Here is a 111,942-nt window from a genome sequence, read left to right on the forward strand (position 1 = left end):
CATTTGAAGAGACAAAACTATGTCAAGACGTCACAAAGCTGAAAAGCGCGAGATCAATCCGGACCCTAAGTTCGGCGATCTGATCGTTACGAAGTTCATGAATGCGATCATGCTGCACGGCAAGAAGTCGGTCGCTGAAACGATCGTTTACGGCGCGTTCGAAAACGTCCAGGGCAAGTCCAAGCAGGATCCGCTCGTCGTGTTCCACTCTGCGCTCGACAACATCGCTCCGCACGTCGAAGTCCGTTCGCGCCGCGTCGGTGGTGCGACATACCAGGTTCCTGTTGACGTGCGCCCAGAGCGCCGCCAGGCACTTGCTATCCGCTGGCTGATCACTGCTGCCCGCAAGCGTAACGAAACCACCATGGTCGACCGTCTCTCGGGCGAACTGCTGGACGCCTCCAACAACCGTGGCAGCGCCGTCAAGAAGCGCGAAGACACGCACAAGATGGCCGATGCCAACCGTGCGTTCTCGCACTATCGCTGGTAATCTCGAACGGTATCCGAAAGGCAGTCCATTATGGCTCGCGAATATAAAATCGAAGACTACCGCAATTTCGGTATCATGGCGCATATCGACGCCGGTAAGACCACGACCACCGAGCGTATTCTTTATTACACCGGCAAGTCGCACAAGATCGGCGAAGTTCACGACGGCGCAGCCACGATGGACTGGATGGAGCAGGAGCAGGAACGTGGGATCACGATTACCTCTGCTGCTACCACGACCTACTGGAAGGGTCGGGACGGCAAGACCCGCCGCTTCAACATCATCGACACCCCCGGCCACGTCGACTTCACGATTGAAGTCGAGCGTTCGCTGCGTGTCCTCGACGGTGCGATTGCTCTTCTCGATGCCAACGCCGGTGTAGAGCCGCAGACGGAAACCGTCTGGCGTCAGGCCGAGAAGTACAACGTCCCGCGGATGATCTTCTGCAACAAGATGGACAAGACCGGCGCCGATTTCTATCGCTCGGTCGAGATGATCAAGACCCGCCTGGGTGCCATCGCGGTTGTCATGCAGCTGCCAATCGGCGCTGAAAGCGATTTCATCGGTGTTATCGACCTGGTCGAGATGAACGCCCTGATCTGGCGCGACGAGTCGCTCGGCGCTCAGTGGGATGTCACCGAGATCCCGGAAGACATGAAGGCAAAGGCGCAGGAATATCGCGAAAAGATGATCGAGCAGGTCGTCGATATCGATGAAGCTGCGACGGAAGCCTATCTCGAAGGCATCATGCCTGACAACGAGAAGATCCGCGAACTCGTTCGTCGCGGCACCATCGATGTCAAGTTCCATCCGATGTTCTGCGGCACGGCCTTCAAGAACAAGGGCGTTCAGCCTTTGCTCGACGCCGTTGTCGACTACCTGCCTTCGCCGCTCGACATTCCTTCGATCGCTGGCATCGACGTGAAGACAGAACTCGAAATTGCCCGTCATCCTTCGGATGAAGAGCCGCTTTCGATGCTCGCCTTCAAGATCATGAACGACCCCTTCGTCGGTTCGCTCACCTTTGCCCGTATCTACTCCGGCAAGCTCACAAAGGGCACGGCGGTGATGAACACGGTCAAGGAAAAGCGCGAGCGCATCGGCCGCATGCTGCAGATGCACTCGAACTCCCGTGAAGACATCGAAGAAGCCTTCGCCGGCGACATCGTTGCTCTCGCAGGCCTCAAGGAAACCACAACGGGCGACACGCTTTGCGATCCGTTGCACCAGGTTATCCTCGAGCGCATGGAATTCCCCGAGCCGGTCATCCAGATCGCCATCGAGCCGAAGACCAAGGGCGACCAGGAAAAGATGGGCCTCGCGCTCAACCGCCTGGCTGCTGAAGATCCTTCTTTCCGCGTCAAGACGGACGAAGAATCGGGCCAGACGATCATTGCCGGCATGGGCGAATTGCACCTCGACATCCTCGTCGACCGCATGCGCCGCGAATTCAAGGTAGAAGCCACCGTCGGTGCGCCGCAGGTTGCCTACCGCGAAACCATCACGAAGAAGCACGAAGAAGACTACACGCACAAGAAGCAGTCCGGTGGTACCGGCCAGTTCGCGCGCGTCAAGATCGTCTTCGAACCGAACCCTGATGGCGACGAATTCAAGTTCGAATCCAAGATCGTTGGCGGCTCTATTCCGAAGGAATATATCCCGGGCGTTCAGAAGGGCATCGAAAGCGTCATGTCGTCCGGTCCGCTTGCTGGCTTCCCGATGCTCGGCGTCAAGGCTACCCTCATCGACGGTGCCTTCCATGACGTCGACTCCTCGGTCCTCGCCTTCGAAATCGCCTCCCGCGCCTGCTTCCGTGAAGCGGCAAAGAAGGCTGGCGCTCAGCTTCTCGAGCCGATGATGAAGGTCGAAGTCGTTACGCCTGAAGATTACGTCGGCGACGTCATTGGCGACCTGAACTCGCGTCGTGGTCAGATCCAGGGCCAGGAAAGCCGCGGTATTGCCGTTGTCATCAACGCCAATGTTCCGCTCGCGAACATGTTCAAGTACGTCGACAACCTGCGCTCGATGTCTCAGGGCCGCGCTCAGTACACGATGACGTTCGATCATTATTCGCCGGTTCCGTCGAATGTAGCCACTGAAATCCAGGCAAAGTATTCCGGTCAGAAATAACCGGAATACCAATTGACCGAAACAAGAATAATCCCTGTACGGGAAGAGATAACGGAGAGCCGAAATGGCAAAGAGTAAGTTTGAGCGCAACAAGCCGCACGTTAACATCGGCACGATTGGCCACGTTGACCACGGCAAGACGTCTCTGACGGCAGCGATCACCAAGTATTTCGGCGAATACAAGCGTTACGACCAGATCGACGCTGCACCGGAAGAAAAGGCACGCGGCATCACGATCTCGACGGCACACGTCGAATACGAAACGCCTGCCCGTCACTATGCACACGTCGACTGCCCCGGCCACGCCGACTACGTCAAGAACATGATCACCGGTGCTGCCCAGATGGACGGCGCGATCCTGGTCTGCTCGGCCGCCGACGGCCCGATGCCCCAGACCCGCGAGCACATCCTGCTTGCCCGTCAGGTCGGCGTTCCCGCCATCGTCGTGTTCCTGAACAAGGTCGACCAGGTCGACGACGAAGAGCTGCTCGAACTCGTTGAGCTCGAAGTGCGCGAACTTCTGTCGTCCTACGACTTCCCGGGCGACGATATCCCGATCATCAAGGGCTCGGCTCTGGCCGCTCTCGAAGATTCGGACAAGAAGATCGGCGAAGACGCGATCCGCGCTCTGATGGCTGCTGTCGACGAATACATCCCGACGCCTGAGCGTCCGATCAACCTGCCGTTCCTGCTGCCGATCGAAGACGTGTTCTCGATCTCCGGCCGTGGTACGGTCGTGACCGGTCGCGTCGAGCGCGGCATCGTCAAGGTCGGCGAAGAAGTCGAAATCGTCGGCATCCGCGCAACGGCCAAGACGACGGTTACCGGCGTTGAAATGTTCCGCAAGCTGCTCGATCAGGGCCAGGCTGGCGACAACATCGGCGCGCTGATCCGCGGCGTCACCCGTGACGGCGTCGAGCGTGGCCAGATTCTGTGCAAGCCAGGTTCGGTCAAGCCACACAAGAAGTTCATGGCTGAAGCCTACATCCTGACGAAGGAAGAAGGCGGCCGTCATACACCGTTCTTCACCAACTATCGTCCGCAGTTCTACTTCCGCACGACGGACGTGACGGGCATCGTCTCCCTGCCGGAAGGCACGGAAATGGTCATGCCTGGCGACAACGTCACTGTTGCTGTCGAACTGATCGTGCCGATCGCCATGGAAGAAAAGCTGCGCTTCGCTATCCGCGAAGGCGGCCGTACCGTCGGCGCCGGCATCGTAGCCTCGATCGTCGAGTAATAACGGACGGCTGCCGCGCAAGCGGCAGCCGATACCGTGACAATAATATGAAGCAGGGGGCCTTGGCCGCTTGCTTATGACACGGAAATGTAGCAAATGGCGCGCAGGCGCGATTTGCGCGGCGCTTCGCATGTCGAAGCGGCTTTTAAATAGAACAATAAGGTGGGCTAGGTAGCCCAAAGGCTGGATAGGGATGCCAAACAATGGTGTCCCTCTCGATCTTTGAAACCGGTGATCCGCCTTACGTCATAAGACAAACCGCATTCTCTCGAGGGCGCGGCGATAACAGACAACAAGGATAATGTCGAATGAACGGCCAGAATATCCGCATTCGCCTTAAGGCGTTCGATCATCGGATTCTCGACGCTTCTACGCGTGAGATCGTATCGACGGCTAAGCGCACCGGTGCAAGCGTCCGGGGCCCCGTTCCACTTCCGACCCGTATCGAGAAGTTTACGGTTAACCGCTCCCCGCACATCGACAAGAAGAGCCGCGAACAGTTCGAGATGCGCACGCACAAGCGCCTTCTCGACATCGTTGACCCGACCCCCCAGACAGTAGACGCGCTGATGAAGCTCGATCTCGCTGCTGGTGTCGATGTTGAGATCAAGCTCTGAGACTTACAGTCTTCGAGCTGAGTGAGAAGGATTGAACCGATGCGTTCAGGTGTGATTGCACAGAAGGTGGGAATGACGCGCGTCTATAATGACGCAGGCGAGCATGTCCCTGTTACGGTACTGCGTATGGAGAGCTGCCAGGTGGTAGCCCAGCGTACGGTCGAAAAGAATGGCTACGTCGCTGTCCAGGTTGGTTCTGGTGTGGCCAAGGTCAAGAATACCTCGAAGTCCCTGCGTGGCCACTTTGCCGCTGCAAACGTCGAGCCGAAGACCAAGCTGCAGGAATTCCGGGTCTCGGAAGACAACCTGCTCGAAATCGGCGCCGAAATCACGGCTGCTCATTTCGCCGCTGGTCAGCTGGTCGATGTTACCGGCACCACGGTCGGTAAGGGTTTTGCCGGCGCTATCAAGCGTCACGGCTTCGGCGGCCTGCGCGCCACCCACGGCGTGTCCGTCTCGCACCGTTCACACGGTTCGACCGGTTCGCGCCAGGATCCGGGCAAGGTATTCAAGAACAAGAAGATGGCTGGCCACATGGGCCAGACGCGCGTCACGACGCAGAACCTTGTAGTGGTTTCGACCGATGAAGATCGCGGTCTGATCCTGATCAAGGGTGCCGTCCCGGGCTCCAAGGGTGCCTGGATCATCGTTCGCGACGCCGTCAAGTCAGCCGCGAAGTAAGGGAGCCGAACCAATGGAATTTAACGTCAAGACCCTCGAGGGGAAAGACGCCGGGAAGGTCTCCCTTTCTGATGCGATTTTCGGCCTCCAGCCGCGCGAGGACATTCTCGCTCGCGTCATTCGCTGGCAGCTGGCAAAGAAGCGCGCTGGCACGCACAAGTCCAAGGGCCGTGCCGAGATCTGGCGCACCGGTGCCAAGATGTACAAGCAGAAGGGTACGGGCCGCGCTCGTCACCACTCCGCACGTGCACCTCAGTTCCGTGGCGGTGGTAAGGCTCACGGCCCGGTTGTTCGCAGTCACGAACATGATCTGCCGAAGAAGGTTCGCGCCCTCGGCCTGCGTCATGCTCTGTCGACGAAGTTCAAGGCTGAAGACATCATCGTTATCGATGACTTCATCGCAACGGAAGCCAAGACAAAGGTTCTGGCCAACACGTTCGATGCAATGGGCCTGACCAACGCGTTGCTCATCGGCGGTGCCGAGCTCGACGCCAACTTCAAGCTTGCAGCCGCAAACATCCCGAACATCGACTTTCTGCCGATCCAGGGCATCAACGTTTACGACATTCTGCGTCGCGGTAAGCTCGTGCTTTCCAAGGCCGCTGTCGAGGCTCTAGAGGAGCGCTTCAAGTGACCGATATTCGCCATTACGACGTGATCGTCTCGCCGTCGATCACCGAAAAGTCCACCATGGTTTCCGAGTATAACCAGGTTGTCTTCAATGTTGCCCTGACAGCTACCAAGCCGCAGATCAAGGCCGCTGTCGAAGCCCTGTTCGGCGTCAAGGTGACTGCTGTCAATACTCTGCGCCGCCTCGGCAAGACCAAGCGTTTCCGCGGTTTTGTCGGCAAGCAGAAAGACGTGAAGAAGGCGATCGTGACGCTGGCCGAAGGCCAGACCATCGACGTCTCCACAGGTCTGTGAGGAATTAGAAAATGGCATTGAAATCATTCAATCCGACGACCCCGAGCCAGCGTCAGCTGGTCATCGTCGATCGTTCGTCGCTCTACAAGGGCAAGCCTGTCAAGGCATTGACCGAAGGCTTGGCTTCCAAGGGCGGTCGTAACAACACCGGTCGCATCACTGTTCGCTTCCAGGGCGGCGGTCACAAGCGTACCTACCGCCTGATCGACTTCAAGCGTCGCAAGTTCGACATGGAAGGCACGGTTGAGCGGATCGAGTACGACCCTAACCGTTCTGCTTTCATCGCTCTCATCAAGTATGAAGACGGCGAACAGCGCTACATCATCGCACCGCAGCGTTTGGCGCCCGGTGACAAGGTCATCGCTTCCGACAAGGTCGTGGACATCAAGCCTGGCAACGCCATGCCGCTGCAGTTCATCCCTGTCGGTTCGATCATCCACAACGTTGAAATGAAGCCCGGCAAGGGCGGCCAGATTGCCCGTTCCGCCGGCGCCTATGCACAGCTGGTTGGCCGCGATGCCGGCCTGGCTATCCTTCGCCTGAATTCGGGTGAACAGCGCCTCGTACCAGGCACCTGCCTGGCGTCGATCGGTGCCGTTTCCAACCCGGATCATGGCAATACCAACGACGGCAAGGCCGGTCGTTCGCGTTGGCGCGGCAAGAAGCCGCATGTACGCGGCGTCGTGATGAACCCAGTCGACCATCCGCACGGCGGTGGCGAAGGCCGTACCTCGGGTGGTCGTCACCCGGTTACGCCATGGGGCAAGCCGACTAAGGGCAAGCGTACTCGGTCGAACAAGTCGACCGATAAGATGATCATGCGCTCGCGCCATCAGCGCAAGAAGTAAGAGAGGAAGTCTCCAATGGCTCGTTCAGTATGGAAAGGTCCGTTTGTTGACGGCTATCTTCTCAAGAAGGCTGAGAAGGTTCGCGAAGGTGGACGCAATGAAGTGATCAAGATGTGGAGCCGTCGCTCCACCATCATGCCTCAGTTCGTTGGTCTGGTCTTTGGTGTCTACAACGGCAGCAAGCATATCCCGGTCAATGTCAACGAAGACATGGTCGGTCATAAGTTCGGTGAGTTCGCACCCACCCGTACCTATTACGGTCACGGCGCGGACAAGAAGGCGAAGAGGAAGTAAAGATGGGCAAGGCAAAAACAGAACGCCGGCTCAAGGACAACGAAGCGCAGGCAGTCGCCCGCACGCTTCGTGTCAGCCCGCAGAAACTCAACCTCGTTGCTGCGCTTATCCGCGGCATGAAGGTCGAGCGCGCCTTGGCCGAGCTTGAATTCTCGCGCAAGCGGATCTCCGGAGCGGTCAAGAAGACCCTCGAATCGGCGATCGCGAACGCTGAAAACAATCACGATCTCGACGTCGACGCTCTCGTCGTCGCCGAGGCCTACGTCGGCAAGTCGATTGTCATGAAGCGCTTCCACGCTCGTGGTCGTGGCCGTGCATCGCGCGTCGAAAAGCCCTTCGCGCATTTGACGATCGTCGTTCGCGAAGTGCAGCCAGCACAAGAGGAGGCCGCATAATGGGTCAGAAGATCAATCCAATCGGTTTCCGCCTTGGCATTAACCGCACTTGGGACAGTCGTTGGTTTGCAGACAACGCCGAATACGGTCAGTTGCTGCATGAAGACATCAAGATGCGCAAATTCGTTATGACCGAGCTGAAGCAGGCCGGCATTTCGAAGGTGGTTATCGAGCGTCCGCACAAGAAGTGCCGCGTCACGATCCACTCGGCGCGTCCGGGCCTGATCATCGGCAAGAAGGGTGCAGACATCGACAAGCTTCGCAAGAAGCTGGCCGACATGACGAACTCCGAAACGCACCTGAACATCGTCGAAGTCCGCAAGCCGGAAATCGATGCCGTACTGGTCGCCCAGGGCATCGCTCAGCAGCTGGAACGTCGTATCGCTTTCCGTCGTGCCATGAAGCGCGCCGTGCAGTCTGCAATGCGTCTCGGTGCCGAAGGCATCAAGATCACCTGCGCCGGCCGTCTCGGTGGTGCTGAAATCGCCCGTACGGAATGGTATCGCGAAGGTCGCGTGCCTTTGCACACGCTGCGCGCCGACATCGACTACGGTACGGCTGAAGCCACCACCGCTTTCGGTATCTGCGGCATCAAGGTCTGGATCTTCAAGGGCGAAATCCTTGAGCACGACCCGATGGCATCTGAACGCCGTCAGGCCGAAGGCGACAGCCAGGGCCCAGCCAGCAGAGAAAACCGTCGCCGCGATCACGCCTAAGGGCGCTCGAGGTAGTTAATTCGGAGAATAGATTATGTTGCAGCCAAAGCGTACGAAGTACCGCAAGCAATTCAAGGGCCGCATCAAGGGCGTAGCCAAGGGCGGTTCTGATCTCGCATTCGGTGAATTCGGCCTGAAGGCCCAGGAACCGAATCGTGTCAACGCTCGTGAGATCGAGGCGGCTCGCCGCGCGATCACGCGTTTCATGAAGCGTGCCGGCCGCGTATGGATCCGGGTTTTCCCGGACGTGCCGGTCACCAAGAAGCCGACCGAAGTCCGCATGGGTAAGGGCAAGGGCGGCGTCGAATACTGGGCATGCAAGGTCAAGCCCGGTCGTATGATGTTCGAGATCGACGGTGTCAGCGAAGAAATCGCCCGTGAGGCGCTTCGTCTGGGTTCTGCCAAGCTCTCGGTCAAGACGCGCTTCGTGCAGCGCATTGCAGAGTAAGGAAGAACAGCTATGAAAGCCGCAGATGTTCGCGCGTTCACCGCCGACCAACTTAAGGAAGAGCTAGCCAAGCTGAAGAAGGAGCAGTTCAACCTGCGCTTTCAGAAGGCCACCGGCCAGCTTGAAAAAGCCTCTCGTGTGAACGAGGTCCGCAAGGACATCGCCCGCGTGAAAACCATTGCCCGCCAGAAGGCGGCAGAAGCCAAGGCCTAAAGGAAAAATAAGATGCCGAAACGCATTCTGCAGGGCGTCGTGGTCAGCGACAAGAACGAAAAGACCGTCGTGGTTCGGGTCGAGCGCCGCTTTGCGCATCCGCTCCTCCAGAAGACGGTTCGTCGTTCGAAGAAGTACAAGGCCCACGACGAGAACAACACATACAAGACCGGCGACATGGTTTCCATCGAGGAATGCGCGCCGATCTCCAAGGACAAGACCTGGACGGTCGTCTCCGCTCAGGTTAAGTAAGAATTTGCGGTGAGGCCTTGCGTCTTGCCGTAATTTCTATATGAAGCAGCGACGGAACGCCTGAGACTCGGGCGTTCTTTTGCTTTTAGCGCACGGAAGGTCCCAATGGGGAAACCACCCTGGCAAGATCCATCCCGCGCTCGCTGAAGCTACTGCCATGTTTTCGCTCTTCCTTTTTGAAGAGTGTTAGCAGGTGAACAATTCCATAAGCCGGGATAGGGGGCTCTGCCCAACCATTCCGGTATAACAAGAAGGCGACCTGATATGATTCAGATGCAAACAAACCTCGAGGTCGCGGATAATTCCGGCGCACGTCGTGTCATGTGCATCAAGGTGCTGGGCGGTTCGAAGCGCAAGTATGCCTCGATTGGCGACATTATCGTCGTTTCGATCAAGGAAGCTATTCCGCGCGGCCGCGTAAAGAAGGGTGACGTGATGAAGGCTGTGGTCGTTCGCACAGCTGCCTCGATCCGCCGTGCGGATGGAAGCGTCATTCGTTTTGATACCAATGCAGCAGTACTTATCGACAACAAGAAAGAGCCGATCGGCACACGTATCTTCGGACCGGTTCCGCGCGAACTTCGCGCTAAGAACCACATGAAGATCATCTCGCTCGCTCCTGAAGTTCTGTAAGGGGAGCGGTTAGAGATGCAAAAGATCCGCAAGGGCGACAAGGTCGTCATTCTGGCTGGTAAGGACAAGGGTCGTACCGGCGAAGTCATTCAAGTGATGCCGAAGGAAGACCGCGCAGTCGTTCGCGGCGTGAACATGGTCAAGCGCCATACACGCCAGTCGCAGTCGCAGGAAGCCGGCATCATCAACAAGGAAGCCTCGCTTCACCTCTCCAACATCGCGATTGTCGACAAGGACGGCAAGCCGACCCGCGTCGGTTTCCAGGTCGTTGATGGTAAGAAGGTCCGCGTGGCCAAGCGTTCGGGAGATGTGATCGATGGCTGAGGCTAAATACGAACCGCGCCTGAAGACGGAATACGTATCCCGTATCCGCGCAGCGCTGCAGGAACAGTTCTCCTACACCAACGAGATGATGATCCCCAAGCTGGACAAGATCGTCATCAACATGGGTGTGGGCGAAGCGACAGCCGATAGCAAGAAGCCCACGATTGCTGCTGCCGACCTGGCAGCGATCGCTGGCCAGAAGCCGGTCATCACTTTTGCGCGCAATTCCATCGCTGGCTTCAAGGTCCGCGAAAATATGCCAATCGGTGCCAAGGTCACGCTTCGTGGCGCCCGCATGTATGAGTTCGTGGATCGCCTGATCAACATCGCGCTTCCGCGCGTTCGCGACTTTCGCGGCCTGAACCCGAAGAGCTTTGACGGTCGTGGCAACTTCGCCATGGGCATCAAGGAACACATTGTGTTCCCAGAGATCAATTACGACAAGGTTGATCAGATGTGGGGCATGGACATCATCGTTTGCACGACGGCGACCAAGGACGACGAAGCGCGGGCTCTGCTCACAGAGTTCAACTTCCCGTTCCGCACGTAACCGTAACGACGAGCGTAGAAAAGGAAATCAAATATGGCGAAGACAAGCGCAGTTGAAAAGAACAAGCGCCGCCGCAATACGGTTGCTAACAGTGCCGCAAAGCGTGCCGCGCTGAAGGCAACCATCATGAACCAGTCCCTTCCGATCGAAGAGCGGTTCAAGGCCACCCTGAAGCTCGCATCGCTGCCGCGCGATGGGTCCAAGACTCGCGTCCGTAACCGTTGCGAGATCACCGGTCGTCCGCGCGCCTACTACCGCAAGCTGCGCATGTCGCGTATCGCACTGCGTGAATTTGGCAATTTCGGCAAGGTGCCGGGCATTGTCAAGTCGAGCTGGTAAGGAGTAGCCCACATGACAATGACAGATCCATTGGGCGATATGCTCACACGCATCCGTAACGGCGCTTCGCGTCGCAAGTCGTCGGTTTCGACGCCTGCTTCCAAGCTCCGTGCACGTGTTCTCGATGTCCTTCAGTCCGAAGGTTACATTCGTGGCTATTCCGTCGTCGATTTCGGCAACGGCAAGTCGGAACTCAGCATCGAGCTGAAATATTATGAAGGCGCATCGGTCATTCGTGAGATCGGCCGTGTGTCTAAGCCGGGCCGCCGGGTTTATGTCTCGGTCAAGTCCATTCCGCAGGTCGCGAACGGTCTCGGCATCACTATCCTTTCTACTCCGAAGGGCGTGATGGCCGACCACCAGGCTCGTGAACAGAATGTTGGTGGCGAGGTTCTTTGCTCGGTCTTCTAAGGCTGGTCTAAAGAATTTCCCTCGAAACAGACAGGTTTGATAAAATGTCTCGTATCGGCAAGAAGCCCGTTCAGGTGCCTGCAGGAATCACGGCCACGATTGATGGCCAAAAAGTGACTGCTAAGGGCCCCAAGGGTGAACTGTTTTTCGTCGCGAATGACGATATCGGTCTCAAGCTCGAAGATAATGCGATTGTTGTGACTCCGCTCAACGACAGCAAGAATGCTCGCTCAAAGTGGGGCATGTCCCGCACGATGGTCGAAAACATCCTGGTTGGCGTCAAGGACGGTTACGAGCGCAAGCTCGAAATCAACGGCGTTGGTTACCGCGCGGCCCTGCAGGGCAAGAACCTGCAGTTGGCGCTTGGTTTCTCCCACGACGTGATTTATGAACCGCCAGTCGGAATCACAATTGCTGTGCCGAAGCCGACGGAAATCGTCGTTACCGGTATCAACAAGCAGCAGGTCGGCCAGGTGGCCGCAGAAATCCGCGAATACCGTGGCCCCGAGCCTTACAAGGGCAAGGGCGTCAAGTATGCCGGTGAGCGGATCATCCGCAAAGAAGGCAAGAAGAAGTAAGGATCACGCGAAATGGCTAGCAGGAAAGAAGCACTTGCACGTCGTGCCAACCGCGTGCGTCGTCATCTTAAGTCGGTGGCTAACGGCCGTCCGCGCCTGTCGGTTCATCGCTCTTCGAAGAACATCTATGCTCAGGTCATCGACGATGTGGCCGGCAAGACGCTTGCGTCTGCCTCCACTCTCGACAAGGATCTGCGCGGTTCTCTGAAGACCGGTGCTGACACAGCAGCGGCAACGCTCGTTGGCAAGCTCGTTGCAGAGCGCGCCTCGAAGGCGGGCGTCAACGAGGTCGTGTTCGACCGCGGCGCGTTCATCTATCACGGTCGCATCAAGGCTCTGGCCGATGCTGCCCGCGAAGGCGGTCTCACCTTCTAATATAAATTTCCGGCCGGTGGCGTAAAGCTCCCGGCCGGATTTCGGTCTTTTCAGACCATCACCGGACCACAGGGCAGCGAAAAGCCCGATGTGGTCTTGTTGCAGTTGCCGATTGCACCCGGAAAAGAAAAAGGAAAAGGACAATGGCACAAGAAAAAAGAGGTTCTCGCGACGATCGCCAGAACCGTGACGAGCGCGACAGCGAATTCGTCGACAAGCTGGTCGCGATCAATCGCGTTGCCAAGGTCGTCAAGGGCGGCCGTCGTTTCGGCTTTGCTGCTCTCGTCGTCGTAGGCGACCAGAAGGGCCGCGTTGGCTTCGGTCATGGCAAGGCGCGCGAAGTGCCGGAAGCCATCCGCAAGGCAACGGAAGCTGCCAAGCGCGAGCTGATCTTCGTTCCCCTGCGTGACGGCCGTACGCTGCATCACGACATCCATGGCCGTCATGGCGCCGGCAAGGTTCTGCTGCGCTCTGCCAAGGCTGGTACCGGCATCATCGCCGGTGGTCCGATGCGCGCCGTATTCGAAACGCTCGGCGTTCACGACGTCGTCGCCAAGTCGACCGGTTCCTCGAACCCATACAACATGGTTCGCGCAACGTTCGACGCTCTGAAGCAACAGATCCATCCGAAGGACATCGCAGCTCAGCGTGGCATCAAGTATGCCACTCTGCAGGCTCGTCGTATTGCCTCCGGTAATGCGTCTGAAGAATAAGGGAGTTTGACCTATGGCCAAAACGACCAACAAGACCGAAGCAAAGACCGTAACGGTCGAGCAGATCGGTAGCCCAATTCGCCGTCCGGACGTTCAGGAAAAGACCCTGATCGGCCTCGGATTGAACAAGATGCACCGTCGCCGCACTCTGGAGGATACTCCTTCGGTTCGTGGAATGATCCGTGCTGTCCAGCATCTCGTTCGCGTCGTCGACGAGAAGTAAGCCGGAGGATTCGTTATGAAACTGAATGAAATCACCGACAATGAAGGTTCGACCCACTCCCGCAAGCGCCTCGGCCGCGGTATTGGTTCGGGCAAGGGCAAGACCGGTGGTCGCGGCGTCAAGGGGCAGAAGTCCCGTTCGGGCGTAGCGATCAACGGCTTCGAAGGCGGTCAGATGCCAATCTACCGTCGTCTGCCTAAGCGCGGCTTCAACAACATCTTCAAGTCCGACTACGTCGTCGTATCGGTTGCTCGCCTCCAGGCAGCAGTCGACGCCGGCAAGCTGGACGCGAAGACGACGATCGATGCGGTCGCTCTCAAGGCTGCTGGCGTTATTCGTCGCGTCAAGGATGGCGTCCGGATCCTGTCCGACGGCGAAATCTCGGCAAAGCTGACCCTCGAAGTCGCAGGCGCTTCCAAGTCTGCTGTCGAGAAGATCGAGAAGGCTGGCGGCTCCATCAAGCTTTTGGCTGCCGCACCTGTCGCAGCTTCGGAATAATACAGACGAATTAATCGCCCGGGGTGCTTCACACCGGGCGATTTTGCTCCCATATGTGAGCTTCGGATCCTGAGTCGTGCGTTCGCGCGGGGAGGGCGATGACGGGACCTTCGGCTGGCGTGCGCTCTTGCATCGCAGTCCACCCAATGCTCGACTTTTTAAACAATTTGATTACACATTCCGGACTCGGCCGATTTAGCCGGAATTGGTAGTGCGGAGATTTGCATGGCGTCTGCAGCGGAACAATTGGCATCCAATCTCAATTTTTCAACCTTTGCAAAGGCGGAGGATCTGAAAAAGCGGCTCTGGTTTACGCTCGGTGCACTGCTTGTCTATCGCCTCGGCACCCACATTCCACTTCCAGGCCTCAATCCTGCTGCTTATGCCCAGGCCTTCCAGGGCCAGGCAGGCGGTATTCTCGGCCTTTTCAACATGTTTTCCGGTGGCGCTGTCCAGCGCATGGCGATCTTCGCTCTCGGCATCATGCCCTACATCTCCGCCTCGATTATCGTGCAGTTGATGACTTCGGTCGTTCCCGCTCTCGAAAACCTGAAGAAGGAAGGTGAGCAGGGCCGCAAGATCATCAACCAGTACACGCGCTATGGCACGGTCCTTCTCGGTACGCTGCAGGCCTATGGCATCGCGGTGGGGCTTGAGAGCGGTAACGGGCTTGTCGTGCAGCCTGGCGTCTTTTTTATCGTCTCCACGGTCATCACCCTGCTCGGCGGTACGATGTTCCTGATGTGGCTCGGTGAGCAGATCACCTCGCGCGGTATCGGCAACGGCATTTCGTTGATCATCTTTGCCGGCATCGCAGCTGGCCTCCCATCGGCCTTGGCTGGTACGCTGGAACTCGGTCGCACCGGCGCGCTTTCGACCGCGCTCATCCTGCTTGTGCTCGTCGTCGCCATCGCGGTCATCGCCCTCATCGTCTTCGTCGAGCGTGCCCAGAGGCGTCTGCTGATCCAGTATCCGAAGCGCCAGGTCGGCAATCGCATGTTCCAAGGCGATACCTCGCACCTGCCGCTGAAGCTCAACACATCGGGCGTCATCCCAGCAATCTTCGCGTCGTCGCTGCTGCTTCTGCCGGCGACGCTCGCAGGCTTTGCCAACACCGCCGGCATGCCGGCCTGGGCAACGTCTATCGTCGCAGCACTCGGCCACGGTCGCCCGCTCTACATGGTGCTCTATGCGCTGATGATCGCCTTCTTCGCGTTCTTCTACACCGCCATCGTCTTCAATCCGAAGGACACGGCCGACAATCTCAAGAAGCACGGCGGCTTCATTCCCGGCATTCGCCCGGGTGAGCGTACGGCTGAATACATCGACTATGTGTTGACCCGCATCACCGTGGTCGGCGCCATCTACCTCGTGGTTGTCTGCATTCTGCCGGAAATCCTCGTTTCGCAGACAGGCATTCCGCTCGCCCTCGGCGGCACTTCACTCTTGATCGTCGTCAGTGTGACGCTTGACACGGTAGCGCAGATCCAGGGTCACCTGATCGCGCAGCAGTATGAAGGTCTGATCAAGAAGTCGAAGTTGCGCGGAGGAAAGCGGGGGAGATGAGACTTATCCTTTTGGGACCACCGGGCGCCGGCAAGGGTACTCAGGCTCAGCGTATAGTCGAAAAGTACGGTATCCCGCAGCTCTCCACCGGCGACATGCTGCGTGCGGCAGTCTCCGCGGGCACGGAAGTCGGCAAGCGCGCCAAGGCCGTCATGGACGCCGGCAAGCTGGTGTCCGACGAGATCGTCAATGCGATCATCTCGGAGCGTATCGACGCCGAAGACTGTGCCAAGGGTTTCATCCTGGACGGCTTTCCGCGCACTCTGGTGCAGGCCGATGCCACCGAGAAGATGCTGGCTGCCAAGGGCATGCAGCTTTCCGGTGTCGTCGAGATCAAGGTCGATGACGTCGTGCTCGCGGACCGGGTTTCCGGACGCTATACCTGCGCCAATTGCGGTGCGGGCTATCACGATACCAACCTGAAGCCGAAGGTCGAGGGTGTTTGCGATCGCTGCGGTTCGACGCACTTCAAGCGCCGCCCGGACGACACGCGCGAAACCGTGGTGACGCGCATGCAGGCCTACTACAAGGAAACGGCGCCTTTGATTGGCTATTACTATGCCAAGAAAATGCTTCATTCGGTTGACGGCATGGCGGATATCGATCATGTCACAGCGGAAGTCGAAAAGATTCTCTCCAGCCTTTGAGCTTCGGAGAGTTGTGGTCGGGCCATACCAAGGCCTTTCGACGATTTCGCAAAACAATTGCGGCGCATGATTCGGTCGGACCAGTTGGTCGGGGCGGGGATAAGCCAAAATAAACTTAGCGGAACAGTTGCCTTTTGGCAGTGATTCCGCTAAACACCGCGCCAACTCGCGACATAGCTGCGATCGGCGCGGACTTCCCTCGGGAATTCCGGGTTCGGTCGTTTTGACATGTTATCGACCTCGAATTGAACAAGTGGCCGTTTAAGGCCGCATAACGAAGACCTTTGCCTGATGGCAAATGGAACGCAAGGAGAATAGGCGTGGCACGTATCGCTGGCGTCAACATCCCGACGGCAAAGCGCGTAGTAATTGCGCTGACCTATATTCACGGGATTGGCAATAAGTTTGCGCAGGAAATCGTCACCAAGGTTGGTATCCCGGCTGAGCGCCGCGTTCACCAGCTGACGGATGCCGAAGTCCTGCAGATCCGCGAAACCATCGACCGCGACTACCAGGTCGAAGGCGATCTGCGTCGCGAGACGTCGATGAACATCAAGCGTCTGATGGACCTTGGCTGCTACCGCGGTCTTCGCCATCGTCGCGGCCTGCCGGTTCGTGGTCAGCGCACGCACACCAATGCCCGCACCCGCAAGGGTCCGGCAAAGGCGATTGCTGGCAAGAAGAAGTAACCAGCGGGCAACCGTGTGGGGGAGGCTGGCGGTTCCGCCGGCCTCTTTTGAGTTTGGCGAAGGGCATCAGCGCCCTGCGCCGGTGTAGCCGCTGGCATTACGGCGGTGCAGAGATCCACGAAAGGGACTATTATGGGCAAGGAAGCCGTCCGCATTCGCCGTCGCGAACGCAAGAACATCTCGTCGGGCGTTGCGCACGTCAACTCGACGTTCAACAACACGATGATCACGATCACTGACGCGCAGGGCAATGCGATTGCCTGGTCGTCTGCTGGCGCCAAGGGCTTCAAGGGCTCGCGCAAGTCGACACCGTTTGCAGCGCAGATCGCCGCTGAAGATGCTGCCAAGAAGGCGCAGGAACATGGCATGAAGTCGCTTGAAGTCGAAGTTTGCGGTCCGGGTTCGGGTCGCGAGTCGGCTCTGCGCGCGCTCCAGGCTGCCGGTTTCATGATCACGTCGATCCGCGATGTGACCCCGATCCCGCACAACGGTTGCCGCCCACGCAAGAAGCGTCGCGTATAATCATCGCCAATCACACACCGGTGAGCGCCCAAAAGGCGATTGCCGGTGCTTCTCAAGCTCGGTTGCCACGATTGGATGGTGGTAACGAACGGAAGGCAGGAATATGATTCAGAAGAATTGGCAGGAACTGATCAAGCCGAACAAGGTCGAGTTTTCCTCGGGCGGCCGCACAAAGGTCAACCTTGTCGCTGAACCGCTTGAGCGTGGCTTTGGCCTGACGCTCGGCAACGCGCTCCGTCGCGTGCTTCTGTCCTCGCTGCGCGGCGCCGCCGTTACGGCAGTACAGATCGACGGCGTACTGCATGAGTTCTCCTCGATCCCGGGCGTTCGCGAAGACGTTACGGATATCGTTCTGAACATCAAGGAAATCGCCATCAAGATGGACGGCGACGATGCCAAGCGCATGGTCGTCCGAAAGCAGGGTCCAGGCGTGGTCACCGCCGGCGACATCCAGACGGTCGGCGACATCGAGATCCTTAACCCGGATCACGTCATCTGCACGCTCGACGAAGGCGCTGAAATCCGCATGGAATTCACCGTCAACAACGGCAAGGGCTATGTTCCGGCCGAGCGCAATCGTGCGGAAGACGCACCAATTGGTCTTATCCCGGTAGACAGCCTCTACTCGCCGGTCAAGAAAGTGTCCTACAAGGTGGAAAACACCCGCGAAGGTCAGGTTCTCGACTACGACAAGTTGCTGATGGCCATCGAAACCGACGGCTCGATCTCCGGTGAAGATGCAGTCGCTTTCGCGGCCCGCATCCTGCAGGACCAGCTCGGCGTTTTCGTCAACTTCGACGAACCGCAGAAGGATGTCGAAGAAGAGACAGTTACCGAACTGGCGTTCAACCCGGCTCTCCTCAAGAAGGTGGACGAACTGGAACTGTCTGTCCGCTCGGCAAACTGCCTGAAGAACGACAACATCGTCTATATCGGCGACCTCATTCAGAAGACCGAAGCCGAAATGCTTCGCACTCCGAATTTCGGCCGCAAGTCGCTGAACGAAATCAAGGAAGTTCTCGCTTCCATGGGCCTGCATCTCGGCATGGAAGTGCCCGCGTGGCCCCCAGAGAACATCGAAGATCTCGCCAAGCGCTACGAAGATCAGTACTGAGCGGCGTGAGGCAACGTGTGTCGCGGATTTCCGCCGGCACGCCGATCGCAGAGAACAATAAGTAAAGGCAGGATGACTGCCTTTCCCCGTCAAACAGCAGGCATATCGCCTGCATGTGCCAGGAAACGGCAGGCCCAAAATCAAAGGGCACCTGCGATTTAAGGAGAATAGCAATGCGCCATGGTATGGTAGGCCGCAAGCTGAATAGAACTGCAAGTCACCGCAAGGCAATGTTTGCCAACATGGCGGCTTCGCTCATCCTGCATGAGCAGATCACCACGACCTTGCCGAAGGCAAAGGAAATCCGACCGATCGTTGAAAAGCTGGTCACGCTCGGCAAGCGCGGCGACCTGCACGCTCGTCGTCAGGCCATCTCGCAGATCCGTGACGTCGCTGTCGTATCGAAGCTGTTCGATGCCATCGCAACCCGTTACGCTACGCGCAATGGCGGCTACCTTCGCATCATGAAGGCTGGCTTCCGCATGGGTGACAATGCAGCCATGGCCGTCGTCGAGTTCGTCGACCGCGACATCGCTGCCAAGGGCGCCGGCGACAAGGCTCGCGTTGCAGCCGAAGAAGCTGCCGAAGCTGCTGCCGCTTAAGCGGTAAAAGCCTCACCAATCAAAAGGCCGGACGAGCAATCGTCCGGCCTTTTTTGCGTTCTTGCGGGTGAGGCAGGATGGAGGCTATTCGGGTATGTTCACTCGGCCTGCTTTCGCGGGTTGACACCGTTGGCGCTGTCGTCTGAAATCTTTGGCGGCGTGCGTGATTGACTGCGCTTGTGTTGTGATTCCATAAACGACCTGCTTCCAAACACACCGTTCATCAATCCAGAAATTGTGTAGTCGATATCCAGGCTCTCCCAATGCAAGCCTGTTTCCCCGAGAAGCTCCACTTCTGACAACTGCGCGTCCGTTGCGTCCACAAGGCCTTCAATCTGGCGCGCAGGCACCATGAAAGCGGCGCCGTTGGTGAACTCGACCATGATACGGCCGGACTGGCGATCATAGCGAACGGATGAAAGAATCGGGCGCTGTGCGCGTTCAGCCTCCCAGCGCAGTTTGGCGGCATTCAGTTCGGCATCGCTGACATCAGCCATGATATTGTTTCCAAGTATCGAGAAATAAATCCTGATTGTCGATTCGACAATCGAGACGGCGCGACGGACGTCACGATCAGACATCCCGCCTTGGGTGATCACAGTCAGGTTTCTGATATCGATCCGTGCTTCACCGTTACCGATGACATGCGCATGCGGCGGTTCGTGGTCGGCGGTGTAGATCACGAAGCGCATGCCATTTTTGCGAAGTATCGTGACCATCATTCTAGTGTAACCGAGCTTGCGCGGTTATTCAAATGGCGTGCTCACCTCAAACAGCCACAGCCCTCTGCCGCATTCCGCGTCTTCGTTGAATCATGATTGGCCGGTAGGACCTGTAGAGGATCATCGCGATCAGGAGGCCGATATAGATGTACTGCTCGAGCGACAGCACCTTGGTCGATAGTGCGAAGTGCAGAGCGCCACAGACGGCGATGATGTACACGAGCCGGTGCAGCCAGATCCAGTTCTTGCCCATCTGCCGTATCGAGTACCTGTTCGAGGTCACGGCCAGCGCGGTCAGCATCACCAGCCCTGCCATGCCAAACATGATGAAGGGCCGCTTCAGGATATCGCCGAGGATGGCGTCGAGCATCAGCGCCTGGTCGAGGATGGTGTAGACCAGAAAATGCATCATCACGTAATAAAAACAGAGCAGCCCGAGGGCGCGGCGGTAACGCAGCCAGTTCCAGCCGACGAGGTCGCGGAGCGGGGTGATCGCGAGCGTCAGGATCAGGAAGCGGATGGCCCAGAGGCCGAGGAAAAGCTCAAAGGTCTTGGTCGGATCGGCGCCAAGATTGCCGGTGGCGCCGAGGTAGAATGCGTAGGCGGCGGGAAGAAGTCCGACGACGTAAAGCAGCCAGACCGAGGGTGGCTGGAAGCGTTTCGGCAGCGCGAGCGACAGGGCCATCAGTAGTTCGCCTTCAGATCCATGCCGGTGTAGAGGCTTGCCACCTGGTCCGCATAGCCGTTGAAGGGCAGGGTGGGGTGGCGGCTGGAGCTGAAGAAGCCGCCTTCGCCGATCCTGCGCTCGGTCGCCTGGCTCCAGCGGGGGTGATCGACCGCCGGGTTGACGTTGGCATAAAAACCGTATTCGCCGGGGTTGGACACCTGCCAGGTGTTCATCGGCTGCTTATCGGTGAGCGTGATGCGGACGATCGACTTGATGCCCTTGAAGCCGTATTTCCACGGAACCACCAGGCGTATCGGCGCACCGTTCTGGTTGGGCAGCGTTTCGCCATAGAGACCGACGGCCAGCAGCGCCAACGGGTTGCGCGCTTCGTCCAGCCGGAGACCTTCGACATAGGGCCAGTTCAGCGACTGGAAGCTGCCGGATTGCCCGGGCATCTCGGACGGGCGGACGATCGTCTCGAAAGCGACATATTTGGCGCTGCCCAGCGGCTCCACCATGTCGAGCAGCTTGGAGAGCTGGAAGCCGTCCCAGGGGATGACCATCGACCACGCCTCGACGCAGCGCATCCGGTACACCCGCTCTTCCGGCGGAAAGGCTTTGATCAGGGCGTCAATATCGACAGTCTGCGGCTTGCCAACCATGCCATCGACGGTGATCGTCCACGGGCGTGGCTTGAATTTTCCGGAGTTGGCGGCGGGATCGGCCTTGTCCGTGCCGAATTCGTAGAAGTTATTGTAGGTCGTGACATCCTTCTTCGGCGTCAGTTTTTCATCGACCGTGTAGTCGGTCTTCGATGCTGCCAGCGCTTCCGCCATGGCTGTCGTCCCACCGGCGATCGAAAGGCCGGCACCGGCTGCTGTCGCCAGGAAGGCGCGGCGGCCAAGATAGGTCTGGCGAGGCGTGATCTCGGAGGCGGCAATCTTGGGTGGGTAGTAGTTGGCCATGGGTAAAATCCTCGATGAGATGACAGTATCGATGGTGATACGCAGAAATACCGACGCAAGTTACAAATAGGCCTGCATTTTTTTGGGAAAAGAAGCCAACTTATCGTGTTCGGCGTTAATGGTTAGCGGCCATCGGCAAACGTTAGGCGTCTGTTCGACATTTTGGTCATTGCCCTCGGCCGGTAATAAGCGGGAGCGTTGATGATGAGGATACTGCGAAGAGGCCCATACCCTTGCAGCGTACCGGATTCGGCTTACCTGATAGTGACAGTCCGCACCGATTGATTTACGACAATTCTAAAAAGCAGGGGCTTGCAGGTCCGTCTGGCGGAATAGGTCTGCCGCAGGCAATGCCCTCAACTGCAGGACGTCGAGGATAACACCATGCCAGCCTACCGTTCGAGAACCACCACCCACGGCCGCAACATGGCCGGTGCCCGCGGCCTGTGGCGCGCAACAGGCATGAAGGACAGCGATTTCGGCAAGCCTATCATTGCCGTCGTCAACTCCTTCACGCAGTTCGTCCCCGGCCACGTGCACTTGAAGGATCTTGGCCAGCTGGTGGCGCGCGAAATCGAAGCGGCCGGCGGCGTAGCCAAGGAATTCAACACCATTGCCGTCGATGACGGGATCGCCATGGGCCATGACGGCATGCTCTATTCGCTGCCATCGCGTGAGCTGATCGCCGACAGCGTCGAATACATGGTCAACGCCCATTGCGCCGATGCCATGGTCTGCATTTCGAATTGCGACAAGATCACTCCCGGCATGCTGATGGCTTCGCTCCGCCTCAACATCCCGACCGTCTTTGTCTCCGGCGGCCCGATGGAAGCCGGCAAGGTCACCATGCACGGCAAGACCGTATCGCTCGACCTGGTCGATGCGATGGTGGCGGCAGCCGACGACAAGATCAGCGACGAGGACGTCGCGGTCATCGAGCGCTCGGCCTGTCCGACCTGCGGCTCGTGCTCGGGCATGTTCACCGCCAACTCGATGAACTGCCTGACGGAAGCGCTCGGTCTCTCGCTGCCGGGCAACGGCTCGACGCTGGCCACCCATTCAGACCGCAAGGAGCTGTTCCTGGAAGCCGGCCGCCGTATTGTCGATCTCGCCAAGCGCTACTACGAGAAGGACGATGTAACGGCACTGCCGCGCACCATCGCCTCCAAAGGCGCCTTCGAGAATGCCATGGCGCTCGACATCGCCATGGGCGGATCTACCAACACGGTGCTTCACATCCTGGCCGCAGCCCACGAGGGCGAGGTAGACTTCACGATGGACGACATCGACCGTCTGTCGCGCAAGGTGCCCTGCCTGTCGAAGGTGGCGCCGGCCAAGTCCGACGTCCACATGGAAGATGTCCATCGCGCCGGCGGTATAATGGCAATCCTCGGCGAGCTGGAACGCGCCGGCCTGCTGAATTCAGACCTGCCGACCATCCACGCCCCGACGCTTGGCCATGCAATCGCACAATGGGATATCGCGGTCACCGCCAACCCGGCAGCACTGAAGCTGTTTAGTGCGGCTCCAGGCGGGGTGCCGACGCAGGTTGCCTTCAGCCAGAGCTCGCGCTGGGACGACCTCGACATCGACCGCGAGAAGGGCGTCATTCGCAGCGCAGAGCACCCGTTCTCGAAGGATGGAGGCCTGGCTGTTCTCAAGGGCAACATCGCCGTGGACGGCTGCATCGTCAAAACGGCAGGCGTCGATGAAAGTATCCTGAAATTCTCCGGCCCGGCTCGCGTCTTCGAAAGCCAGGATTCATCGGTAAAGGCGATCCTTGCCAACGAGGTCAAGGCCGGCGATGTCGTCGTCATCCGCTACGAAGGTCCGAAAGGCGGTCCTGGCATGCAGGAGATGCTCTATCCAACCAGCTACCTGAAGTCGAAGGGTCTGGGCAAAGCCTGCGCCCTGATTACCGACGGACGGTTTTCAGGTGGCACGTCCGGCCTGTCGATCGGTCATGCGTCGCCGGAAGCGGCAAATGGCGGTACGATCGGCCTGGTGCGCGAAGGCGACATGATCGACATCGATATCCCGAACCGATCCATCAGCCTGCGCGTCAGCGACGAGGAACTCGCAGCCCGCCGCGCTCATCAGGATGCACAGGGCTGGTTCCCGGTCGAGAAGCGCAAGCGCAACGTGACGACGGCGCTCAAGGCCTATGCCGCCTTTGCCACAAGCGCCGACAAGGGCGCGGTGCGCGATCTCAGCGGCCGTTAGATAAACAATTGGCCGCAGTTTTAACCGCGGCCGACATTCTTCTAGGTAAGCCCCTGCCATCGAAAACCTGACAGGGGCTTTTTTTATTCAGGGTGTTACCGCAGCCGTGACCGTGCCGCTCAGTTCGGGCGGGCGAGGTTTTTGTAGGCGACATCCAACTGCTTCAGGCGGTCCTCGTATGAGGTCTTCAGGCAAGCCGCATCCGCGCCGCAGGCTTGACGCTTCTTCAGCCAGGCGCTCTGTTCGTCCTGCAGCGTGCCGCGCGATCCCATGGCGAGGAGGCCGGAGATCAGCTCGAAGGTCGTGGCCATCTTGACGTCGGCATCGTTCAGGCTGCGCGTGTCGCAGATCATTTTCTCGTCCGGCTGCAGCGTCTTGCCGTCGCAATCGAAGCTGGCGGCCTTTGCCGAGCCTAGCGGCGACAGGATCGGCAGCAATCCGAGAAGGGCTGCGCAAACTAGGTTCGCAGACCGGCTGCGAGTGGTGAATGTCAGAGGCGAATGATCCATCTTTTGATTCCGATTTCAGAAAGTTATGGCGCTTGGTTGACGATGCACTTCCGCTCGAGAATCAGCCAGATGTGCACACTGCTGCACTCCTAACCCATTCCGGGCCGTTTTGTTCAAGCCGCATGCGCGCAAAGCCTGCGGCTGGCTTGAAGTTCCATGATTGCGCCCTCTTTCCTTTCTAGCGTTCGCGGTTACAACGTTGCCTCCACAGACACTTTATAAAGGGTTCCTTATGCAAGGTTTGCTCAAACGCGCTGCGATCCCTATGCTCGCACTCGTCGTCACGCTTCCCGCCCCGGTCTACGCCGAGACGGCCAAGGCCGTGCCGGAATACAAGATGGAAATGCAGCTTTCCTTCTCTCCGTTGGTCAAGCAGACGGCAGGCTCGGTCGTCAACGTCTATGCGGAACGTGTGGTGCACCAGCAGTCGCCGTTTGCCGGGGATCCCTTCTTCCAGCAGTTCTTCGGCCAGCGCATGCCGAACCGTACCGAAAAGCAGACATCGCTGGGCTCCGGCGTCATCGTCGAGGCGAACGGCACGATCATCACCAACAATCACGTGGTCGATGGCGCCGACGACATCAAGATCGCCCTTTCCGATGGCCGCGAATTCCCGTGCAAGGTGGTCCTGAAGGACGACCGGGTCGATCTCGCCGTGCTGAAGATCGACACGAAAGAGCAGTTGCCAATGCTGCCGATTGGCAATTCCGATACGCTCGAGGTCGGCGACCTCGTGCTTGCCATCGGCAACCCTTTCGGTGTGGGCCAGACAGTGACCAGCGGTATCGTTTCGGCGCTCGCCCGTAATCAGGTGAAGAACGAGGTCGGGTTTTTCATCCAGACTGACGCCGCCATCAACCCCGGCAATTCCGGTGGGGCGCTGATGAACATGAAAGGCGAACTGATCGGCCTCAACACCGCAATCTTCTCGCAGAGCGGTGGATCGAACGGCATCGGCTTCGCCATTCCCGCCAACCTCGTGCGCGTCTTCCTGGCGGCCGCCGATCGCGGTGACAAGAGTTTCGAGCGCCCTTACATCGGCGCCACCTTCGAGCCGGTGACCTCCGAAGTCGCCGATGCGCTCGGCCTGAAGCGGGTTCGCGGAGCCCTGATCACCAAGGTCACCGACAACGGTCCCGCCGCCAAGGCCGGTCTCAAGGCTGGCGAAGTCGTCACTGCCCTCAATGGCGTATCCGTCGAGCATCCCGATGCTCTCGGCTACCGTCTGACAACCGCCGGGCTCGGCGCGACGGTATCGCTGACCGTGCTCGACAATGGCAACGAGCGGGAAGCGAAAATGACGCTGGCAAGCGCTCCCGAAACTCAGCCGCGCGAGGAGAAGCTGATTGCCGGCAGCAATCCCTTCTCCGGCGCTACGGTGGCCAACCTGTCGCCGCGCGTGGCGGATGAGTTGCACATGCCGACCGATACGGCCGCAGGCGTCGTTGTAGAAAAGCTGAAGGACGATTCCGCTGCTGCGCGTCTTGGCTTCCAGCCGAAGGACATTATCGTATCCGTCAACGGAACGGCGATCACCAACACCAAGAGCCTCGCAGAAATTGCTGCCAGCGAACCCGATATCTGGCGCGTGGAAATCGAGCGGGACGGTCAGCGCATCCGGCAATTCTTCCGATGAGCAACGACCTGTTTGCGCCGCAGATCCCGCCAACGGTCGCCAGCAAGCGACCGTTGGCGGACCGTCTGCGGCCGCAGACGCTGGCCGAGGTCACCGGTCAACAGCACCTCACCGGCGAGGACGGCGTGCTGCGGCGGATGATCGAGAGCGGTTCGCTCGGATCGATGATTTTCTGGGGCCCGCCCGGTACCGGCAAGACCACTGTGGCGCGGCTGCTATCGGGCGAGGCAGGTCTCGCATTCGAGCAGATCTCGGCGATCTTCTCCGGCGTTGCAGATCTCAAGAAGATGTTCGAGACCGCCCGCATGCGGCGCATGGACGGCCGCCAGACCTTGCTGTTTGTCGACGAGATCCATCGCTTCAATCGCGCCCAGCAGGACAGCTTTCTACCGGTCATGGAAGACGGCACTGTCATTCTGGTCGGTGCGACGACAGAAAACCCGTCCTTCGAACTGAACGCCGCTCTGCTGTCGCGCGCCCGCGTGCTGACGTTCCGCGCCCATGACGAGGACAGTCTGCGTGAACTGCTGCAGCGTGCCGAGCGGGTGGAGGCAAAGCCGCTGCCGTTGACCGACGACGCCCGCGATAGCCTGATCCGTATGGCCGATGGTGATGGTCGCGCGGTTCTGACGCTTGGCGAAGAAGTATGGCGGGCGGCGCGGGCGGACGAGGTGTTCGACACCGCAGCCCTGACCGAAATCGTCCAGCGGCGGGCACCTGTCTACGACAAGGCGCAGGACGGGCACTACAATCTGATTTCGGCGCTGCACAAGTCGGTGCGTGGGTCGGACCCGGATGCAGCGCTCTATTACCTCGCCCGGATGTTCGATGCCGGTGAGGATCCGCTCTATCTTGGACGACGCCTCGTACGCATGGCGGTCGAGGATATCGGGCTTGCCGATCCGCAGGCTCTGGTCATCTGCAACGCCGCCAAGGACGCCTACGACTATCTCGGCTCTCCCGAGGGTGAACTGGCCTTTGCGCAGGCCTGCGTCTATCTGGCAACCGCACCGAAATCGAACGCCGTCTATACTGCCTTCAAGGCGGCGACTCGGGCAGCCAAGGAGAATGGTTCACTGCTGCCGCCCAAGCATATCCTGAACGCCCCCACCAAGCTGATGCGCGGCGAGGGATATGGCGACGGCTATCGCTACGATCACGACGAGCCGGATGCCTTTTCAGGCCAGGATTATTTTCCCGAAAAACTCGGACGTCAGAAATTCTACGATCCACCCGAGCGGGGTTTTGAGCGCGATATCAAGAAGCGTCTGGAATGGTGGGCAAAGCTTCGCAAGGAGCGGGCCGGCGAGTGAACCGGGCGCCGTCATCTACCCCGCCACAGCCCTCTGAATGCGCGGCGCCAACGCCTTCTCGATGAGCTTGACGCTCGATTCGGCAAGGCCCTTGTGGCCTTCCATATCGACCACTAGATGCCAGTGGCCGTTCTCGGGAACGGTGAGGCGGATCGGTGACTTCTTGGCGATGCCACCGACGAACTGATGCTTGAGCGTCTCCTTGAAACGCTGGAAATTTCCGCCCGTCATCAGCCTGACATTGGCGACTGCAGAGAGGGTGATTTCAATCGTCGTCTCTGCGCGCTGGTCGCCAAGATCGTAATGGGTGTAGCGGAAGGCTGGCTTTGGCATCTCGGTCATCTCATGTCGCGTCCGACACCAAATATCCACCAGGTGGTTAAGGAAGAATGGAGTCGGGCGCGTTTCGGACCTATCAACGCAACTTAATGGCTAGTGAAGGACTTGATTTCCAACCCGTCGAAGCCGAGCACAATATTTTCGGGCAACTGGCAGACTTCGGCAGGATTGCGGTCACATTCCTCGCGGGCAAAGTGAAGCGCTGCAGTCTCGTTGGCGAAGAGACCGCCGATACGTCCGAGGCGGTCCTGCACGATCCAGCCGCCGTGACCGTCGCGCCCGACCAGGAAGCGGGCAGCGGACGAAGCAGCAAGTGAGCCGGTCGAGCGACGTTGGAGCGGTTCGGCTTCGTCGCGTTGGGTATTGGAGCGGGGCATTGACATTCCTTTCAGGCAGTTTTGTCTGGCATCGGCCGGTATTCTACCGGCGCTGCGCCACGGTTATGAATGTATGCCGGCAGGCATAGGGTTTCCATTTCGGGCGACACCCCGGAATATTAAAATCTCATATCCTCATGGACCTGCCTTGGAGGTCGGGACAACAGTGCAGGGCTTGTGCTCGAGGCCATGGAGCAGGGTCAGCGCGTCGCGGATAGCAGTCTCCGTCTCGGGTTCCACTGAGACCAGCGGCAAGCGTACCGCCGTGCTGACAGGCCTGCCGTCCAGCTGCAGCGCTTGTTTGAGCGCGGCGGGGATACTTTCGGCAGCAAGAGCCTGCCACAGCGGAAGCAAGCGCTGCTGCAGGCTGAGAGCGGCCGCGAGGTTACCGGCGGCGGCTTGGTGCTGGAGAGCAGCGCTCATCTGCGGCGCGACGTTGGCGGCCTCAGAAAAGCAACCGGCACCGCCTGTCATTGCAAACCCGAGGGCTACGGCGTCATTGCTGGTATAGAGACCGACACGTCGTGGCAGCAACTCCGTCCACGCGCCGAGGCGACCAATGTCTCCGCCACCGTCGCAGATGCCTATGACGCTGCCGATTTCGCCGAGCCTTTCGATCGTAACCGGCGCGAGGTCGATCCCTGCATGGGCTGGCCTGTTGTCGATGATCAAAGGCAGATCGGTGGCGTCGGCAATGCTTTCGAAATGGGCAAGGATGCCACGCTGCGTGGGTTTGGAATAATAGGGGACGGTTATCAGCACGGCAGACGCACCGGCGTTGCGGGCCTGCCGGGTCGCTGCGATCGTCTTGGCGGTACAATTGCTGCCCGTCGCTGCAATGACCGGTACCTTGGCCGCTGCCGTCTCCACGCAGATAGCAATGACGGTCTGCCGTTCATGATCCGATAGCACGGGACCTTCTCCGGCGAGGCTACAGACAGCAAGACCGTCGATGCCGCTGGCGATCTGCCAGGACACATGGTCCATCAGCGCGTTGCTGTCGATGGCATCATCGCGAAAGGGGGTGATGAGCGATGTGATCGCGCCGCCGATGCTCGGCTTGCGGGCGGCGCTGTCGAGGTAATTCGTTCTCATGGGAATGGCTGCTCACAGATAGGAAAACAGGATGGCGATCTCGACGCTGCCGAGCACGATGCCGAGCGCAAGCATGATCATCGCCGTACGGCGCGCCCGCAGGCGACGGCGGTTGGTCTGGCTCATGAGCAGGCAAGCCGATCGGGTTCGGCAGGGTCAGGCCGCTTGGGCCAGGTGGCGTGGGGCATGGTTCACCTCTGCAATCGATGCAGCGATGGTAATGCCGGGCTTCATAGGAAAGCCATACGAGCCCGCAGGTCTCAAAATAAAGACTTCATAAAAATGGCGGTCGCCTGTGGCAATGGCGGTTAGCCTGAACAGCGTCGATTTTCGCGATCAAGCTGTGTTACGAGAGCGAGGAGCGCTTCGCATGTCGGCGTTGCAACGCCGGAAAGGCGACCACACGACACGACCATGCCGATGAGTGGCGTAATTTCCAGTGCCTTGCCGGCAAGCAGGTCTTGCAGCATAGACGTGCGGACATCGCCGATCCGCTTCGACTGTTCAAGCCGTTGCTCGACCGACATCGTGAAGCTTGCACCGAGCGCTTCGCCCACAGCCTTGACCTCCGTCATCACCTGCGCGACCATATTGGCGAGCGCCGGGTCGGCCATGATGTCGGACATCCTCGCCCTCGTCAGTGCGCTGATCGGGTTGAAGGCGGCATTGCCCATCAGCTTGCTCCAGATCTCGTTGCGGATCAGGGGCGTCGTGCTGACATTGAGACCGCCGGACGTCATGAGTTGGGTAATCGCCTGAAGGTCAGCCGTGTTCTCGCCTGACGGCTCTCCGAGTACGAAGCGACCGTCGTTGCTGAGATGGATTTCCCCCGGCGCTGTTACTTCTGCGCCCTGGTGGGCAACGCAGCCAATCACCCGGTCGGGGCCGACCGAGCGCCACAGGGCACCGCCGATGTCCAGTTCCTCGAATTGCGTCTCCGTATGCTTGCTCTGGGTGTCCCGATGAAAATACCACCAGGGTATGCCGTTCAGCACCATGACGACGCGGGTGGTGGCATGCAAGAGGCCACTGATACCTGCCGCTGCTCCGCCCAGTTGATGGCCCTTCAGGCCGGTAATGACCAGATCTTGCGCAGGTAGTGTGCTGGCATCGTCCGTAGCATGTACCTGCACTGTCAGCGGTTCCGTTGCGCCCGCCGTCCAGAGCTTGAGGCCGTGCTGCCGAATGGCATCGAGATGAACGCCGCGCGCTACGACTGAAACTGTGACACCGGCCAGGGCTCCGCTGGCCAGTCGCGTCGCGATGCCGCCCCCGAGCGCGCCAGCGCCATAAATGCAGACTGTCTTGATCGATGACGAGGGCATTGCAATCTCCGCGATCTCAGATGGACGTTTCGTATTGACAGCGCTCGCCGTGGCACCGATGCGCCAAACCCCAGACCTTGCGGCAAGGAGCTTGGCGCAACAATCAGGTCAGACCGCGCCGCCGTGCAGGCCGCCAAGCAGCCACAAGACGATCAGGACGATCAATACCAGGCCCAGCACGCCGCCGAGGCCACGTCCGCCGTAACGACCATGGGCATAGTAACCGCCACCGCCACCCAACAACAAAACCAGAATTACGATGATCAGAATCGTTCCCACGGTGATCGCTCCCTTGCTTAGCATCCCGACAAATCACAACAAAGCCAATGCTTTGGAGAGGTCCGGTATGATCGGCCATATAGAACCGCAAAGTCGTTAGTCCATGGAGCCTTGCGACAATTCGACAATGTTGACATGACCGGTATTGGCCAGTGACGGACGGCGCCGTTGCATGGTGTTTCTACGGTCGGATGGCGATGCCGGCCTCCATAGCGGCGGCGATAAACGCCTTCCGGGCGTCCTCGTCTGTCCGTTTGCCTTGCCGCACCTCGGCGCAGATCAGCAGCGCCCGGTCGAGAGCCGGACCGTCCTCCTGTGGCCAATCCTCGATCATTGCCCAGGACGCTGCCTGGGTCGTGGCGATAGTCACAAAGGTTTCCGGGCCTTCGAGCGCAAGGGTAACCGGCTGTTTCCAGGGGGTGTCCATATTGCGGACCTTTTCATGATGGTTGCCGAAGGATCCCTCATAGGCGGTTTTTGAAGCCTGTGCGAGCGCCTGATGGCAAATCTGAAGAATACAGCAAGTGCCGATGGTTAGCCGACTTTGCGGATTCAGACTGAGAGGCAGATGATGGAGGACTTGAACCCGCTCATGAGGCCAGCGGTGTGCCACCAGGAACAATCCGGTCTCACGGGGTCTGATCGGGTGACAACGGCGCAGGCACGCCCTCCCGGATGTGCGCGGAGAACCCGGGCGATAGTCCGTCGGCCTTGGCCTTTTCGTCGATATGCGACAATCGCTTCAGCTCTTCGAGCGGCAAACGCGTATCGAGCGCCTTCTGGTCGTAGGCATAATCCGGGACATAACCGTTGACGATGAGCCGCCAGTCAAAGGGCAGGGCGTCGCCCACAGCCCGCACCATCTTGATGACTGCCGTGGTGCAGTTGGTCGTCAGAGAGTTGTAGAATTTTGGCTTTTCGGCAAGCGCGTTGGCGTCAGCCACATAGGCCAGCAGCAGTGCCCGCGCTCCGGCCGGAGGGATATTCATACGATAGAGCTGCACGTCCTCGCCGCGCACATTCGAGCGCACACCGACCACATCGCGCTCGTCGGCGGCGATGATCACCAGTGGATTGCTCTTGAACAGGTCGGCGACGGGGGAGAAGGCTCCGCCCTTTCGACGCCTCACCTCTATCGACCAAGCCAGCTGCCGCCCATCGGCAAACCCGAAGCTGACGATCATGTGGGCCATCAGCGGGCCCGACCAGTAGGACATGAACAGGTCGACCGTCCTGACCGTTCCGAGATCGTAGCTCCTGGTCTCCCAGTGCGGGGTGAAATCCGTGTCGCTCCGCCACTCGAACGCGCGCACATCAGTGAGCATAAGCTGGTTACCCTCGATCCTGCCCGTCACCTGACGCGCCACATCAGGTGCCCAGTCTGCTGTGGACGGGGGCATGATCGTCGTCCACCAGGCAATAACAAGCACGGAGGCGACCGCGAATGACGCAAGACATGAGGCTCTTCGGCGGACGAACAGGCCAACGACCGTAGCAAGCCCGCCCAAGGCAAAGATACCGGCACAGACGGCGCGCCATACCTCTGGCAAGGGCAGGCGATACCAGAGGGCAAGAGACACCCACGCTGTGACGGCGACGACGAGCAGGGTAAGCCCGAACAAAAGCAGGGCGCGGCCGATAGTCTTCAACGGTTTATTCCTCGCTACCGACGGGGTTTTCGCTGGTGAAAGTGGCGCCGATGTGGAGTTCGGCAACAGGGTGGTAGGAAGATATCGCCGCCGGCCACATTCATCCGTTCAATTGGTTCGCGCGGAGCGAATTCGACGGGCGCCGGAGGTCGCTATTGCAAGCTGGCTGCGGATTGCGCCCATTGCATTGCAGCATTGGCCATCGTCGCCAGATGTTCTGCAGCGGAATGGCCGGAAATCGTCTTGCGCGGTCTAAGGTCGTGATCGCCGTCTTCAAGCCAGAGCAACTCGATGCTGTCAGACAGGTCATAGTGCAACACCTCGTCGCGGCAACCCAGAAGATCACGCGTCCCCTGGCAGATCAGCGTCGGCGTCCGCAAATGCCGCAGATGAGCCGTCCGCAGGCTGTCCGGCTTGCCCGGCGGGTGGAAGGGGTAGCCCAGGCAGAGGAGGCCGATGATTACCTTGTCGTCACGGAGTTCGTCGGCGATCATGCTGGCGACCCGTCCACCCATCGATTTCCCGCCGATGATCAGCCGACCGTGAGACCCGAGTGCCGTCACCGCCGTGCGATATTCCTCCATCAGCATCTCTGCTTTCGGCGGCGGCCGGCGAACGCCTGAAATGCGTCGGGCTGCCATGTAGGCGAACTCGAAGCGGGCGACCCTGAAGCCAGCTGTCGCCAAGGCATCCGATGCCGCCGACATCGAGCCCGAGTCCATCGGTCCGCCGGCACCGTGGGCGAGTAGTATGGTGTAGGGCGCGTCGGCACCGCCGGATAACAGGAATTCCGGGATGAGAACTGACGTCATGAGGCACCTCGGCAGGTTACAGGGACGATATCCCTTACGGTGGACAGGAGTTTTGTTTCCACCACCACGAAAAAGGCCCTCGCTCGAGTGAGCGAAGGCCTTCGTGAACAGGCCGTTCGAAGCCGTGCGTCGGCTCCGGACAGCGACTTTTACATTATTTGGCGAGACGCAGGTTGAGCTGTGCAACACCGGCTGCAACGTTCAGGCCCGTGCTGGTTTCGCCGCTGAGCGGCTGCAGGCCGAAGTTCTTGGAAGAACCGCCGACCAGAGCGTTTGCGCCAAGGCCGATGCCGACCGAAGCGCCGGCGGAAGCGCCGACATAGTTGCCTGCCAGTGCGCCTTCACCGGTGCGGGTCGGGTTGACGTTGTATACGAGCCAGCTCAGGTAGGCCTTGCCGGTCACACCGATATCGATGCCGAGCTTGCCGATCGAGCCGACATAGTGTTCAGCCTTGCCGTTGCGCTGCTTGAACTCGCAGCTGACAGCCTTGCTGGATCCGAGAATCATGCCGACGCCACCGGCGACCGTGCAGGAAAGCGTGCCAAGACGCTCCTTCGGCTGGGTAGCGACAACGCCGGTGCCCTTGTGCCTTGGGGCAGCATCCGCAACGGAGGCGAATGCAACGGCGGCAGTGGCGGCGATGATGACAAGATTTTTCATGCGTAGGTCCTCGGTGATTGATGCCCGAAGAACGCAGCAGGTCTCAGAAGGTTCAATCACGCGTCTGGACATGCGACCGAAACCTCGCCGGGACTGTCGTAGTCTTGCGCGCTGGCTTGCTGCTCTCAGCCACCACAGCGGGACGTCAACGCTGCTGGCAGGTTGTAGAATTGTCGGCGTTTACCTGCCAAACAACGAAAGTTCTTCTAGTTAATACTTAAATTGTCAGTGAGCCAAACTTCAGCCGCTAGGCGAATTGTTTTCGTGCGTCCCCCGCCAGTTTAGTTCTCGCAGTCTTTGCCACTTGTCTCGCACGCTCTGAACGCCTTCGGCAAAATACAGTTTAGCAACGCAGTCATTGTCATGGCTGTCCCGCAAAAGGCATTCCCGCCCGTCCGCCATTCTGGTCGAGAGCCAGAAAAACCCTGCATAGCCGACTGGATAGTGTATCGCCGCTTGGACCACCAAAACCACTGCAAACGCTGACGCAGCAACGCGGGCCATTTTCCGGCTCGCCGCGATGACAACGATTACAGCCACGGCAAGGACAAAGATTCCCGCTATGGTGCTATAGCGTGTCTGGCTTCCCTCTTGTGGACCGAGCCAATGCGCTCTTCCCACGGCAGCCATAAGAGCGCCGCCACCAGCGTAGGCAGCGATTCCGATCCAGGGAAGCGCGCGGGACCTTTTATCTTCCGAGCTAAGGCAAAGCAGGCTTGCCACCGCCCCGACGACAATAAGTACACCGCCCCAGACGAACTTGCTGTCGAGCGTGCTGCCCAGCAGCCTAGCGGTGAATTCCGCAATCATCGGAATCCATTTGCCGAATGACGGCGCAGGTGGGGCCTTTGAAGCAGGCAAGCCATAGAAATAGAGGACGAATACCGCAACACTGGCGATCAGCCAGATTACTGCAAACTTGCGCAGGCGTGGTTCGATCAACAAATAGACGAAGCCGAGCGGCCATAGGCACAGTCCACTAGCAAGGGAGAAGGAGGCTGCAAATGCAGAGAGAGCCGCAAGCGCCACGTAAATGGAAGGTGTGTCTCGCCGCGTGGCAACAAAGAGAAACACGAAGGTACCGACAGCCAGCACGTTTGCAATAAACCACTGAAAGTCCCACTCCCATAGCCAATTCGCAAACTGAGCCATGTTAAAAATCTGCATGACAATGACGATGCAAACAAGCAGGTGGTCGACACCGCGTTGCCTAAGAGTAGAATACGCCAACCAGATGAGAACAAACGCCGTAAGGGTGGCCAGCAGAACGGAAAATAGCAGCGTCGCCTTGATGTTCCAATCGAGCAGGAGCGCATTCAGGGTCAGAAGCGTCATGGGCACGAAGACCCGGTGCTCATTGTGGGCGCTGGTGAGATCGCTAAGCTCAAACGATCCCGTCTTGAAAGCCTGATACCGGTAGAAAAACTCCCATCCGTCTTGGAAAGGAATGTCGACAGCGTATCGCCAGATGTTCCAGGACGTCCATAATGCAGCGGCCGCCAGAAACACACCCAGCGTCAATTTCATCGTTGTTTTTGAGTTCACGCTCGTTCCCAAAGTCACAAAATTCAGAGACTTTTAGGGCGCGTTTGATGAAGAGTGCAAGCAAGCGCAGGTTGCTCGCTCCAAGTGTCCTAGACGCCAAATAGGTGTGTAAGATCAATGCACCGTCTCGGCAAAGTAACCGACTGTCGCCCTTTCAGCCTAAGGTGAGTAATAGCGAAGTCAAGCTAGATTAGACGGAAATCAATCGTCTCGGATGGCTGGAAAAAGTCACAGACGCTCTAAATTTTTGGAGAATTATTCCGAATATTTTTGTTCGTAGTGGCCGAAAAGCAAAGTTACAATGTCAATAAAATCGGGAACAGTTAATATATTCAGGTTTTGGAAGGTAGATATCAGTAGAAATGTTCACTGTGAATACGCGAACATTTTTCTCGTTTTGCTAATTTGGAATTATCTATAAATGAAATAAATATAATTTCCTTGATTTCGTTCCCCGGGGCCGGAAATTCGCATATTTTTCTTCGTTCAAACGTCAATTTTGACGGCGATGGTCATGGTGCTCCATTGCCGGGAGACATGCGAGCCAATTTCTTTTCACCACTTCTGTCCGTGTTTCATTTCGCACCCGATCTCAAAATTCAGTGGATATCGTTCGCGATTCAATGAAATCGCGTTATTCGATGACTTCTATTCGGGAAGTAATGGTCACTGCGTCTGTTTTAAAAAGCACGTTGCGGCCTCGAGGCATTCTTGTGCTTGCATCTCCGCGCGGCGAGACTTGGCGGCTTGGCAGCTTCAGTCCTTCCGCCATCATGGCAGATTGCCTTTAGGAACCCGGAGCACCTAGCCGCAGGGGGCGTGTACCTAGCCTTGCGCCGGTCACGGCATCGATGGCGATGGGTTCGATTTCATGGCCTGATTCGACGTCGATGTAGCGTGCGAGTTCCCCGTCGCAATGACGGTGTGCCCATGCGCCGATCAACATCAGGACAGGCAGGAAGTCGCGACCGGCCTCTGTGAGGACGTATTCTTCCCGGGGCGGGCGCTCCGAGTATAGGCGCTTCTCGAGCAGGCCGTCTTCGGTCAGCGCTTTCAGGCGCTTGGTCAGCATGGTCGGAACGATGCCGAGGCTCTTACGGAACTGGTCGAAACGCGTCAGGCCGGCATGGGCGTCCCGCAGGACGAGAATGCTCCAGGCATCTCCGATTGCCTCAAGACTTCGAGCGACCGGGCATTGCAGCGGTGTAGGATTTTCCATTTCGTATCTTTTCGATAGTGACAAAGTATCAAAAAGATAGTAACACGCCTCTGGACATTGATCCACTCCTTTGGAAAGCTGATGAGATGACAAATAGAAATAACGGCGTCGCGCTGGTGACAGGCGCTTCCTCCGGCATCGGTCTGATGACGGCACAGGCGTTGGCAAAAGCGGGCTACCGCGTCTTCGGAACCAGCCGCAAGCCTGTCGCGAGCACTGCAGGTGTCGCCATGCTTGTCTGCGACGTCACGGATGAGGCGTCCGTGCAGGCCGCTATCGCTACTGTTCTGGATCAGGCGGGCCGTATCGATCTCGTGGTCAACAATGCCGGTATCGGCCTTCTCGGTGGCGCGGAAGAATCGTCCATTGCGCAGGCCCAGCGGCTGTTCGATGTGAACGTCTTCGGCGTCGCTCGTGTCGTCAACGCCGTCTTGCCAGCGATGCGCCGGCAGAAGAGCGGCCGGATTATCAACATGAGCTCGATCCTCGGCCTCATTCCATCGCCCTTCAACGCCTTTTATGCCTCGACCAAGCACGCGATAGAGGGCTACTCGGAATCGCTCGACCATGAAGTGCGTACATTTGGCATCCGCGTCGTCCTCGTCCAGCCCGGCGTGACGCGCACCTCATTCGAGGAAAACCTGACGCGCGCCGACAGTCCGCTGGCAGCCTACGCCTCCGAGCGCGAGCGCAGCGAAAAGCTCATGCGCAGCTGGATTGAAGCCGGCGATGAACCTGGTGTGGTGGCCGACGTGGTCGTAAAAGCAGCCACGGCAAAACGGCCGAAGCTGCGCTACTCCGCCGGCAAGCAGTCCACCCAGGCCCGCTCACTCCGCCGTTTCATGCCCGAGCGCCTGGTCGACCGCATCCTGCGCAAAGTCAACGGCTTGCCTGCCTAAGAGCAGGTTGGGTAGGAATGGGGGCGCCCGACATGCAATGCATCATTAAGGCACCTGCCAAAGGACATTTTAGACTTTCAACTGAAAATGGGCGGCTGTTTCCAGCGCGCCCATTTTCATTGTCAGTTCGGTTTAGCGCCGAGCTTGAACGACATTCCGCCAATCACGAGCAACCGCTGGTCGCCCCACACGTGTCGCACTTTTCGCATGTGCCGTTGCGGACCATGGTGAAGTTCTGGCATTCGCCGCACATGCTGCCGGTGTAGCCCTGCATGATCGAGCGGGTACGGCGTTCGGCTTCCAGCTTTTTGGCCTCGGCCTTCGCCGTTGCCGCGGCATCGGCTGCTTCGTCCGAGAACAACGATGTGTTTTCTTCCGCCATTTCCTCGGCCAGTTCCTTGGCGCGTTCGTCGTATTCGCGCTTGAAGGAGACGACTTCCGATGTCGAGATCGCGGCGATCGTTTCGATCTTGCGCGCCGCGCTGCCGGAGAATGCGGTGATCGTGGCGCCGCCCGACGACGCCTTGGCAGGAACTGCGGTGGCAGCCCCCTTCGGCTCGTTGGTTTTGCCGACCAGAGTTGGCTTGTAGCCGCGTGTCAGGCCCTTGGAGACGACATCGGCCTTGCCTTCCGAAACACCCCGACCGAGCGAGGTGTTGTTGAAGTCGGACGTATCGACATGGGCGAGGTCATGACGGCCGAGATAGGAGACGGCGAGTTCGCGGAACACGTAGTCGAGGATCGACGTGGCGTTCTTGATGGCGTCGTTGCCCTGTACGATGCCGGCCGGCTCGAACTTGGTGAAGGTGAAGGCGTCGACATATTCCTCGAGCGGCACGCCGTATTGCAGGCCGAGCGATACGGAGATGGCGAAGTTGTTGATCAGCGCGCGGAGTGCCGAGCCTTCCTTGTTCATGTCGAGGAAGATTTCGCCAAGGCGGCCGTCGTCGTATTCGCCGGTGCGCAGGAACAGCGTATGACCGCCGATCTTGGCCTTCTGGGTGTAGCCCTTGCGGCGGCCGGGCAGCTTCTCCTGCTCGCGGCTGACGCGCTCGATCACCCGTTCGATGATCTTCTCGGTGATGGTGACGGCCTGTGCCGCTGCCGGCTGCTGCAGCAGTTCCTCCAGCGCATCCTCGTTGTCGTCGTCGTCGATCAGCGATGCATTCAGCGGCTGCGAAAGCTTGGAGCCGTCGCGATAGAGCGCGTTGGCCTTCAGGCCGAGCTTCCAAGACAGCATGTAGGCGTTCTTGCAATCCTCGACGGTCGCGTCGTTGGCCATGTTGATGGTCTTCGAGATGGCGCCTGAGATGAAGGGCTGTGCGGCGGCCATCATGCGGATGTGGCTGTCGACCGACAGGTAGCGCTTGCCGATCTTGCCGCAGGCATTGGCGCAATCGAACACGGCCAGATGCTCGTCCTTGAGGAACGGCGCGCCTTCCAGCGTCATCGCCCCGCAGATGTGGATGTTGGCCGCCTCGATCTCCTTCTTGGAATAGCCGAGGTGGTCGAGCAGGTTGAAGCCCATGTCGGCCATCTGCGCGTCGGTGACGCCCAGCGTGTCGCGCATGAAGTCGGCACCCAGCGTCCACTGGTTGAACACGAACTTGATGTCGAACGCAGATTTCAGCGCGCCGTTGACGGCTTCGATCTTGTCGTCGGTAAAGCCCTTGGCGCGCAAGCTGCCGGGGTTGACGGCCGGTGCCTGGTTCAGGTTGCCATGGCCGACGGCATAGGCTTCCATCTCGGCCAGCTGGCTCTCGGAATAGCCGAGCGCCCGCAGCGCTTCCGGTACGGCGCGGTTGATGATCTTGAAGTAGCCGCCACCGGCGAGCTTCTTGAATTTCACCAGTGCGAAGTCCGGCTCGATGCCGGTCGTGTCGCAATCCATGACCAGACCGATGGTGCCTGTCGGTGCGATGACGGTGGCCTGGGCGTTGCGGTAACCGTGCTGTTCGCCGAGCGCCAGCGCCTTGTCCCAGGCAGCCTTGGCATGGGCGACCAGATCCTGATCAGGGTTTTCGGAATGGATGAGGGCGACCGGGTTGATCGACAGGCCCTCATAGCCCGTCGTCTCGCCATAGGCGGCGCGGCGATGGTTGCGGATGACGCGCAGCATCGATTCGCGGTTCGGCTTGAACATCGGGAAGGGTCCGAGCTCGGACGCCATCTCGGCCGACGTGGCGTAGGAGACGCCGGTCATGATAGCCGTCAGCGAGCCGGCAATGGCACGGGCATCGTCGCTGTCGTAGGGAATGCCAGAGGACATCAGCAGGCCGCCGATGTTTGCGTAGCCGAGACCGATGGTGCGGTACTGGTAGGAGCGCTCGGCGATCTGGCGGGACGGGAACTGCGCCATCATCACCGAGATTTCCAGCACGACGGTCCACAGGCGGACAGCATGTTCGTAATCGGCGATGTCGATGCGTTTGGTAGTGGCATCCTTGAACTGCAGCAGGTTCAGCGAGGCGAGGTTGCAGGCGGTGTCGTCGAGGAACATGTATTCCGAGCACGGATTGGAAGCGCGGATCGGGCCTTCAGCCGGCGAGGTGTGCCAGTCGTTCATCGTCGTGTTGAAATGCAGGCCCGGATCGGCAGACGCCCAGGCGGCGTAGGAAATCGTTTCCCACAGGTCGCGGGCCTTCAGCGTCTTCATCACGCGGCCGTCCTTGCGGGCGGTCAGGTTCCAGTCGCCATCCTGTTCGACAGCGCGCAGGAAGTCGTCCTTGATGGAGACCGAATTGTTGGAATTCTGGCCGGATACAGTGAGGTATGCTTCCGAATCCCAGTCAGTGTCGTAAGTCTTGAACTTGAGGTCGGTATAGCCCTGACGCGCAAACTGGATGACGCGCTGGACATAGTTCTCCGGCACCTGGTCCTGCTTGGCGGCACGGATCTGGCGCTTCAGCGCGACGTTCTTCATCGGGTCGAACGGGTCGTCCTTGCCGCCTTCTAGGCAGGCTTTCATGATCGCCGTCAGGTGGCGCGCAACGACCTTGGAGCCGGTGACGAGGGCAGCAACCTTCTGCTCCTCCTTGACCTTCCAGTTGATGTATTCTTCGATATCTGGATGGTCGATGTCGACCACCACCATCTTGGCAGCCCGGCGCGTCGTGCCGCCAGACTTGATGGCGCCGGCAGCCCGGTCACCGATCTTGAGGAACGACATCAGACCCGACGAGCGTCCGCCGCCCGACAGCTTTTCGCCTTCGCCCCGCAGATAGGAGAAGTTGGAACCGGTACCGGAGCCGTACTTGAAGAGACGGGCTTCGCGGACCCAGAGGTCCATGATGCCGCCTTCGTTGACGAGGTCGTCCTCCACGGACTGAATGAAGCAGGCATGTGGCTGCGGGTGCTCATAGGCCGATTTCGACTTGGTGAGCTTGGCAGTGAACGGATCGACATAATAGTGGCCTTGGCCGGGGCCGTCGATGCCATAGGCCCAGTGCATGCCGGTATTGAACCACTGTGGCGAATTCGGTGCGACGCGCTGGGTGGCGAGCATGTAGGCGAGCTCGTCGCGGAAGGCGAGCGCATCGTCTTCCGACGAGAAATAGCCGCCCTTCCAGCCCCAGTAGGTCCAGGTGCCGGCAAGGCGATCGAAGACCTGGCGGGCGTCGATTTCGGAACCGGTTTGTTCGTCCTTCGGCAGACCCTTCAGAGCAGCCTCATCGGGAACAGAGCGCCAGAGAAAGGAAGGAACATCGTTTTCCTCGACCTTCTTCAGGCGCGTGGGTACGCCGGCCTTGCGGAAATACTTCTGTGCCAGGATATCGGCGGCAACCTGGCTGAACTGGGCAGGCACATCGATGTTCTCGAGGCGGAAGACGATCGACCCGTCCGGATTCTTGATCTCGCTGATTGCCTTGCGGAATTCAACCTCCGCATAAGCACTCTGACCGGGCTTGGTGAAACGTCTTTCGATGCGCATCTGGGTCTACCTCTTTTGGGGTGCGCCCGACCTTATAAGGGGGCGCGAATATGGTCTTCCGGCATCGCGTTTCATCGCGCCGCCAGTGTTCATCCCGTCTCGTACAGGAGTCGTCATCCGGAGATGGGCTTCTGTATCTTGTGGAGATTGTGGCTGCAAACACTAAATATAGTATTAAACAGACAATTTATCCAGTCCCGTGTGGTGCACGGCAGCGCTTTCGCAATCATCGGAACTGCCCTCGAGAAGACGCCTGTCATTGGCGTCTAGCGCGATTTGAAACTCGATTTTTGAAAAGGAACCGGCCTCGTTACAACATCCGGTCCGTCACCGCCGTAACGTGGTCTCATTAAGTTTGAAACGTGCGGGGTCGTCAAGGGCTGGTTTTTAATGTTCGGCTAACCACAATATCTTGTGGGTGAGCCTGTGGAAACTGGGGGAAACGAGAAAGCCCCGTAAAGTCAGACGCTTGCATGGCAACCTTGCTATCCGGCTATCGATAAAGGCTTGCGCAGCCTGCTCCAGGGGCTGAAAAAACGACAACATTTTCATCGTTGCAGAAAGGTCACTCGGTAACGTGCCATGGGCCAGAAGTGGCAGCGATTCGCGTGCCAAAATGCCAGCAATTGCCGAGGCTTGAAGGTGTGCCCATAATCGGTCGGGTGAGGAAAGGAAGGCGACGGGGAGCCACCGGGCATTCTGCCACCGTGCGATCATCCTGCGGCTTTGATTCGCGGGCGACGTCCGGGTTGGGGAACGTCGATAGCCGTTCACAGACTTGATAGACGGCGAAGCCCGAGGCGGGCCGCGGCCGGTTCCGTGGAAGCCGGCCTTGTAAGATTAGCCGCGCGTGCCCTTGGCGATCGGTTCCTGGTAGCTGAACCCCATGTCCCAGGGAAAATAGATCCAGGTGTCCTGGCTGACCTCGGTGATGAAGGTGTCGATCACCGGAACGCCCTTGGGCTTGGCATAGACACATGCGAAATGCGCGTTCGGCAGCATGGCACGGACCTCTGCGGCCGTCTTACCGGTATCGGTCAGGTCGTCGACGACAAGCACGCCTTCGCCACCCTTTTCCAGCAGCGCTGGCGTGATGCCCTTCAGCACGGCCATTTCGCCTTGGTTGACGTAGTCGTGGTAGGAGGCGATGCAGACTGTCTCGATCAACCGGATGTTGAGTTCGCGCGAAATGATGGCCGCCGGCACGAGGCCGCCGCGCGTAATGCAGACGATGGCGTGGAACTCACGGTCGAGACCGGCAAGCCGCCAGGCGAGCGCCCTTGCATCGCGGTGAAACTGGTCCCAGGAAACGGGAAAGGCTTTATCGGGGAGGGACATGGATCTTGGCTCCGGCAGGCACGGGGATGACGACGCGCCGGGGATCACCGACGACCGCAGGCAGAGTCACCGCCGGGCGAGGCCCGGTCCCGAAACGCAATTCGCGCAGCGAAAGCGACTGCGCGAAAAAGGTCCCGAAAGGGATTTCTGCTTTTGGTCGCCGTTATTAGCGGGATTTGCCGCCAAAACGCAAGAGCATGCGGTATTACCCTCAGCGCGACAGCAGGGTCAGCGCCGTCATCGATTTCAGCATGGTCTTGGTCGTCCCGCCGAACAGCATCTCCCATAGTCGCGATTGGGTATAGGCGCCCATCACGAGCAGGTCGATGCTGTCTTCCGCCAGCCGCTTCTCGATGATCTGCGACGCAGACTTGTCAGCGCTTTCCGTTGTCGTCAGCGTCGCCTTTATTCCCCGCCGCACAAGCGCTGCCGAAATATCGGCGCCGGTTGCCGGCGCGTTGCTGCGGTTCTCGGCCGGATCGATGGAGAGGATCTCTACTGAGTCTGCAGCTTCCAGGAAGGGCATCGCATCGAAGGTGGCGCGCGCCGCTTCCTTCGAGCCGTTCCAGGCGATCAGCACGCGCCTGATCGGGTTCGGAGCCTTGAGGATATAGGGCACCATCAGCACCGGCCGGCCGCTTTCGAACAGGAAGCTTTCTACATCCACATGTCCGTCGGAAGGATGGGCCGGATCTGGCTGGACCGCGACGATCAGGTCGGCGCTGCGGGCCGTTTCGATGATGGGCTGCGAATCGTAGCCGGCCGAACTGGCAAAGCTGCGCCATTCGAACGACCCGCCGCTGGCCGTCGCCTTGGCATGGAACAACTGCTCGATGGTGGCGGCCTCGCTACGGGCCATGTCCTGCAGCGCCTGTACGGCGATCGGGTCCGGGATTTCCATCGGCGCCACCATCGGCACCGGCGACACGATCTCGGCGTGAAGGCCGATGACATGGCTGTTGTTGCCAGCCGCCAGCGAGAACGCAATATCGGAGGCGATGCCGGCACTTTGCGGCACGTCCAGAATGGTGACGATGGTTCTAAAGGCCATGGGATCTCCTTGGGTCATGAATGGACGTTGCCGTCATGTGGCGGTTTCCGCCGCGTGACGAAATTGCGCCCTAAGCCTCTGCCGAATGGTTTTCCTCGACCTTTGCCTTGCGGATGGTCTCGATCATCTGTCGTACTTCTTCGGCAGCAGCCTGCATCGCCGCCTCGGTGCGCGCCCGCACGACGATCTCCGTCGAAAAACTCTGCCCGAGATAGCGGGGGTAGGAGCCTATGCTGGTTTCCGGATGAGCCTTCTGGATGGCGCCGAGCGGTGTGCCGATATCGCCTTCGCCGAACGGACAGGCAACCGCCGTCGACAGCATCGGCGTGCCCGTGCGCAGGGTGGGAATGACATTGTCCAGCATGGCCTGGAACACCTGCGGCACGCCGGCCATCACATGCACGTTGCCAATGGTAAAGCCGGGTGCGGTCGAGACCGGGTTGGCGATATGGGTTGCGCCGACAGGCATGCGCGCCATGCGCTGGCGGGCTTCGGTGAACGGCATGTCGCGGCGCTCGTACATGGCAGCCATCAGCTTCATGGCTTCGGCATCGTGCTCGCAGGCAACGCCAAAGGCCTTGGAAATCGCATCGGCGGTGATGTCGTCGTGGGTCGGGCCGATGCCGCCGGAGGTGAAGACGTAGTCGTAGGTGCCGCGCAGCGCATTCAATGCCGCAACGATCGCGTCTTCCTCGTCCGCGACGATGCGAACTTCCTTGAGGTCGATGCCCGAGAGCAGCAGGATGTCGGCGAGATGGCCGATATTCTTGTCCTTGGTCCGGCCGGACAAAAGCTCGTCGCCGATGGCGAGCATCGCGGCAGTGATGATCTGGTCTGTCATAGCAGTCTTTGCCTTCTCTCAACGGTTCCGGCGAAACTTACAGCAAAACGCGCCCGCGGGAAGACCCGGATTCGATCGCAAAAAATGAACGCCAAAGAAAATCGTTCAATATAAATGAACAGTCCGTATCTGGCACCCTATCTGGAATGGGTACCGCCGTTAGGCTAACTATCGACCATCAGCACAGGGATGCTGCGAGGCACGATATATGCTGTTGGAATTCATCAAACGCATTCTCTCCGGTTCGCCGTATGCGGCGCCGTCAACACTCCCAGCAAAGGAAGAGAAGAAAATGGCCAAGGTCCTGGTTCTATATCATTCCACATACGGTCATATTGAAGCGATGGCTTATGCCGTTGCCGAAGGCGCAAAGTCGGCCGGTGCCGAAGTTGTCGTCAAGCGCGTGCCGGAACTGGTATCCGACGAGGTTGCCAAGGCATCGCACTACAAGATGGACCAGGCAGCGCCGATCGCCACTGCCGACGAACTCGCCGAATACGACGCAATCATCGTCGGCGCCGGCACCCGCTTCGGCACGGTCGCTTCGCAGATGCGCAACTTCTGGGATCAGACGGGCGGCCTGTGGTTCGGCGGCAAGCTGGTCGGCAAGGTCGGCTCGGCCTTCACGTCGTCTGCCAGCCAGCACGGCGGACAGGAGTCCACCATCCTCGGCTTCCTGCCGACCTTCCTGCATCACGGCATGGCTGTCGTCGGTCTTCCCTACAGCTTCGCCGGCCAGCTCGGCACCGAAGAAGTCAAGGGCGGCTCGCCTTACGGCGCAACGACGATCACCAACGGCGACGGCTCGCGCATGCCGTCTGAAATCGAACTCGAAGGCGCAAGGTTCCAGGGCGCCCACGTGGCAAAGATTGCTGCCAAGCTCGCCTGATTTTCGCTATTGAATAATTAGAAAGCGCGGCCGTGAGGTCGCGCTTTTTGCATGAAATACAGATGCGTTAAGAAGATCAGATGGTGCGGACGACGGGGGTCGAACCCGTACAGCCAAGGCCGAGGGATTTTAAGTCCCTTGCGTCTACCAGTTTCGCCACGTCCGCCTGCCTTCCAAATCAACGAGTTTGACGATTCCGTCAACCCGGTGATCTCGGATATCGGCACGCAGCTGAGGTAACTGTGGCGTCTTCCTCGGCCGGATGGCTGCTTCAGCCGGCCACCAGGAGGTCCGGCGTCCATCGCGCCCGGATGCGGTTGAAGGCGTAGCCCATCGCCACGCCTGCAATTGCTCCGCCGCCCTTGACGAGGGCGTCGTGCAGCCTTGCATGGCGGGTAGGCGAGAATTCCTGAAGGAACTCGAAGCCGAGTGCGCCTGCGACCAGAAGAACTCCGATCGATTTCCAGTGGCGTGGGTAGGCCAGTACAAAAACCAGACCGGCCAGCGCATAGGCGCCGGCGCGGTCGATGTTGACCGTCGTCAGAGTATACGGCCTGAGGTCTATCGGCGAAACGGTGGAAAAGAGGATAAAGGCTAGCATGGACCATGCCGCGCCCTTCAGGAGGATTCGTGTCATCATACCGTCATATTAGACAGGCTCACGGCGGAATAAAGGCTTGGCATTCAGACGCCGAAAGGAGAGCGGCCCAAAAAAGACGAAGCCCGCCAACCCGGATACACCAGGCGCATAGCGGGCCTCTAACCATCATCATGATGGCTTGCCGTATAGGGTGCACCCCAGAAGTAGATGTCAATCCAAAGAAATGAGGGGTTGAGCCTTGTTGTCCGCTACGATTCTTTCGGAAGAGACATTATGAGGGTGGTCAGCACCGAAAAAGCGGAGTTTGCCTAGCCTCAGACAAATAAGAGACTTTATCTAGACAGCTGGCCTGTGTCATAGCCAGACGCTTGAAACAACGAAGGACGTTCGGATTTTGAACACACGGGATGTCGACAGCGCACAGGAAGCCATGCGGGAGATTTTCCCCGCAACGCCGCTGCAATTCAACGAGCATCTCTCCGCCCGCTACGGTGCCGATATCTGGCTGAAGCGCGAGGACCTGACGCCCGTGCGCTCCTACAAGATCCGCGGTGCCTTCAACTTTTTCCGCAAGCAGATGGCAGCCGGCGGTACCGGTAAAGTCTTCGTCTGCGCCTCGGCCGGTAACCACGCGCAAGGATTTGCCTTCGTGTGCCGCCACTTCGGCGTGCCCGGTGTGGTTTTCATGCCGGTGACGACACCGCAGCAGAAGATCGAGAAGACCCGCATATTCGGCGGCGAATTCATCACGATCAAACTCTTCGGCGACTTTTTCGACCAGTGCTACCAGGCTGCCCGCGACTACGTCTCGGCCAATGACGGCTTCATGGTGCCGCCGTTCGACCACGCCGACATTATCGAGGGGCAGGCGACGGTGGCGGCCGAAATCGCGGCGCAATTGCCGGAGGGCGTGCTGCCGGATCTGGTCGTGATGCCGGTCGGCGGCGGCGGCCTCGCTGCCGGGATCACCGGCTATTTCAGCGATGTCCTGCCACCGTCGGCGTTCCGTTTCGTCGAGCCGGCGGGCGCTCCCAGCCTTCGTCGCTCGGTAGAGGCCGGAAGCCTGCTGACATTGCCGAAGGTCGATAATTTCGTTGACGGGGCGGCGGTTGCCCGCATTGGCGATCTCAATTTTGAAGCATTGCGAGGTTTCCCCGCCGATCAGGTGATGCTGATGCCGGAGAATGCTATCTGCGTGACGATCATCGACATGCTGAATGTCGAAGGCGTCGTGCTCGAACCGGCCGGCGCTCTGGCGATCACCGCGCTCGAGGCGATGGATCGCGACGCTATCCGTGGCAAGACCATTGTTGCCGTCGTGTCCGGTGGCAACTTCGATTTCGAGCGGTTGCCCGACGTCAAGGAGCGCGCCATGCGCCATGCGGGCTTGAAGAAATATTTTATTCTGCGTCTGGCCCAGCGTCCTGGGGCGCTGCGTGACTTTCTCAATCTGCTCGGCCCTGACGATGACATCGCCCGCTTCGAATACCTGAAGAAGAGCGCCCGCAATTTCGGTTCTATCCTGATCGGAATCGAGGTGAAGAATGCGGACAGTTTCGCGGAGCTGCGGCAGAATTTCGAGAATGCCGGACTTGGCTACGAAGACATCACCGATAACGAGATCCTTGCAAACCTGATCATATGACTGTCTGCGCTTTCAGGCCGCGGCAAACCAAGAGGCAAACAATGGCGTCCTTCTTCTCCACGATCCTGTCGCTGTTCACCGGTGCCGGCGGGCCCAAGGCCGAGGCCACAAAGGCGGGGGCGCCAGCCGCCTCGCAGACCTATCAGGATTGCCAGATTTTCGCCGTTCCGCAGCGTGAAGGCAGCCAGTTCCGTCTGGCCGGTCGTATCGAAAAGCAGGTGAACGGCGAAATCCTGGTTCGGAGCTTCATCCGCGCCGACGTTTTCAGCTCGGTCGATGACGCGGTGGAGACGACCTTCCGCAAGGCGCAACAGATCATCGACCAGCATGGCCCGTCGCTGTTTGCCGATGGCGAGCCTAGCCGTCAGGTCTGATTGGGTGCGCTGTTTCGCCAGTAACGGATGAGGGGCTTGATCGCCCATCATCTGCAAAAAAAACATCTCACGTTATTAACAAGAAGTCGCAGGAGCGGGTGGGGATCGGCTCCATCAGCAGCATTTCCGCGAGTTTTGCACTTAAGCACCGCTTGTCGCTACTCTCTCTTCTTAACTGGCACCGCGCAGCGTTAACATCGTTGCGTCAAAATACCGGATTCGACTGCAATAGACTTGGCGGAACCTCAGCCGTCCTATATTTCAAACTTAAACGGTCGTTGTGCAGAAACACATTTAAGAGGCGAAAGCGGACAATGCGATGAGGGAGCTTAACCTGGCTTTGTTCGTGCTCGAGGCCGTCGCTTATTTTGCGATCATGGTGACTCTCCTGCATTTGCGGCACCGTATCGGGCTGGGCGTCTTCCTGACGGCACTCGGCGTAATGCACTTCATGGAAACCTATCTCGCAGCCGTCTTCTATGTCGAACTGCCTTTCGGCGTGGTGTCTCCCGGCTCCTCGGTGTTTTTCGCCGGCAAGCTGATGATGATCCTGATGCTTTACATGCAGGAGGATGCGGCGATCGTGCGCCAGCCGATCTACGGTCTGTTTCTCGGCAATTTGCTCACCGTCGCGATTGCCTGGGCGGTGCAGTTTCAAATTCCCGCCGTGGTATCGCCGGGCCGCAGTACGGATTTCGCTTTTCTTCGGGAGATGGGTTGGCTGATGATCTGGGGCACGGCGCTGCTCTATATCGACGCCATAGGCATCATCCTGCTCTATGAGAAACTGGGTCGTTTCATACAGCGCTGGGTCGTGTTGCGCTTCATGATCGCAGGCTTCGTGCTGCTGACCTTCGACCAGATCGGCTTCTTTGCGGCTTTACATTATTTCTCAGGCGTTCCGATGGCTGCCTTCTGGAGCGGTTGGATTGGTAAGCTTCTCGCCGTTCTGATCTATTCGGGGCTTTTCGCGCTCTATCAGCGCAGCATACGACGACATCTGGCGACCACCGCGCACCGCTCCGTGCTCGACGTGTTTCACGACCTGACGTTTCGCGAGCGCTACGACGATCTCTTCTCTCGCAGCGGTCGCGATCTGCTGACGGGTACGTTCGATCGCAACCGCATGGAGGTGGAAGGGCCGCAGATACTGCGCGACAGCCAGAAGCGTAACGAAACCATGACGCTGCTGCTGATCGACGCCGACGACTTCAAGGCGGTCAACGACCAGTTCGGCCATCTCGAAGGCGATGGCGTCTTGAAGGCGGTCGCCGCCGCAATCTCGAACGCATTACGCCCGACCGACCGGCTCTTCCGGTTCGGCGGCGAGGAATTCGTGGTGCTCTGCACGCGGACAAATCACGCGGAGGCATTGCTTCTGGCCGAGCATCTGCGGTGGCAGGTGGCGGAAACCATTCGCAATCCAGGGGGCAAACCCATCACCGTCAGCATCGGCGTTGCAACGTCCGGGGATGATGCCGCAAGCTTCAACGGCCTGCTGGCAATCGCCGACGACCGGCTTTACCTCGCCAAGAATGACGGCCGCAATCGCGTCGTCGGCCGCGCCGGCTGGAAGCCGCTGGGCTGACGCCGGCGTTGCGCTGGTTGTTCCGACGGGCACCATCGGCACCCGTCGCATAAGCTAGCCGCGATCAGAGAACCAACCGGAACGTATGGAAACCGTCGGCGCCGTCGCCCACATCCTCGACGCGGACGCTTTTGAGGTCGGCGATATAGGTCTTCGCCTTTGGCGCGCTGTCGAACACGACAGTGGTGCCCGGCATCGGCTTGAAGGTCCAGTTGCCATCGGCGCTGGGGTTGATGGTGCGCTGGTCGTGGATATAGCGGACGATGACGTCGCGATTTGTATCAGGCGCCTGATAGACCACCTTGTCCGTGGCGATATCCGGAAACTTGCCGCCGCCGCCCGCCCTGTAGTTGTTGGTGACCACCAGGAATTTCATTGCCGGATCAATCGGTTTTCCGTCGAACTGCAGGTTTTGAATGCGATTGGAATCGGCATTCACCAGCTTGCCGTCGTCATCGAACCGACGCTTCTGCGAAAGGTCGATCTGATAGGTGACGCCGTCTATGACGTCGAAATTGAACGACGGGAAGGCCTGGTTCAGCAGCGGTGCATCTTTTGCCCCCGGTGTGATCTGGTTGAACATCGACGCCGACATCTCGAGCCAGTTTTTGACCTGCGCTCCGTTGATAACGACGGCTTGCACGGTGTTCGGATAGAGGTAGAGGTCGGCGACGTTCTTGATGGCAATTGGTCCTGCGGCGACGTCGGTGTAGTAGTCCGGGCCGTTGCGGCCACCGCATTTGAAGGGCGCTGCTGCAGAGAGAACAGGCAGATCCTTGTACTGCGTCTCCTTCAGCATGTCCTTGATGTACCAGCTTTGCGCCTTGGAGACGATCTGGACCGAGGGGTCGTCGGCCACCAGCGCGAAATAGGAATAGAGCGGCGCCGCCGTCTTGCCGACGGGCGTGCGCACATAGGCGAGGGTTGCCTCGTGCTCTGCTTTCGCTGCCTCGACCACTTCCTTCTTGTCGCCGACATCGGCGATGACCTTCTTCTTCTCGTCGCGGTGATAGATCGGCCGAGCTTCGCAAGTGAAGTCGACGATCTTCCAGTCCTTGCCGTCCTTTTCCAGCAAAAGGTCGATAAGGCCGAGGTGAGAACCCCAGAAGCCGCCCATGACAGCAGGTTTGCCCTGCAACGTGCCCTTGACGGGGTCGGCGCCCTTGATCCCGTCCCAGGTTTTCGGGCCGGGGAAGACCAGATGCTGGTGGCCCGTGAAGACCGCATCGATGCCTTCGACTGCCGCCACATAGAGCGATGCATTTTCCATCCGGGCGGACGGAGCAGACCCATCGATGCCGGAATGCGAAAGGGCGATGATGATATCGGCGCCCTGTTCCTTCATGACGGGCACCCATGCCTTGGCGGCCTCGACGATATCGCGGGTCTGTGCCTTGCCTTCGAGGTTCTTGAGATCCCAGAGCATGATCTGTGGCGGAACGAAGCCGATAAAGCCGATTTTGATCGGCGTCTCCTTGCCGGCACCGTCCTTGATGGTCTTGTCGAGGATCATATACGGCTTGAAGAACAGGTCGTCCTTCTTCGGGTCGCTGGCCAGTTGCCCTCTGGTGAGGTTGGCGCAGACGAAGGGGAAGTTGGCGCCGCCCAGAACTTTGAACATGAAGTCGAGGCCGTAATTGAATTCGTGGTTGCCGAGCGTGCCGACGTCGTAATTGAGCGTGTTCATGGCCTTGATGACGGGGTGGACGTCCCCGTCCTTCATGCCGTGCTGATAGGCCATGTAGTCGCCCATCGGATTGCCCTGCAGCACGTCGCCATTGTCCACGAGAATCGAATTGGTCGCTTCGGCACGGATGGAATCGATGATCGTTGCCGTCCGCGTCAACCCCATCGTCTCGTTCGGCTTGTCGGCGTAGTAGTCATAGGGGAAGACGTTGACGTGGATATCCGTGGTTTCCATCAGCCGCAGATGGGCCTGATTGCCGGCTGCGCGCGCCGAAAAGGGGTGCAGCATGACAAGTGCTGCAGACGCACCGAGACCGCCCAGCAACGAGCGGCGGGACATGGAAAAATCGAAACTCGCAGGCATGGCTTTCTCCTCAGCATTCATCGACGTCCCCCGACGCCGGGCGAGACTAGGATGATTTATCGAGGAGTGCACCCGTTAAGTGACAGGTAGATGGCACCAGTCCGGCAAGCGGTCAGCGTTTCAAAACCGGCGTGATATCCTTGTGGAAAAATCGGAAATAGGAGCTGACCTGCGCCGCCGCATTGGAGCTGCGGTTGAATTCGACGCCAATGCGGCCATTGCGCATCCAGCGGACCGTCCCCTCGATGGTGCCGATTTCTTCGCAGTCGATGCGGACCTTGCTGCCGGCCGCTCCGAGGAAGGCGCCGCTCAGATCGAGCGCCAGGCCCGTGGGGGAAAGATCGACAATGCGGCCTTCGGTTTCACGATTGAGATATCTGACGCTGCCGACCAGGCGCGCATGGCGACGGACCTGGCTGCGCACCTTCATACCGAGCATGTTGGGTTCGTTCTGCATTGTCATTCCTGCCTCCAGTTAAGGATTAGCCGACAGACGTTGATAATGAGTCTATGCCAAGCTTAAGTTTCGAAGCGGCGTACTCCGGTTAAAGACCGACATTCGGCCTGTCGATCACCTCTCGTAGCGCGAAGCTAGAGTTGATCTTGACCACATGCGGCAAGGCGGACAGCCAGTCGCGGTGGATGCGCTCGTAGTCCTCCAGATCGCGTGCGGCGACCCGCAGGATATAGTCGTACTCGCCCGACATCAGATAGCAAACGAGCACGTTCGGGCAAAGTTTTACCGCTGTTTCGAATTCGGTCAACGTTTTGGCGAACTGGCCGGACAGCGAAATATGGACAACGGCGATCATCCGGTAGTCCAGCGCCTTGTGCGACAGGCGCGTGTGGTAGCCGCCGATGGTGCCGTTCTTTTCGAGAATATCGACGCGGCGCGAGCAGGCTGATGGCGAAAGGCCAGCCTTTACGGCAAGCTCGGTATTGGTGATCCGGGCATTCTGCTGAAGAGCTCTCAAAATGGCACGATCGATGGCATCAAGCTCGGACATTCGAATATCCTTCGATATTTGATGGTAAAACGCAATTATCGTCGAAAAGCGATAGTTCTGCAAACCGTCTTTGCAAGGACATTGCGTCGCCGAAATGGTTCACTCAAGTATCACGATCCGCAAAAGCGGACGGCTATCGAGAGGAACGAACATGCGCATCGGCTGCCCGAAGGAAATCAAGAACCACGAATACCGCGTAGGCCTGACGCCGGCCGCCGTGCGTGATTATGTCGCCCACGGCCACCAGGTCTGGATCGAGACCAAGGCCGGGGCCGGCATCGGTGCCGACGACCACGCCTATGCAGCGGCCGGTGCCAAGATTGTCGGCTCGGCCAAGGAAATTTTCGAGGGTTGCGACATGATCGTCAAGGTCAAGGAGCCGCAACCGCAGGAGTGGGCACAACTGCGCGAAGGCCAGATCCTTTATACCTATCTCCATCTCGCTCCGGATCCGGAGCAGACAAGGGGCCTGCTGGCTTCCGGCGTCACCGCCATTGCCTATGAGACTGTGACCGACGACCGTGGCGGCCTGCCATTGCTGGCGCCGATGTCGGAAGTCGCCGGACGCCTGTCGATCCAGGCTGGAGCGACGGCATTGCAGAAGGCCAATGGCGGTCTCGGCGTCCTCCTCGGCGGCGTTCCCGGGGTGCTGCCGGGCAAGGTCACCGTTATCGGCGGCGGTGTCGTCGGGCTGCATGCTGCCCGCATGGCCGTCGGCCTCGGTGCAGACGTCACCATCCTCGATCGCTACCTGCCGCGCCTGCGCCAGCTTGATGACCTCTTTGCCGGCCGGGTTCACACCCGCTATTCCAGCATACAGGCCTTGGAGGACGAAGTCTTCTCCGCCGACCTGGTCATCGGTGCCGTGCTGATCCCTGGTGCTGCTGCGCCAAAACTCGTGACCCGGGACATGCTGACCGGCATGAAGAAGGGTGCCGTCATCGTCGATGTCGCCATCGACCAGGGCGGCTGCTTCGAGACCTCGCATGCAACGACGCATTCCGATCCGACCTATGTCGTCGAAGGCGTCGTGCATTATTGCGTGGCCAACATGCCGGGTGCCGTACCGGTCACGTCAGCCCATGCGCTGAACAACGCCACGCTTCACCATGGCCTGGCGCTTGCCGATCGCGGCCTCCGCGCCATCGCCGAAGACCGCCATCTGCGCAATGGTCTCAACGTTCACAAGGGCCGCATCGTCAATGCAGCGGTTGCCGAAGCACTCGGCTATGAAGCCGTTGCGCCGGAAAGCATCCTGAACGTCGCCTGACCGCAAGGCCAGCTGTCAGATGAAGGCGCCGAGCTCCCCATGGACCGGCGCTTTTTGCTTGTCTATCCGGCACTGATAGCAGTTGTTGCGCGCCGATCGCACGTGGACATAAGCTATTTCCGGCCGCTCCAGCAGCGTTTCGGCATAGGCGGGAATGTCGTCGGTGGCCGTGACGGCGCCCGTGCCGTAGACGATGCGATTGCTGTCGCTGTATCCCCGCACGATGAAGTCGCGGGTGCCGGACAGAACGGGCGGCAGGACCTCCTCTGCCGCATAGCGTTGGCAAGGCAGCTTGTGTAGAAAGACCGGGCCGGTTTCGGCGTATGGCTGCAGCTCCGGAAAAGGCCGATAGGCAAAGACCAGCAATTCGTCCCCGGCGTCGATATTCCGGAGGCAATGCCGGCAGGGATTGCCGGGGCCATCGGAGATCGTGGTTTCCGGCAGTCTCCCGTAGGCATCGGCGTCTCCGCTCCAGAGAGCTTCGGCATCGGCGTAGGGCATGGCGGCGAAACGAATGTTGGACATGACAGATCTCCCTTTAAGGTCGTCATGACATGCGGCTCCGATCAGGGCGAAACCACCCGTTTCTTGCCGTTCGTTTTCAAAGCGCTATTTTTCGATTAAAAGGGAGCGTCAGCATGCCAAACATCGATCTCGACTATCTCGCCAGGCAGAATGACAAGATACTCGAAGAACTCAGCGTATTGCGGCGAGAGGTTGCCAACCTCAGGGCCACCGCCGGGCAATCGCTCGAAATAGACCGGCGCACAGATCCGCGCCGGCCAAACGGGCTGTCGCGCTAGTCTCAGCCGCGCTTGATGATCTCGAGCAACTCGTCGTCAGTCAGCGGCGTGACTGTGCCTTGCGCCGTCGATACCGGTGAAAAACCGAACATCTGGTAAAGCTGCAGCGCGCGCGGATGGTCGAGATTATTGGTCGTCACCACGATCCGCTGCGGGTTCGAAAGCCACAGGGCATAGAGAGCCTGCAGCAGGAACCACTTGCCGATGCCAAGCCCGAGCGCATGCTCTATCAGCCCGAAGTGACTAAGCTCGATTGTGTCCTCGTCGACACGAAAATGTTCGAAGAAGCCGGCGGGCGCGCCATTGACGTAGAGAACGCTGACATCGTTGCGCTCGTCATGGAGGACGGTCGTCAGCTCCTCGTCGCTCATTCTCATCCGGTCCACCCACTGCCATCGGGCACCGACCTGCCGGTAGAGATAGCGGTAGAACGGCAGCGGGATCTTCGGTGCCCGCATGACGGCAGCCTGGATATTGATCGGGATCGCCAGGCTGGTCTTCGGCGGCGCAGTCATTTCCAGCCGGGTGATCTGGACCGGTATTTGTGCGAGGGTTGTTTCAGTCATGTTCAAGCCTTGCCGGTGGCGATGGGTGTGTCCTGCCGGCTTCCCCATTCCGTCCAGGAGCCGTCATAGAGCCGGTTGTCGCTGTGATCGAGTGATTCCAGCGCCAGCGTAATGATTGCCGCAGTGATACCCGAACCGCAACTGGTGACGACCGGCTTGGAAAGATCGATGCCGGCGGCCTCGATGGTCTGCTTCAGTTTTGACAGCGTCTTCAGCTTGCCGCCGGTCGAAAAGGAGCCGGAAGGCAGGCTGCGGGCACCCGGCATGTGGCCGGAGCGCATACCGGCGCGGGGCTCGGGTTCCTCGGCTGCGAACCGGCCGGCGCTACGCGCATCTGCAATCTGCATGGCGCTGCTGGAGACGATATCGCGCATGTCCTCGAAGCCGACCACGCGCTTGTCGTCGAATACAGGGGTGAAAGTCGCGGGCTGCGGATCCGGCGTCGTCGTTTCCAGGGGACGGCCCTCGGCCTTCCAGCCATCGAGGCCGCCATCCAGCACTACGACCTTGCTAGCGCCCATGATGCGGAACAGCCACCAGGCGCGCGGTGCCGAAAAAATACCGGGACCGTCATAGACGACGATCCGGTCGGTTGCCGATATCCCAAGCCTGCCGACCTGTTCGGCGAAATACTCCGGGGAGGGCACCATGTGCGGCAGGTCCGTGGAGTGATCGGCGATCTTGTCATGGTCGAAACGGACGGCGCCCGGAATATGGCCGGCGGCGTATTCGGCCTCCGCGTCCCGCTTCTGCGCCGGGAGATAGAACGCGGCGTCGACCACCTTCAGGTCCGGAGCGCCAAGCTGCTGTTGCAGCCATTCGGCCGATACGACAAAACGGCTTTGGTCGACACTCATGCTGATCTCCATGCTGTTCAGGCTTCTTGCCCGGGCGTTCCGAAGCGGATGCGAAAACGCCGGTTTTCCTTGCCCTTTTTTTCGATCTTGGCGATATAGATCGCGCCGACCTCCTGCGTCTCAGACACATGTGTGCCGCCACAGGGCTGGCTGTCAACGGACGAACTCTCGCCGATGCAGACGAGACTGACCCGGCCAAGTCCTGTCGGAGGCCGAACGTTCTTGGACTTGACGATGCCCGGATTGGCGGCAAGCTCTTCGTCGGTAATCCATTGCAGGGTGATCGGGTGATTTTCGTTGACGAGCGTCATAAGCTTCGCCGTCACATCGTCCTTGTCGATGGCCTCGCCCATGTCGAAGTCGACGCGGCTCTCGTCTTCGCCGACGGCAGCGCCTGTGATCGGGTAGGGGCAGACGACGGACAGGAGATGGCAGGCGGTGTGCATCCGCATCAGCCGGTAGCGGCGCGGCCAGTCGATGTGCAGAACCACTGTCTCGCCGACGGAAGGCACGGCCTCGCCTTCGAGCGGTGCGTGCAGGATAATGTCCTTGGTCGCGCCATGGCGTGCCTGGCCCAGCAGGATCCTTGAGCCGTCGCTGCGTTCCAGAAATCCGGTATCGCCGGGCTGACCGCCCGATGTTGCATAAAAGCAGGTCCGGTCGACTTCGATGCCGCCGTCCTCGTGCACTGCAGTCACCGTCGCCTCGACGGTCGACAGATAGAAATCGTCACGGAAGAGCGCCTCGACTGTCATCGGCAATCACGCGACCCGTTCATAGGGCACGGAAATCTCCGGGGACGCCGTCAGCCAATCCGGCACAGGCAGGCCCTTTGACTTCAGGAAGTCCGGGTTGAAGAGCTTTGACTGGTAGCGGTTGCCGTAGTCGCAGAGGATGGTGACGATGGTGTGCCCGGGGCCGAGATCCTTCGCCATCCGCATCGCGCCGGCTATGTTGATGGCTGACGAGCCGCCGAGGCACAGCCCTTCATGTGCTGCAAGGTCGAAGACAAGCGGCAATGCGTCTGCATCCGAGATCCGGTAGGCAAAATCAGGCTTGAAGCCCTCGAGATTGGCTGTGATGCGTCCCTGGCCGATGCCTTCGGTGATCGACGATCCCTCGGATTTCAGCGTGCCATGGGCATAGAACTCATAGAGCGATGCACCTTCGGGATCGGCGAGGCCGATCTTGATGCCCTTGTTGAAGCCATGCAGGCCCATCGCCGTCCCGGCCAGCGTGCCGCCGGAACCGACCGCGCAGATGAAGCCGTCGACCTTGCCATGCGTATCATCCCAGATTTCGCGCGCCGTCGTCTCGATATGCGCCTGGCGGTTGGCGAGATTGTCGAACTGGTTCGCCCAGATGGCGCCGTTCGGCTCGGTTTTTGCCAGTTGGTCAGCCAGCCGGCCGGAGACTTTGACGTAATTGTTGGGGTTTTTGTAAGGTGCAGCCGGCACCTCGACCAGTTCCGCGCCGAGCAGCCTCAGCGCGTCCTTCTTCTCCTGGCTCTGCGTTTCCGGGATGACGATGACGGTGCGATAGCCCAGCGCCTTGGCGACGAGCGTGAGGCCGATGCCAGTGTTGCCGGCCGTGCCCTCGACGATAACGCCTCCCGGCCAAAGCAGTCCCTTTTTCTCGGCGTCACGTATGATGTAGAGCGCCGCACGGTCCTTGACGGATTGCCCCGGGTTCAGGAATTCCGCCTTGCCGTAGATCGTCGAGCCGGTCGCCTCGGAGGCGCCCTTCAGCTTGATGAGAGGTGTGTGGCCGATCGCTTCGAGGACGGAGGGGTAAACGCTCATGGGATCTGCCTTCTGTTTGATCCTATTGTAAGAACGGTCTTTTCTCTCCACAAGGCGGCATTGGCAAGAAATACCGTTCTCATAGGGCGGCCGGTGCGATAAAATTCATCGGTTCAAAGCAATAAGTCTGCCTTGGTGATCTGTCGATTGACTTTTGGCGTATGGATCAGCAGAAAAGTTCGAGCGGGTGAACGGGTCTTGGTCGGAACGAATATGGTGGGCAATCACATCGATACTTTCGACGCGCTGATGGCGCATTACGTTGCCGGCTCCCTTCCGGAACCTGCCCGCATCCTTGTTGCCACTCATCTGGAGATGCAGCCCGTCAATCGTTTAATCGTGCATGATCTAGAAGCACTTGCAGGCGAGGCTCTGGAACAGATGCCCGCCGTTGATGTCGGTGACAGGAATTCCCGGCTTGCGACCATTTTCGCATCGTCGGGCTCCCCGGAACCGGCGCCGCGCCCGGCCGAGAGATCCGTGCACGGGGGGTTGCCACGGACGCTGCGGGATTTCATCGGTTATGATCTTGCGGATATACCGTGGCGCAGCAAGTTGCCGGGCTTCAGGAGATACGGGCTTGGCGAAATTGATGGCTGCGAGGTCAACCTCATGTGGATCCGCGCCGGCAGGAAGCTGCCGACCCACACCCATCAGGGCGCCGAGTTGACGCTGGTGCTGGAGGGGGCATTTTCGGATGCTCGCGGCCGCTACGGGCCGGGTGAGATATCGATCGCCGACGACAGCATCGTACATCGGCCGGTGGCCGAAAACGACCGGCCCTGCATTGCGTTCTCTGTGCTCGAGGCGCCGATAAAATTCAAGGGGCCGCTGACGCGGCTCGTTGGCGACCTGCTCGGCTGAAAGCAGCCACAATAGCGTGTTATCGGCAGCAACAAACTGCTGGACAGGAACTTTCTGACATCGCCTGGTGTTGAACCGGACCCGCCGAGGAGCAACGAGATGCGTGACTATGTCGCCCGACCCGATCATGGGATCGTCTGGATTTCCGGAGCCAGCTCGGGCATTGGACGAGCGCTCGCGCTCAAGCTTGCGGGTGAAGGGTACCGGGTTGCAGTAACCGCCCGTAGCCACGAAAAGTTGCTCGAACTCCAGCTGGAGGCAGCAGGACTTGCCGGCAGCATCATCGTTCTCGATGGTGACGTTACCAGCGCCGAGGACATGGAGCACACCGTCGCCGCCATCGAGTACCAGCACGGCACTCTGGCCATGGCAATCTTCAATGCCGGTGTCTATCTGCCAGTGGACGGTGCGCATCTGAAACACGATGACTTCGAGCGGAGCTTCTCCGTCAACCTCTCCGGCGTGGTCAATTGTTTGATCCCCGCCGTGCGTCACATGAAGGCGAAGGGGCAGGGCCAGATTGCTATCGTCTCGTCAGTCACCGGCTATGGAGGGCTGCCGACAAGTGCCGCCTACGGAGCCACCAAGGCGGCGCTCATCAACATGGCCGAAAGCCTGAAATTCGATCTCGATAAACTCGGCATCCGAATCCAGATCATCAATCCGGGTTTCGTCGATACCGAAGCGACGAAGAACAACCAATTCCCGATGCCGTCGCTGGTAACCGCTAAGGTCGCTGCCGACGAGATCGCCGCAGGCCTAAAGTCGCTCTCCTTCGAGATCAGCTTTCCGAAGAGTTTTACGCTAAGGCTGAAGCTGCTGAAGTTCCTGCCCTACAATCTCTATTTCAAGGCCATCAACCGGTTTACCGGATGGCCCGAGCGTGGGGTAGAGCCGCCGCGAGATCCCTCTCCGCATCCGGCCGAGTAGCGGCTGGCCTGCTGCCGTCGATGCGCGAGCGCAAAACCTTGTGCGCTGCCTCGTCGAGCGGAAAATTCCACATCAGCGCCACGGCGATGAGCTTCAGCGCGATGGGTATCCATGCATAGGAGATGGCCAGCGTCCAGAGAGCCTCCGGCCGGTTGCCGGCGCCGGCCGCAGCATCGAAGCCGAAGGCGGATAGCAGCGGAAAGATGAGCCCAACACCCGCCGCCAGCGAGAGCTTGGTGGCCAGCCCCCAGGCCGCAAAATAGAGGCCGCCGCGCTGCGAACCGGATTGGGCGGTGTCCACATCGATGACGTCGGCCTGGATTGCCGGGGGCAGAGATAAATCGAAGCCCAGCATGAGGCCCGTGACGATGCAGATCGCGCCAAAACCATAGAGCGAACCAGAAGGCAGCAGCGGTGCCGCGACGAAGGCGGCACAAGCAACGATCATTGCAATGCACCAGGCGCGATGCTTGCCGAAGCGTCTGGCAGCCAGCGTCGCCAGCGGAACACCGGCGATGCCGAAGAGGAAATACATGAACAGCAGCGGCCCGCGCGATTGCGGCAACCCAAGCCGGTCCGATACGAAATAGAGAAAGAGTGTCGCGGGGATGCCGTTTGCAAAGCCGTTGATAAAATACGCGATCAGCAGGCGGACGAACGGCTTGTTTGCCGCCAGAAAGCCGAGGCTCTGCCGGAGGGCTACCCTGGCGACTCTATGCTCGCGCGGTTCCGGCACGAAGATCACGGCTATCAGGCCCGAGACCGGCAGGCTGATGGCCACGATGATCCCAAGCACGGCCAGTCCGGAAATTGGAGCTCCGCGCTCCATGCCGATGGCGAACGGCACGACGATGGCGATCAGCACCCCGATCAGTGATATCCCCTCGCGAAGGCTGGTGAGCGATGTGCGACCACTGTAGTCGTCGATCAGTTCCGCGCCCCATGCCGAATAGGGCACCATCGCCATCGTATAACCGAGCGACAGCACCACGCCCCATGCGCCCAGCCACAGCAACGTCACACCCGGTGGTGGCGAGTAGAGCATCAGAGCGGCAAGCGAGGCGATGGGTACCGAGATCGAAAAGAGCAGGCGACGTCGGCCGAAGCGAGGTCGGAAGCGATCCGCGACCACGCCGACCAGTGGATCGGATACGGCATCGAATATCCTCACCAGCAGCAGCACCAAGCCCACGCCAGCAAGGGGGAGGCCTATGGTTTCGGTGTAGTAGGTCGGCACCACCGCATAGAGCGGCAGGCCGAGCGCTGCGAGCGGCGCTGCCGGCAGCGCGTATGCCAGAAGCCGCCACCAGCCGATCGGTCGCTCACCGCCCGACTGCGGTGAACGAAGTCCGCCCGCGTCACGCCCTGGCAAAAACCACCTGGCGTACGTCGATATTGCGCGAGAGGAAGCCCGCCTCGCAGTAGAACAGGTAGAAGTCCCAGAGCCGCTTGAAACGGTCGTCGAACCCAAGCGGCTTGACCCGCTCCCAGGCGGCCCAGAAACGGTCGCGCCATTCCGCCAGCGTCCGGGCATAGTCGAGCCCGAAACCGAAATCCTTGACCATCGACAGGTCAACCTTCCGGCTCAGTGCCAGCAGATGTTCCGGCGTCGGGAGCATGCCGCCGGGAAATACATACTTCTGGATGAAGTCGGGGTTGGCCTTGTACTTCGCGAAGGCCTCCGGCTTGATCGTAATGATCTGCAGGCCAGCCTGGCCACCCGGCTTCAGGCAGTCCTTCAGCTTGGAAAAATAGGTCGACCAGTATTTCTCTCCGACCGCCTCGAACATTTCGATCGAGATGATCTTGTCGTAGACGCCGGTTTCGTCGCGATAGTCCTGAAAGCGGAAATCGACGCGGTCGCTGAGGCCAGCCTTGCGGATACGCTCTTCGGCGAAGACGAGCTGTTCGCGGCTGATGGTCAGGCCCGTAACCCGGCACCCCATTTCCCGCGCGGCGAATTCGGCGAACCCGCCCCAGCCGCAGCCGATCTCCAGCACATGGTCGCCCGGCTCGATGCCGGTGGCTTCCGCCAAGGCCCGGTATTTCGCATTCTGGGCCGACTGCAGGTCGTTGGCGCCGGTAGAATAGAGCGCGGAGGAATAGGTCATGCTCGGATCCAGCCACGCCTTGTAGAAGTCGTTGCCGAGATCGTAATGCGCCGAGATATTGCGCTTGGACCCGGCCTTGCTGTTGCCGCGCATCCAGTGGCGAATCTTTTCGACGACCTGCATGATGCCGCCGGTACCATTAGCGTACTGGTCGGCGGCTTCGCCATTGATCAGGAAAAGCTGGAGGAACGATACGATGTCGGGGCTATCCCAGTCGCCGTCCATATAAGTCTCTGCGACGCCGATCGTGCCTGTGAGCAGCGCCCGGTAGGCGAGCTTCCAGTTGCGCAGCGTTACCGCAGCTTTGGGACCCTCCACCTTGCCGACAACGACAACTTTGCGGCCGTCCGGCATCTGGATTGCGAGAGAACCGGTCTGCATCTGCAGCAACCCGCGAAGCGCAAATCGCGCCTTCAGCGGTAACCCCTTGCCAACGCGCGCTATGTTCTCCTGCGTCAGGATCTCGGCGCCCTCGGCGAATTTCGTCCAGTCCTGCCTGTAAGTCATCGATGCTCCGGTAGCAATTGGCTTGGCTCCTACACCTATATGATGTGCCACCGGGACTTGCCAGTCCTTGGCATCTATTGTCGGGGAATCCCAAGTCATTCTGCGGCCTCCAGGGTTATGCGCTGCGGCTTGATGCTGACGGAAGGCGGAGCCTTTGGCTTAGGGATATATTTAGCCCCCTTGAGCCACAGCTTCAGTGCCTCCCAATGAATGCCGGCGACGATCTTCAGGGTCAGGAACGGGATGCGGACGGTCAGCGCGAGAAGCGTTGCTGTTGCCATTGTCTGCCGACGTCCAGTGAATGTGGCCGCCAGCAACGGACCCTCGGCATCGGTTTCGAGGATACGCCAGCGAATTTCATCGCCCGGCGGGAGCATGCGGAAATGATAGCGCATCTGCATCGGGATAAAGGGCGACACGTGGAAAATCTTGTCACAGCTCTGGCGCAGTCCGCCTTCTGTCATCTCGCCGTCGCTGACCGGGCAGACATAGGTGTGGCGCTCGCCGAAAGTGTTGCGGACCTCGTAGATGGCAGCCATCATGCGCTCGTCGGTGCCGTACGCGTAGTAGACAGAAATCGGATTGAAGACGTAGCCGAGGATGCGCGGGTAGCAGACCAGCACGATGCGGGCGGCCCGTTCTGCAAGACCCGCGTCGGAGAGCAGTCCGTCGGCATAGGCGCGTAGCGTGGAACTGTCGCCGCAATGGTCCTTCTCATGGAAAGCCACAAGGTTTCTTTTGTTTACGGAAAACAGCGCCGACAACCTGTCAGCCTCGACAAGGCGATCGAGGTCGACCAGCAGTGAGAATACCCGATACTGGAAGCGGTGGCCGAATGGCTTCATGCGCTGGTGCATCACCTCGCCGGTATAGAGAGCAGCGGGCACACGCGGCACCGGACCGTTGCGCTCGAGGTTGACGCCGCCCTTTTCCAGAGGCTTCCTCATACCAAGACTTCAAGTTCTTGCTTGGCACGGACGGCAGCCTGCCTCGGGGCGCGCCACGGGATGACGCGGCCGAGCGCCTCGGCTGCCGCGAGACCGGAGGTCAGGCCGTCTTCGTGGAAGCCGTAGCCCGTCCACGCGCCGGCGAAATGGCTGTGGTTCCGCCCCTGAATGCTGGCAAGCTGCGCTTGTGCATCCATGCTGCCGCCGTTGAATTGCGGGTGGTCGTAGGAATACTCGGCAAACACCTTCGACGGATCGGGTTCGCGGTCCGGGTTGAGGGTGACGAACAGGGGATGGTCGTCACGAATGCCTTGCAGCCTGTTCATCCAATAGCTGACAGCACAGCCGTTTTCGCCTTCGCCTGCGCTGGAACGGAGATAGTTCCAAGACGCCCATACCTTGCGGCGCTTCGGCATCAGGGCGAGGTCACGGTGGAGCACGACACGGTTCGGGCCATAGGGGACAGCGCCGAGCAGACGCCGTTCTTCGGGCGTTGCGTCCTTCAGCATCGCCAGGGTCTGGTTGCTGTGGGCGGCAAAGATCACCTTGTCGTAGATCGCCTCGCGACCGTGCTCGTCGGTGATCAACACGTGATCGTCGCGGCGCTGGACGCCGCGGATGCCGCATGAGAGCTTCAGTCGGTCGCCGAGTGGTGACAGCAGCTTCTCCAGATAGTTGCGGCTTCCGCCGGTGACCGTGCGCCACTGGTGCTGCTTGAGGTAGATCAGGCGGTGATTGTCGAAGAAATTGACGAAATGCTCGGCGGGGAAGTCCAGCATCTGCGCTGCCGGTGTTGACCAGATGGCGGCCGCCATGGGGATCAGGTAGTTGTTGGTGAAGCCCGGCGAAAAACCGCGCCAGTCGAGGTAGTCGCCGATCGAGCGTTCGGCCAGATGGCCGGCAGCGCGGTCCGTAAGGCAAGTCTTGTTGAAGCGCATGATCTCGCGCACCATCCACAGGAAGGAGGGACGCAGCAGGTTGCGTTTCTGGGCGAACAGCGTCCCCAGATTATCGCCACTCCATTCCATCCTGCCGCGGTCGAGCGACAATGCAAAGCTCATGTTGCTGGCATGGGTTTTGACACCCAGCTCGGAAAATAGCGCCGTCAGGTTCGGATAGTTCTGCTCGTTGTAGACGATGAACCCGGTGTCGACGGAAATCGGCGTGCCGTCATAGTCGATGTCGACCGTTGCCGTGTGCCCGCCCGCCCGGTCCGCCTTTTCGTAGAGCGTGACGTCGTGTACCGGGTGAAGCGCCCAGGCGGCGGAGGTGCCGGAAACGCCGGAGCCGATGACCGCGATTTTCATGCGGTGGGCGCCGTGGTGTCCGGGGTCTGCAAACAGGGCGTTCATGCGGCGTCCTTTACTGCACTATAGGCTTTCAGCGCCCGGTCACGGGCCTTTGCGTGGTCGACGATCGGGTTGGGGTAGGTCTTGCCGAGAGCGATGCCCGCCTGGTCGAGCACCGATGCCGGTGCCTCGAACGGCCGGTGAATGTACTTGTTGCCGAGTTCGGCCAGTTCCGGAACGAACTCGCGGACATAAGTCCCCTCGGGATCGAATTTCTCGCCCTGCAGAATGGGGTTGAAAATACGGAAGAACGGCGAGGCGTCGGCCCCGGACCCTGCGACCCACTGCCAGCTAGCAGCATTGCTGGCGGGATCGGCGTCGACGAGCGTGTCGCGAAACCACTCCTCGCCCTGACGCCAGTCGATCAGCAGATCCTTGATCAGGAACGAAGCGACGATCATGCGGACGCGATTGTGCATCCAGCCATGCTTCCACAACTGCCGCATCCCGGCATCGACAATCGGGTAGCCTGTACGCCCTTGCGTCCAGTCCTCGAACAGATCCGTTTCCGTCCTCCATTCGAAGGCGTCGAAACGCTTGTTCCAATTGGCGGAGGGAAGGGCCGGGAAGTGGAACAGGAGATGATAGGAGAAATCGCGCCAGGCCAGTTCCTTGCGGAAATGGATGACGTCGTCCTGCGGCGTGCTCTTCGGCAGGTTGCGCGTCGCATACCAGATGCGGGCTGGCGATATCTCGCCGAGTGCCAAATGCGGAGACAGCATCGAGGTCGCGGGCTTGGCCGGGAAATCACGATCCGCCTTGTAACCAGTCAGCGCCTCGTCGACGAAGTCGTCGAGCCGCGCGCGCGCCGACGCTTCGCCTGGCACCCAGACGTCGGAGAACGAGAGCGCCCAGTTCGGCTTTGTCGGCAGCAGCTTCCAGTCCGACAATGGCTCGCTGTCCGGCCACGCTTCAGGGGCTGTGATTTTCTTCGGTGCATCCAGCGGCTCCGGCGGCTCGCCACGGCCTTCGAGCGCCCGCCAGAACGGCGTGTAGACGCGGTAGGGTGTGCCCCCGCCGGTCATCAGCTTCGAAGGCTCATGCATCAGCTGACCTGCAAAGCTGGTGGCCTCTATGCTGCGCTCGGCGAGTTGCCGCTTGATCTCGGTGTCGACGGCGATACCGGCAGGGTCGTAGCGGCGGTTCCAGACCACGCCGGTCGCGCCTGAGGTTTCTATCAGCTTTGTGAGCACCGAAAGCGCCTCGCCGCTTGCAAGCATCAAGTCGCTGCCAAGTTCGCGAAGGGACACCTGCAGCGCAGTCAGCGAGTGATGGAGCCACCAGCGCTGTGCGGCGCCGAGCGGTCCCGTGCCGTCTTTATCGGGTTCGCGTATGTAAAGGGGAAAGATCGGCCGGCCTTTTTCGCAGGCGGCATGCAGCGCGAGGTTGTCGTCGAGCCGGAGGTCCTTTCTGAACCAAAGGATGGTACATCCGCTCGCCTTCGTCACTGCCGTCATCCCCCTTTTTCCTTCTGATTGAAGTCTGTTACGCATCTACGTTGTTGTCGGATCAAAGGTTTCAAGGCTTGCGGCGAAAACCCGGCGCAGCCTTGTCCCAGGCGATGCATGCCGCGTGAAAGCAAGCGAAATGCGCTGGCACATCAGATTCTCCGAGGCCTGTCACCGTTCTGTTATGCAACGTGGTTAGCTCTCCGGCCATATCGGCAAGGAGTGTAGCATGGCAGAAATCCGCATCGAACAGGTCCGCAAGGCCTATGGCAGCAACAAGGTTGTTCACGGCGTGGATCTGAATTTTCGTTCCGGTGAGTTTGTCGTCATCCTCGGGCCGTCCGGTTGCGGAAAGTCCACCCTCCTCAGGATGATCGCAGGCCTCGAGGATATCACCAGCGGCGAGATCGTCATCGATGATGTGGTCGTCAACCAGCTGGAGCCCCGCGAGCGCGGCTGCGCCATGGTGTTCCAGAACTATGCGCTATATCCGCACATGAATGTCGCTGCCAACATGGGCTACGCGCTCAAGGTTGCCGGCGTGCCGAAAGAAGAACGCGACCGCCGGATCAAGGAAACGGCCCGCATCGTCGGCCTCGAGGATTTCCTCGACCGCAAGCCAGCCGAGCTCTCCGGCGGCCAGCGCCAGCGAGTTGCCATGGGCCGCGCCATCATCCGCGAGCCGAAAGTCTTCCTGTTCGACGAGCCGCTGTCCAACCTCGATGCCAAGCTGCGCGTCCAGATGCGCGTCGAGATCCGCCGCCTGCACAAGCGCCTGTCGGCCACCTCGGTTTTCGTGACCCACGATCAGGTCGAGGCGATGACGCTCGCCGACAAGCTGGTGGTGATGTACAAGGGTAATGTCGAGCAGGTCGGAACGCCTCTGGAAGTCTATAACAAGCCGCGCACCCGTTTCGTCGGCTCGTTCATCGGTTCACCCGCAATGAACTTTCTTGAGGGCTCGTTCGCCGCGGACGGCACGCACTTCATTTTCGACGGCATTCCGATCCCGGTCGATCAAGCCATCGGCAAGGCCAACGCCGGCCGCGCTGCAGCACTCGGCATTCGTCCTGAGCACGCCTACATGGTGCCGGTAGGGACGCCCGGCAGCATCCCGGCGACCGTCGATTTCGTCGAGGAGCTCGGTGCCGGTCGCGTCATCCACTCCGACATCAACGGCTCGAACTTCGCGCTCAGCATTTCCGACCATGTCACCAGCGAAACTGGCCAGCCGATCGCACTGCACCTTCCTGCCGAGCACATTCACCTGTTCTCCAACGAAACCGACCTGCGTCTCGACCTGGCCGAAACAGCGCCGGTGCGGAAGCTGGAACTGGTTTCCTGATCTGACGTGAATTTATCAAGATGGTCTATCTAATGCCGTTGGAGCCGTACTCCAGCGGCATTTTCATGAGCAGTTGCGGGCCGGGAACGAAAATGGCGGGCACGAGGCCCGCCATCATATTGGTCTCGGTCAATAGGAAGTGGGCTTACTTCTCCGTGGAGATCAACCCGCGCACGAACCAGCGCTGCATCAGGACGACGACAATCATCGGCGGCAGCATCATGATCAGCGTTCCGGCCATGGCGATATTCCATTCCGGTATGCCGCCGAAGTTCGGAATCAGCTTCTGCAGCGCGGTGCCGACGACGTAGCGATGGGGATCGGTCGTCACCAGCAGCGGCCAGAGATATTGGTTCCACGCCCAAAGGAACATGATCGTTCCGAGCGCCGCCATGTTGGTGCGCGACAACGGCATCAGGATATCGATGAAGAACCGCACCGGGCCCGCACCGTCCATGCGGGCCGCTTCCGTTAACTCGTCCGGTATCGTCAGGAAGAACTGGCGGTACAGGAAGGTGCCGGTGGCGGTCGCGACAAGCGGCAGGATCAGGCCCGGATAGGAGTTAAGCAGGCCGAAGTTCATCTTGAGCTCGACGCCGGTGACGGTCTGGATGAGCCAGGTCACGCCGGTAACGTCCAATATGGTCTGGTACGGCGAAAGCACGTCGGCGGCTACGGCGTAGGTCGGGACGATACGGACTTCGAGCGGCAGCATGAGCGTTATGAAGATCATCCAGAACATCACATTGCGGCCTGGAAAACGAAAATAGACTATCGAGAAGGCAGTCAGTGCCGAAACGAGAACCTTGGCGGCGGCAACGCCAACGGCAACGATCATGCTGTTTAGCAGAACTGAGCCAAGGTTGGCGTTGACCCAAGCGGTCTTGATGTTGACCCAGAAATCATTGCCCGGAATCAAAGACATCGGTGTCTGGTTGACATCGGCCAGATTATGGGTCGACGCGATTATGACCATGGCAAAGGGCGCTGCGGCCACGACGAATCCTAAAAACAGGATCAGGTGGGTGAAGAAGTCCAATAGGGGGGTACGTTCGACCATGGTTGCCTCAGCGGTAGTGCACGCGCCGCTCGATGAAGCGGAACTGGAAAATGGTAAGCACAATGATCAGGGCCATCAGTATGATGCTCTGGGCCGCCGCGCCGGAAAAATCGAGGCCTTTGAAGCCATCGGAATAGATCTTGTAGACCATCAGGTTCGTTGAGTTTGCTGGACCTCCCGATGTCATGATGTCGATGATGCCGAACGAATCCTGGAAGCTCTCAGTGATGTTGATGACGAGCAGGAAAAAGATCGTTGGTGTGATCAGCGGAAACTGAATGTCCTTGAAGCGCCGCATGACGCCTGAACCATCCATGGCGGCAGCTTCAATGAGGGACCGGGGGATGCTCTGGAAGGCGGCGAGGAAAAAGATGAAATTGTAGCCGATGTATTTCCATGAAAACGCAGCGATGATGGATGCCATCGCATCGAAACCATCGAGGCCCGGATCCCAAAGCCCCGGCCACCAATGGTTCACCACGGAAATGATGCCGGCTTCAGGTGCCAGGATGAAGCGGAAGGCGAGGGCAAGCGCGGGCGCGGCAATTCCGTACGGCCAGATGAGCACGACCCTGTAGAACTTCGACCCCCTCAACTGCCTGTCTGTCAGAGCTGCGAGCACGAGACCCACCGTCATCGACAGGCCGGTACTGATTGCCGCAAACACGAGACTGCGGCTGACCGAGTTCCAGTATTCGGCATTGGTGAGGATCGATCTGAAATTGTCGAGTCCGACGAAGATATTGCCGCCGCCCCAGGGCTGCTGCAGCGTCAGCGACCAGAAGACCGCCTGACCCGCCGGCCAATAGAAGAAGGTGAAGATGAGAAGGAGTTGCGGTACCGCGAACAGTACACCGATGGTCGACTTGTTGAATGTTGTTCGCTTTTCCATGACTTTTTCCGGCAGGCATCGGGCTCGAAGAACCGTGTTTCATGATAAAAAGCGCCGTCCAAGGTTGGACGGCGCCGATTTGCGAGCATTCGGTATCAGGGCAGGGTCTTGCCCTTGTAGGTCTGTTCGAAGCGTTCGAGGTTGGCGTCGCCGTTCTTGACGAGGTTGTCGATGCCTTCCTTGACGCTGACCTTGTTGGAGAAGATCGCCTGCATCTGGGTGCCGAATTCAGCGCGGATCTGCGTGAAGTTGCCGAGGCGGATGCCGCGGGTGATCGACGTCGGCTCGGAGGCCGTCAAACTGGCGATGGCGACTTCGCGGCCCTTGTAGGGTGCCTTGTCGTAGAAGCCGGTGGACTTCATGTAATCGAAGCCCGACTTGGTAACGGGGATATAGCCGGTATTGGTCGACCAGAAGAGAGCGGTCTTCGGATCGTGGATGAAGTTGAGGAAGGCTGCTGCGGCCTTGTACTCATCCTTGGACTTGCCCTGCAGAACCCAGAGCGAAGCGCCGCCCACGAGCGAGTTCTTGCGCTCGGTGCCGGCATAGACCGGAAGTTCGGCAACGTCCCAGGCCATGCCGGCCTTCTGGGTCTTACCGACCGTGCCGTGATCGCCGACCGACGTCATGATCATCTGGCAATCGCCGGATGCGAAGGCCTGGACCATGTCCTGACCAAGATCCTTGTTCTTGATCTTGATGAGACCCTGATCATACCAGCTCTTGAGGTCGGTGACGTACTTGACAAACAGGGTCTTGTTGACCGTCAGGCGGGCGTCGAGGCCGTCATAACCGTTGTTCTTGGTTGCGATCGGCTGGTTATGGATAGCAGAGAACTGCTCCATCAACTGCCAGCTCTCGTTGTTCGAGATGTTGATGGCCATCGGGCATTCGTAGCCGGCGGTCTTCAGCGCCTTCATGTCGTCGGCGGCTTCTTCCCAGGTCTTCGGCGCTTCCGTCTTGCCGATCTTGGCAAAGGAATCCTTGTTCCAGTAGAGGAGTGCAGTCGAGGAGTTGAAGGGGAAGGACAGCAATTCGCCCTTGGACGTTGCGTAATAGCGCGCGATGCCCGGGAAATAGTCGTTCCAGTCGATCTTGTAGCCGTTCTCTTCCATCAGCTTGCCGGCAGGATAATACGCGCCCGACAGCATCATCGATGCCGTGCCGGCGTCATAAACCTGCACGACGGCCGGCTGCTTGCCGGCGCGGAAGGCAGCAATGGTGTTCTGCAGCGTGGCGTCGTAGTTGCCCTGGCTGACGCAGGCGACTTCGTAATCCTTCTGCGAATCGTTGAAGTTCTTGCACATCTGCTCGACGACGCGTTGCAGGTCGCCCGATAGGCCGAACCAGAAGTCGAACTTGACCGGCGCAGCGGCAGCCGGCAGAGCGAGCGACAGGCCGATCGCCGCAGCGCCAGCAGCCGTCAGGCAGCGCTTCACGCCCGGCAGACCCATATAATGATTGAGTTTGAACATAATCCCTATTTCCTTTTGATCGACAAGGCTGCAGGCCCCACGCAGCCCTTGGCAGCGGCTTTATAGACACGCTGTGTGACAGTTTATTGCGGGCAGATGTTGCGGCGCGAAATGGTTCTGGACAGGTTGTGTCGCACCGCGGGAGAGCCGACACGAGGCGACCGGGGAGCGCGAAAAATGACAAGGCATGATCGAATGCAGGGATCATCCGCCGGCCATTGACCCTCAGCTGCCTGGCAGGAACTTTTTCGTGATCTCTGGAATAAGAAGGAACCCTTTGTAACGCCGTGCCGTTATGGGGTTGTGAATTCCAAATGAGGTCCAAAATGCGCAATTTTATTCTTGCTTCCGCAGTCGCACTGGCTGTAACTCTTTCGTCGGGCGTAGCCGCTCGTGCCGACGACATGTCAATGCGTCACAATATGCACGGCATGCACCAGAAGCATTGCATGATGAAGACCGTGAAGCACCGCGACCGCCACGGTCACATGGTCATGAAGAAGATGCGCGTCTGCCGCTAACAGACAGCAGCAAATTTGATAGAAGCCCGGTTGATGAAAGTCAGCCGGGTTTTTTGCGGGATGGGATGCGGTCCGTGACAGGATGCGCCATCCGCACTAGGCCACGGACTCATTAGTTGAGGCGATCCATATCCTCGTCGCGACAAGCTTGAGGGCGGCCATGTAATTATCAGCGCGCCGGTCGTATCGCGTCGCGAGGCCTCGCATCTGCTTGATACGGTTGAAGAACCGTTCCACGAGATTGCGCTGACGGTAGACCCAGCGGTTGAAGCTGAATGTCTGCTTTCGATTGGCCTTTGCAGGGATATTCGCCCAGCACTTGCGTTGCTTGGCAAAGTTACGAATTGCGTCGGTGTCATATGCCTTGTCGGCGAGGATCGTCGCGCCGGGCCGCAGGTCGCTCAACAGCTTTTCAGCCATCGGTGCATCGGCGGCTTGGCCGGCGGTGAGTTCAAGCCGAACCGGTCTGCCATCTGCATCGACAAGAGCGTGGATCTTTGTCGTCAGGCCGCCGCGCGAACGTCCCATGCAAGGATCGGCAGATCCCCCTTTTTAGCGTTGGCACCATGCTGGTGAACGCGAACACAAGAACTGTCGATCATCACGATGTCTCCATCGTAACGCTTTGAAACGGCGTCCAGAAGACGATCCCAGACGCCCGCCTTGCGCCATCGGGAGAACCGATTGTAAAGCGTCGTGCGCGGGCCATAACGCTCCGGCACATCTCGCCAAGACGAACCAGTCCTGAAACGCCACAGGATGCCGTTGATCACCCGGCGGTCATCGACACGTTCAATTCCACGGCTATTGTTCGGCAAAAGAGGTGCAATGATAGCCCATTCTTCGTCGCTCAATTCATGACGGCGCATGGCAATCTCCTTTCAAGGAGATTGAATCACACACCGTCAATAAGATGAACCCCGTTTATGGGGACACTGCCTAGGATAGCGCACTAGTATTTTAGGGAAAACCGACATGATGAATGTCCGCCAGATCGCCACCGCCGCAGTCTTGGGTGCCTCCACTTTATTCATGACCGTCGCGCCGGCGGTCTCTATGCCGCTTTCTGCTGTCACTTCGGTGGAGACCGGCACCCCAGATGTCATTAAGGTCAGGAACCGCAGTCATCACCATGATCGCCACCGCCGCGACCACCGCTTCCACGGCCGCGACGACTACTATGACAACAACGACCAGAGCGGTGTCCTCTTCAAATCGTTCGTAACCGGCACTTTGTTTCACGCCCGCTAGTCAAAAGCCTGTCGCCCGCGATTCCCAAAGTGTGCGAGATCTTCGATCTCGGTCAGCCTGTTTCCATCCCGACGCCAACCTTTCGGAAAGGGTTGGCTGGGATAATGCCGCTCGCGAGTGAAGGAGCGGACAATGGCACAAAGGCGCAGCACGCGGAAACCAGCCCGCAGGACGGCCAAAAAGAAAAGCGGCGGCGGCGGAAGTGTTCTGCCATGGTTGGCCGTCGCGACAGTTTTGGCGATTGTCGGATATGATCACTGGCAGTCCATTAAGCCCGAATTGACCACCTTGGCGAAGGGCACCGTCGCGGCACCCGTGGTAGCCGCTCTCCCGTCACCAGTGGCCCGGCCGCAGGCTCCGGCCGCCCGTGCCGCCGACAATAGCCCGGTTCCGCCCGCGCCCATTCCCGTCGCCATGCCCATTCCGACACCGAGCCCGCAGCCGGCATCCGCCTTGTCTGCGGCTTCCGTCTCCGAAAGCTTCGGCCTTTGCGGTCAGGGCACCCATATCAACTGCGTCTTCGACGGCAGCACGTTCTGGGTCCGCGGCACGAGGATCCGAATTGCCGATATCGACACGCCGACGCTCGGCCCCTCGCGTTGTGTCGAGGAGGAGCGGCGCGCCAATGCCGCCAAGCTGCGTCTTCTCTCGCTCCTCAACGCCGGCCCGTTTACGCTCCAGCCGGCATCGTCTACCGCGGAGCCTTTGGGCACAACGCAGCGTCGCGTCCTGCGTGCCGGCCAGTCCTTCGGGGATACCCTGGTGCGCGAGGGCCTTGCCCACCGTCGCATGGACCGCCCCGTTTCCTGGTGCGCCTGACCTTCAGACGGCAGGCAAACCTTGTCCAGAGACAGGGCGGGCGCTCCATTACTGTGCACGTACCGCCTGTTCAGGTAGCTGTCAGGAAACTCACCTAAGTGCCGCCGCTTTTGTGGGGTTTAGGGCAGTACCGATTCCGGGCGGCTTGCAGAAGTCGTTCCTGTCTTTCCATCTGGAGAAGATTATTGACCGATCATGCCGGCGGGGGCGGGCGCCATTCATTCCGTCCACGAGTAGGCAGCGTCACGCTTTGCCTGTTGACGAGCCTCTACATCGTCCTTTTCACCAACTACACATTCTGGACACGGGCTCACACTTACCTCTCCAGCGATCCGACCGCCTTCGCGGCTTTTGTCGTCGGCGTCTGCGCGCTGATATCGGCCGTGATGATCATTCCCTCGGCAAAGTACCTGATCAAGCCGGCGCTCGTCTTCTTCGTGCTGGTCGCCTCGGTATCGTCCTGGTTCACCGACCAGTTCGGAACGATCATCGATCGCGAGATGATCCGCAATGCGGCGGTGACGACCACAGCCGAGGCGGGGCACCTGATCACGGTAGGCTTTGCCACCCATGTGATCCTGACCGGCATCCTGCCGTCGCTTTTCATCATCTGGGTGCGGATCCTGCATAGGCCGTTCCTCAGCAAGCTCGGCTACAATCTCGCAGTCATTGCACCGTGCCTTGCCATATTCGTGGTGGCCGGCCTTAGCTTTTCGCGCACCTACGCCGCCGTCGGCCGCAAGAACCCGGATCTCGTCCTGACGCTCAACCCCTTCGTGCCGATCGTCAGCGCCGTCAAATATGTCGTCGGCACGGAACGCGACCGCAACATCGTTGCCGCCCCGATCGGCACGGACGCGCACCGGACTGCGCCAGGCCAGAAACCGCGTGTCACGATCATCGTCGCCGGCGAGACGGCGAGGGCGCAGAATTTCTCGCTGGGAGGCTACACACGCGATACCAATCCGGAATTGAAGAAGCAGGATATCGTCTATTTCCCCAACACGACGAGCTGCGGTACTGCGACGGCAACCTCGATCCCGTGCATGTTTTCCATCTACTCCCGCGCCGAGTACAGCCACCGCAAGGGACTGGAAACCCAGAACCTGCTGGATGTGCTTTCCTATGCCAAGGTCAACGTCACCTGGCTGGACAACGACACCGGCGCCTATGGCGTCGCCGACCGCGTGCCCTACACCTTCCTGCCGAAGGCCGCCGATCCGCGCTTCTGCAAGGACGGCGAATGCCTGGATGCCATCCTCCTCGACAAGCTCGACGACTACCTCGCCAACGCCAAGCAGGACAGCGTTCTGGTGCTCCACCAGCTGGGAAGCCACGGCCCTGCCTACTACCTGCGCTACCCCGAGAATTTCAGGCGCTTCACCCCGGATTGCCGCGCTGCCGAGTTCGGCAAATGCAAGCCCGAGGAGGTCGTCAACGCCTACGATAATTCCATCCTCTATACCGACCACATCGTCTCGGAAGTGATCAACAGGCTGAAGGCGCATCAGGGCAACGTGGCGGGCGCGATGATCTACATCTCCGACCATGGGGAATCGCTCGGCGAAAACGGCCTCTATCTCCATGGCGCACCCTATGTCATCGCTCCGGCGGAGCAGACGCGCGTGCCGTTTCTCGTCTGGCTGGCTGGCGATCTGCAGGCGTCCGCCGGCTTCGACATGGCTTGCCTTTCGGCAAGGGCAACGGCTTCCTACTCACACGACAACTTCTTTCACAGCGTGCTCGGCCTGATGGACATCGGCACCAAGGTCTATGACCCCGCCCTCGACATCTTCGCTAGCTGCCGGAAAAAGGTGGCTGGGGCTTCAAGTCCGGGATAGCGGCGGCGCAGCCACAAAGGGCCAGCGCGGGCGCGTCGCAGCCTTCGCCTTTTTGCTTGAAAACAGAGGGATTCGCGGTTAAGCAAAAGCCCAATGCTCCAGCCGCGGACAGTGTTTGCGATATCGTCTGCGGAACATGGACAGCAACGGCGGGAAATCCGCTCTTTCGGAGGCGAGCAGCGATGTCTGCAAAGATCTATCGTCCGGCGAAGACCGCGATGCAATCCGGCAAGGCCAAGACCCACAGCTGGGTTTTGGAGTTTGACCAGGAAAGCCCGCGAAAGATCGATCCGATCATGGGCTACACCTCGTCCGACGACATGCGCCAGCAACTGAAGCTTTCATTCGAAAGCCAGGAGCAGGCAGAGGCCTACGCAACCCGCAACGGCATCGAGTATCGGGTGATCCCACCGAAGGAAACCGTCCGCCAGACTGTTTCCTACACCGACAATTTTCGCTTCAATCGCAACCAGCCTTGGACGCACTGACCCACCAGGCTCCCTTCGCCACGCTGCCAACTCAATGCAGCAAAACATCCGGCCCCTTAGCTCAGCTGGATAGAGCACCTGCCTTCTAAGCAGGTGGTCGCTGGTTCGAATCCAGCAGGGGTCACCATTTCTTTTCAGGATACAAGAGACCTAATGCCGCGTGACAACGGCGGTCATCGGAACCGCCTCCGGTAGCGTCAGGCTGGCGACGGCCAGTTCCAGCAGTTGGCTGACGGGGTGGTTGTTGGCGCTTTCAGCGGCGTTCTGGGCGGTCTGGCACAGCCGCAAAAGTGCGGTGGACGGACAGTCGGGTGTTGCATTGCTCACCGGGAATATCATGCCGGCGTATTGGGATGGTGTGCCTGCGGGATCGCGAAAGCATTGGCCGTATTCCATGACGCGCGTCGCTTTTCCTTCGCCGTCGATAAGCCGGTAGGTTTGCTGATAGGGGCTGCCACTGATGATTGCCTCGTGGATTGCCCTCGCGACGGCGCCTCGATCGTCCGCGTGCACCTTTTCGATAAACCGTTCTATCGGCAGGCCGCATCTGACACGATCGGGTGGCAGGTCGAATAATTGTGCAACGCTGGCGCTGGCCATGACCGTGTTGGTCGCGAGGTTCCAGGAGTAAGTTCCCGCTTCACGGGTCGGCAATTCTCTTTTGGATGGTTCGAAATACAGTCTGCTCATCATGCCCCCGACACTGCAGTCTCTAAGAATCAATATCTTAGATACAATTTATGGGCGAAGTTTCGCGATATACAAGACGTTCGAATATTCTAATTTAAAAAATATCAAATTTAGCGTTTTGTGGGAACATCCGGGCATCCTCGGAAGCGGATTTCCGGCTTCGAGTGCCGGAGTGCAATGTCGCCAGGCCTCAGATGACGATTACGCCTGTGTGCTTCGCCTTGTCTTCCGGCTCGACATGGATCGTCGTGATGGCGCCTGCGACGGCCTGCTTGAGGGCGGTCTCGATCCTGTCGCAAATGGTATGGGCGTCGCCGACGGTCATGGCGGTCGGGACGACGAGGTGAAAGTCGATGAATGTCACGCGGCCGGCATGCCGGGTTCGCAGCGCGTGCGCCTCGAGAGCGTCGCTGGCATTGGCGGAAATTACGCCGCGGATCAGCGCTAGTTCTTCGGGTGGGGCGGCTTCGTCGAGCAGGCCGCTGGCGCTTTCGCGAATGACGCCCCATCCGCTCCACAGCACATGCAGCGCCACCAGCGCGGCAATGATCGCGTCGAACTGGATGATGCCGGTGAAGATCACCAGCACCACGCCTATGAGTACGCCGAGCGAGGTGACGACATCGGCCATCAGATGCTTGCCATCGGCGACCAGGGAGGCCGACCGGTGGAGCTTTCCCTGGTTTATGAGGACGTAGCTCCAGCCGATATTGAGGATCGTGGCGGCGGTGCTGACGATCATGCCGGTCCAGGGTGCATCGATCGGCTTCGGGGCGATGAAGCCATGATAGGCTTCGTTGAGAATGGCAATGGCGGCGCCGACGATCATTGTCCCGACCACCACGGCAGAGAGATATTCAGCCTTGTGGTGACCGTAGGGATGCTGCTCGTCCGGCGGCACTGCGGCTGCTTTGATCGCGAAGATAACGGCCATCGCGGTGACGACGTTGATGATGCTCTCCAGCGCGTCGGAGAACAGCGCGACGCTGCCGGTGATCCAGAACGCAGCATATTTAATGGCCAGCACGACGATGCTGACAACGAAACTGCCGAGTGCGATTTTCAGTGACCGGTCCATCAATTCCTACTCCGCCGGCAGCGCAATCCGGTCGTTGATGTGACCGGTGCCCTGACAAAAGACGAAAAGCTCTATGAAAAACAACGGAAGATGCACTGCGCGCCGATGCGCGAGCGTCATACTGTGTTCCTGAAAAGCAATCCCCTGAGCCGAGAGATAAGAAAAGCGCCATCGGCTGTCAAGCCGCTAAAATGGCTTTTATCTAGTAATAAGAATGACTTGCAGGTAGATTGTGCGAATGGGAATGAGTTGCATTAAGCATGCAGCAACTCTTGCCGTCTGCAGGGTGCGTGGCGTCACACCCTATCGAGGCTTGGTCGGGACGGGCGCTGCTTCCAGCGCCCTCCACATTCAGAACGAGATCATGTCGATCGTCGTCAGCGTCGTCTTGGCCGCGACGCCCGGTGCGTGTGTCATGTGCCACGCGACATATTGTTCGGCGTAGAGTTCGGTCGACGACATGCCGTCGACGGGCAGGATGATGTTCATGCCATGGAACGCGGCATCGCTCGCGGTCGCAAGCACGGCTCCTTCGGACGCCGTACCGGTGACGATGACATTCTTGATCCCCTTGGCTGCCAAGATCTTGTCGAGGTCGGTGTTGACGAACTTGTCCGGGCCGGATTTGACGATGGCCTCGCCATCCCCAGGCGCGAGAACGGTGGCAATGTCGGCCTTGGTGCCGGCACCAGCGAGGCTGTAGACGACGAGCACGCCCTTGGCGCGTGCTTCGGACAAGAGCTTGGCAACCTTCGGGAGCGACTCCAGGCACCGGGGTTTGGTCTTGCTGTTGCATGGGCCCTTGGTCGGATCCTGGGCGCCATTGAAATCGAGAAGCAGCAACGCCGTCGTTGGCAGATCGACCTTCACCGCCTTGAGTTCGGGTGGAGCCGGTACCTTGACGTCTTTCCAGGTATCGATGATCGTCTGCGCCGACGCCACGCCGGATATGGCGACGTTACAGGCCAGCGCCGCAGCGATCATGGCCAGTGTTGTGGTTTTGCGTAATGTCTTCGATTTCGTCATTTTTGCTTCTCCCGGAGCGGTTATCGCCGCTACTTTGAACAAGGATGATCGGAATGTAACGAAAACTATACGTGAACGGGGTATTTCTGCACTTTGTCGGGTGGAACGAGAGACAAGCTTGCTGCAAAGCTGGACGGTAATGCTAGGGTCGGGCATTCGAAAGAATCGCCGGCCGTAAAACACCGGTTGTCTTCGGCACATTTGATCGCCATATGCGTTGCCTCACCATCAGCTTCGATGAATAGGGCTCTGAAGGGCCGGAGATACGATGACAGCCGTGCCGCGCGATACCTCCGCACCTGCAAAGGGTTTGCCGAGCATCCTGTTTCCGATGATCGGTTCCATCGGTGTCGTCTATGGCGATATCGGCACCAGCCCGCTCTACGCTTTTCGTGAGGCACTACGCCCCTTTGTCGACGACGGGGTGACGCGCGGCGAGATCCTTGGCCTCGTGTCGCTGATGCTCTGGACGCTGACGGTCATCGTGACGTTCAAATATGTTCTTTTCTTGCTGCGCGCCGACAATGACGGCGAGGGCGGCACACTCTCCCTGCTTGCTTTGCTCGCGAAGAAATCGAGCCGCTACAAGAATGGCCTGCTGTTTGCAGCGCTGATCGGCACCGCCCTGTTCATCGGCGACGCGATGATTACGCCGGCCCTTTCGGTGCTGTCTGCCGTCGAGGGGCTGAAGCTGGTGACCCCGGTGTTCTCGACCTATGTGGTACCGATCGCCGTCGTCATCATGATCATGCTGTTTGCCATCCAGTCGCGCGGCACGGCCACAGTCTCGCGCTTTTTCGGTCCCATCACCCTTCTATGGTTCCTGGTGATCGCTCTCGGTGGCCTGTCGCATATCATCGAGTCCCCCTCCATTCTGACCGCGCTCAACCCGATCCATGCCGTCCGCTTCATCGCCCATGCCGGCACCGTGGGGCTTGTCGTGCTCGGCGCCGTGTTCCTGACGGTGACGGGTGCTGAAGCGCTCTACGCTGATCTCGGGCACTTCGGCCGCAAGCCGATCCAGGCTGCCTGGTTTTTTGTTGTCTTTCCGTCGCTGGCATTGAATTATCTCGGGCAGGGCGCATTGGTTTTGCATGACCGCGCTGCGGCCGCCAATCCGTTCTTCCTGATGTTTCCGGACTGGGCGCTGCTGCCGGTCGTTATCCTCGCTACCTGCGCAACCATCATTGCCAGCCAGGCTGTCATCACCGGTGCTTTCTCGCTTGCTCGCCAGGCAATCCACCTCGGCTTGCTGCCGCGCCTCGAAATATGTTTCACTTCGGAGACCAACACCGGGCAGATCTACCTTCCGACCGTCAACGCGATCCTGCTGATCGGCGTGCTGAGCCTGATCTTCCTGTTCCGCAGTTCGGACTCCCTCGCCACCGCCTACGGCATCTCGGTAACCGGCGCCATGGTAGTGACGACCATCCTCTCCATTCAGTTTGTGCGTCTTTTCTGGAAGTGGTCGCTGGTAACGGCACTTGTCGTCCTGCTGCCGTTGCTGGCCCTCGAATGCATCTTCCTCGCCGCAAACCTGCTGAAGATCACCGAAGGCGGCTACATTCCCGTGCTGATTGCCGGCGCGCTCATCGTGATGATGTGGACCTGGCGAAAGGGCACCGGCCTGTTGAAGCTGAAGGCAGCCCGCAACGACGTGCCACTGACTCAATTCATCGGATCCATCGAGCGAAAGAGCAACCACGCGCCTGTTTCCGTGCCCGGCACCGCCGTGTTTCTCACCAGCTTCCCGGATCTTACACCGAATGTGCTGCTCCATAACCTGAAGCACAACCATGCCCTTCACAACCAGAATATCATCCTGACGATCAAGACCATTCCTCGGCCGATGGTTCCGGAAGGCGAGCGCTACATCATCGAATCGCTGTCGAAGCGGTTCATCAAGATGGAACTGCGCTTCGGGTTTATGGAGACGCAGAATGTGTCAAAGGCCCTGAGCCTTTGTCGCAAGGACGGCTTTAAGTTCGACATCATGACGACCTCGTTCTACATCGGTCGCCGCAAGCTGGTGGGAAGCCCGACTTCGGGCATGCCACTGTGGCAGGACCGCCTCTTCATCCGCATGGCGGGCCTCGCGATCGATCCTTCCGATCACTTTCACCTGCCCAACAATCGCGTGGTCGAGATTGGCGAGCAGGTCATCATCTAGGACCTGCCTCTCAGACCATCTGGCATATCGAGGAAGCAGAAATTGCTGCTTTTTTCGCTCCCGAAACGGTGACATGGTTGCATTGACACGATGCAACTTCGCTCGACCTCGGGAGGATCTTCTGCCCATGCCGTTTGCCAAAATGTTTTACCGTCTTTGGAAAATGGCAGCGGTGGTCGCCTTGCTGTTGCTGGCGGGTACGCTGGCGCATGCCCAGCAGGCCGCCCCCGTGGCTGCTGGCCAGCAGAAGATCGACCAGCTTGTCAAGCTGCTCGACGACCCCGAGGTTCGCGCTCTGCTCGCCCAGAGGCCTTCCGGCACGGCGACTGCGATGATGCCCAACATGTCTGCCTCCGCACTGACGACGCTGCTCAACGGCGTCCAGGGGCACCTTCTCGCGGTCCGGGAGGCAATCCCGCTGGTTCCCGGCGAATTCTCCCGGGCCGGGACGACGATCATGGCAGGGATCGACAACCGGAGCGCAACGCACGTCTTTTTGCTGTTCCTGCTGCTGGTGGCGCTTGGACTTGCTGCCGAGTTCGGTTTCAGTCTTCTCGTAGGCCACCTCCACGCCGGACGTTCCGCCATCCTCGGAAATTCGACACCTGTAGGGAGCATCCACACGCTCGGCCGCCACCTGTTTGGCGAACTCGCGCCTCTGGTGATCTTCGCCATCGCCAGCGTGGGCATGTTCCTGATGGTGACCTGGCCGCCACTGCTGCTGGACCTGATCGTGCCGACCCTGCTGGGACTGATCGCCGCCCGTCTGGTGATACGTCTCTGCCGAGTGGTGTTGGTGCCCTCAGCCGCGAAGTCGGCTACGACACAGGTCCGCCTTATCCCGATGGAAGACGCGGCGGCGCAGTTCTGGTTCTCGCGCGTCGTCGTGTTCACGCTGACGTTCTTCGTTGGGTGGGCGGCGGAAGGCATCATGGGCGCGCTCGGCTTTCTTCCACCAGTACGGGCTGCCGTCGGATATGCCATCGGCGTCGGGCTGCTGGCCATTGCCATCGAGATCGTCTGGCGCCGGCCGCGACCGATCGATCGTCCCCGCCACCAAGGGGTATTCCACTGGCTGGAAACATTCTGGCTTTGCGTCATCTGGGCGCTATGGGTGGCAGGGCTGGATGTGATGATGCTGCTCTGTACCTACGTTATTGTGGTGCCTGCGGCGCTGCGGATATCTTCGGGGATAGTTCGAAGCGCCTTTGCGACGCAAGGCAGCCCTGGAGGAGCGGATAGCCCCGTCTACCAGGTCGTGGTCGAGCGCGGCCTGAGGGCTGCGATCATCGCGGTGGCAATTCTGTGGCTCACCATGATCGTCAGCCTGCAAACAAGCGCGATGGTGGAAAATGCGCAAGTCGCAGGTATCATTCGCGGCGCCCTGACGGGCATCGTCATCCTTCTGGCGGCCGACATTGTCTGGCAGATCGCCAAGGCGCTGATCAACCACCGCCTCGCCTTTGCGCGTGCCCACGAAGGCAACGACGCCGAAGTTGCCCGCAGCGGCAGGCTGCTGACGTTGCTTCCCATCTTTCGAAACTTCCTGGCGATGCTCATCATCGCCATTTCCGCCATGATGGTTCTCTCCGCACTCGGCATCGAGGTCGGGCCGCTCATCGCCGGCGCTGGTATCTTCGGGGTTGCGATAGGCTTTGGATCGCAGACGCTGGTGAAGGACATCATCAGCGGCATATTCTACATGACGGACGACGCATTCCGGGTCGGAGAATACATCCAGAGCGGCACCTACAAGGGCACCGTCGAATCCTTCAGCCTGCGGTCGGTCAGGCTACGCCACCACCGGGGCCCGATCTTCACCGTGCCCTTCGGTGTGCTCGGTGCGGTCGAGAACATGTCGCGCGACTGGGTCATCGACAAATTCCTGATCTCGGTCAGCTACGAGACGGATGTCGGCCTGGTCAAAAAGCTGGTGAAAGGTATCGGCTCGGAACTACTCGAAGATCCGGAGCTGGGACCAAAGATCATAGAGACCCTCAAGATGAAGGGTGTAGAGCAGTTCGGGGACTACGGTATTAACCTGAGCTTCGCGGTCATGGCAAAGCCCGGCGAGCAGTCGATGATCCGGCGTCGCGCACTGGCGCTGATCCGCGAGGCCTTTACCGCCAACGGCATCGAATTCGCCTCGCCGACAGTCCGTGTCGGTAATGACGAGCGGGCAGCTGAGGCCGTTGCCGCACTGACCTCGAACAATAACGCTCTCGCCCAGAAGAAGCTTGCGGGCGAAGCGGCGCAGTAAGCGAGCCTCGCGTCAGACAACAAACATCCAACCGACATGAAAAAGGCCCGGCGTCGAACTGAACGACACCGGGCCATTTCTGTGAACGTGTCAACGATCAGTGCAGGATCTGGCTGAGGAACAGCTTGGTGCGCTCATGCTGCGGATTGTCGAAGAATTCGGCGGGCGAGTTCTGCTCGACGATCTGTCCCTGGTCCATGAAGATGACGCGGTTCGCCACCTGGCGGGCAAAGCCCATTTCGTGGGTGACGCAAAGCATCGTCATGCCTTCCTCCGCAAGGCCGACCATGGTGTCGAGCACTTCCTTGATCATTTCCGGATCGAGTGCCGAGGTCGGCTCGTCGAACAACATGATTTTTGGGTTCATGCAGAGCGAACGGGCGATAGCGACGCGCTGCTGCTGGCCGCCCGATAGCTGGCCGGGGTACTTCTTGGCCTGGTCGGGGATCTTGACGCGGGTGAGGAAGTGCATGGCAACTTCCTCGGCCTGCTTCTTCGGCATCTTGCGCACCCAGATCGGCGCCAGCGTGCAGTTCTCGAGGATCGTCAGGTGCGGGAAGAGATTGAAGTGCTGGAACACCATGCCGACTTCGCGACGCACTTCATCGATCTTCTTCAGGTCGTTGGTAAGCTCGACGCCGTCGACGAGAATATTGCCCTTCTGGTGCTCTTCCAGCCGGTTGATGCAACGGATCATCGTCGACTTGCCGGAGCCCGACGGGCCCGCGATGACGATGCGCTCGCCGCGCATGACCTTCAGGTTGATATCGCGCAGTACGTGGAAATCGCCGTACCACTTGTTCATGTTGATGATTTCGACCGCAACGTCGGTCGTCGAGACTTCCAGTTTTTTCAATTGAGCTTCAGCCATGATCCATTCCCTCGATCTTATTTCCTGTGGCCAGTGTCTAGGTGGCGTTCCATGAAGTACGAATATCGCGACATGCCGAAGCAGAACAGCCAGAAAACGAAGCCGGCAAATATCAACCCGGTCAGCGGTGTCACCGGTGTCAGCCATCGGGAGTCGCCGAAGCTGGCTTTGACGATGCCCAGCAGGTCATACATGTTGATGATCGACACCAGTGAGGTGTCCTTGAACATTCCGATAAACGTGTTGACGATGCCCGGAACGACCAGCTTGATCGCCTGCGGCATGATGATGAAAGTCATCTTCTGAAAATAGTTCAGCCCGAGCGAATCCGCACCTTCGTACTGTCCCTTCGGGATGGCCTGAAGACCGCCGCGAATGACTTCCGCCATGTAGGCCGATGCAAAGATTGACACGCCAACGAGCGCCCGCAGGAATTTGTCGATATTCGTGCCGGGAGTAAGGAACAGCGGCAGCAGCACGCTGGCCATGAACAGCACGGTAATCAGCGGTACGCCACGCACCAGTTCGATGAAGCCGATGCAGGCACCCCGGAGGATCGGCATGTCCGATCGCCGCCCGAGGGCGAGCACGATCCCGAAGGGCAGCGATACGACGATGCCGACGAAGGACAGGATCAGCGTCACCATCAGGCCCCCCCAGAGGGACGTCTCCACATGGGTCAGGCCGAACCAGCCGCCGAGAAGCAGGACGAAGGCGAGAATTGGCAAGCCGGCCAGAAGGAGCGCTGCATTCCAGACCTTGGCCGGTGCGGATGGTATCAGGAATGGAACCAGCAGCGCGACGAACAGGACGGCGATCAGGATCGGCCGCCAGAGCTGGTCGCGGGGGTAGGAGCCCACCATGAATGCCGTGAACCAGTCGCCGACATAGGCCCAGCAGGCGCCGCTCCAGCCATCCGGCCGAATGCCACCCTGGCTGATGGTAGCGCAAAACGTCCTGTCTTTACCGACCCAGACGGCGTTGATGAACAGGAACTCCACGACCGAAAGCAGGAACCAGATGGTGATCACCGCCACCACGACGCTGAGGATGGCATCCTTGGGCGTAGCAAAAAGATTGTGCTTGGCCCAGCCGCGAACTGTCTTGTCACTGAGCGGAGCCGCTTCCGGGGCAATGAGTTTTTCTCGAAGAAAAGCGATCTGAACGGCCATCTTAGCGCTCCACCAATGCCATACGGGCGTTGAACCAGTTCATGAACAGCGACGTGATCAGGCTCAGCGAAACATAGATCGCCATCCAGATGCCGATGATCTCGATCGAGTGGCCGGACTGGTTGAGGATCGTCCCGCCCACGGCCACGAGGTCTGCATAGCCGATGGCGACGGCCAGCGACGAATTCTTCGTCAGGTTCAGGTATTGCGACGTCAGCGGTGGAATGATGATCCGCAATGCCTGCGGCAGGACGACAAGCCGCGTCGTCAGGCCGGGGCGGATCCCCAGGGCATGGGCTGCTTCCGATTGCCCCTTTGAGACGCCGCGGATGCCGGAGCGCACGATTTCGGCGATGAATGCGGCGGTGTAGAACGACAGGGCCATGTAGAGCGACAGGAATTCGGGTCCGACCACCGTGCCGCCGTTCATGTTGAACTTGCCGAGCACCGGGATATCGAACGTCACCGGGAAACCGGCGATGGCAAAAGCGACTAACGGAAGACCTATGATCAAGGCGAGATTGACGAGAAGAACCGGCGGACGCTTGCCGGTCGCCAGCTGGCGCTTGTTGGCCCAGCGGGTATAGATGAGGGCGCCGACAATGCCCACGGCGCAGGCCACCGGGACAGTCCATATGCCGGCGCCGAAGATTGGTGCGGGCATGTAGACGCCGCGATTGCTGACATAGACGGACAGCGGCAGCGACATGGCTTTCTTCACATCCGGCAGCAGCGAAAGCACGCCCTTGTACCAGAAGAAGATGACGAGAAGCGGCGGGATGTTGCGGAAAATCTCGACATAGACCGTCGACAGTTTCGCGATCAGCCAGTTGTTCGACAGGCGACCCATGCCGACCAGCAATCCGATGATCGTTGCGGTCACAATCCCCCAGGCGGCTACGATGAGCGTGTTGATCAGGCCGAGGGTGAGGGCGCGCAGGTAGGTCGAGTCACTCGAATACTGGATCGGCGTCTGCGCGATATCGAAGCCGGCGCGGCCGTTAAGGAAGGTGAGGCTCGCCTTCATGTTGGCTTTTTCGAGGTTCTGCGCGGCATTCGAACTCGCGTACCAGACCAGCCAGACAATGAAGATTACGGTCAGCGCCTGGTAGATGAACTGGCGCAGTTTCGGGTTGTAAAGCAAAGAGCTCCACGAACGACGGCTGCCGTTCCCCTCTGCGGCTGCAACGGCCATGCATTATCCCCTTATATCCACTCGCCCTTTCTGGGCGTTATAGTTCGACTGCGGGAACCAAGCATGGGCTCCCGCAGCGTGGTCAGTCGGTGATTAGCGGATCGGCGGCGAGTACTGCAGGCCGCCCTTGTTCCAGAGAGCGTTGAGGCCGCGCTTGATCTTCAGCGGGCTACCTTCGCCGACGTTGCGTTCGAACACTTCGCCGTAGTTGCCGACGAGCTTGACGATGTTGTAAGCCCACTTCTCGTCAAGTCCGAGATCCTTGCCGATCGTCTCGTCTTTTTCCTGGCCGAGGAAGCGCTTGATGTCCGGATTTTCGGACTTTGCCATTTCATCAACATTTGCCTGAGTGATGCCAAACTCTTCAGCGGAAACCATGGCGTAGTGGGCAAAGGAAACCACGTCGAACCACTTGGAGTCGTTCTGGCGAACGGCCGGGCCGAGCGGCTCCTTGGAAATGATTTCCGGAAGGACGATGTTGTCGTCGGGATTGGCGAGCGACAGGCGGATCGAGTACAGGCCCGACTGGTCTGTTGTGTAGACGTCGCAACGGCCGGACGAATAGGCGGCGTCGACTTCTTCCTGCTTCTCGAACACGACAGGCTTGTATTCGAGCTTGTTGGCCTTGAAGTAGTCGGCGAGGTTGAGTTCGGTCGTCGTGCCGGACTGGACGCAGACGGCAGCGCCCGACAGTTCGAGAGCAGATTTCACGCCGATTGCCTTGTGGACCATGAAGCCCTGGCCGTCATAGTAGTTGACCGCACGGAAATCGAAGCCGAGCTGGCTGTCACGGCTGGCGCTCCAGGTCGTGTTACGGGCAAGAATGTCGATTTCGCCTGACTGAAGCGCCGGGAAGCGATCCTTGGCCGAAAGCGGGGTGTACTTGACCTTGGAAACGTCGCCGAAGACGGCGGCTGCAACTGCCTTGCAGAGGTCGACGTCGAGACCGGACCATTTGCCAGACGAATCCTGCGCGCCGAAGCCAGCCAGGTTCGAGCCGTTGACACCGCACTGCACGAAGCCCTTCTTCTTGACATCGTCAAGCGTGCCAGCGTGCGAATAGGATGCACCAAGGACGAAGATCGCCGCGCCGACCGCACCTGTCAGAATCTTGCTGCTCATTGTTTTCCCAACCTTTGTTGTTCTCTTGTTATATTTGAACCTCTTCACGCGTTGGCACAACTTTTCGTTGGTGACGTTGGTTTGCCCCCCGGCGTGAGTGCCGACATCACAATCGCAAATTCGGTCACGGTCAACCCTCGGTCACGATAAACATGATTTCCGAAAGTGTTTTCTCGGTTTTTGACCGGACAATGAGCGCATGCATAATGAATGGGCTTGGGCTGCGAATTAAATAGTCAGATCCTCGCGGCGGTTGCAAAGGGCAGGTTGCGTTGGCCTGTCGGACCGGCTTGCCCGCGAGGCTTGACGACATCGTTTTCGCCAGCCACAAGTCAGGCTCTCCGATAGGCCCGAGGCAGTTATTAAGATGATCGAAAACAAGAGTTTCCTGCAAAACGCCGGCATCAATACGCGTTTGTCGCATGCTGGGCCGAAGCCTTCCGACTACTACGGTTTCGTCAACCCGCCGGTTGTCCACGCATCGACTGTGCTGTTTCCCAATGCCCGTGCGATGGAGACCCGCGAACAGAAGTATACCTACGGCACACGCGGGACGCCGACGACGGATGCGCTCTGCGAGGCAATCGATGAGCTCGAGGGCTCGGCAGGGACCATTATTGTGCCCTCCGGCCTTGCTGCCATTACGGTTCCGTTTCTGGCGTTCCTTTCGGCCGGCGACCACGCCCTGATCGTCGATTCCGTTTATACCCCGACCCGCAACTTCTGCGAGACGATGCTGAAGCGCCTAGGGGTGGCGGTGGATTACTACGACCCGCTGGTCGGCGCCGGTATCGAGCAGTTGATCAAGCCGAATACTCGGCTGGTGCACACGGAAGCGCCGGGCTCGAACACCTTTGAGATGCAGGATATCTCGGCGATCGCAGCCGTCGCCCACAGCCACGGTTGCGTCGTGACGATGGACAATACGTGGGCCACGCCACTCTATTTCAAGCCCCTCGACCATGGCGTCGACATCTCGATCCACGCCGCGACCAAGTATCCCGCTGGCCATTCGGATGTGCTCATGGGCACCGTCTCGGCGAATGCGGCCCATTGGCAGCAGCTGCACGACGCCCGGATCGCGCTTGGCATCTGCGGCGCCCCTGACGATGCCTACCAGGTGCTGCGCGGGCTTAGAACGATGGGTATCCGCCTCGAGCGGCACCAGCAGAGCGCGCTGGCGCTCGCAGAATGGCTGGAGAGCCGGGAGGATGTCGCGCGCGTGCTGCATCCGGCGCTGCCGAGCTTTCCGGGCCACGATCTCTGGAAGCGCGACTTTACGGGTTCGAGCGGCATCTTCTCGATCGTGCTCGCCGTCGACACGCCGGACATGTTCCGGGCCAAGGCGCATGCCTTCCTCGACGCCCTATCGATCTTCGGCCTCGGCTATTCCTGGGGTGGGTTCGAAAGCCTTGCCGTTCACGTCAACCTCGGTGACCGGCGGATCTGCAAGGCACCCAAGGAGGGTCCGGTGCTGCGCCTGCAGATCGGGCTCGAGGATGTTGCCGACGTCAAGGCCGACATCGAGAGAGGCCTTGCTGCGGCAGCGGCCGTCTGATCAGCCGATGGCGCGGTAGTCAAAGATCCAGTCTAGATCCGCCGCAAGGGTTTGCGGCGGGCGCAGCGAAAGGACCAGGTCACGACCAAGCCGGATCGGTCCCCGCGCATGGTAGGCAAAGCGGTTGAAGGCGGCGCGTTTGCGCAGCCGGGCAATCCGCGGCTCGCGCCTCGCCTCGAACGCGACCAGCGCTTCCGCCAACCGCTGACGGCTGACAGTCCCGGCAAGTTCGAAGGCATCCTCGATCGCCATGGCTGCCCCCTGCGCGGCAAACGGCATCATCGCATGAGCGGCGTCGCCGATCAGCACTGTGTCACGGTCGTTGTGCCAGCGTCCCGCGCCAACCTCATAGAGCGGCCACACCGTGGGATCCTCCTGCCGATCGAGCAGATCAGACAGGTCACTGTTCCAGCCGGCAAAATGCTGGCGCAACAGCGTGCGCTGCGCAGGACTCGCGGCGGCGCTCCAATCGTTCCCGACGCCACCGCCGGCGCAGATCGCCACGAAGTTGAAGGCTGACGCCTCTTTCAGCGGATAACAGACGAGATGTGCGGCGGGCCCCAGATAGGCGGTCACGCTGGTACGATCGAGACTTGCCGGGGCTTCGGCCTCTGGGACCATGAAGCGCCAGGCGATGTTGCCGGAAAATCTCGGGTTGCCGCTGCCAGCCACGCTGCTGCGCACCTTAGACCAGACACCGTCGGCGCCAACGATCAGCTCCGGCTTCCGTCCGCCTGGCCACAGGGCATCCGGTGCCGAGGCATCGAAGCCTGCGCCGAAATGCAGGCGACAGAGCGGATTGGCTTGCACGGCCCGCAACAGGACGCCTTGCAGGGTTGCGCGGTGCAGGGCGCCGTAGGGTGCGCCCCAGCGGAGGCGCGCAAAGCCACCGCTCGGCACGGCAGCGATCTGGTGTAGCGAGCGTCCGGAAACGAGGCGGATGGCCTCCGGCTCGAGCCACAAGTCGGCAAGCTCGCCGAGCAGGCCGAGTTCATCGAGGATCCGCGATGCGTTCGGCGATATCTGCAGGCCGGCGCCGACCTCAGTCAGCGTCTCGGACCTCTCGAAAATATCTGATTCGATCCCGTGCCGGGCAAAAGACAGCGCTGTGGTCAGCCCGGCGATGCCGGCACCGATGATCGCGACGTTTCTCAAGGGCATTGGAGCGTCCGCTCCGGTTGGGTCAAGCGGCCCTGAACTCGAAGACACAGCCAGTCGGATTGGTCTGATCGGCTTTCAGCGAGGCGTTATAGCGATAAAGGGTCGAGCAATAGGAGCAGACTTTTTCGTTATCGTCGCCCATGTCGATGAAGATATGCGGATGGTCGAAGGGGGAGGACGCGCCGGTGCACATGAACTCCTTGACGCCGATCTCGATCACCCGATGGCCGCCGTCGTTCTGGAAATGCGGAATATTATGGCCGGCCATGCGGATCTCCAAAAGCTTCTGATAAGTGTCGCGACCTTATAATCCTTCGACCGGGTTGTGTAGTGCGAAACGCAAGGCGACGTGACAGATTTTGTGCCTCACCAGATTTTGTGCAGGGCAGGGTTCACCGGGCGGCGTCGATAATTTAGGAAGGGCGTCGACACAGGAACGATACCATGAACCTCAACGCCCCCGATTTCTCCACCTTCCGCCGTGACGACCTTGAGTTGGCCTATTTTGACGAAGGTGAGCGCAAGGCTCCCCTAGTCCTGCTGATACACGGCTTCGCTTCGACTGCCGCAGTCAACTGGGTTTATCCCGGCTGGCTGAAGACACTGGGCGAGGCGGGCTACCGGGTCATCGCTCTCGACAATCGCGGCCACGGCGCCAGCGGCAAACCACATGAGCCGGACGCCTATCGCCCCTGGGTCATGGCGGAGGATGCGTCGGCGCTTCTCGATCATCTGGGCATCGCGCGCGCCCATGTGATGGGCTATTCGATGGGCGCCCGTATTTCCAGCTTCCTGGCGCTCGCCCGGCCAGAGAGGGTCCGCTCGCTGGTGCTCGGCGGCCTCGGGATCGGCATGACGGATGGCGTCGGCGACTGGGACCCGATTGCCGATGCGCTTCTGGCGCCGTCACTGGAGACCGTGGAGCATGCCCGAGGCCGGATGTTCCGCAGCTTTGCCGACCAGACGAAAAGCGACCGCGTTGCGCTTGCTGCCTGCATTCGCGGTTCCCGAGATCTCATCAGCCGGGACGACATGGGAACGATTGCGGCGCCGACCCTGATCGGTGTCGGTACCAAGGACGACATCGCCGGTTCGCCGCAGGAACTCGCAGCGCTGATGCAGCATGCGCAAGCCCTCGATATACCGGGTCGCGATCATATGCTTGCCGTCGGCGACCGCGTCTTCAAGGCGGCAGTACTGGAATTCTACCAGCGCGTAGCGCTGGAAGATGGTGGCAGCCGGCCGGGTGGCGAGATCTTGGCTTAGGTCCAGCAAATCCATTCCAAAGATTGAGCCTGCGTCACCCATTTATATTGCTCTGATCTTGCTCTATATAACGATCTTCCAATACGGAAAGAGGACGCGACCCATGGTAGCGACATCGGATATTCGCCATATCGACAGCGTCAAGACGGTCGACCCCATATGGGACAGCATGCGCGACGAAGCGCGGGCTGCGGCCGAACGGGATCCTGTGCTGGCCGCTTTCCTCTATTCGACCGTGGTCAATCACCGGTCGCTGGAGGAATGCGTGATCTACCGGATCTGCGAGCGCCTCGATCATCCCGATATCCAGGCGATCCTCTTGCGCCAGACGTTCGACGAAATGCTGACGGATTGGCCGGAATGGGGAGCAGTCCTGCGCGTCGACATCCAGGCGTTCTACGACCGCGATCCGGCCTGCCTCCGCTTCATGGAGCCGGTACTCTATTTCAAGGGCTTCCAGGCGATCCAGACGCACCGGCTTGCGCACTGGCTGCTCAATCGCGGCCGCCGGGATTTTGCGCTCTACCTGCAGAGCCGTGCATCGAGCGTTTTCCAGACCGACATCAATCCGGCCGCGCGTCTCGGCAAGGGCATCTTCCTCGACCATGCCACGGGCCTCGTCGTCGGCGAGACGGCCGTCATCGGCGATAACGTGTCCATCCTCCACGGCGTCACCCTTGGCGGCACCGGCAAGGAAGGCAGCGATCGTCACCCGAAGATCGGCAACGGCGTGCTCATCGGCGCCGGCGCCAAGATCCTCGGCAATATCGCCATCGGCCATTGCTCGCGGATCGCGGCAGGCTCCGTGGTGCTGAAGGAAGTACCGCCGAACACCACCGTCGCCGGTGTGCCGGCCAAGGTCGTCGGAACCGCCGGTTGCTCCGAGCCATCGCGCATCATGGACCAGATTATCGGCGCCGGCATCTGACCGAGCCGCCATGCTCCCGGCGGTAAGGCGGCTGAGGGCCGCCTTTGTCTTTACATTGCCGCTTTTCCCATGCAACAACCCGCCCCCAATCTACGGTTACGGAGATCAATCGTGAAGCCAGACGAAATCAAGAAGCTCGACGCCTATTTCAAACGCAGCCTCAATCCGCTGATGGCGGTCAAGGCGCGTCCTCGCAAGGACGATTCGGCCGAAGTCTACCTCGGCGACGAATTCCTGGGGCTCGTCTATGTCGACGACGAGGATGGCGATCGTTCCTACAATTTCTCAATGGCAATCCTCGAGGTCGATCTTTGATCTATAGATGCCAACCGGCCGCTTCGGCGGCTGGTTCAGGACCCTGAGAGATCAAGTGGAACGGGCATCAATGCCGCGATATTTGACCTGTCCTACAACTCAAGGTGATGCGCAAAATCGTCGATACGGTTGACTATTTGTGCAGTGCACCTAATTTTTCTCCAATTGACTATGGTTGGAGGACCCTATGATGAACGACAAACAGAACGCTGTGCCCGACACCGACGCTATCGACGAGGCGCTGAGGAATTACACCCAGGCCGCCATGAGCGTGCAGGCCATTGCCGCAGAGGCGGCTGGCTATTCCAAGAAATCATTCGAGGACGCAGTGTCGCATGTCGGCACGCTGTCGAGTGTGACCAGCCTTGACGCTGCCTTGGAGCTTCAGAGCAATTTCGCGAAATCCACCTACGAGGGCTTTGTCGCCGAGGCGGCGAAGATCGGCGAGATGTATGCCGGTCTTGCCAAGTCGGTATACGACCCCGCCCGAAAAGCTGCTGCCAGATCAAGTGGTAACGTCGGGGATTCGGCCAACGGCGGCGCCTGATTGCGGCGACGGAAGACAGTACAAGAGGCCATCCAGAAGACCGGTCGTGCAGCGCGCGCCGGTCTCTTGCATTTTTGTTCGGGCATGATCGTTGTTTTCGGGCGATTTTTAGGGTGTGGCCCTGTTTGAAGACGAATTGTGATTGCAGTGTTGAGCGGGGGGCTTAAAATCCCGCCAATATGAACTAAGTTAGGGTTTCGGATATTCGGCCGGTGATTTGCAATTGAACGATACCCGCCGAGTGCTTTGAGGAATGAACGACTATGATCGCCAAGCCGATCCGGATGCAGAAGGATAGCGAAAGGAACGGGGGCAACGGTAATCGCGAGACCTCGGTCATTACGCGGACGAAAGCCAAGACGAAGAAGCCCAATCTATACCGCGTGCTGATATTGAATGACGACTACACACCAATGGAATTCGTGATCCACATTCTGGAGCGTTTCTTCCAGAAGGACCGCGAGGGAGCCACCCGTATTATGCTGCTCGTTCATAATCACGGTGTGGGCGAATGTGGAATATTTACATATGAAGTGGCGGAGACCAAGGTAAGCCAAGTGATGGACTTCGCTCGGCAGCACCAGCACCCGCTGCAATGTGTTATGGAAAAGAAGTGAGGATCTGACGTGCCAACATTTTCGCCTAGTCTCGAGAAGGCACTGCATCAGGCACTGACATACGCGAACGAGCGGCATCATGAATATGCCACACTCGAACATCTGCTGTTGGCGTTGGTAGACGACGCAGATGCAGCGGCAGTCATGGGCGCCTGTAATGTCGACCTCGATTCGCTTCGCAAGACGCTGATCGAATATGTCGACAACGAACTATCGAACCTGATCACCGGATATGACGAAGACTCCAAGCCGACATCCGGCTTCCAGCGCGTCATCCAGCGGGCCGTGATCCATGTGCAGTCTTCGGGCCGTGAGGAAGTGACGGGCGCCAACGTTCTCGTCGCCATCTTTGCCGAGCGCGAAAGCCATGCCGCATACTTCCTGCAGGAGCAGGAAATGACCCGCTACGACGCGGTCAACTACATCTCGCACGGCATCGGCAAGCGCCCGGGCTCCTCCCAGGTCCGGTCTCCGCGCGGCGTCGACGATGGCGATGCCGAAAGCAAGCCGACATCGCGCGGCGAGCAGGAAGAAGGCGGACCAAAGAAAACGCAGGACGCTCTCAAGGCCTATTGCGTCAACCTCAACGAGAAGGCCAAGACAGGCAAGATCGATCCGCTGATCGGCCGCCACTCTGAGGTCAACCGAACCATCCAGGTCCTGTGCCGGCGCTCCAAGAACAACCCCCTCTATGTGGGCGACCCCGGCGTCGGCAAGACCGCAATTGCCGAAGGTCTTGCCAAGCGCATTGTCGAGGGCAAGGTTCCGGAAGCGCTGCAGGATGCAACGATCTTTTCACTCGACATGGGCACGCTGCTCGCCGGCACCCGTTATCGCGGTGACTTCGAAGAGCGCCTGAAGCAGGTCGTCAAGGAACTCGAGGAATATCCGGGCTCCGTGCTGTTCATCGACGAGATCCATACTGTGATCGGCGCCGGGGCCACGTCCGGCGGCGCGATGGATGCATCGAACCTCCTGAAGCCAGCCTTGTCTTCCGGTGCGATCCGTTGCATCGGCTCGACGACCTACAAGGAATACCGTCAGTTCTTCGAAAAGGACCGGGCACTCGTACGCCGCTTCCAGAAGATCGACGTCGTCGAACCGTCGATCGAGGATGCCATCGAAATCATGAAGGGCTTGAAGCCCTATTTCGAGGAGTACCATCATCTGCGTTACTCCAACGAAGCGATCAAGTCGGCCGTCGAACTGTCGGCTCGCTACCTGTCCGACCGCAAGCTGCCGGACAAGGCGATCGACGTCATCGACGAAACGGGTGCAGCCCAGATGTTGCTGCCGCCGTCCAAGCGTCGCAAGCTGATCACCGAGAAGGAAATCGAAGCAACGATCGCGACGATGGCGCGTATTCCACCGAAGTCGGTCTCCAAGGACGACGAGATGGTTCTCGCCAACCTGGAAAAAGAACTGCGTTCGGTCGTCTACGGTCAGGATCCGGCCATCGAGGCCCTGTCGACGGCGATCAAGCTTGCCCGTGCAGGTCTTCGCGAACCCGACAAGCCAATCGGTTCCTACGTCTTCTCGGGCCCCACAGGCGTCGGCAAGACCGAGGTCGCCAAGCAACTGGCCTCTTCGCTCGGCGTGGAACTGCTGCGCTTCGATATGTCGGAATACATGGAGCGTCATACGGTCTCGCGGCTGCTCGGCGCACCTCCCGGCTACGTCGGCTTCGACCAGGGCGGTCTCTTGACCGATGGCGTCGACCAGCATCCGCATTGTGTCGTGCTTCTCGATGAAATCGAGAAGGCCCATCCGGACATCTTCAACATCCTGTTGCAGGTCATGGATCATGGCTCGCTGACGGACCACAACGGAAAGAAGATCGACTTTCGCAACGTCATCCTGATCATGACGACGAATGCGGGTGCATCTGAAATGGCAAAGGCTGCCATGGGCTTCGGCTCGGCAAAGCGGACGGGAGAAGACGAGGAGGCGCTGAACAGGCTCTTCACGCCGGAATTCCGCAACCGCCTCGATGCGATCATTCCATTCGCAGCGCTGCCGAACAAGGTCATCTACAAGGTGGTGCAGAAGTTCATCATGCAACTGGAAGCCCAGCTGTCCGAACGCAACATCACCTTTGACCTGCACGACGATGCCACCAATTGGCTGGCTGAAAACGGCTATGATGAGAAAATGGGTGCGCGCCCGCTCGGACGCGTTATCCAGGAGAACATCAAGAAGCCGCTTGCCAACGAGATCCTCTTCGGCAAGCTGAAGAAGGGTGGCGTGGTCAACGTCACGGTCGGCCCGAAGGAAGACGGCAAGCCCGGCATCCTTCTCGAATGCATCGCCGAGACGGCACGCATCAAGCCGAAGCCTGAAGCCGAGGTCGTCGATCCGACGATCGAGGTAGAAGACGGTGACGTGGTGATTGCCGAAAACGTCGAGAATGCCGACATCGCGACCGGCCCCAAGCCTGCACCCAAAAAGGTGAAGGCCACAGTCGGCGGCGACGAAGAAGCAAAGCCCGCCCGTAAGGGATCGACGGTGCCGAAGGTGCCACGCAAGAAGTAACGACTATCCAAGAAAATGCCGGGTCAAAAGCGCGGCATTTTTGTTTTTGGAAGGGGCACGGGAGGCGAACCTGGATGGAGGATATCTCCCCCTAAGGAAGACGGTTTAGCGCAGACGACAAAGGATGATCTGCAATTTCCACCTCCGCCAGCTCTGTGGTCGTCCCGGCATCTCCTCACAACGGCCAGCGTTGCGTGAGATGCCCCTCTCTCCTCCCTCATTCCTGTGCTCGTCACAGGAATCCAGCCGGCCAAGTCCTTGGGCGAGAAACACTTCTTGATCGCTTCAAACAGTTACTGCCGCGCAGACGAGCGGCGCTGGATTCCTGTGACGAGCACAGGAATGAGGGAAAAAGTAGCGGCGCGGCGCTCAATCAGGCCTCGGTAAAGGGACATAAGCATTGGCGCTCAGGGCGCTTGAAGGCCTCTTCGGCGCGAAATCACAAACGAATGACCTACCACTCTCGTCCACTCCGCGCCCAGCCTTCAGGACATCGCTTCGATGATCTTGCGCGCATTTTCCGCCAGCACCGAGCCATCTTCCATTTTCCCGGAATGCGGCTTCAACGCGGTGCCGTCGTGGCGCGGGACGATGTGGAAATGCAGGTGGAAGACTGTTTGCCCGGCGGATGGCTCGTTGAACTGCGCCACGTAGACGCCATCGGCCTCGAACGCCTTCTGTACGGCAATGGCGACCTTTTGAACCACCACAATCAGATGCGACAACGTCTCGGGCAAAGCGTCGAGCAGATTGCGCGAGGGCTGCTTGGGGATGACCAGCGTGTGACCGGGTGCCTGCGGCATGACATCCATCAGCGCGAAACTGTGATCGTCCTCGTAGACCTTGTGGGATGGAATTTCGCCACGCAGGATTTTTGCAAAGATGTTGTTGCTGTCGTAGGCGGGACTCGTCATCGAAATCGTCTCCTCGGGTTGATCCGCTGCCGTCTTGGCGGCGTTCAGTTATCCTGCCGCTCGCCCTTTCTGAAGGGGCTGTGCTCGGCAAGGATCTCGCCCATGTGCTCCACCTCCTGCCGCTCGCGCTCGAGATAGTCGCCGACGGCCCGACGCAGACCGGGATGGGCGATGAAGTGCGCCGAATGGGTGGTGACGGGCAGGTAGCCGCGCGCCAGCTTGTGCTCTCCCTGTGCTCCCGCTTCGACCCGCTGCAGCCCCTTGGCAAGCGCGAAATCGATGGCCTGGTGGTAGCAGACCTCGAAATGCAGGAAGGGGTGATCCTCGATGCAGCCCCAATGGCGGCCGTAGAGCGCATCGCCGCCGATGAAATTGATGGCGCCTGCAACATAGCGGCCGTCGCGCTTGGCCATGATCAGCAGGATGTCGTCGGCCATCCGTTCGCCGATCAGCGAGTAGAATTTACGGGTGAGGTAGGGTCGGCCCCATTTGCGGCTGCCGGTGTCCATGTAGAAGGTAAAGAACTGATCCCAGATATCCTCGGTGAGGTCCTTGCCGGTCAGCCAGTCGATGGTGATGCCGCCTTCGAGTGCTGCCCGTCGCTCCTTCTTCAGGCCCTTGCGCTTACGTGAGGCGAGCGTTTCGAGAAAAGCGTCGTGGTTGGCATAGCCATCGTTGATGAAGTGAAACTGCTGGTCGGTACGGTGTAGGTAGCCATCCGTCTCGAACAGGTCCACCTCGGCTTTCGGCAGGAAGGTGATGTGTGCCGACGAAATGCCGATCTGCCGCGTGACTTCCTTGAGCCCTTCGGCCAGTGCCGGCTGCAGCATGTCCCGATCCTGGCCTTCGGCCACCAGCAACCGTGGCCCGGTTGCTGGTGTAAAGGGCACTGCGCATTGCAGCTTGGGATAATAGGAACCGCCGGCCCGCTCGAAAGCATCGGCCCAGCCCTGGTCGAAGACGTATTCGCCCTGGCTGTGGTTTTTCAGATATCCGGCGACGGCGCCGAGCAAGGTGCCATCGGATTTTTCCAGCAAAAGATGGTGCCCGAGCCAGCCTGTCCTCTCGGTCGCCGATCCGGATTCCTCCAGTGACGAGAGATAGGCATGCGACACGAAGGGATTGTAGGGCAGGATGCTGCCGGACCGCGAGGCCCCGGCAAGCCGGGACCAGCCCTCCGGAGAGATGGATTTGAAAGATTGTTCGGCGCGAAAGATGAGTTCATCTGTCATGGATGAGGATAGGGCTTTCCCTGGGGTCGAAACCTTCGAATGTCATCTGGTCGGCGTTGGCGAGCGTCCGCTTAATCCCCGCCTCGTCGCGCACGGTCCAGGTGATGACCGGTATGCCGCGCTGGCGCTGCGCCGTCACGAAATCGTTCGGCAGGTCGCCGTGAAAATACGAGATGAAGTCTAGGCCCAGTTGCATGGCTTCGTCATGGGCAAAAAACGTCTCAGGCTTGAAACCGTCGGCGGTGAGGCCGACCGGGTAGGGCGGCTTCAGCGCCTTCAGATCCTTGAGCAGCCAGTGATCGAAGCTCATCAGCGCGACATGGCCCTTGTAGCCGTCGAGCACTTCCAGCACCGTCTCTGCAAAGCCGGCATCCTCGCCCACCTTGCCTTTAAGTTCGAGAACCAGCGGCACCTTGCCGTCGCAGAGCTGCAGTAGCTTTTTGAGCGTCGGAATGCGGTCCCTGGTGCCACCGACCGAGAGCAGGCCCAGTTCCTGCGAACTGCGGTCGCGCAGTGCGCCCGGCAGGTTGCAAAGCCGCTGCAGATCGTCATCGTGGAAGACCACCGGAACGCCGTCGGCGGCGTAGTGCAGGTCGCACTCGATCGCAAACCCGGCCTCGATGGCGCGGGAAAACGCCGAAAGCGTATTCTCCCAGACGGTATTGTTCATGTCGTGATAGCCGCGATGCGCAACCGGTTGCGCCGTGAGCCAGGCGATCTCGCTCATTCGCCGATTTCCATGATGGCATCGATCTCGACGGCAGCGTTGAACGGTAACGCAGCCATTCCGACGGCTGCTCGGGCATGCTTTCCGGCCTCGCCGAGCACGGTTGCCAGCAGGTTGGAGGCACCATTGATGACCAGGTGCTGCTCGCCGAACTCAGGCACCGAGGCGACGAAGCCGTTGAGCTTGATCAGCCGCTTGATACGGCCGAGATCACCGCCGAGGGCAGCACTCGCCTGCGACAGGATGTTGATGGCGCAAAGCTCCGCTGCTCGCTGACCGGTGGCTACATCGACGTTTCGGCCGAGATGACCGGTGACGGCGACCTTGCCGTTTTCCATCGGCAACTGGCCCGATATCGTAAGCATGTTGCCGCTGATGACGTAGGGAACATAGTTGGCGGCTGGCGCTGCCGCCTGGGGCAGGGTTATGCCCAACTGGGTCAGGCGGGCATTGATCTCGTCGGACATTTTCGTCTCCCGTTTGTTGTAACTTCGTCAAAAATCCGTCATCAACGCTCAATCCGCGCAATGTGGGGCGCTTGCCTTTGTTTAACCGAAAGCGTTCTTATAACATCGTGCGCGAGTCCAACAGGAGATAATGCATGTTCCGTTCGAGTCTTGCCGCGGTTCTCCTTGGCGGCACAGGCGCTCTTTGCCTGTCTTTTGCAACGGCGCAGGCAGCCGGTCCGAGCGGGCTGGTGGCCCATCGTGCGATCTACGATCTCGAACTCAAGGACGCCACCGATCGCTCCGGTATCGCCGGCATGTACGGTCGCATGGTCTATGAATTCACCGGTTCTGACTGCTCCGGCTTCACCACCAATTTCCGGTTCGTGACCCAGATCGATACTGGCGACGCGACCCGCATGAGCGACCAGCAGACGACGACCTTCGAGGACCTGACGAAGCGAACTTTCAAGTTCGAGACGAAGTCGTTCACCGACGACGCGCTTGACAAGGATGTCCGTGGTGCAGCCGCCGACAGCGCCAAGGGCGTCAAGGTCGATCTGGCACAGCCGTCTGCCAAGCAGATCGATCTGGCCGAGAGCCGCTTCCCGACCGAGCATATGCTCGACATCATCCGCAACGCCAAGCTCGGCAAGCCTTTCTTTGAGGCCCATGTCTTCGACGGGTCGGACGATGGCGACCGGTCGCTTGCCGCAACCACCGTGGTCGGCAAGGCGGAGACGCCGAAGGCCGGCGACACCACGGACGCCGACAAGGCGGGAGCCTTCGCCAAGACGCCGTTCTGGCCTGTGACAGTCGCATACTTCAACGAGAAGGCCCATGGAGACGCGACGCCCGTCTACCGCATGTCGTTCAAGCTCTATGAGAACGGCATCACCCGCGACCTGACGATGGACTATGGCGATTTCGTCTTGACGGGAAAGCTCACCAAGCTGGAAATGCTGGACGCCAAAGCCTGCAATTAGGCCTTGGCACGCGAGGCTCTGGCCTTGCGTAATTTTAACGACACTGCTTGCCTTTCTGCTCTGGGAAGAGTATGGGCACCCCATTCCACACGTGAGGCAAGGGATTGTCCGGGAGAAATCCGGACCGTTCCACCCGGTGGTATCTTCCTAGAAGATGCTGTTCGCCTTGCGGAGGTTCAACCGGATAAGGAGTAACCCAGGCATGGCATTGCCCGATTTTTCTATGCGCCAGCTTCTCGAAGCCGGCGTTCACTTCGGCCACCAGACACACCGCTGGAACCCGAAGATGAAGCCATACATCTTTGGCGACCGCAGCAACATCCACATCATCGACCTTCAGCAGACCGTTCCTTTGCTCAGCCGCGCCCTGCAGGTTGTCAGCGACACCGTTGCCCGTGGCGGCCGCGTCCTGTTCGTCGGCACCAAGCGCCAGGCGTCTGAAATCATCGCTGACAGCGCAAAGCGTTCGGCTCAGTATTATGTCAACTCGCGTTGGCTCGGCGGCATGATGACGAACTGGAAGACCATCTCCAATTCGATCCAGCGCCTGCGCAAGCTCGACGAGATCCTGAACGGCGACGCCCAGGGCTTCACCAAGAAGGAACGCCTCAACCTCGAGCGCGAACGCGAAAAGCTGGACAAGGCTCTCGGCGGTATCCGCGACATGGGCGGCACACCTGACCTGATGTTCATCATCGACACCAACAAGGAAAAGATTGCCATCGACGAAGCAAAGCGTCTCGGCATCCCGGTTGTTGCGATCATCGACTCGAACTGCGATCCGGATCAGATCGATTACCCGATCCCGGGCAACGACGACGCCTCGCGCGCCATCTCGCTCTATTGCGAACTGATCTCGCGCGCTGCCATCGACGGCATCGCCCGTCAGCAGGGCTCTTCCGGCCGCGATCTCGGCGCTGCTTTCGAAGCACCGCTCGAGCCGACCCTGGAAGAAGAAGCTGCTCCTGCTCCGCAGGCTTGATTGACCAAGCGGCAGGCGGATGAAAATCTGCCTGGCCGCGACTGAAATTCAGATAAGGCCGTTGGTGACTTGAGCAAGTTTCAGCGGCCTTACCTGTTTCAGGCGAAGGCATTCGGCATCGATCCACCGATGTGCTATCGTTTGAAAATCATTGCGTGTGGCGCGCTTTCATAACGCTGTCATGCATAGGGGTACATTTCGTCCCTCAAACCGGGTGCCGCGCCGGCTGATGCCGTCAGCGCACCATACCAACCGACAAGAGGCAAATAATGGCTGAAATCACGGCTGCACTGGTAAAGGAACTGCGCGAAAAGAGCGGCGCAGGCATGATGGACTGCAAGAAGGCACTCACCGAGACCGCCGGCGACATGGAAGCCGCGATCGACTGGCTGCGCGCCAAGGGTATCTCCAAGGCTGACAAGAAGTCCGGCCGCACGGCTGCCGAAGGCCTCATCGGCGTTGCCAGCGCCGGCACATCGGCCGTTGTCGTGGAAGTCAACTCCGAGACCGACTTCGTTGCCCGTAACGATGCCTTCCAGGCTATCGTCCGCAACATCGCCAAGGTTGCCCTGACGACCGATGGCTCGGTCGACGCCGTTGCCGCTGCGACCTATCCGGATTCTGAGAAGTCCGTCGCCGACACCATCAAGGATGCCGTCGGCACCATCGGTGAGAACATGAACCTGCGTCGCACGGTTCTGCTGTCGGTAACGTCGGGTGTCGTCTCGACCTACATCCACAACGCAGTCTCCGACGGCCTCGGCAAGCTCGGCGTTCTCGTTGCCCTCGAATCGACCGGCGACAAGGATGCGCTGAATGCCATCGGTCGCCAGGTTGCCATGCACATCGCTGCCACGGCACCGCTCGCCCTGCGTCCTGAAGATGTCGATGCTGCCGTTGCCGAGCGCGAACGCAACGTGTTCATCGAACAGGCTCGCGAATCCGGCAAGCCGGAAGCCATCATCGAAAAGATGGTCGATGGCCGCATGCGCAAGTTCTTCGAGGAAGTCGCTCTTCTGTCGCAGGCTTTCGTCATCAACCCTGACCTGACCGTTGGAGCTGCCATCAAGGAAGCCGAAAAGGCAGTCGGCGCGCCGATCGAGATCACTGGCATGGCACGCCTGCTGCTCGGCGATGGCGTCGAGAAGGAAGAGACTGACTTCGCAGCTGAAGTCGCTGCCGTCGCCAAGGGCTGATCGTCGGTCTGCTTACTGCGGGAAAACCAGAGGGCATCGCGTGACAACGCGGTGCCCTTCGTGTATCCGGCTTTTTACGATCAATCTTAGGAGCAACCATGTCCGAGCCGATTTACAAGCGCGTCTTGCTGAAGGCGTCTGGTGAAGCTCTGATGGGGACCCAGGGCTTTGGCATCGATGTCGAAGTTGCCGACCGGATTGCCTCAGACATTGCCGAAGCCTGCCACATGGGCGTCGAAGTCGGCGTGGTTGTCGGCGGCGGAAACATCTTTCGCGGCGTAGCCGTGGCTTCCAAAGGCGGAGACCGCGTCACCGGCGATCACATGGGTATGCTGGGAACCGTCATCAACGCGCTGGCGCTGGCGACTTCCTTGCGCAAGCTCGGAATCGACACCGTGGTGCTGTCAGCCATCGCCATGCCTGAAATCTGCGAGAGCTTTTCGCAACGCGCCACGCTCTATCATCTGTCGCTCGGCCGCGTCGTGATTTTTGCCGGCGGCACCGGCAATCCCTTCTTCACCACCGATTCGGCTGCTGCCTTGCGCGCGGCGGAAATGGGCGCCCAGGCCATCTTCAAGGGGACGCAGGTCGACGGCATCTATTCGGCCGATCCAAAGAAGGTGCCGGACGCGACGCGCTTCGAACATCTGACCCACAGCCAGGTGCTGGAAAAGGGGCTGGCCGTGATGGACGTCGCCGCCGTCGCACTGGCGCGCGAAAATTCCATCCCGATCATCGTATTCTCTATCCATGAAAAGGGCGGCTTTGCCCAGATCCTGACCGGCGGCGGCTACAAGACCGTCGTATCCGACAACTGACGATCTCATGGCGTCGTGGATCGACGCCGCATTGACGACGGGAGTAAAGACATGAGTGGCAACACCGACCTCAACGAAATCAAGCGCCGCATGGACGGCGCGATTTCCGCCTTCAAGGGCGACATCGCCTCGCTGCGCACCGGCCGTGCGTCGGCAAATATCCTCGATCCGGTAACGGTCGATGCTTACGGTTCGCGCGTGCCGCTGAACCAGGTTGCCAACATCACCATTCCGGAAGCCCGGATGCTCTCCGTCTCCGTCTGGGACAAGTCCATGGTGAGCGCCGTCGATCGCGCCATTCGTGAATCGAACCTCGGCCTCAACCCGATCATGGATGGCCAGAACCTGCGTATTCCGCTGCCAGAACTCAACGAGGAGCGTCGCCGCTCGCTCGTCAAGGTCGCCCACGAATATGCCGAGAAGGCGAAGGTTGCGATTCGCAACGTCCGCCGCGATGGCATGGACGGCCTGAAGAAAGCTGAAAAGGACGGGGCTCTCGGCCAGGACGAAACACGCGCCAAATCGGACCGCGTGCAGAAGATGACGGATGACTCGATTTCCGACATCGACCGCTTGCTCATCGATAAGGAAAAGGAAATCATGCAGGTTTAGGTCTGCACGAACCAGCGTCATGCCGTCGAACGAACTGGATACCCATGTCAGAGTCTAGCCTTATGATAGTCCCCGAGCACGTCGCCATCATCATGGACGGCAACGGCCGTTGGGCCAGTGCGCGTGGCCTGCCGCGCACCATGGGGCATCGCAAGGGCGTCGACGCAGTCCGCGAGACCGTTCGCGCTGCTGGCGATGTCGGTATCAAGTACCTGACTTTGTTTGCGTTTTCTTCGGAGAACTGGCGCCGTCCAGAGGCCGAGGTCACCGACCTGCTTGGGCTTCTGAAGGCATTCATCCGTCGCGACCTCAGCGAGTTGCACCGGCAGAATGTCCGCATCCGCGTGATCGGCGATCGCCAGAACCTCCGGGGAGACATCCTGCCGCTGCTGATCGAGGCGGAAGAGACGACCAAGAACAATACCGCGCTGACGCTGGTCATCGCCTTCAACTACGGCTCCCGCGACGAGATAGCCCGCGCGATAGTCAGCCTTGCCAAAGATGTCGAGGCGGGACGTTTGCGGCCTCAGGATATCACGCCGGCGTTGATCGACGGGCGCTTGGATACAGCCGGAATTCCCGACCCGGACCTCATCATCCGCACCAGCGGCGAGGAGCGGCTCTCCAACTTCCTGCTGTGGCAGGCTGCCTATTCCGAGTTCATGTTCGTACCTGACTACTGGCCGGATTTCAGCCGCGCCCTGTTCCTGTCCGCGCTCGAGCGCTATGCAGCTCGTGATCGCCGCTTCGGCGCCCTGTCGGCCAAGCCGACCGCCGCTGTGGGTCTGTAATGAGCCGCGAACTCAGGCTTCGAATTATCTCGGGCGTCGTCATGGCAGTCGTGGTCCTGTTGGCCACCTGGCACGGCGGCTCGGCGTTCCGGCTGCTGGCATCGGTGATCGGGCTCCTCATCTACTACGAGTGGTCGACCATCACCGGCCTCCGGGATCGCGACTTTCCCGGCGCTGCCCTCGGCTGGCTTGCCGTCGGTGTCATTGTCATCGCTACGCTGGCGCGAGAATCGGTCTACGCAGTCGGTGCGCTGCTGCTTTTCACGGTTCTCAGCATGGGCCTCGTTGCGGCCCGGCGAAAAAGCTGGTGGTTGCCGGCGGGCATCGTCTATGCAGGCCTGACGGTTATCGCCATGTCGGAAATCCGCGACGACGACTTTCTCGGCTTCGTATTGATGCTGTTCGTTTTTGCGACCGTCTGGGCAACCGACATCCTTGCCTACTTTGTCGGTCGCGCGCTGCGCGGGCCGAAGCTTGCGCCGCGCATTTCCCCCGGCAAGACGTGGTCGGGAGCCGCCGGTGGCACACTGGCGGCAGTGATCATCGGCCCGGCGGTCGTCTGGTGCTTTTTTCCCGGCACGGGTCTCCGGGTGGTATTCGTGGCTCTGCTACTGTCGGTCTGCAGTCAGGCCGGCGACCTATTCGAGTCCTTTATCAAGCGCCGTTTCGGCGTCAAGGACTCCGGCGATCTCATTCCCGGACATGGTGGCGTGATGGATCGCGCCGACGGCCTCGTTTTCGCTTGTTTTGCAGGCTTCTTGTTAGCTATCGTGCTGTCGTTGATGGCGGGAGGCGAGATGTCGTCCTTGGGCGGCGTGTTGCTGGGTGTCTGAAATCAAAACATACAGGATACGTTCATGGGCAGCATAATGAGCATCGTCAGCTTCCTGGTAGGCTACATCGTGCCCTTCGTGCTGGTGCTATCGCTGCTGGTGTTCGTCCATGAGATGGGCCACTACCTCGTCGGCCGATGGTCCGGTATCCGCATCCTGGCCTTCTCCGTCGGGTTCGGCCCGGAGATTGCCGGCTACACGGATAGCCATGGCACCCGTTGGAAACTTTCGGCCATCCCGCTCGGCGGCTATGTGAAATTCTTCGGCGACCAGGACGCCTCCAGCAAGCCGGACATCGATGCGGTCTATGCCATGAGCGACGCCGAACGTGCCCAGTCCTTCGTCGGCGCCGCGCTCTGGAAGCGCGCCGCTACGGTGGCAGCGGGTCCGATTGCCAATTTTATCCTGGCGATAGCCATCTTCTCCGTGCTGTTTGCCATCTACGGCCGCCAGGTTGCCGACCCTGTGGTAGCGGAGGTCAAGCCGGACAGCGCGGCCGCCCAGGCGGGGATCGAGCCAGGCGACCTCCTTGTGGCAATTGACGGCGACAAGGTGACGACGTTCGACGACGTTCGCCGCTATGTCAGCATCCGCCCTGGCCGCAACATTGTCGTGACCGTCGAACGGCGCGGCGAAAAGCGCGATTTCCCGATGGTTCCGCTTTCGACCGTCATGACCGACCAGTTCGGCAACAAGATGGAAGTCGGCATCATCGGCATCGTTACCAACCAGGAGATGGGTCATTTCCGCCAGGAAACCTTCACGCCGCTTGGCGCGGTGGCCGAAGGCGTCAGGCAGACGGGCCATATCGTCACCGGGACATTCGAATATATCGGCAATCTTCTCGGCGGATATATGAAGGCGGATCAGCTCGGCGGACCCATCCGTGTCGCCCAGGCCTCCGGCCAGATGGCGTCGCTGGGTATTGCAGCCGTGCTACAGTTGGCAGCCGTTCTGTCGGTTTCCATTGGGTTGTTGAACCTAATGCCTGTGCCGGTACTTGATGGCGGCCACCTGATGTTCTATGCGATTGAGGCGGTAAGGGGAAAACCGCTTGGGGCCGGCGCGCAGGATGTCGCTTTCCGCATCGGTTTGTTCATGGTGTTGTCGTTGATGGTTTTCGCAACCTGGAACGATATCAGCGCCCTGATCGGATGAGGGCAGGACAGCGGAAATAATGCTTTATTTACGATGTTTCAAAGCTGTAGTGGCGAATGAGACACGTTTCCAAATGAAGTAAACAGAAATTAACCCGCGCGCTTGCTTGTAGGCTGAAAGCGGGTAAAACGACACACGTGGCCGGAATCGAGTTTGCTCGACATCAGGAACGACTGAGAAAAGGTAAGAAGTACATGAAGGCTGGTTCAAAGTTTTTGAACGCAGTATCGGCGGTTGCGCTGTCTGCTGGTATTGTTGCTTCGGGCGCAGGCGTCCTTACCCTTGCATCCGCCTCTGTCGCGGAAGCAGCCGTCATCCAGAAGGTCGACGTTCGCGGGGCATCCCGCTCTGGCGCGGACGCTGTTCGCGACAACATAACGATCAAGCCCGGTGTTAGTTTCACCAGTTCCGACGTCGATGACTCCGTAAAGCAGCTTTACGCTACGGGTTACTTCTCCGACGTCCACATCAATGTGTCCGGCGGCACGCTCGTCGTTTCCGTCAAGGAAAACCAGATCGTCAACGCGGTGGTTTTCAACGGCAATCGCAAGATCAAGGATGACAAGCTGCAGGGTGTCGTCAAGACGCACGCTTCCGGTCCTTTCGATCAGAACATCGTCAACGACGATATCAAGACCATCAAGGAAGCCTACGCAGTCATCGGTCGCAACGAGGTCACCGTGACGACGCAGATCGTCAATGTGGCTCCTGGTCGCGTCAATATCGCTTTTGTTGTCAACGAAGGCGACCGTACGAAGATCGACAAGATCAACTTCACCGGTAACCAGGCCTATGGCGATGGTCGCCTTGCTTCGGTTATCGCGACGAAGAAGACTAACTTCCTGTCATTCCTGACCCGCAAGGACGTCTACAGCGCTGATAAGCAGCATGCCGACGAAGACACGCTGCGTCAGTTCTATTACAATCATGGCTATGCAGACTTCCGCATCGTGTCCTCGGACGCGACGCTGGACGAGCAGACCAACACCTACACGATGAATTTTGCTCTCGAGGAAGGCCCACGTTACACCTTCGGCGACATCTCCGTCGTGTCGACGGTCGATGGCGTGAATGCCGACGAACTCAAGGGCCTGATCTCCACGTCCGCCGGCGAAGTCTACAACGCCAAGAATATCCAGAAGTCGATCGAGGCGATCTCCAAGCGCGTTGCCGCAGCCGGATATCCCTTCGCCCGCGTTACGCCCCGTGGGACGCGCAACTTCCAGAATAACACGATTGCTGTCGAATATCTGGTTGACCAGGGCGAACGCGCATATGTCGAACGCATCGAGATCCGCGGCAACACCCGGACCCGCGACTACGTTATCCGTCGCGAGTTCGACCTGAACGAAGGCGATGCGTTCAATCAGGAAATGATCACGCGCGCCAAGCGTCGCCTCGATGCTCTGGGCTATTTCACCAACGTCAACATCACGACGGCACCGGGCAGCGCGCCTGACCGCGTCGTCATCGTTGTCAACGTCGTCGATCAGTCTACCGGTTCGTTCGGCGTCGGTGCAGGCTATTCTGTCGGCAACAACGGCGGCATCCTTCTCGAAGCCTCCGTCGAGGAAAAGAACTTCCTCGGTCGCGGCCAGTACATCCGCATCGCTGCGGGTGCCGGCACAGAAGGCTCGCGCACCTATAATATCTCGTTCACCGAGCCTTATTTCCTCGGCTACCGTCTGGCCGCTGGTTTCGATATCTTCAAGAACCAGACGTCGAGCGACGATTACTACGACTACAGCGAAGCGGGCTTCTCACTCCGCGTAACCGCGCCGATCACTGAAGACCTGGCCACCACGCTTCGCTACAACTACAAGCATATAGATTACTCTGGCACCAACGACTGGCAAGATCACCTGTCGAACACGTACCAGAACCTCATCAACGACGGTCCGTGGACTCAGTCGTCGGTGTCGCAGACGTTCACCTACAACACGCTCGACGACCAGAACCTTCCTCGCGACGGTATCATTGCCAAGCTGACACATGAATTTGCAGGCCTCGGCGGCGACTCGAATTTCTACAAGATCAGCGGCAAGGCGCGCTTCGTGAAGACGCTGAGCGACGAAGCCGACATCATCGGATCGCTGACTCTCGGCGCCGGCTATGTGCTGCCAACGAACGGCAAGCTGAACGTATTCGACCAGTTCCAGATCGGCGGTCGTGAAATCCGCGGCTTTGAGAACACAGGTATCGGCGCGCGCACGGCGAATGGCGACAAAGACCCGTTGGGCGGCACCACCTACTTCACAGCTTCTGCTGAAGCCAGTGTTCCAATGCCTGGCGTTCCACAGGACATCGGTCTGCGCGCTGCAGCCTTTGCGGATGCCGGTACCCTCACCGGTAACAAGGTGGATACCTCTGGCGATAGCGTCAACAGCGACAGCTCGATCCGTGCATCGCTCGGCCTCGGCATAATCTGGGCCTCGCCCTTCGGTGTCCTGCGCGTCGACTATGCGCAGCCTGTCATGAAGCAGAGTTACGACAAGGTTCAGCAGTTCCGGTTTGGCATTGCCAACCAGTTCTGATATCGGCAGGCCCAGACCCACGGGTTAGAATACCGTCCTGGAGCTGTTGTTTATGGAACATAACCGTTTTTTCCCGCCCCATGCTGGGGTCAGCCTTCTGGAGCTGGCCAAACATCTTGGGGCGGATGTCGCCGATGAGAAGTCTTCAGACCGTGTCGTTCGCTCTGTAGCGCCTGTGTACCGGGCGGTCGAAGGCGACGTTTGCTATATTCTTTCTCGCAAGAATATGGATGAGTTGAAGACGTGCAACGCCGCCGCCATCATCTGCGATGCGTCGATGCAGTCGATCATTCCGCCGCACGTGCCGATCATACTATCCTCAAAGCCCCATGCTGCCTTCGCGATTGCAGGCGCCTTGCTGCACCCCGCTGCAATGCGTGCTGTAACCGTCGGAACAGCTGAGAGCGGCATCTCGTCGTCCGCATTCGTCGATCCCACCGCAAGGCTCGAGGCCGGCGTGCTGGTCGAGCCGATGGCGGTTGTCGGCGCAAATGCCGAGATCGGCGAGGGGACTCAGATCGGCGCAGGCGCCATTATCGGTGCCGGAGTCAAGATTGGCCGGAATTGCTCGATCAGCGCTGGCGCCAGCGTTCTCTGCGCCTATATCGGCAACAACGTCATCATCCATAACGGCGCGCGCATCGGTCAGGACGGTTTCGGCTATGCGCCAGGTCCGGCCGGCATGCTGAAGATCGTCCAGGTCGGCCGCGTCATCATCCAGGATGACGTCGAAATCGGCGCCAACACGACAATCGACCGGGGCACGATGGACGACACCGTCATCGGCGAAGGAACGAAGATCGACAACCAGGCACAGATCGGCCACAACGTCCGCATAGGACGCCACACGGCGATTGTCAGCCAGGTCGGTATCGCAGGCAGTGCCCGCATCGGCGACGGCGTACAGATAGGCGGACAGGCCGGGGTTGCCGGTCATATCCATGTCGGAGACGGCGCGCAACTTGCTGCCGGCAGCGGCGTTATATTCGATCTGGCGCCGGGTGGTCGCTACGGCGGTGTTCCGGCCCGGCCGATTAAAGATTTTCTGAGGGAGATGGCGGAGACCATGGCCAAGATTGGAAGCCGCAAGAAGGTACGGGATGGCAAGGATGACTGATCAACCCGGGACCGAACTCGGATCGGCCGATATCATCGAGATCATGAAGTTGCTGCCGCATCGCTACCCGTTTCTTCTCGTTGACAAGATCATCGAGATCGACGGCGACAACTCCGCAATCGGCATCAAGAACGTGACCGCCAACGAACCGCATTTCACCGGGCACTTTCCGGATCAGCCGATCATGCCCGGCGTCCTGCTGATCGAGGGCATGGCACAGACGGCCGGCGCGATCTGCGCCCGCAAGGAAGGCCAGAGCGGCAGTCTTGTCTACTTCATGACGATCGACAATGCGCGCTTCCGCAAGCCGGTCGTGCCTGGCGACCGTGTGGAGTTTCACGTTGTGAAACAACGGCAGCGCGGCAATATCTGGAAGTTTCATTGTGATGCAAAGGTTGACGGCAACAAGGTTGCCGAGGCCGATATCGGCGCGATGATCGTGCGCAAGGAAGAATCATGAGCGGCATAGCAAAGAGCGCCACAATCCACCCGATGGCCGTCGTCGAAGATGGCGCTGTGCTGGGCGAAGGCGTCTCTATTGGGCCTTTCTGCTTCGTCGGTCACAAGGTCGTGCTGGGTGACAATGTCCAGCTTCTAAACAATGCTGTCGTCACCGGCCGCACGACCCTCGGCAAAGGCTGCAAAATCTTCCCCATGGCGGTCGTCGGCGGTGATCCGCAGAGCGTCCATCACGGCGGCGAGGACACCAGCCTGACGGTTGGCGAAAACTGCACGATCCGCGAAGGCGTAACGATGAACGCCGGAACCGCCGAGTTTGGCGGAGAGACGATCGTCGGCAACAACAATCTGTTTCTCGCCAATTCGCACGTCGCTCACGATTGCAGGGTGGGCAACGACGTGATCATGTCTAACAACGTCATGCTGGCCGGGCATGTGGTCATCGGCGACCGCGCCATCCTTGGCGGAGGCTGCGCCGTGCACCAGTTCACCCGCATCGGACGCCAGGCGTTCATCGGCGGTCTCTCCGCGGTCAATTACGATGTCATTCCCTACGGCATGTTGAACGGCAACCCGGGGATATTGGGCGGCCTTAACGTTGTCGGCATGACCCGTGCGGGTATCGAGCGGCCCATTATCCATATGGTCCGTCGCGCCTTCAAGGCGGTGTTCGAGGGCGAGGGTTCGATCCGCGAAAATGCGGCTGCAATCCGCACCGAGTTTGCCGATTGCGCCGAAGTGATGGAAATCCTCGACTTTATCGCCGCTGACAGCGACCGCGCCCTTTCGTCGCCGCATCGCGGCAACAAGAACTGACGTGAACGATAGCGGGAACGACGGCAAGGGCCGCCTGGCGATCATCGCCGGCAGCGGCTTTCTGCCAGCTTACCTGGCCGAAGCA

120 protein-coding genes, 2 tRNA genes and 1 pseudogene (1 of these 123 only partly in view) are annotated in these 111,942 nt (G+C 59.6%); 71 read left to right on the forward strand and 52 right to left on the reverse strand.

The annotated features are described in order from the left end of the window. The first annotated feature begins 19 nt into the window (after positions 1-19). From rpsG to rplQ, 30 genes are all read left to right on the forward strand, one after another. Complete coding sequence (gene rpsG, locus PR017_RS05605; RefSeq protein ID WP_111220676.1) at positions 20-490, forward strand: 30S ribosomal protein S7; 471 nt, start codon at positions 20-22, stop codon at positions 488-490. Between the two features lie 30 nt (positions 491-520). Beyond that, positions 521-2,620, forward strand: a complete 2,100-nt coding sequence (gene fusA, locus PR017_RS05610) for an elongation factor G (RefSeq protein WP_111220677.1) — start codon at positions 521-523, stop codon at positions 2,618-2,620. Positions 2,621-2,684: 64 nt separating this feature from the next. Then, on the forward strand, positions 2,685-3,860 hold the full coding sequence (tuf, locus tag PR017_RS05615) for an elongation factor Tu (protein WP_111220656.1): 1,176 nt from the start codon (positions 2,685-2,687) through the stop codon (positions 3,858-3,860). A gap of 308 nt (positions 3,861-4,168) precedes the next feature. Continuing rightward, entirely contained in the window at positions 4,169-4,477 is a 309-nt protein-coding gene (gene rpsJ / locus PR017_RS05620) for a 30S ribosomal protein S10 (protein WP_003547547.1), read from the forward strand. A gap of 39 nt (positions 4,478-4,516) precedes the next feature. Then, complete coding sequence (rplC, locus tag PR017_RS05625) at positions 4,517-5,158, forward strand: 50S ribosomal protein L3 (protein ID WP_111220678.1); 642 nt, start codon at positions 4,517-4,519, stop codon at positions 5,156-5,158. 13 nt (positions 5,159-5,171) lie between these two features. Beyond that, entirely contained in the window at positions 5,172-5,792 is a 621-nt protein-coding gene (rplD, locus tag PR017_RS05630) for a 50S ribosomal protein L4 (RefSeq protein ID WP_111220679.1), read from the forward strand. Next, entirely contained in the window at positions 5,789-6,082 is a 294-nt protein-coding gene (locus tag PR017_RS05635; RefSeq protein ID WP_111220680.1) for a 50S ribosomal protein L23, read from the forward strand. Before rplD ends, PR017_RS05635 begins: the two co-directional genes overlap by 4 nt. 11 nt (positions 6,083-6,093) lie before the next feature. Further along, the gene (gene rplB, locus PR017_RS05640) at positions 6,094-6,930 is read left to right on the forward strand and encodes a 50S ribosomal protein L2 (protein WP_111220681.1); all 837 of its coding nucleotides are present in this window, start codon (positions 6,094-6,096) and stop codon (positions 6,928-6,930) included. Between the two features lie 15 nt (positions 6,931-6,945). Next, positions 6,946-7,224: a 30S ribosomal protein S19 gene (gene rpsS / locus PR017_RS05645; protein ID WP_111220682.1), complete on the forward strand. Its 279-nt coding sequence runs from the start codon at positions 6,946-6,948 to the stop codon at positions 7,222-7,224. Positions 7,225-7,226: 2 nt separating this feature from the next. Further along, on the forward strand, positions 7,227-7,619 hold the full coding sequence (gene rplV / locus PR017_RS05650) for a 50S ribosomal protein L22 (protein WP_111220683.1): 393 nt from the start codon (positions 7,227-7,229) through the stop codon (positions 7,617-7,619). Further along, positions 7,619-8,335 (forward strand): 30S ribosomal protein S3, encoded by a 717-nt coding sequence (gene rpsC / locus PR017_RS05655; RefSeq protein ID WP_111220684.1) that lies wholly within the window; start codon positions 7,619-7,621, stop codon positions 8,333-8,335. Before rplV ends, rpsC begins: the two co-directional genes overlap by 1 nt. Before the next feature lie 34 nt (positions 8,336-8,369). Further along, the gene (gene rplP, locus PR017_RS05660) at positions 8,370-8,783 is read left to right on the forward strand and encodes a 50S ribosomal protein L16 (RefSeq protein ID WP_111158089.1); all 414 of its coding nucleotides are present in this window, start codon (positions 8,370-8,372) and stop codon (positions 8,781-8,783) included. Between the two features lie 12 nt (positions 8,784-8,795). Next, on the forward strand, positions 8,796-8,996 hold the full coding sequence (rpmC, locus tag PR017_RS05665; protein WP_111220685.1) for a 50S ribosomal protein L29: 201 nt from the start codon (positions 8,796-8,798) through the stop codon (positions 8,994-8,996). A 12-nt stretch (positions 8,997-9,008) separates the two neighbouring features. Further along, positions 9,009-9,248: a 30S ribosomal protein S17 gene (gene rpsQ / locus PR017_RS05670; protein WP_111220686.1), complete on the forward strand. Its 240-nt coding sequence runs from the start codon at positions 9,009-9,011 to the stop codon at positions 9,246-9,248. 264 nt (positions 9,249-9,512) lie between these two features. After that, positions 9,513-9,881: a 50S ribosomal protein L14 gene (gene rplN, locus PR017_RS05675; protein ID WP_111220687.1), complete on the forward strand. Its 369-nt coding sequence runs from the start codon at positions 9,513-9,515 to the stop codon at positions 9,879-9,881. Positions 9,882-9,896: 15 nt separating this feature from the next. Next, positions 9,897-10,205: a 50S ribosomal protein L24 gene (gene rplX, locus PR017_RS05680; RefSeq protein WP_111220688.1), complete on the forward strand. Its 309-nt coding sequence runs from the start codon at positions 9,897-9,899 to the stop codon at positions 10,203-10,205. Next, entirely contained in the window at positions 10,198-10,755 is a 558-nt protein-coding gene (gene rplE / locus PR017_RS05685; RefSeq protein ID WP_111220689.1) for a 50S ribosomal protein L5, read from the forward strand. Before rplX ends, rplE begins: the two co-directional genes overlap by 8 nt. A gap of 33 nt (positions 10,756-10,788) precedes the next feature. Beyond that, complete coding sequence (gene rpsN, locus PR017_RS05690) at positions 10,789-11,094, forward strand: 30S ribosomal protein S14 (RefSeq protein WP_111220690.1); 306 nt, start codon at positions 10,789-10,791, stop codon at positions 11,092-11,094. 12 nt (positions 11,095-11,106) lie between these two features. After that, positions 11,107-11,505 carry a 30S ribosomal protein S8 gene (rpsH, locus tag PR017_RS05695; protein ID WP_003547562.1) on the forward strand — a complete coding sequence of 133 codons (399 nt, stop codon included), beginning with the start codon at positions 11,107-11,109 and terminating at the stop codon, positions 11,503-11,505. 44 nt (positions 11,506-11,549) lie between these two features. Further along, a complete protein-coding gene (gene rplF / locus PR017_RS05700; protein ID WP_111220691.1) occupies positions 11,550-12,083 on the forward strand; it encodes a 50S ribosomal protein L6 in 534 nt (177 codons plus the stop codon). Between the two features lie 12 nt (positions 12,084-12,095). Beyond that, positions 12,096-12,458: a 50S ribosomal protein L18 gene (gene rplR / locus PR017_RS05705; RefSeq protein ID WP_111220692.1), complete on the forward strand. Its 363-nt coding sequence runs from the start codon at positions 12,096-12,098 to the stop codon at positions 12,456-12,458. Positions 12,459-12,601: 143 nt separating this feature from the next. Then, on the forward strand, positions 12,602-13,171 hold the full coding sequence (rpsE, locus tag PR017_RS05710) for a 30S ribosomal protein S5 (RefSeq protein WP_111220693.1): 570 nt from the start codon (positions 12,602-12,604) through the stop codon (positions 13,169-13,171). 13 nt (positions 13,172-13,184) lie between these two features. Continuing rightward, entirely contained in the window at positions 13,185-13,394 is a 210-nt protein-coding gene (gene rpmD / locus PR017_RS05715) for a 50S ribosomal protein L30 (protein WP_111220694.1), read from the forward strand. 15 nt (positions 13,395-13,409) lie between these two features. Then, positions 13,410-13,892: a 50S ribosomal protein L15 gene (rplO, locus tag PR017_RS05720; protein ID WP_111220695.1), complete on the forward strand. Its 483-nt coding sequence runs from the start codon at positions 13,410-13,412 to the stop codon at positions 13,890-13,892. Between the two features lie 225 nt (positions 13,893-14,117). After that, entirely contained in the window at positions 14,118-15,458 is a 1,341-nt protein-coding gene (gene secY / locus PR017_RS05725) for a preprotein translocase subunit SecY (RefSeq protein ID WP_111220696.1), read from the forward strand. After that, positions 15,455-16,105, forward strand: a complete 651-nt coding sequence (locus PR017_RS05730) for an adenylate kinase (RefSeq protein WP_111220697.1) — start codon at positions 15,455-15,457, stop codon at positions 16,103-16,105. Before secY ends, PR017_RS05730 begins: the two co-directional genes overlap by 4 nt. A 320-nt stretch (positions 16,106-16,425) precedes the next feature. Beyond that, on the forward strand, positions 16,426-16,794 hold the full coding sequence (gene rpsM, locus PR017_RS05735) for a 30S ribosomal protein S13 (RefSeq protein WP_111220698.1): 369 nt from the start codon (positions 16,426-16,428) through the stop codon (positions 16,792-16,794). Positions 16,795-16,926: 132 nt separating this feature from the next. Further along, positions 16,927-17,316, forward strand: a complete 390-nt coding sequence (gene rpsK, locus PR017_RS05740) for a 30S ribosomal protein S11 (RefSeq protein WP_111220699.1) — start codon at positions 16,927-16,929, stop codon at positions 17,314-17,316. A 103-nt stretch (positions 17,317-17,419) separates the two neighbouring features. Beyond that, positions 17,420-18,430, forward strand: coding sequence for a DNA-directed RNA polymerase subunit alpha (locus tag PR017_RS05745; RefSeq protein WP_111220700.1), 1,011 nt, complete (start codon positions 17,420-17,422; stop codon positions 18,428-18,430). Between the two features lie 173 nt (positions 18,431-18,603). Further along, on the forward strand, positions 18,604-19,032 hold the full coding sequence (gene rplQ, locus PR017_RS05750; RefSeq protein ID WP_111220701.1) for a 50S ribosomal protein L17: 429 nt from the start codon (positions 18,604-18,606) through the stop codon (positions 19,030-19,032). Positions 19,033-19,130: 98 nt separating this feature from the next. On the opposite strand, the gene PR017_RS05755 is transcribed toward rplQ, so the two are convergent. The 4 genes and pseudogenes from PR017_RS05755 to msrP all read right to left on the reverse strand — a co-directional run bounded on the left by PR017_RS05755 (position 19,131) and on the right by msrP (position 21,386). After that, positions 19,131-19,529 (reverse strand): DUF2442 domain-containing protein, encoded by a 399-nt coding sequence (locus PR017_RS05755; protein WP_111220702.1) that lies wholly within the window; start codon positions 19,527-19,529, stop codon positions 19,131-19,133. Between the two features lie 99 nt (positions 19,530-19,628). Beyond that, positions 19,629-19,754 (reverse strand): annotated as a pseudogene (locus PR017_RS05760) (DUF4160 domain-containing protein); the annotation flags it as partial. A gap of 46 nt (positions 19,755-19,800) precedes the next feature. After that, positions 19,801-20,439 (reverse strand): protein-methionine-sulfoxide reductase heme-binding subunit MsrQ, encoded by a 639-nt coding sequence (gene msrQ, locus PR017_RS05765; RefSeq protein ID WP_425070016.1) that lies wholly within the window; start codon positions 20,437-20,439, stop codon positions 19,801-19,803. Further along, a complete protein-coding gene (msrP, locus tag PR017_RS05770; RefSeq protein WP_111220704.1) occupies positions 20,439-21,386 on the reverse strand; it encodes a protein-methionine-sulfoxide reductase catalytic subunit MsrP in 948 nt (315 codons plus the stop codon). The genes msrQ and msrP overlap by 1 nt, the downstream gene beginning before the upstream one ends. A gap of 384 nt (positions 21,387-21,770) precedes the next feature. Here msrP and ilvD point away from each other — a divergent pair, with 384 nt between their 5' ends. Next, positions 21,771-23,609, forward strand: a complete 1,839-nt coding sequence (gene ilvD / locus PR017_RS05775) for a dihydroxy-acid dehydratase (protein ID WP_111220705.1) — start codon at positions 21,771-21,773, stop codon at positions 23,607-23,609. Between the two features lie 119 nt (positions 23,610-23,728). Here ilvD and PR017_RS05780 read toward each other — a convergent pair whose 3' ends face one another. Continuing rightward, positions 23,729-24,118 (reverse strand): lysozyme inhibitor LprI family protein, encoded by a 390-nt coding sequence (locus PR017_RS05780; protein WP_206423178.1) that lies wholly within the window; start codon positions 24,116-24,118, stop codon positions 23,729-23,731. A gap of 232 nt (positions 24,119-24,350) precedes the next feature. Here PR017_RS05780 and PR017_RS05785 point away from each other — a divergent pair, with 232 nt between their 5' ends. Further along, entirely contained in the window at positions 24,351-25,754 is a 1,404-nt protein-coding gene (locus PR017_RS05785; protein WP_111220706.1) for a DegQ family serine endoprotease, read from the forward strand. Continuing rightward, positions 25,751-27,067: a replication-associated recombination protein A gene (locus PR017_RS05790; protein ID WP_111220707.1), complete on the forward strand. Its 1,317-nt coding sequence runs from the start codon at positions 25,751-25,753 to the stop codon at positions 27,065-27,067. The genes PR017_RS05785 and PR017_RS05790 overlap by 4 nt, the downstream gene beginning before the upstream one ends. A gap of 15 nt (positions 27,068-27,082) precedes the next feature. Here the strand turns inward: PR017_RS05790 and PR017_RS05795 are convergent, their stop codons facing one another. The 11 genes from PR017_RS05795 to PR017_RS05845 all read right to left on the reverse strand — a co-directional run bounded on the left by PR017_RS05795 (position 27,083) and on the right by PR017_RS05845 (position 36,368). Further along, on the reverse strand, positions 27,083-27,400 hold the full coding sequence (locus PR017_RS05795) for a DUF1883 domain-containing protein (RefSeq protein ID WP_111220818.1): 318 nt from the start codon (positions 27,398-27,400) through the stop codon (positions 27,083-27,085). Positions 27,401-27,492: 92 nt separating this feature from the next. Next, on the reverse strand, positions 27,493-27,783 hold the full coding sequence (locus PR017_RS05800; RefSeq protein ID WP_111220708.1) for a hypothetical protein: 291 nt from the start codon (positions 27,781-27,783) through the stop codon (positions 27,493-27,495). A 135-nt stretch (positions 27,784-27,918) separates the two neighbouring features. Then, on the reverse strand, positions 27,919-28,878 hold the full coding sequence (gene dapA / locus PR017_RS05805) for a 4-hydroxy-tetrahydrodipicolinate synthase (RefSeq protein ID WP_111220709.1): 960 nt from the start codon (positions 28,876-28,878) through the stop codon (positions 27,919-27,921). Positions 28,879-29,186: 308 nt separating this feature from the next. Continuing rightward, the gene (locus PR017_RS05810) at positions 29,187-30,203 is read right to left on the reverse strand and encodes a ketopantoate reductase family protein (RefSeq protein ID WP_111220710.1); all 1,017 of its coding nucleotides are present in this window, start codon (positions 30,201-30,203) and stop codon (positions 29,187-29,189) included. A gap of 108 nt (positions 30,204-30,311) precedes the next feature. After that, positions 30,312-30,482 (reverse strand): DUF3309 family protein, encoded by a 171-nt coding sequence (locus PR017_RS05815; protein WP_206423179.1) that lies wholly within the window; start codon positions 30,480-30,482, stop codon positions 30,312-30,314. Positions 30,483-30,663: 181 nt separating this feature from the next. Beyond that, complete coding sequence (locus PR017_RS05820) at positions 30,664-30,909, reverse strand: DUF982 domain-containing protein (protein WP_111220711.1); 246 nt, start codon at positions 30,907-30,909, stop codon at positions 30,664-30,666. Positions 30,910-31,111: 202 nt separating this feature from the next. Continuing rightward, positions 31,112-32,131, reverse strand: coding sequence for an Lnb N-terminal periplasmic domain-containing protein (locus PR017_RS05825; protein WP_111220712.1), 1,020 nt, complete (start codon positions 32,129-32,131; stop codon positions 31,112-31,114). A gap of 152 nt (positions 32,132-32,283) precedes the next feature. Further along, positions 32,284-32,943: an alpha/beta hydrolase family protein gene (locus tag PR017_RS05830; RefSeq protein WP_111220713.1), complete on the reverse strand. Its 660-nt coding sequence runs from the start codon at positions 32,941-32,943 to the stop codon at positions 32,284-32,286. 154 nt (positions 32,944-33,097) lie between these two features. Further along, entirely contained in the window at positions 33,098-33,604 is a 507-nt protein-coding gene (locus PR017_RS05835; RefSeq protein ID WP_111220714.1) for a DUF992 domain-containing protein, read from the reverse strand. 240 nt (positions 33,605-33,844) lie between these two features. Beyond that, positions 33,845-35,149, reverse strand: coding sequence for a hypothetical protein (locus PR017_RS05840; RefSeq protein ID WP_133255598.1), 1,305 nt, complete (start codon positions 35,147-35,149; stop codon positions 33,845-33,847). A gap of 787 nt (positions 35,150-35,936) precedes the next feature. Beyond that, on the reverse strand, positions 35,937-36,368 hold the full coding sequence (locus PR017_RS05845; RefSeq protein WP_111220716.1) for a winged helix-turn-helix transcriptional regulator: 432 nt from the start codon (positions 36,366-36,368) through the stop codon (positions 35,937-35,939). An 86-nt stretch (positions 36,369-36,454) separates the two neighbouring features. Here PR017_RS05845 and PR017_RS05850 point away from each other — a divergent pair, with 86 nt between their 5' ends. Then, positions 36,455-37,267 (forward strand): oxidoreductase, encoded by an 813-nt coding sequence (locus PR017_RS05850; RefSeq protein WP_111220717.1) that lies wholly within the window; start codon positions 36,455-36,457, stop codon positions 37,265-37,267. Between the two features lie 163 nt (positions 37,268-37,430). Here the strand turns inward: PR017_RS05850 and PR017_RS05855 are convergent, their stop codons facing one another. The 4 genes from PR017_RS05855 to PR017_RS05870 all read right to left on the reverse strand — a co-directional run bounded on the left by PR017_RS05855 (position 37,431) and on the right by PR017_RS05870 (position 44,428). Then, complete coding sequence (locus PR017_RS05855) at positions 37,431-41,198, reverse strand: vitamin B12-dependent ribonucleotide reductase (RefSeq protein WP_111220718.1); 3,768 nt, start codon at positions 41,196-41,198, stop codon at positions 37,431-37,433. Positions 41,199-42,038: 840 nt separating this feature from the next. Continuing rightward, the gene (gpt, locus tag PR017_RS05860) at positions 42,039-42,536 is read right to left on the reverse strand and encodes a xanthine phosphoribosyltransferase (RefSeq protein WP_111220719.1); all 498 of its coding nucleotides are present in this window, start codon (positions 42,534-42,536) and stop codon (positions 42,039-42,041) included. Positions 42,537-42,747: 211 nt separating this feature from the next. Further along, the gene (locus PR017_RS05865; protein ID WP_111220720.1) at positions 42,748-43,587 is read right to left on the reverse strand and encodes a universal stress protein; all 840 of its coding nucleotides are present in this window, start codon (positions 43,585-43,587) and stop codon (positions 42,748-42,750) included. 70 nt (positions 43,588-43,657) lie between these two features. After that, positions 43,658-44,428: a competence/damage-inducible protein A gene (locus PR017_RS05870; protein WP_111220721.1), complete on the reverse strand. Its 771-nt coding sequence runs from the start codon at positions 44,426-44,428 to the stop codon at positions 43,658-43,660. A 292-nt stretch (positions 44,429-44,720) separates the two neighbouring features. Here PR017_RS05870 and wrbA point away from each other — a divergent pair, with 292 nt between their 5' ends. Next, positions 44,721-45,317: an NAD(P)H:quinone oxidoreductase type IV gene (gene wrbA, locus PR017_RS05875; protein ID WP_111220820.1), complete on the forward strand. Its 597-nt coding sequence runs from the start codon at positions 44,721-44,723 to the stop codon at positions 45,315-45,317. An 81-nt stretch (positions 45,318-45,398) separates the two neighbouring features. Here the strand turns inward: wrbA and PR017_RS05880 are convergent. Together PR017_RS05880 and PR017_RS05885 are read right to left on the reverse strand one after the other, a co-directional pair. Next, positions 45,399-45,483: transfer RNA gene (locus PR017_RS05880), tRNA-Leu, on the reverse strand. A gap of 105 nt (positions 45,484-45,588) precedes the next feature. Beyond that, positions 45,589-45,918: a VanZ family protein gene (locus tag PR017_RS05885; protein WP_240539005.1), complete on the reverse strand. Its 330-nt coding sequence runs from the start codon at positions 45,916-45,918 to the stop codon at positions 45,589-45,591. Between the two features lie 394 nt (positions 45,919-46,312). Between PR017_RS05885 and ilvA the strand changes: the two genes are divergently transcribed. The 3 genes from ilvA (at position 46,313) to PR017_RS05900 (ending at position 49,525) form a co-directional block, all read left to right on the forward strand. Continuing rightward, positions 46,313-47,563, forward strand: coding sequence for a threonine ammonia-lyase IlvA (gene ilvA / locus PR017_RS05890; RefSeq protein ID WP_111220723.1), 1,251 nt, complete (start codon positions 46,313-46,315; stop codon positions 47,561-47,563). A gap of 41 nt (positions 47,564-47,604) precedes the next feature. After that, on the forward strand, positions 47,605-47,937 hold the full coding sequence (locus tag PR017_RS05895; RefSeq protein ID WP_111220724.1) for an HlyU family transcriptional regulator: 333 nt from the start codon (positions 47,605-47,607) through the stop codon (positions 47,935-47,937). Positions 47,938-48,256: 319 nt separating this feature from the next. Then, positions 48,257-49,525 (forward strand): GGDEF domain-containing protein, encoded by a 1,269-nt coding sequence (locus tag PR017_RS05900; RefSeq protein ID WP_111220725.1) that lies wholly within the window; start codon positions 48,257-48,259, stop codon positions 49,523-49,525. Between the two features lie 64 nt (positions 49,526-49,589). Here the strand turns inward: PR017_RS05900 and PR017_RS05905 are convergent, their stop codons facing one another. From PR017_RS05905 to PR017_RS05915, 3 genes are all read right to left on the reverse strand, one after another. Beyond that, positions 49,590-51,575, reverse strand: a complete 1,986-nt coding sequence (locus tag PR017_RS05905) for a bifunctional 2',3'-cyclic-nucleotide 2'-phosphodiesterase/3'-nucleotidase (RefSeq protein ID WP_111220726.1) — start codon at positions 51,573-51,575, stop codon at positions 49,590-49,592. Positions 51,576-51,687: 112 nt separating this feature from the next. After that, positions 51,688-52,038: a PilZ domain-containing protein gene (locus tag PR017_RS05910; protein WP_111220727.1), complete on the reverse strand. Its 351-nt coding sequence runs from the start codon at positions 52,036-52,038 to the stop codon at positions 51,688-51,690. Positions 52,039-52,120: 82 nt separating this feature from the next. After that, positions 52,121-52,582 carry an Lrp/AsnC family transcriptional regulator gene (locus PR017_RS05915; protein ID WP_111220728.1) on the reverse strand — a complete coding sequence of 154 codons (462 nt, stop codon included), beginning with the start codon at positions 52,580-52,582 and terminating at the stop codon, positions 52,121-52,123. Between the two features lie 151 nt (positions 52,583-52,733). Here PR017_RS05915 and ald point away from each other — a divergent pair, with 151 nt between their 5' ends. Beyond that, complete coding sequence (gene ald, locus PR017_RS05920; RefSeq protein ID WP_111220729.1) at positions 52,734-53,852, forward strand: alanine dehydrogenase; 1,119 nt, start codon at positions 52,734-52,736, stop codon at positions 53,850-53,852. Positions 53,853-53,867: 15 nt separating this feature from the next. On the opposite strand, the gene PR017_RS05925 is transcribed toward ald, so the two are convergent. Next, the gene (locus tag PR017_RS05925) at positions 53,868-54,377 is read right to left on the reverse strand and encodes a DUF1203 domain-containing protein (protein WP_111220730.1); all 510 of its coding nucleotides are present in this window, start codon (positions 54,375-54,377) and stop codon (positions 53,868-53,870) included. Positions 54,378-54,490: 113 nt separating this feature from the next. On the opposite strand from PR017_RS05925, the gene PR017_RS05930 reads away from it, so the two are divergent. Next, on the forward strand, positions 54,491-54,655 hold the full coding sequence (locus PR017_RS05930) for a hypothetical protein (protein ID WP_164498242.1): 165 nt from the start codon (positions 54,491-54,493) through the stop codon (positions 54,653-54,655). A 2-nt stretch (positions 54,656-54,657) separates the two neighbouring features. Here the strand turns inward: PR017_RS05930 and PR017_RS05935 are convergent, their stop codons facing one another. Genes PR017_RS05935 through PR017_RS05950 form a run of 4 tightly spaced genes read right to left on the reverse strand, consistent with a single transcriptional unit; the run spans position 54,658 to position 57,880 of the window. Continuing rightward, the gene (locus tag PR017_RS05935) at positions 54,658-55,221 is read right to left on the reverse strand and encodes a GNAT family N-acetyltransferase (protein WP_111220731.1); all 564 of its coding nucleotides are present in this window, start codon (positions 55,219-55,221) and stop codon (positions 54,658-54,660) included. Between the two features lie 2 nt (positions 55,222-55,223). Beyond that, positions 55,224-56,078: a 3-mercaptopyruvate sulfurtransferase gene (sseA, locus tag PR017_RS05940; RefSeq protein WP_111220732.1), complete on the reverse strand. Its 855-nt coding sequence runs from the start codon at positions 56,076-56,078 to the stop codon at positions 55,224-55,226. A gap of 17 nt (positions 56,079-56,095) precedes the next feature. Next, complete coding sequence (locus tag PR017_RS05945) at positions 56,096-56,833, reverse strand: alanyl-tRNA editing protein (RefSeq protein WP_111220821.1); 738 nt, start codon at positions 56,831-56,833, stop codon at positions 56,096-56,098. 6 nt (positions 56,834-56,839) lie between these two features. After that, complete coding sequence (locus PR017_RS05950) at positions 56,840-57,880, reverse strand: cysteine synthase A (protein ID WP_111220733.1); 1,041 nt, start codon at positions 57,878-57,880, stop codon at positions 56,840-56,842. 213 nt (positions 57,881-58,093) lie between these two features. Here PR017_RS05950 and PR017_RS05955 point away from each other — a divergent pair, with 213 nt between their 5' ends. Together PR017_RS05955 and PR017_RS05960 are read left to right on the forward strand one after the other, a co-directional pair. Continuing rightward, entirely contained in the window at positions 58,094-58,744 is a 651-nt protein-coding gene (locus PR017_RS05955; protein WP_111220734.1) for a ChrR family anti-sigma-E factor, read from the forward strand. A gap of 99 nt (positions 58,745-58,843) precedes the next feature. Then, complete coding sequence (locus tag PR017_RS05960; protein ID WP_111220735.1) at positions 58,844-59,674, forward strand: SDR family NAD(P)-dependent oxidoreductase; 831 nt, start codon at positions 58,844-58,846, stop codon at positions 59,672-59,674. On the opposite strand, the gene PR017_RS05965 is transcribed toward PR017_RS05960, so the two are convergent. The 5 genes from PR017_RS05965 to PR017_RS05985 all read right to left on the reverse strand — a co-directional run bounded on the left by PR017_RS05965 (position 59,610) and on the right by PR017_RS05985 (position 66,045). After that, positions 59,610-61,046 carry an MFS transporter gene (locus PR017_RS05965; protein WP_206423180.1) on the reverse strand — a complete coding sequence of 479 codons (1,437 nt, stop codon included), beginning with the start codon at positions 61,044-61,046 and terminating at the stop codon, positions 59,610-59,612. The genes PR017_RS05960 and PR017_RS05965 overlap by 65 nt on opposite strands. Then, on the reverse strand, positions 61,033-62,292 hold the full coding sequence (locus PR017_RS05970; RefSeq protein ID WP_111220736.1) for an SAM-dependent methyltransferase: 1,260 nt from the start codon (positions 62,290-62,292) through the stop codon (positions 61,033-61,035). The genes PR017_RS05965 and PR017_RS05970 overlap by 14 nt, the downstream gene beginning before the upstream one ends. A gap of 95 nt (positions 62,293-62,387) precedes the next feature. Further along, positions 62,388-63,239, reverse strand: coding sequence for a DUF1365 domain-containing protein (locus tag PR017_RS05975; RefSeq protein WP_111220737.1), 852 nt, complete (start codon positions 63,237-63,239; stop codon positions 62,388-62,390). After that, on the reverse strand, positions 63,236-64,591 hold the full coding sequence (locus PR017_RS05980) for an NAD(P)/FAD-dependent oxidoreductase (RefSeq protein WP_111220738.1): 1,356 nt from the start codon (positions 64,589-64,591) through the stop codon (positions 63,236-63,238). Before PR017_RS05980 ends, PR017_RS05975 begins: the two co-directional genes overlap by 4 nt. Then, positions 64,588-66,045: a cryptochrome/photolyase family protein gene (locus PR017_RS05985; protein ID WP_111220739.1), complete on the reverse strand. Its 1,458-nt coding sequence runs from the start codon at positions 66,043-66,045 to the stop codon at positions 64,588-64,590. Before PR017_RS05985 ends, PR017_RS05980 begins: the two co-directional genes overlap by 4 nt. A gap of 220 nt (positions 66,046-66,265) precedes the next feature. Between PR017_RS05985 and PR017_RS05990 the strand changes: the two genes are divergently transcribed. Next, the gene (locus PR017_RS05990) at positions 66,266-67,381 is read left to right on the forward strand and encodes a sn-glycerol-3-phosphate import ATP-binding protein UgpC (protein WP_111220740.1); all 1,116 of its coding nucleotides are present in this window, start codon (positions 66,266-66,268) and stop codon (positions 67,379-67,381) included. A 145-nt stretch (positions 67,382-67,526) separates the two neighbouring features. Here the strand turns inward: PR017_RS05990 and PR017_RS05995 are convergent, their stop codons facing one another. From PR017_RS05995 to PR017_RS06005, 3 genes are all read right to left on the reverse strand, one after another. Beyond that, entirely contained in the window at positions 67,527-68,441 is a 915-nt protein-coding gene (locus PR017_RS05995; RefSeq protein WP_111220741.1) for an ABC transporter permease subunit, read from the reverse strand. Positions 68,442-68,448: 7 nt separating this feature from the next. Then, positions 68,449-69,333, reverse strand: a complete 885-nt coding sequence (locus PR017_RS06000; protein WP_111220742.1) for a carbohydrate ABC transporter permease — start codon at positions 69,331-69,333, stop codon at positions 68,449-68,451. Positions 69,334-69,428: 95 nt separating this feature from the next. Next, a complete protein-coding gene (locus tag PR017_RS06005; protein WP_111220823.1) occupies positions 69,429-70,787 on the reverse strand; it encodes an extracellular solute-binding protein in 1,359 nt (452 codons plus the stop codon). Between the two features lie 347 nt (positions 70,788-71,134). Here PR017_RS06005 and PR017_RS06010 point away from each other — a divergent pair, with 347 nt between their 5' ends. Next, positions 71,135-71,329, forward strand: coding sequence for a hypothetical protein (locus PR017_RS06010; protein WP_133255599.1), 195 nt, complete (start codon positions 71,135-71,137; stop codon positions 71,327-71,329). Between the two features lie 96 nt (positions 71,330-71,425). On the opposite strand, the gene PR017_RS06015 is transcribed toward PR017_RS06010, so the two are convergent. Further along, a protein-coding gene (locus PR017_RS06015; RefSeq protein ID WP_425070025.1) for an IS5 family transposase occupies positions 71,426-72,204 on the reverse strand; the annotation gives its coding sequence in 2 pieces (ribosomal slippage) (positions 71,426-71,862 and positions 71,862-72,204; 780 coding nt in all). A 100-nt stretch (positions 72,205-72,304) separates the two neighbouring features. On the opposite strand from PR017_RS06015, the gene PR017_RS06020 reads away from it, so the two are divergent. The 5 genes from PR017_RS06020 to PR017_RS06040 all read left to right on the forward strand — a co-directional run bounded on the left by PR017_RS06020 (position 72,305) and on the right by PR017_RS06040 (position 75,855). Then, positions 72,305-72,580 carry a hypothetical protein gene (locus PR017_RS06020; RefSeq protein WP_111215468.1) on the forward strand — a complete coding sequence of 92 codons (276 nt, stop codon included), beginning with the start codon at positions 72,305-72,307 and terminating at the stop codon, positions 72,578-72,580. A gap of 132 nt (positions 72,581-72,712) precedes the next feature. After that, on the forward strand, positions 72,713-73,399 hold the full coding sequence (locus PR017_RS06025; RefSeq protein WP_111215470.1) for a thermonuclease family protein: 687 nt from the start codon (positions 72,713-72,715) through the stop codon (positions 73,397-73,399). 185 nt (positions 73,400-73,584) lie between these two features. Continuing rightward, entirely contained in the window at positions 73,585-75,240 is a 1,656-nt protein-coding gene (locus PR017_RS06030) for a phosphoethanolamine transferase (protein WP_206423096.1), read from the forward strand. A gap of 182 nt (positions 75,241-75,422) precedes the next feature. Further along, positions 75,423-75,728: an ETC complex I subunit gene (locus tag PR017_RS06035; RefSeq protein WP_111215474.1), complete on the forward strand. Its 306-nt coding sequence runs from the start codon at positions 75,423-75,425 to the stop codon at positions 75,726-75,728. Positions 75,729-75,778: 50 nt separating this feature from the next. Continuing rightward, a tRNA-Arg gene (locus PR017_RS06040) sits at positions 75,779-75,855 on the forward strand. Positions 75,856-75,878: 23 nt separating this feature from the next. Here the strand turns inward: PR017_RS06040 and PR017_RS06045 are convergent. The 3 genes from PR017_RS06045 to PR017_RS06055 form a co-directional block, all read right to left on the reverse strand. After that, positions 75,879-76,421 carry a PAS domain-containing protein gene (locus tag PR017_RS06045; protein ID WP_111215476.1) on the reverse strand — a complete coding sequence of 181 codons (543 nt, stop codon included), beginning with the start codon at positions 76,419-76,421 and terminating at the stop codon, positions 75,879-75,881. 187 nt (positions 76,422-76,608) lie between these two features. Continuing rightward, on the reverse strand, positions 76,609-77,496 hold the full coding sequence (locus PR017_RS06050) for a cation diffusion facilitator family transporter (RefSeq protein WP_111215477.1): 888 nt from the start codon (positions 77,494-77,496) through the stop codon (positions 76,609-76,611). A gap of 351 nt (positions 77,497-77,847) precedes the next feature. Next, positions 77,848-78,522: a cysteine hydrolase family protein gene (locus tag PR017_RS06055; RefSeq protein WP_111215479.1), complete on the reverse strand. Its 675-nt coding sequence runs from the start codon at positions 78,520-78,522 to the stop codon at positions 77,848-77,850. 268 nt (positions 78,523-78,790) lie between these two features. Here PR017_RS06055 and PR017_RS06060 point away from each other — a divergent pair, with 268 nt between their 5' ends. Then, positions 78,791-80,692, forward strand: coding sequence for a potassium transporter Kup (locus tag PR017_RS06060; protein ID WP_111215481.1), 1,902 nt, complete (start codon positions 78,791-78,793; stop codon positions 80,690-80,692). Between the two features lie 127 nt (positions 80,693-80,819). Beyond that, positions 80,820-82,952 (forward strand): mechanosensitive ion channel family protein, encoded by a 2,133-nt coding sequence (locus PR017_RS06065; RefSeq protein ID WP_240538804.1) that lies wholly within the window; start codon positions 80,820-80,822, stop codon positions 82,950-82,952. A 97-nt stretch (positions 82,953-83,049) separates the two neighbouring features. On the opposite strand, the gene PR017_RS06070 is transcribed toward PR017_RS06065, so the two are convergent. The 4 genes from PR017_RS06070 to PR017_RS06085 all read right to left on the reverse strand — a co-directional run bounded on the left by PR017_RS06070 (position 83,050) and on the right by PR017_RS06085 (position 87,312). After that, positions 83,050-83,823 (reverse strand): amino acid ABC transporter ATP-binding protein, encoded by a 774-nt coding sequence (locus PR017_RS06070; protein WP_111215483.1) that lies wholly within the window; start codon positions 83,821-83,823, stop codon positions 83,050-83,052. 17 nt (positions 83,824-83,840) lie between these two features. After that, positions 83,841-84,995, reverse strand: coding sequence for an amino acid ABC transporter permease (locus PR017_RS06075; protein ID WP_111215485.1), 1,155 nt, complete (start codon positions 84,993-84,995; stop codon positions 83,841-83,843). A gap of 1 nt (position 84,996) precedes the next feature. Then, positions 84,997-86,190, reverse strand: coding sequence for an amino acid ABC transporter permease (locus PR017_RS06080; protein ID WP_111215487.1), 1,194 nt, complete (start codon positions 86,188-86,190; stop codon positions 84,997-84,999). 93 nt (positions 86,191-86,283) lie between these two features. After that, complete coding sequence (locus PR017_RS06085) at positions 86,284-87,312, reverse strand: amino acid ABC transporter substrate-binding protein (RefSeq protein ID WP_111215489.1); 1,029 nt, start codon at positions 87,310-87,312, stop codon at positions 86,284-86,286. A 367-nt stretch (positions 87,313-87,679) separates the two neighbouring features. On the opposite strand from PR017_RS06085, the gene PR017_RS06090 reads away from it, so the two are divergent. Continuing rightward, a complete protein-coding gene (locus tag PR017_RS06090) occupies positions 87,680-88,870 on the forward strand; it encodes a cystathionine beta-lyase (RefSeq protein ID WP_111215491.1) in 1,191 nt (396 codons plus the stop codon). Here PR017_RS06090 and PR017_RS06095 read toward each other — a convergent pair whose 3' ends face one another. Together PR017_RS06095 and PR017_RS06100 are read right to left on the reverse strand one after the other, a co-directional pair. After that, positions 88,871-90,031 carry an FAD-dependent monooxygenase gene (locus PR017_RS06095; protein ID WP_111215493.1) on the reverse strand — a complete coding sequence of 387 codons (1,161 nt, stop codon included), beginning with the start codon at positions 90,029-90,031 and terminating at the stop codon, positions 88,871-88,873. A gap of 22 nt (positions 90,032-90,053) precedes the next feature. Beyond that, complete coding sequence (locus PR017_RS06100; protein WP_111215494.1) at positions 90,054-90,299, reverse strand: zinc-finger domain-containing protein; 246 nt, start codon at positions 90,297-90,299, stop codon at positions 90,054-90,056. Positions 90,300-90,475: 176 nt separating this feature from the next. Here PR017_RS06100 and PR017_RS06105 point away from each other — a divergent pair, with 176 nt between their 5' ends. The 6 genes from PR017_RS06105 (at position 90,476) to clpA (ending at position 96,236) form a co-directional block, all read left to right on the forward strand. Continuing rightward, positions 90,476-91,297 (forward strand): alpha/beta fold hydrolase, encoded by an 822-nt coding sequence (locus PR017_RS06105; protein WP_111215496.1) that lies wholly within the window; start codon positions 90,476-90,478, stop codon positions 91,295-91,297. A gap of 103 nt (positions 91,298-91,400) precedes the next feature. Further along, positions 91,401-92,225, forward strand: a complete 825-nt coding sequence (gene cysE / locus PR017_RS06110; RefSeq protein WP_111215498.1) for a serine O-acetyltransferase — start codon at positions 91,401-91,403, stop codon at positions 92,223-92,225. 111 nt (positions 92,226-92,336) lie between these two features. Beyond that, the gene (locus PR017_RS06115; RefSeq protein WP_111215499.1) at positions 92,337-92,540 is read left to right on the forward strand and encodes a DUF3126 family protein; all 204 of its coding nucleotides are present in this window, start codon (positions 92,337-92,339) and stop codon (positions 92,538-92,540) included. Between the two features lie 187 nt (positions 92,541-92,727). Next, positions 92,728-93,087, forward strand: a complete 360-nt coding sequence (locus PR017_RS06120; protein WP_111215501.1) for a phasin family protein — start codon at positions 92,728-92,730, stop codon at positions 93,085-93,087. 263 nt (positions 93,088-93,350) lie between these two features. Next, positions 93,351-93,704: an ATP-dependent Clp protease adapter ClpS gene (gene clpS, locus PR017_RS06125; RefSeq protein ID WP_111215503.1), complete on the forward strand. Its 354-nt coding sequence runs from the start codon at positions 93,351-93,353 to the stop codon at positions 93,702-93,704. A 9-nt stretch (positions 93,705-93,713) separates the two neighbouring features. Next, on the forward strand, positions 93,714-96,236 hold the full coding sequence (gene clpA / locus PR017_RS06130; RefSeq protein ID WP_111215504.1) for an ATP-dependent Clp protease ATP-binding subunit ClpA: 2,523 nt from the start codon (positions 93,714-93,716) through the stop codon (positions 96,234-96,236). Between the two features lie 485 nt (positions 96,237-96,721). Here clpA and PR017_RS06135 read toward each other — a convergent pair whose 3' ends face one another. The 4 genes from PR017_RS06135 to PR017_RS06150 are packed head-to-tail and all read right to left on the reverse strand — an operon-like array spanning position 96,722 to position 99,576. Beyond that, entirely contained in the window at positions 96,722-97,150 is a 429-nt protein-coding gene (locus tag PR017_RS06135) for an HIT family protein (RefSeq protein ID WP_111215506.1), read from the reverse strand. Positions 97,151-97,194: 44 nt separating this feature from the next. Beyond that, positions 97,195-98,382 carry a GNAT family N-acetyltransferase gene (locus PR017_RS06140; protein ID WP_111215508.1) on the reverse strand — a complete coding sequence of 396 codons (1,188 nt, stop codon included), beginning with the start codon at positions 98,380-98,382 and terminating at the stop codon, positions 97,195-97,197. After that, positions 98,372-99,109 (reverse strand): glycerophosphodiester phosphodiesterase, encoded by a 738-nt coding sequence (locus PR017_RS06145; RefSeq protein ID WP_111215509.1) that lies wholly within the window; start codon positions 99,107-99,109, stop codon positions 98,372-98,374. Before PR017_RS06145 ends, PR017_RS06140 begins: the two co-directional genes overlap by 11 nt. Continuing rightward, positions 99,106-99,576 carry a RidA family protein gene (locus PR017_RS06150; RefSeq protein WP_111215511.1) on the reverse strand — a complete coding sequence of 157 codons (471 nt, stop codon included), beginning with the start codon at positions 99,574-99,576 and terminating at the stop codon, positions 99,106-99,108. Before PR017_RS06150 ends, PR017_RS06145 begins: the two co-directional genes overlap by 4 nt. Before the next feature lie 134 nt (positions 99,577-99,710). Between PR017_RS06150 and PR017_RS06155 the strand changes: the two genes are divergently transcribed. The 13 genes from PR017_RS06155 to PR017_RS06215 all read left to right on the forward strand — a co-directional run. After that, a complete protein-coding gene (locus tag PR017_RS06155; protein WP_111215512.1) occupies positions 99,711-100,541 on the forward strand; it encodes a cell envelope integrity EipB family protein in 831 nt (276 codons plus the stop codon). Between the two features lie 202 nt (positions 100,542-100,743). Continuing rightward, positions 100,744-101,523 carry a 30S ribosomal protein S2 gene (gene rpsB, locus PR017_RS06160; protein ID WP_111215514.1) on the forward strand — a complete coding sequence of 260 codons (780 nt, stop codon included), beginning with the start codon at positions 100,744-100,746 and terminating at the stop codon, positions 101,521-101,523. A 269-nt stretch (positions 101,524-101,792) separates the two neighbouring features. Beyond that, the gene (gene tsf, locus PR017_RS06165; protein ID WP_111215516.1) at positions 101,793-102,719 is read left to right on the forward strand and encodes a translation elongation factor Ts; all 927 of its coding nucleotides are present in this window, start codon (positions 101,793-101,795) and stop codon (positions 102,717-102,719) included. 98 nt (positions 102,720-102,817) lie between these two features. Then, positions 102,818-103,537, forward strand: coding sequence for a UMP kinase (gene pyrH / locus PR017_RS06170; protein WP_111215517.1), 720 nt, complete (start codon positions 102,818-102,820; stop codon positions 103,535-103,537). Positions 103,538-103,588: 51 nt separating this feature from the next. Continuing rightward, a complete protein-coding gene (gene frr / locus PR017_RS06175) occupies positions 103,589-104,149 on the forward strand; it encodes a ribosome recycling factor (protein WP_111215519.1) in 561 nt (186 codons plus the stop codon). A gap of 44 nt (positions 104,150-104,193) precedes the next feature. Further along, positions 104,194-104,940 (forward strand): isoprenyl transferase, encoded by a 747-nt coding sequence (locus PR017_RS06180; protein ID WP_111215521.1) that lies wholly within the window; start codon positions 104,194-104,196, stop codon positions 104,938-104,940. Beyond that, a complete protein-coding gene (locus PR017_RS06185) occupies positions 104,940-105,773 on the forward strand; it encodes a phosphatidate cytidylyltransferase (protein WP_111215523.1) in 834 nt (277 codons plus the stop codon). The genes PR017_RS06180 and PR017_RS06185 overlap by 1 nt, the downstream gene beginning before the upstream one ends. 24 nt (positions 105,774-105,797) lie before the next feature. Beyond that, on the forward strand, positions 105,798-106,931 hold the full coding sequence (rseP, locus tag PR017_RS06190) for an RIP metalloprotease RseP (RefSeq protein WP_111215524.1): 1,134 nt from the start codon (positions 105,798-105,800) through the stop codon (positions 106,929-106,931). Positions 106,932-107,125: 194 nt separating this feature from the next. Beyond that, positions 107,126-109,465 carry an outer membrane protein assembly factor BamA gene (gene bamA / locus PR017_RS06195; RefSeq protein ID WP_111215526.1) on the forward strand — a complete coding sequence of 780 codons (2,340 nt, stop codon included), beginning with the start codon at positions 107,126-107,128 and terminating at the stop codon, positions 109,463-109,465. A gap of 52 nt (positions 109,466-109,517) precedes the next feature. Further along, complete coding sequence (gene lpxD / locus PR017_RS06200; protein WP_111215528.1) at positions 109,518-110,582, forward strand: UDP-3-O-(3-hydroxymyristoyl)glucosamine N-acyltransferase; 1,065 nt, start codon at positions 109,518-109,520, stop codon at positions 110,580-110,582. Continuing rightward, on the forward strand, positions 110,575-111,042 hold the full coding sequence (gene fabZ, locus PR017_RS06205) for a 3-hydroxyacyl-ACP dehydratase FabZ (RefSeq protein WP_111215530.1): 468 nt from the start codon (positions 110,575-110,577) through the stop codon (positions 111,040-111,042). The genes lpxD and fabZ overlap by 8 nt, the downstream gene beginning before the upstream one ends. Next, the gene (gene lpxA / locus PR017_RS06210; protein WP_111215531.1) at positions 111,039-111,857 is read left to right on the forward strand and encodes an acyl-ACP--UDP-N-acetylglucosamine O-acyltransferase; all 819 of its coding nucleotides are present in this window, start codon (positions 111,039-111,041) and stop codon (positions 111,855-111,857) included. Before fabZ ends, lpxA begins: the two co-directional genes overlap by 4 nt. A gap of 1 nt (position 111,858) precedes the next feature. Next, positions 111,859-111,942, forward strand: the beginning of a protein-coding gene (locus PR017_RS06215) for an LpxI family protein (protein ID WP_111215533.1). Its footprint extends 798 nt past the window's final position; only the first 84 of its 882 coding nucleotides appear in the window; its start codon is at positions 111,859-111,861; its stop codon lies beyond the right edge, outside the window.

Origin of the sequence: Rhizobium tumorigenes (assembly GCF_003240565.2) — a bacterium.
GTDB classification, from domain to species: Bacteria; Pseudomonadota; Alphaproteobacteria; order Rhizobiales; family Rhizobiaceae; genus Rhizobium; species Rhizobium tumorigenes.

Bases quoted from the DNA above. Each gene is read 5' to 3' on its own strand.
- msrP (WP_111220704.1), bottom strand. From the start codon at position 21,386: ATGGCCAACTACTACCCACCCAAGATTGCCGCCTCCGAGATCACGCCT.
- PR017_RS06090 (WP_111215491.1), top strand. From the start codon at position 87,680: ATGATCGAAAACAAGAGTTTCCTGCAAAACGCCGGCATCAATACGCGT.
- tuf (WP_111220656.1), top strand. From the start codon at position 2,685: ATGGCAAAGAGTAAGTTTGAGCGCAACAAGCCGCACGTTAACATCGGC.
- PR017_RS05915 (WP_111220728.1), bottom strand. From the start codon at position 52,582: ATGTCCGAGCTTGATGCCATCGATCGTGCCATTTTGAGAGCTCTTCAG.
- PR017_RS05870 (WP_111220721.1), bottom strand. From the start codon at position 44,428: ATGACAGACCAGATCATCACTGCCGCGATGCTCGCCATCGGCGACGAG.
- PR017_RS05985 (WP_111220739.1), bottom strand. From the start codon at position 66,045: ATGACGGCAGTGACGAAGGCGAGCGGATGTACCATCCTTTGGTTCAGA.
- rplE (WP_111220689.1), top strand. From the start codon at position 10,198: ATGGCTGAGGCTAAATACGAACCGCGCCTGAAGACGGAATACGTATCC.
- frr (WP_111215519.1), top strand. From the start codon at position 103,589: ATGAGTGGCAACACCGACCTCAACGAAATCAAGCGCCGCATGGACGGC.
- PR017_RS05990 (WP_111220740.1), top strand. From the start codon at position 66,266: ATGGCAGAAATCCGCATCGAACAGGTCCGCAAGGCCTATGGCAGCAAC.
- pyrH (WP_111215517.1), top strand. From the start codon at position 102,818: ATGTCCGAGCCGATTTACAAGCGCGTCTTGCTGAAGGCGTCTGGTGAA.
- lpxD (WP_111215528.1), top strand. From the start codon at position 109,518: ATGGAACATAACCGTTTTTTCCCGCCCCATGCTGGGGTCAGCCTTCTG.
- PR017_RS05960 (WP_111220735.1), top strand. From the start codon at position 58,844: ATGCGTGACTATGTCGCCCGACCCGATCATGGGATCGTCTGGATTTCC.
- tsf (WP_111215516.1), top strand. From the start codon at position 101,793: ATGGCTGAAATCACGGCTGCACTGGTAAAGGAACTGCGCGAAAAGAGC.
- PR017_RS05980 (WP_111220738.1), bottom strand. From the start codon at position 64,591: ATGAACGCCCTGTTTGCAGACCCCGGACACCACGGCGCCCACCGCATG.
- PR017_RS06155 (WP_111215512.1), top strand. From the start codon at position 99,711: ATGTTCCGTTCGAGTCTTGCCGCGGTTCTCCTTGGCGGCACAGGCGCT.
- PR017_RS06120 (WP_111215501.1), top strand. From the start codon at position 92,728: ATGATGAACGACAAACAGAACGCTGTGCCCGACACCGACGCTATCGAC.
- PR017_RS05780 (WP_206423178.1), bottom strand. From the start codon at position 24,118: ATGGATCATTCGCCTCTGACATTCACCACTCGCAGCCGGTCTGCGAAC.
- PR017_RS06065 (WP_240538804.1), top strand. From the start codon at position 80,820: ATGCCGTTTGCCAAAATGTTTTACCGTCTTTGGAAAATGGCAGCGGTG.
- PR017_RS05795 (WP_111220818.1), bottom strand. From the start codon at position 27,400: ATGCCAAAGCCAGCCTTCCGCTACACCCATTACGATCTTGGCGACCAG.
- PR017_RS05905 (WP_111220726.1), bottom strand. From the start codon at position 51,575: ATGCCTGCGAGTTTCGATTTTTCCATGTCCCGCCGCTCGTTGCTGGGC.
- fusA (WP_111220677.1), top strand. From the start codon at position 521: ATGGCTCGCGAATATAAAATCGAAGACTACCGCAATTTCGGTATCATG.
- PR017_RS05945 (WP_111220821.1), bottom strand. From the start codon at position 56,833: ATGACAGTCGAGGCGCTCTTCCGTGACGATTTCTATCTGTCGACCGTC.
- PR017_RS06145 (WP_111215509.1), bottom strand. From the start codon at position 99,109: ATGAGCGAGATCGCCTGGCTCACGGCGCAACCGGTTGCGCATCGCGGC.
- PR017_RS05820 (WP_111220711.1), bottom strand. From the start codon at position 30,909: ATGGACACCCCCTGGAAACAGCCGGTTACCCTTGCGCTCGAAGGCCCG.
- PR017_RS06180 (WP_111215521.1), top strand. From the start codon at position 104,194: ATGTCAGAGTCTAGCCTTATGATAGTCCCCGAGCACGTCGCCATCATC.
- fabZ (WP_111215530.1), top strand. From the start codon at position 110,575: ATGACTGATCAACCCGGGACCGAACTCGGATCGGCCGATATCATCGAG.
- PR017_RS06050 (WP_111215477.1), bottom strand. From the start codon at position 77,496: ATGGACCGGTCACTGAAAATCGCACTCGGCAGTTTCGTTGTCAGCATC.
- rplO (WP_111220695.1), top strand. From the start codon at position 13,410: ATGAAACTGAATGAAATCACCGACAATGAAGGTTCGACCCACTCCCGC.
- cysE (WP_111215498.1), top strand. From the start codon at position 91,401: ATGGTAGCGACATCGGATATTCGCCATATCGACAGCGTCAAGACGGTC.
- PR017_RS06005 (WP_111220823.1), bottom strand. From the start codon at position 70,787: ATGGGTCTGCCGGGCGTGAAGCGCTGCCTGACGGCTGCTGGCGCTGCG.
- PR017_RS05970 (WP_111220736.1), bottom strand. From the start codon at position 62,292: ATGACTTACAGGCAGGACTGGACGAAATTCGCCGAGGGCGCCGAGATC.
- lpxA (WP_111215531.1), top strand. From the start codon at position 111,039: ATGAGCGGCATAGCAAAGAGCGCCACAATCCACCCGATGGCCGTCGTC.
- PR017_RS05995 (WP_111220741.1), bottom strand. From the start codon at position 68,441: ATGGTCGAACGTACCCCCCTATTGGACTTCTTCACCCACCTGATCCTG.
- rplQ (WP_111220701.1), top strand. From the start codon at position 18,604: ATGCGCCATGGTATGGTAGGCCGCAAGCTGAATAGAACTGCAAGTCAC.
- PR017_RS06055 (WP_111215479.1), bottom strand. From the start codon at position 78,522: ATGACGAAATCGAAGACATTACGCAAAACCACAACACTGGCCATGATC.
- rplB (WP_111220681.1), top strand. From the start codon at position 6,094: ATGGCATTGAAATCATTCAATCCGACGACCCCGAGCCAGCGTCAGCTG.
- gpt (WP_111220719.1), bottom strand. From the start codon at position 42,536: ATGTCCCTCCCCGATAAAGCCTTTCCCGTTTCCTGGGACCAGTTTCAC.
- rpsS (WP_111220682.1), top strand. From the start codon at position 6,946: ATGGCTCGTTCAGTATGGAAAGGTCCGTTTGTTGACGGCTATCTTCTC.
- PR017_RS05900 (WP_111220725.1), top strand. From the start codon at position 48,257: ATGAGGGAGCTTAACCTGGCTTTGTTCGTGCTCGAGGCCGTCGCTTAT.
- wrbA (WP_111220820.1), top strand. From the start codon at position 44,721: ATGGCCAAGGTCCTGGTTCTATATCATTCCACATACGGTCATATTGAA.
- rpsH (WP_003547562.1), top strand. From the start codon at position 11,107: ATGACAATGACAGATCCATTGGGCGATATGCTCACACGCATCCGTAAC.
- PR017_RS06000 (WP_111220742.1), bottom strand. From the start codon at position 69,333: ATGGAAAAGCGAACAACATTCAACAAGTCGACCATCGGTGTACTGTTC.
- PR017_RS06025 (WP_111215470.1), top strand. From the start codon at position 72,713: ATGGCACAAAGGCGCAGCACGCGGAAACCAGCCCGCAGGACGGCCAAA.
- PR017_RS05895 (WP_111220724.1), top strand. From the start codon at position 47,605: ATGGCGTCCTTCTTCTCCACGATCCTGTCGCTGTTCACCGGTGCCGGC.
- PR017_RS05845 (WP_111220716.1), bottom strand. From the start codon at position 36,368: ATGGAAAATCCTACACCGCTGCAATGCCCGGTCGCTCGAAGTCTTGAG.
- PR017_RS06140 (WP_111215508.1), bottom strand. From the start codon at position 98,382: ATGACAGATGAACTCATCTTTCGCGCCGAACAATCTTTCAAATCCATC.
- PR017_RS05910 (WP_111220727.1), bottom strand. From the start codon at position 52,038: ATGACAATGCAGAACGAACCCAACATGCTCGGTATGAAGGTGCGCAGC.
- PR017_RS06105 (WP_111215496.1), top strand. From the start codon at position 90,476: ATGAACCTCAACGCCCCCGATTTCTCCACCTTCCGCCGTGACGACCTT.
- PR017_RS05935 (WP_111220731.1), bottom strand. From the start codon at position 55,221: ATGACTGAAACAACCCTCGCACAAATACCGGTCCAGATCACCCGGCTG.
- rpsK (WP_111220699.1), top strand. From the start codon at position 16,927: ATGGGCAAGGAAGCCGTCCGCATTCGCCGTCGCGAACGCAAGAACATC.
- clpS (WP_111215503.1), top strand. From the start codon at position 93,351: ATGATCGCCAAGCCGATCCGGATGCAGAAGGATAGCGAAAGGAACGGG.
- rpsG (WP_111220676.1), top strand. From the start codon at position 20: ATGTCAAGACGTCACAAAGCTGAAAAGCGCGAGATCAATCCGGACCCT.
- rplN (WP_111220687.1), top strand. From the start codon at position 9,513: ATGATTCAGATGCAAACAAACCTCGAGGTCGCGGATAATTCCGGCGCA.
- ilvD (WP_111220705.1), top strand. From the start codon at position 21,771: ATGCCAGCCTACCGTTCGAGAACCACCACCCACGGCCGCAACATGGCC.
- PR017_RS06150 (WP_111215511.1), bottom strand. From the start codon at position 99,576: ATGTCCGACGAGATCAATGCCCGCCTGACCCAGTTGGGCATAACCCTG.
- ald (WP_111220729.1), top strand. From the start codon at position 52,734: ATGCGCATCGGCTGCCCGAAGGAAATCAAGAACCACGAATACCGCGTA.
- PR017_RS05850 (WP_111220717.1), top strand. From the start codon at position 36,455: ATGACAAATAGAAATAACGGCGTCGCGCTGGTGACAGGCGCTTCCTCC.
- rpsE (WP_111220693.1), top strand. From the start codon at position 12,602: ATGGCACAAGAAAAAAGAGGTTCTCGCGACGATCGCCAGAACCGTGAC.
- sseA (WP_111220732.1), bottom strand. From the start codon at position 56,078: ATGAGTGTCGACCAAAGCCGTTTTGTCGTATCGGCCGAATGGCTGCAA.
- PR017_RS06060 (WP_111215481.1), top strand. From the start codon at position 78,791: ATGACAGCCGTGCCGCGCGATACCTCCGCACCTGCAAAGGGTTTGCCG.
- dapA (WP_111220709.1), bottom strand. From the start codon at position 28,878: ATGAGAACGAATTACCTCGACAGCGCCGCCCGCAAGCCGAGCATCGGC.
- PR017_RS05785 (WP_111220706.1), top strand. From the start codon at position 24,351: ATGCAAGGTTTGCTCAAACGCGCTGCGATCCCTATGCTCGCACTCGTC.
- PR017_RS05755 (WP_111220702.1), bottom strand. From the start codon at position 19,529: ATGGCTGATGTCAGCGATGCCGAACTGAATGCCGCCAAACTGCGCTGG.
- PR017_RS06185 (WP_111215523.1), top strand. From the start codon at position 104,940: ATGAGCCGCGAACTCAGGCTTCGAATTATCTCGGGCGTCGTCATGGCA.
- PR017_RS05925 (WP_111220730.1), bottom strand. From the start codon at position 54,377: ATGTCCAACATTCGTTTCGCCGCCATGCCCTACGCCGATGCCGAAGCT.
- PR017_RS06010 (WP_133255599.1), top strand. From the start codon at position 71,135: ATGCGCAATTTTATTCTTGCTTCCGCAGTCGCACTGGCTGTAACTCTT.
- PR017_RS05745 (WP_111220700.1), top strand. From the start codon at position 17,420: ATGATTCAGAAGAATTGGCAGGAACTGATCAAGCCGAACAAGGTCGAG.
- PR017_RS06035 (WP_111215474.1), top strand. From the start codon at position 75,423: ATGTCTGCAAAGATCTATCGTCCGGCGAAGACCGCGATGCAATCCGGC.
- rplV (WP_111220683.1), top strand. From the start codon at position 7,227: ATGGGCAAGGCAAAAACAGAACGCCGGCTCAAGGACAACGAAGCGCAG.
- PR017_RS05865 (WP_111220720.1), bottom strand. From the start codon at position 43,587: ATGGCCTTTAGAACCATCGTCACCATTCTGGACGTGCCGCAAAGTGCC.
- PR017_RS06020 (WP_111215468.1), top strand. From the start codon at position 72,305: ATGATGAATGTCCGCCAGATCGCCACCGCCGCAGTCTTGGGTGCCTCC.
- rpmC (WP_111220685.1), top strand. From the start codon at position 8,796: ATGAAAGCCGCAGATGTTCGCGCGTTCACCGCCGACCAACTTAAGGAA.
- PR017_RS05730 (WP_111220697.1), top strand. From the start codon at position 15,455: ATGAGACTTATCCTTTTGGGACCACCGGGCGCCGGCAAGGGTACTCAG.
- rplP (WP_111158089.1), top strand. From the start codon at position 8,370: ATGTTGCAGCCAAAGCGTACGAAGTACCGCAAGCAATTCAAGGGCCGC.
- rpmD (WP_111220694.1), top strand. From the start codon at position 13,185: ATGGCCAAAACGACCAACAAGACCGAAGCAAAGACCGTAACGGTCGAG.
- rpsC (WP_111220684.1), top strand. From the start codon at position 7,619: ATGGGTCAGAAGATCAATCCAATCGGTTTCCGCCTTGGCATTAACCGC.
- rpsN (WP_111220690.1), top strand. From the start codon at position 10,789: ATGGCGAAGACAAGCGCAGTTGAAAAGAACAAGCGCCGCCGCAATACG.
- rpsB (WP_111215514.1), top strand. From the start codon at position 100,744: ATGGCATTGCCCGATTTTTCTATGCGCCAGCTTCTCGAAGCCGGCGTT.
- bamA (WP_111215526.1), top strand. From the start codon at position 107,126: ATGAAGGCTGGTTCAAAGTTTTTGAACGCAGTATCGGCGGTTGCGCTG.
- PR017_RS05930 (WP_164498242.1), top strand. From the start codon at position 54,491: ATGCCAAACATCGATCTCGACTATCTCGCCAGGCAGAATGACAAGATA.
- PR017_RS05950 (WP_111220733.1), bottom strand. From the start codon at position 57,880: ATGAGCGTTTACCCCTCCGTCCTCGAAGCGATCGGCCACACACCTCTC.
- PR017_RS05855 (WP_111220718.1), bottom strand. From the start codon at position 41,198: ATGCGCATCGAAAGACGTTTCACCAAGCCCGGTCAGAGTGCTTATGCG.
- PR017_RS05800 (WP_111220708.1), bottom strand. From the start codon at position 27,783: ATGCCCCGCTCCAATACCCAACGCGACGAAGCCGAACCGCTCCAACGT.
- rplX (WP_111220688.1), top strand. From the start codon at position 9,897: ATGCAAAAGATCCGCAAGGGCGACAAGGTCGTCATTCTGGCTGGTAAG.
- PR017_RS06080 (WP_111215487.1), bottom strand. From the start codon at position 86,190: ATGGCCGTTGCAGCCGCAGAGGGGAACGGCAGCCGTCGTTCGTGGAGC.
- PR017_RS05975 (WP_111220737.1), bottom strand. From the start codon at position 63,239: ATGAGGAAGCCTCTGGAAAAGGGCGGCGTCAACCTCGAGCGCAACGGT.
- PR017_RS06070 (WP_111215483.1), bottom strand. From the start codon at position 83,823: ATGGCTGAAGCTCAATTGAAAAAACTGGAAGTCTCGACGACCGACGTT.
- PR017_RS05810 (WP_111220710.1), bottom strand. From the start codon at position 30,203: ATGCCCTCGTCATCGATCAAGACAGTCTGCATTTATGGCGCTGGCGCG.
- PR017_RS05955 (WP_111220734.1), top strand. From the start codon at position 58,094: ATGGTGGGCAATCACATCGATACTTTCGACGCGCTGATGGCGCATTAC.
- PR017_RS06135 (WP_111215506.1), bottom strand. From the start codon at position 97,150: ATGACGAGTCCCGCCTACGACAGCAACAACATCTTTGCAAAAATCCTG.
- rseP (WP_111215524.1), top strand. From the start codon at position 105,798: ATGGGCAGCATAATGAGCATCGTCAGCTTCCTGGTAGGCTACATCGTG.
- rpsQ (WP_111220686.1), top strand. From the start codon at position 9,009: ATGCCGAAACGCATTCTGCAGGGCGTCGTGGTCAGCGACAAGAACGAA.
- PR017_RS06075 (WP_111215485.1), bottom strand. From the start codon at position 84,995: ATGGCCGTTCAGATCGCTTTTCTTCGAGAAAAACTCATTGCCCCGGAA.
- PR017_RS06045 (WP_111215476.1), bottom strand. From the start codon at position 76,421: ATGATGAGCAGACTGTATTTCGAACCATCCAAAAGAGAATTGCCGACC.
- rplR (WP_111220692.1), top strand. From the start codon at position 12,096: ATGGCTAGCAGGAAAGAAGCACTTGCACGTCGTGCCAACCGCGTGCGT.
- rplC (WP_111220678.1), top strand. From the start codon at position 4,517: ATGCGTTCAGGTGTGATTGCACAGAAGGTGGGAATGACGCGCGTCTAT.
- msrQ (WP_425070016.1), bottom strand. From the start codon at position 20,439: ATGGCCCTGTCGCTCGCGCTGCCGAAACGCTTCCAGCCACCCTCGGTC.
- PR017_RS06085 (WP_111215489.1), bottom strand. From the start codon at position 87,312: ATGAGCAGCAAGATTCTGACAGGTGCGGTCGGCGCGGCGATCTTCGTC.
- PR017_RS06095 (WP_111215493.1), bottom strand. From the start codon at position 90,031: ATGCCCTTGAGAAACGTCGCGATCATCGGTGCCGGCATCGCCGGGCTG.
- rpsJ (WP_003547547.1), top strand. From the start codon at position 4,169: ATGAACGGCCAGAATATCCGCATTCGCCTTAAGGCGTTCGATCATCGG.
- PR017_RS05835 (WP_111220714.1), bottom strand. From the start codon at position 33,604: ATGAAAAATCTTGTCATCATCGCCGCCACTGCCGCCGTTGCATTCGCC.
- PR017_RS06100 (WP_111215494.1), bottom strand. From the start codon at position 90,299: ATGGCCGGCCATAATATTCCGCATTTCCAGAACGACGGCGGCCATCGG.
- rplD (WP_111220679.1), top strand. From the start codon at position 5,172: ATGGAATTTAACGTCAAGACCCTCGAGGGGAAAGACGCCGGGAAGGTC.
- rplF (WP_111220691.1), top strand. From the start codon at position 11,550: ATGTCTCGTATCGGCAAGAAGCCCGTTCAGGTGCCTGCAGGAATCACG.
- PR017_RS05885 (WP_240539005.1), bottom strand. From the start codon at position 45,918: ATGCTAGCCTTTATCCTCTTTTCCACCGTTTCGCCGATAGACCTCAGG.
- PR017_RS05790 (WP_111220707.1), top strand. From the start codon at position 25,751: ATGAGCAACGACCTGTTTGCGCCGCAGATCCCGCCAACGGTCGCCAGC.
- secY (WP_111220696.1), top strand. From the start codon at position 14,118: ATGGCGTCTGCAGCGGAACAATTGGCATCCAATCTCAATTTTTCAACC.
- PR017_RS05830 (WP_111220713.1), bottom strand. From the start codon at position 32,943: ATGACGTCAGTTCTCATCCCGGAATTCCTGTTATCCGGCGGTGCCGAC.